77 protein-coding genes (1 of these 77 cut by a window edge) are annotated in these 85,870 nt (G+C 71.4%); 29 read left to right on the top strand and 48 right to left on the bottom strand.

What is annotated here, in order from left to right:
• From ACIHCX_RS14215 to glgB, 3 genes are all read left to right on the top strand, one after another.
• Positions 1–255, top strand: a 255-nt coding sequence (locus ACIHCX_RS14215; protein WP_400029207.1) for an alpha-glucosidase C-terminal domain-containing protein, incomplete at its 5' end; no start/stop codon positions are given.
• A 93-nt stretch (positions 256–348) separates the two neighbouring features.
• Positions 349–1,743 (top strand): maltokinase, encoded by a 1,395-nt coding sequence (locus tag ACIHCX_RS14210; protein WP_400029206.1) that lies wholly within the window; start codon positions 349–351, stop codon positions 1,741–1,743.
• A 45-nt stretch (positions 1,744–1,788) separates the two neighbouring features.
• Positions 1,789–4,503, top strand: a complete 2,715-nt coding sequence (gene glgB, locus ACIHCX_RS14205; protein WP_400029205.1) for a 1,4-alpha-glucan branching enzyme — start codon at positions 1,789–1,791, stop codon at positions 4,501–4,503.
• 73 nt (positions 4,504–4,576) lie between these two features.
• Here the strand turns inward: glgB and ACIHCX_RS14200 are convergent, their stop codons facing one another.
• From ACIHCX_RS14200 to ACIHCX_RS14180, 5 genes are all read right to left on the bottom strand, one after another.
• Positions 4,577–6,889, bottom strand: a complete 2,313-nt coding sequence (locus tag ACIHCX_RS14200; protein WP_400029242.1) for a HelD family protein — start codon at positions 6,887–6,889, stop codon at positions 4,577–4,579.
• Between the two features lie 169 nt (positions 6,890–7,058).
• Complete coding sequence (locus tag ACIHCX_RS14195) at positions 7,059–7,373, bottom strand: thioredoxin family protein (RefSeq protein ID WP_400029204.1); 315 nt, start codon at positions 7,371–7,373, stop codon at positions 7,059–7,061.
• Positions 7,374–7,387: 14 nt separating this feature from the next.
• Positions 7,388–7,816: a MerR family transcriptional regulator gene (locus ACIHCX_RS14190; protein ID WP_400029203.1), complete on the bottom strand. Its 429-nt coding sequence runs from the start codon at positions 7,814–7,816 to the stop codon at positions 7,388–7,390.
• A gap of 60 nt (positions 7,817–7,876) precedes the next feature.
• Positions 7,877–8,641, bottom strand: coding sequence for a DUF2127 domain-containing protein (locus ACIHCX_RS14185; protein ID WP_400029202.1), 765 nt, complete (start codon positions 8,639–8,641; stop codon positions 7,877–7,879).
• Between the two features lie 153 nt (positions 8,642–8,794).
• Complete coding sequence (locus tag ACIHCX_RS14180) at positions 8,795–9,163, bottom strand: hypothetical protein (protein WP_400029201.1); 369 nt, start codon at positions 9,161–9,163, stop codon at positions 8,795–8,797.
• Positions 9,164–9,264: 101 nt separating this feature from the next.
• Between ACIHCX_RS14180 and sigJ the strand changes: the two genes are divergently transcribed.
• Complete coding sequence (gene sigJ, locus ACIHCX_RS14175) at positions 9,265–10,164, top strand: RNA polymerase sigma factor SigJ (RefSeq protein WP_400029200.1); 900 nt, start codon at positions 9,265–9,267, stop codon at positions 10,162–10,164.
• A gap of 79 nt (positions 10,165–10,243) precedes the next feature.
• Here sigJ and ACIHCX_RS14170 read toward each other — a convergent pair whose 3' ends face one another.
• Complete coding sequence (locus tag ACIHCX_RS14170; protein WP_400029199.1) at positions 10,244–11,917, bottom strand: DHA2 family efflux MFS transporter permease subunit; 1,674 nt, start codon at positions 11,915–11,917, stop codon at positions 10,244–10,246.
• Positions 11,918–12,024: 107 nt separating this feature from the next.
• Here ACIHCX_RS14170 and ACIHCX_RS14165 point away from each other — a divergent pair, with 107 nt between their 5' ends.
• Positions 12,025–12,642 (top strand): TetR/AcrR family transcriptional regulator, encoded by a 618-nt coding sequence (locus ACIHCX_RS14165; protein ID WP_400029198.1) that lies wholly within the window; start codon positions 12,025–12,027, stop codon positions 12,640–12,642.
• 89 nt (positions 12,643–12,731) lie between these two features.
• On the opposite strand, the gene ACIHCX_RS14160 is transcribed toward ACIHCX_RS14165, so the two are convergent.
• Positions 12,732–14,129 carry a cation:dicarboxylate symporter family transporter gene (locus ACIHCX_RS14160; RefSeq protein WP_400029197.1) on the bottom strand — a complete coding sequence of 466 codons (1,398 nt, stop codon included), beginning with the start codon at positions 14,127–14,129 and terminating at the stop codon, positions 12,732–12,734.
• A 141-nt stretch (positions 14,130–14,270) separates the two neighbouring features.
• On the opposite strand from ACIHCX_RS14160, the gene ACIHCX_RS14155 reads away from it, so the two are divergent.
• Positions 14,271–15,941, top strand: coding sequence for an ATP-binding protein (locus ACIHCX_RS14155; protein WP_400029196.1), 1,671 nt, complete (start codon positions 14,271–14,273; stop codon positions 15,939–15,941).
• Entirely contained in the window at positions 15,938–16,648 is a 711-nt protein-coding gene (locus tag ACIHCX_RS14150) for a response regulator (RefSeq protein WP_400029195.1), read from the top strand. Before ACIHCX_RS14155 ends, ACIHCX_RS14150 begins: the two co-directional genes overlap by 4 nt.
• Before the next feature lie 85 nt (positions 16,649–16,733).
• Here the strand turns inward: ACIHCX_RS14150 and ACIHCX_RS14145 are convergent, their stop codons facing one another.
• The gene (locus tag ACIHCX_RS14145) at positions 16,734–17,759 is read right to left on the bottom strand and encodes an ATP-dependent 6-phosphofructokinase (protein ID WP_400029194.1); all 1,026 of its coding nucleotides are present in this window, start codon (positions 17,757–17,759) and stop codon (positions 16,734–16,736) included.
• A 199-nt stretch (positions 17,760–17,958) separates the two neighbouring features.
• Between ACIHCX_RS14145 and pta the strand changes: the two genes are divergently transcribed.
• From pta to pyk, 3 genes are all read left to right on the top strand, one after another.
• Positions 17,959–20,034 carry a phosphate acetyltransferase gene (pta, locus tag ACIHCX_RS14140; protein ID WP_400029193.1) on the top strand — a complete coding sequence of 692 codons (2,076 nt, stop codon included), beginning with the start codon at positions 17,959–17,961 and terminating at the stop codon, positions 20,032–20,034.
• An 85-nt stretch (positions 20,035–20,119) separates the two neighbouring features.
• A complete protein-coding gene (locus tag ACIHCX_RS14135; RefSeq protein WP_400029192.1) occupies positions 20,120–21,328 on the top strand; it encodes an acetate kinase in 1,209 nt (402 codons plus the stop codon).
• Between the two features lie 108 nt (positions 21,329–21,436).
• A complete protein-coding gene (gene pyk, locus ACIHCX_RS14130; protein ID WP_400029191.1) occupies positions 21,437–22,867 on the top strand; it encodes a pyruvate kinase in 1,431 nt (476 codons plus the stop codon).
• 117 nt (positions 22,868–22,984) lie between these two features.
• Here the strand turns inward: pyk and ACIHCX_RS14125 are convergent, their stop codons facing one another.
• The 4 genes from ACIHCX_RS14125 to ACIHCX_RS14110 form a co-directional block, all read right to left on the bottom strand.
• On the bottom strand, positions 22,985–24,412 hold the full coding sequence (locus ACIHCX_RS14125) for a hypothetical protein (protein WP_400029190.1): 1,428 nt from the start codon (positions 24,410–24,412) through the stop codon (positions 22,985–22,987).
• Entirely contained in the window at positions 24,402–24,995 is a 594-nt protein-coding gene (locus ACIHCX_RS14120) for a DUF6114 domain-containing protein (RefSeq protein WP_400029189.1), read from the bottom strand. Before ACIHCX_RS14120 ends, ACIHCX_RS14125 begins: the two co-directional genes overlap by 11 nt.
• 131 nt (positions 24,996–25,126) lie before the next feature.
• Positions 25,127–25,768 carry a DUF6230 family protein gene (locus ACIHCX_RS14115; protein ID WP_400029188.1) on the bottom strand — a complete coding sequence of 214 codons (642 nt, stop codon included), beginning with the start codon at positions 25,766–25,768 and terminating at the stop codon, positions 25,127–25,129.
• Positions 25,769–26,414: 646 nt separating this feature from the next.
• Entirely contained in the window at positions 26,415–27,386 is a 972-nt protein-coding gene (locus ACIHCX_RS14110) for a tetratricopeptide repeat protein (protein ID WP_400029187.1), read from the bottom strand.
• A 238-nt stretch (positions 27,387–27,624) separates the two neighbouring features.
• Between ACIHCX_RS14110 and ACIHCX_RS14105 the strand changes: the two genes are divergently transcribed.
• Complete coding sequence (locus ACIHCX_RS14105; protein ID WP_400029186.1) at positions 27,625–28,242, top strand: TetR/AcrR family transcriptional regulator; 618 nt, start codon at positions 27,625–27,627, stop codon at positions 28,240–28,242.
• 52 nt (positions 28,243–28,294) lie between these two features.
• Here ACIHCX_RS14105 and ACIHCX_RS14100 read toward each other — a convergent pair whose 3' ends face one another.
• The 4 genes from ACIHCX_RS14100 to ACIHCX_RS14085 all read right to left on the bottom strand — a co-directional run bounded on the left by ACIHCX_RS14100 (position 28,295) and on the right by ACIHCX_RS14085 (position 32,349).
• Positions 28,295–29,995 (bottom strand): methylmalonyl-CoA mutase, encoded by a 1,701-nt coding sequence (locus ACIHCX_RS14100; RefSeq protein WP_400029185.1) that lies wholly within the window; start codon positions 29,993–29,995, stop codon positions 28,295–28,297.
• Between the two features lie 79 nt (positions 29,996–30,074).
• Complete coding sequence (locus ACIHCX_RS14095) at positions 30,075–30,419, bottom strand: DUF3817 domain-containing protein (RefSeq protein WP_400029184.1); 345 nt, start codon at positions 30,417–30,419, stop codon at positions 30,075–30,077.
• 77 nt (positions 30,420–30,496) lie between these two features.
• Entirely contained in the window at positions 30,497–31,030 is a 534-nt protein-coding gene (locus ACIHCX_RS14090; RefSeq protein WP_400029183.1) for a MarR family winged helix-turn-helix transcriptional regulator, read from the bottom strand.
• 44 nt (positions 31,031–31,074) lie between these two features.
• The gene (locus ACIHCX_RS14085; protein WP_400029182.1) at positions 31,075–32,349 is read right to left on the bottom strand and encodes an MFS transporter; all 1,275 of its coding nucleotides are present in this window, start codon (positions 32,347–32,349) and stop codon (positions 31,075–31,077) included.
• 131 nt (positions 32,350–32,480) lie between these two features.
• Here ACIHCX_RS14085 and ACIHCX_RS14080 point away from each other — a divergent pair, with 131 nt between their 5' ends.
• The gene (locus ACIHCX_RS14080) at positions 32,481–33,461 is read left to right on the top strand and encodes a DUF5937 family protein (protein WP_400029181.1); all 981 of its coding nucleotides are present in this window, start codon (positions 32,481–32,483) and stop codon (positions 33,459–33,461) included.
• A 58-nt stretch (positions 33,462–33,519) separates the two neighbouring features.
• Here ACIHCX_RS14080 and ACIHCX_RS14075 read toward each other — a convergent pair whose 3' ends face one another.
• Together ACIHCX_RS14075 and ACIHCX_RS14070 are read right to left on the bottom strand one after the other, a co-directional pair.
• Positions 33,520–33,849, bottom strand: coding sequence for an MTH1187 family thiamine-binding protein (locus tag ACIHCX_RS14075; protein WP_400029180.1), 330 nt, complete (start codon positions 33,847–33,849; stop codon positions 33,520–33,522).
• Complete coding sequence (locus ACIHCX_RS14070; protein WP_384171129.1) at positions 33,846–34,190, bottom strand: DUF3817 domain-containing protein; 345 nt, start codon at positions 34,188–34,190, stop codon at positions 33,846–33,848. Before ACIHCX_RS14070 ends, ACIHCX_RS14075 begins: the two co-directional genes overlap by 4 nt.
• A gap of 217 nt (positions 34,191–34,407) precedes the next feature.
• On the opposite strand from ACIHCX_RS14070, the gene ACIHCX_RS14065 reads away from it, so the two are divergent.
• The 4 genes from ACIHCX_RS14065 (at position 34,408) to ACIHCX_RS14050 (ending at position 37,061) form a co-directional block, all read left to right on the top strand.
• Positions 34,408–35,040 (top strand): AIM24 family protein, encoded by a 633-nt coding sequence (locus ACIHCX_RS14065; RefSeq protein ID WP_400029241.1) that lies wholly within the window; start codon positions 34,408–34,410, stop codon positions 35,038–35,040.
• Position 35,041: 1 nt separating this feature from the next.
• Positions 35,042–35,692, top strand: coding sequence for an AIM24 family protein (locus ACIHCX_RS14060; protein ID WP_400029179.1), 651 nt, complete (start codon positions 35,042–35,044; stop codon positions 35,690–35,692).
• Positions 35,689–36,492, top strand: a complete 804-nt coding sequence (locus ACIHCX_RS14055) for an AIM24 family protein (RefSeq protein WP_400029178.1) — start codon at positions 35,689–35,691, stop codon at positions 36,490–36,492. Before ACIHCX_RS14060 ends, ACIHCX_RS14055 begins: the two co-directional genes overlap by 4 nt.
• 92 nt (positions 36,493–36,584) lie before the next feature.
• Positions 36,585–37,061: a MarR family winged helix-turn-helix transcriptional regulator gene (locus ACIHCX_RS14050; protein WP_400029177.1), complete on the top strand. Its 477-nt coding sequence runs from the start codon at positions 36,585–36,587 to the stop codon at positions 37,059–37,061.
• Between the two features lie 67 nt (positions 37,062–37,128).
• Here ACIHCX_RS14050 and ACIHCX_RS14045 read toward each other — a convergent pair whose 3' ends face one another.
• The 3 genes from ACIHCX_RS14045 to ACIHCX_RS14035 form a co-directional block, all read right to left on the bottom strand.
• Positions 37,129–38,343 (bottom strand): MFS transporter, encoded by a 1,215-nt coding sequence (locus ACIHCX_RS14045; RefSeq protein ID WP_400029176.1) that lies wholly within the window; start codon positions 38,341–38,343, stop codon positions 37,129–37,131.
• A 178-nt stretch (positions 38,344–38,521) separates the two neighbouring features.
• The gene (gene meaB / locus ACIHCX_RS14040) at positions 38,522–39,478 is read right to left on the bottom strand and encodes a methylmalonyl Co-A mutase-associated GTPase MeaB (protein ID WP_400029240.1); all 957 of its coding nucleotides are present in this window, start codon (positions 39,476–39,478) and stop codon (positions 38,522–38,524) included.
• 137 nt (positions 39,479–39,615) lie between these two features.
• The gene (locus tag ACIHCX_RS14035) at positions 39,616–40,824 is read right to left on the bottom strand and encodes an acetyl-CoA C-acetyltransferase (RefSeq protein WP_400029175.1); all 1,209 of its coding nucleotides are present in this window, start codon (positions 40,822–40,824) and stop codon (positions 39,616–39,618) included.
• Positions 40,825–40,973: 149 nt separating this feature from the next.
• Between ACIHCX_RS14035 and mce the strand changes: the two genes are divergently transcribed.
• The 7 genes from mce to ACIHCX_RS14000 all read left to right on the top strand — a co-directional run bounded on the left by mce (position 40,974) and on the right by ACIHCX_RS14000 (position 50,703).
• On the top strand, positions 40,974–41,414 hold the full coding sequence (gene mce, locus ACIHCX_RS14030) for a methylmalonyl-CoA epimerase (protein ID WP_400029174.1): 441 nt from the start codon (positions 40,974–40,976) through the stop codon (positions 41,412–41,414).
• 233 nt (positions 41,415–41,647) lie between these two features.
• Positions 41,648–45,493, top strand: a complete 3,846-nt coding sequence (gene scy, locus ACIHCX_RS14025; RefSeq protein WP_400029173.1) for a polarized growth protein Scy — start codon at positions 41,648–41,650, stop codon at positions 45,491–45,493.
• A gap of 180 nt (positions 45,494–45,673) precedes the next feature.
• Positions 45,674–46,612: a cellulose-binding protein gene (locus ACIHCX_RS14020; RefSeq protein ID WP_400029172.1), complete on the top strand. Its 939-nt coding sequence runs from the start codon at positions 45,674–45,676 to the stop codon at positions 46,610–46,612.
• Between the two features lie 103 nt (positions 46,613–46,715).
• Positions 46,716–47,684 (top strand): ABC transporter ATP-binding protein, encoded by a 969-nt coding sequence (locus ACIHCX_RS14015; protein WP_400029171.1) that lies wholly within the window; start codon positions 46,716–46,718, stop codon positions 47,682–47,684.
• Between the two features lie 3 nt (positions 47,685–47,687).
• On the top strand, positions 47,688–48,458 hold the full coding sequence (locus ACIHCX_RS14010) for an ABC transporter permease (protein ID WP_400029170.1): 771 nt from the start codon (positions 47,688–47,690) through the stop codon (positions 48,456–48,458).
• Positions 48,459–48,571: 113 nt separating this feature from the next.
• The gene (locus tag ACIHCX_RS14005; protein ID WP_400029169.1) at positions 48,572–49,831 is read left to right on the top strand and encodes an ATP-binding cassette domain-containing protein; all 1,260 of its coding nucleotides are present in this window, start codon (positions 48,572–48,574) and stop codon (positions 49,829–49,831) included.
• A complete protein-coding gene (locus tag ACIHCX_RS14000) occupies positions 49,828–50,703 on the top strand; it encodes an ABC transporter permease (protein WP_400029168.1) in 876 nt (291 codons plus the stop codon). The genes ACIHCX_RS14005 and ACIHCX_RS14000 overlap by 4 nt, the downstream gene beginning before the upstream one ends.
• Before the next feature lie 23 nt (positions 50,704–50,726).
• Here ACIHCX_RS14000 and ACIHCX_RS13995 read toward each other — a convergent pair whose 3' ends face one another.
• Entirely contained in the window at positions 50,727–51,065 is a 339-nt protein-coding gene (locus tag ACIHCX_RS13995) for an ATP/GTP-binding protein (protein ID WP_400029167.1), read from the bottom strand.
• A gap of 221 nt (positions 51,066–51,286) precedes the next feature.
• Between ACIHCX_RS13995 and ACIHCX_RS13990 the strand changes: the two genes are divergently transcribed.
• Positions 51,287–52,315 carry an LLM class flavin-dependent oxidoreductase gene (locus tag ACIHCX_RS13990; RefSeq protein ID WP_400029166.1) on the top strand — a complete coding sequence of 343 codons (1,029 nt, stop codon included), beginning with the start codon at positions 51,287–51,289 and terminating at the stop codon, positions 52,313–52,315.
• An 85-nt stretch (positions 52,316–52,400) separates the two neighbouring features.
• Here ACIHCX_RS13990 and ACIHCX_RS13985 read toward each other — a convergent pair whose 3' ends face one another.
• Positions 52,401–52,793 (bottom strand): SCO5389 family protein, encoded by a 393-nt coding sequence (locus tag ACIHCX_RS13985; protein ID WP_400029165.1) that lies wholly within the window; start codon positions 52,791–52,793, stop codon positions 52,401–52,403.
• A 301-nt stretch (positions 52,794–53,094) separates the two neighbouring features.
• Between ACIHCX_RS13985 and nucS the strand changes: the two genes are divergently transcribed.
• Entirely contained in the window at positions 53,095–53,766 is a 672-nt protein-coding gene (gene nucS, locus ACIHCX_RS13980) for an endonuclease NucS (RefSeq protein ID WP_362355280.1), read from the top strand.
• 87 nt (positions 53,767–53,853) lie between these two features.
• On the opposite strand, the gene ACIHCX_RS13975 is transcribed toward nucS, so the two are convergent.
• The 3 genes from ACIHCX_RS13975 to ACIHCX_RS13965 all read right to left on the bottom strand — a co-directional run bounded on the left by ACIHCX_RS13975 (position 53,854) and on the right by ACIHCX_RS13965 (position 58,143).
• Positions 53,854–56,535, bottom strand: a complete 2,682-nt coding sequence (locus ACIHCX_RS13975) for an ATP-binding protein (protein WP_400029164.1) — start codon at positions 56,533–56,535, stop codon at positions 53,854–53,856.
• 290 nt (positions 56,536–56,825) lie between these two features.
• Positions 56,826–57,149: an STAS domain-containing protein gene (locus ACIHCX_RS13970; protein ID WP_400029163.1), complete on the bottom strand. Its 324-nt coding sequence runs from the start codon at positions 57,147–57,149 to the stop codon at positions 56,826–56,828.
• 145 nt (positions 57,150–57,294) lie between these two features.
• On the bottom strand, positions 57,295–58,143 hold the full coding sequence (locus ACIHCX_RS13965; protein ID WP_400029162.1) for a 3-hydroxyacyl-CoA dehydrogenase family protein: 849 nt from the start codon (positions 58,141–58,143) through the stop codon (positions 57,295–57,297).
• A gap of 266 nt (positions 58,144–58,409) precedes the next feature.
• Between ACIHCX_RS13965 and ACIHCX_RS13960 the strand changes: the two genes are divergently transcribed.
• Entirely contained in the window at positions 58,410–58,982 is a 573-nt protein-coding gene (locus tag ACIHCX_RS13960; RefSeq protein ID WP_400029161.1) for a cob(I)yrinic acid a,c-diamide adenosyltransferase, read from the top strand.
• Positions 58,983–59,016: 34 nt separating this feature from the next.
• Here ACIHCX_RS13960 and ACIHCX_RS13955 read toward each other — a convergent pair whose 3' ends face one another.
• Complete coding sequence (locus ACIHCX_RS13955; RefSeq protein ID WP_400029160.1) at positions 59,017–59,559, bottom strand: hypothetical protein; 543 nt, start codon at positions 59,557–59,559, stop codon at positions 59,017–59,019.
• A gap of 152 nt (positions 59,560–59,711) precedes the next feature.
• Here ACIHCX_RS13955 and ACIHCX_RS13950 point away from each other — a divergent pair, with 152 nt between their 5' ends.
• The 3 genes from ACIHCX_RS13950 to ACIHCX_RS13940 all read left to right on the top strand — a co-directional run bounded on the left by ACIHCX_RS13950 (position 59,712) and on the right by ACIHCX_RS13940 (position 63,558).
• Entirely contained in the window at positions 59,712–60,920 is a 1,209-nt protein-coding gene (locus ACIHCX_RS13950) for a sensor histidine kinase (protein WP_400029159.1), read from the top strand.
• On the top strand, positions 60,917–61,558 hold the full coding sequence (locus tag ACIHCX_RS13945) for a response regulator (protein WP_400029158.1): 642 nt from the start codon (positions 60,917–60,919) through the stop codon (positions 61,556–61,558). Before ACIHCX_RS13950 ends, ACIHCX_RS13945 begins: the two co-directional genes overlap by 4 nt.
• 167 nt (positions 61,559–61,725) lie before the next feature.
• Complete coding sequence (locus ACIHCX_RS13940; protein ID WP_400029157.1) at positions 61,726–63,558, top strand: glycosyl hydrolase family 18 protein; 1,833 nt, start codon at positions 61,726–61,728, stop codon at positions 63,556–63,558.
• Positions 63,559–63,626: 68 nt separating this feature from the next.
• On the opposite strand, the gene ACIHCX_RS13935 is transcribed toward ACIHCX_RS13940, so the two are convergent.
• From ACIHCX_RS13935 to thrC, 21 genes are all read right to left on the bottom strand, one after another.
• The gene (locus ACIHCX_RS13935; RefSeq protein ID WP_388483073.1) at positions 63,627–64,073 is read right to left on the bottom strand and encodes a DUF2550 domain-containing protein; all 447 of its coding nucleotides are present in this window, start codon (positions 64,071–64,073) and stop codon (positions 63,627–63,629) included.
• Between the two features lie 129 nt (positions 64,074–64,202).
• The gene (locus ACIHCX_RS13930) at positions 64,203–64,577 is read right to left on the bottom strand and encodes a F0F1 ATP synthase subunit epsilon (RefSeq protein WP_400029156.1); all 375 of its coding nucleotides are present in this window, start codon (positions 64,575–64,577) and stop codon (positions 64,203–64,205) included.
• Positions 64,578–64,688: 111 nt separating this feature from the next.
• Positions 64,689–66,125 (bottom strand): F0F1 ATP synthase subunit beta, encoded by a 1,437-nt coding sequence (gene atpD, locus ACIHCX_RS13925; RefSeq protein WP_400029155.1) that lies wholly within the window; start codon positions 66,123–66,125, stop codon positions 64,689–64,691.
• Positions 66,125–67,042, bottom strand: coding sequence for a F0F1 ATP synthase subunit gamma (locus ACIHCX_RS13920; protein ID WP_400029154.1), 918 nt, complete (start codon positions 67,040–67,042; stop codon positions 66,125–66,127). Before ACIHCX_RS13920 ends, atpD begins: the two co-directional genes overlap by 1 nt.
• Before the next feature lie 21 nt (positions 67,043–67,063).
• A complete protein-coding gene (gene atpA / locus ACIHCX_RS13915) occupies positions 67,064–68,656 on the bottom strand; it encodes a F0F1 ATP synthase subunit alpha (protein ID WP_400029153.1) in 1,593 nt (530 codons plus the stop codon).
• A 141-nt stretch (positions 68,657–68,797) separates the two neighbouring features.
• A complete protein-coding gene (locus ACIHCX_RS13910) occupies positions 68,798–69,613 on the bottom strand; it encodes a F0F1 ATP synthase subunit delta (protein WP_400029239.1) in 816 nt (271 codons plus the stop codon).
• 2 nt (positions 69,614–69,615) lie between these two features.
• Positions 69,616–70,167 carry a F0F1 ATP synthase subunit B gene (locus tag ACIHCX_RS13905; protein ID WP_400029152.1) on the bottom strand — a complete coding sequence of 184 codons (552 nt, stop codon included), beginning with the start codon at positions 70,165–70,167 and terminating at the stop codon, positions 69,616–69,618.
• Positions 70,168–70,209: 42 nt separating this feature from the next.
• Positions 70,210–70,440: an ATP synthase F0 subunit C gene (atpE, locus tag ACIHCX_RS13900; RefSeq protein WP_030915976.1), complete on the bottom strand. Its 231-nt coding sequence runs from the start codon at positions 70,438–70,440 to the stop codon at positions 70,210–70,212.
• A 74-nt stretch (positions 70,441–70,514) separates the two neighbouring features.
• Positions 70,515–71,336 carry a F0F1 ATP synthase subunit A gene (gene atpB / locus ACIHCX_RS13895; protein ID WP_400029151.1) on the bottom strand — a complete coding sequence of 274 codons (822 nt, stop codon included), beginning with the start codon at positions 71,334–71,336 and terminating at the stop codon, positions 70,515–70,517.
• 225 nt (positions 71,337–71,561) lie between these two features.
• Positions 71,562–72,008, bottom strand: a complete 447-nt coding sequence (locus tag ACIHCX_RS13890) for a hypothetical protein (RefSeq protein WP_400029150.1) — start codon at positions 72,006–72,008, stop codon at positions 71,562–71,564.
• 304 nt (positions 72,009–72,312) lie between these two features.
• Entirely contained in the window at positions 72,313–73,725 is a 1,413-nt protein-coding gene (locus tag ACIHCX_RS13885; protein ID WP_400029149.1) for an MraY family glycosyltransferase, read from the bottom strand.
• 139 nt (positions 73,726–73,864) lie between these two features.
• The gene (glyA, locus tag ACIHCX_RS13880) at positions 73,865–75,103 is read right to left on the bottom strand and encodes a serine hydroxymethyltransferase (RefSeq protein WP_400029148.1); all 1,239 of its coding nucleotides are present in this window, start codon (positions 75,101–75,103) and stop codon (positions 73,865–73,867) included.
• A gap of 579 nt (positions 75,104–75,682) precedes the next feature.
• On the bottom strand, positions 75,683–76,315 hold the full coding sequence (locus ACIHCX_RS13875) for a protein-tyrosine-phosphatase (RefSeq protein ID WP_400029147.1): 633 nt from the start codon (positions 76,313–76,315) through the stop codon (positions 75,683–75,685).
• On the bottom strand, positions 76,312–76,959 hold the full coding sequence (locus ACIHCX_RS13870) for an L-threonylcarbamoyladenylate synthase (RefSeq protein WP_400029146.1): 648 nt from the start codon (positions 76,957–76,959) through the stop codon (positions 76,312–76,314). The genes ACIHCX_RS13875 and ACIHCX_RS13870 overlap by 4 nt, the downstream gene beginning before the upstream one ends.
• A 52-nt stretch (positions 76,960–77,011) precedes the next feature.
• Positions 77,012–77,851 carry a peptide chain release factor N(5)-glutamine methyltransferase gene (prmC, locus tag ACIHCX_RS13865; protein ID WP_400029238.1) on the bottom strand — a complete coding sequence of 280 codons (840 nt, stop codon included), beginning with the start codon at positions 77,849–77,851 and terminating at the stop codon, positions 77,012–77,014.
• A gap of 95 nt (positions 77,852–77,946) precedes the next feature.
• The gene (gene prfA, locus ACIHCX_RS13860) at positions 77,947–79,014 is read right to left on the bottom strand and encodes a peptide chain release factor 1 (protein WP_400029145.1); all 1,068 of its coding nucleotides are present in this window, start codon (positions 79,012–79,014) and stop codon (positions 77,947–77,949) included.
• Between the two features lie 117 nt (positions 79,015–79,131).
• The gene (rpmE, locus tag ACIHCX_RS13855; protein WP_018571447.1) at positions 79,132–79,356 is read right to left on the bottom strand and encodes a 50S ribosomal protein L31; all 225 of its coding nucleotides are present in this window, start codon (positions 79,354–79,356) and stop codon (positions 79,132–79,134) included.
• A 249-nt stretch (positions 79,357–79,605) separates the two neighbouring features.
• Positions 79,606–80,745 carry an LCP family protein gene (locus ACIHCX_RS13850; protein WP_400029144.1) on the bottom strand — a complete coding sequence of 380 codons (1,140 nt, stop codon included), beginning with the start codon at positions 80,743–80,745 and terminating at the stop codon, positions 79,606–79,608.
• A 424-nt stretch (positions 80,746–81,169) separates the two neighbouring features.
• Positions 81,170–83,194 carry a transcription termination factor Rho gene (gene rho / locus ACIHCX_RS13845; protein ID WP_400029143.1) on the bottom strand — a complete coding sequence of 675 codons (2,025 nt, stop codon included), beginning with the start codon at positions 83,192–83,194 and terminating at the stop codon, positions 81,170–81,172.
• A 416-nt stretch (positions 83,195–83,610) separates the two neighbouring features.
• Positions 83,611–84,540 (bottom strand): homoserine kinase, encoded by a 930-nt coding sequence (thrB, locus tag ACIHCX_RS13840; RefSeq protein WP_400029142.1) that lies wholly within the window; start codon positions 84,538–84,540, stop codon positions 83,611–83,613.
• Positions 84,541–85,130: 590 nt separating this feature from the next.
• A protein-coding gene (gene thrC / locus ACIHCX_RS13835; protein ID WP_400029141.1) for a threonine synthase crosses the window boundary here: on the bottom strand, positions 85,131–85,870 show its 3' portion. Its footprint extends 319 nt past the window's final position; only the last 740 of its 1,059 coding nucleotides appear in the window; its start codon lies beyond the right edge, outside the window; the stop codon is at positions 85,131–85,133.

The following is an 85,870-nucleotide window of genomic DNA, read 5'->3' as shown; positions in this document are numbered from 1 at the left end:
ACCGAACTGCCCTCCTCCAACCCCGCGGTCATCGCCTTCCTGCGCGAGCACAAGGACGACCTGGTGCTGTGCGTCCACAACTTCTCCCGCTTCGCCCAGCCCACGGAGCTGGACCTGAGCGCGTTCCACGGACGGCATCCGGTCGAGCTGTTCGGCGGGGTGCGCTTTCCGGCCGTCGGGGAGCTGCCGTACCTGCTGACCCTGGCGGGGCACGGCTTCTACTGGTTTCGGCTGCGCGGGGACGCGGCCGTCTGATGCCCGGGTGGGGCGGGCGTTTCCTCCGCCCCACGCGTGGGCACGCGTCAGTCACACCGACCAGCGATTGGACGCGACGCCATGTCGGAAGCCATGTCGCAAGCCGTCACACGCTCTGTCACCACCGGGGGCCCCGGTCTCCTCGCTTCACTGGACCCGCTGCTGCGGGAGTGGCTGCCGCGGCAGCGCTGGTTCTCGGGAAAGGGCCGTCCGGTGACGGGCTTCTCGCTGGTCGCCGCCACCGAGCTGCTGCCCGGCGACCGGAAGCTGGGCCTGTACCACCTGCTCGTGCGCGCCCACCAGCCGCTCACTCCCGTGCACGACACGGTCCCGCACCCCGGCGACTGCTACCAGCTGCTCATAGGCGTGCGCGAGGCGCTTCCCCCGCGGCTGGCGCCCGCGCTGATCGGCCATGTGCACGAGGGCCCGCTCACCGGACGCACGGTGTACGACGCCCTGTACGACCCCCGGCCCGCCGAGGTCGTCCTGGAGGCACTGCGCAGCCGGGCCCGCATCGGCGGGCTGCGTTTCGAACGGCGGGACGAGATACGCCCCGACCTGGTGCCGCGCGTGGTCACCGCCGAGCAGTCCAACTCGTCGGTGGTCTACGGCGACACGTTCATCCTGAAACTGCTGCGCCGGGTGGTGCCCGGCGTCAACCCCGACCTGGAACTGCCGCTGGCCCTGGCCAAGGAGGGCTGCTCACGGGTGCCGCCGCCGACGGCGTGGATGACGGCGGAGCTGGACGGCGAGTCGTATGTGCTCGGGGTGCTCCAGCCCTTCGTGCAGGGCGCCTCGGACGGCTGGGAGCTGGCCCTGCGCGAGCTGGCCAAGGGCGAGGACTTCAGCGCCGAGGCGCGGGCGCTGGGCCGCGCCACCGCCGAGGTGCACACCGCGCTGGCCCGCGCGCTGCCCACGGTCACCCTCGGCCATGTGCAGCTCGAGTCCCTGGTGAACGGCATGACCGAGCGGCTGGAGTCGGCCGCCCAGGCGGTGCCCGCCCTCGGTCCGTACGTCCCCGGTCTGCGCTCCGCGTTCGAGGCGCTGGCCGATCTGGCGTCCGAGGGCCACACCTGGACCGCCCAGCGCATCCACGGCGACCTCCACCTCGGGCAGTGCCTGCGCTCCCCCTCCGGGCAGTGGTGGCTGATCGACTTCGAGGGTGAGCCGGCGAAGCCGCTGGCCGAGCGGCGGATGGCCCAGCCCGTGGTGCGGGACGTCGCCGGAATGCTGCGCTCCTTCGACTACGCCGCGCACTCGGCGGGCGGCCCGCCGGCACCGGAGTGGGCCGCGGCCTGCCGCGCCGCGTACTGCACCGGCTACGCCGAGGCCGGCGGCGGCGACCCGCGCACCGACCCCGTCCTGCTGCGCGCCTACGAGACGGACAAGGCGATCTACGAGGTCCTCTACGAAGCCAGGCACCGCCCCGACTGGCTCCCGGTACCGATGTCCGCGATACACCGCCTGGCCGCTCCGCACACGGCCTGACCCCATCCCTGTCTCCCATCGACCTGCGCCGAGGAGGCTCCGCCCGTGACCCCCCGCACCCCGTCCAGCGGTTCGGATCCGAAGAAGACGGCGAAAGCCGCGCAGAGCGCGCGGAAGGCCACGGAAACCCCGGCAGCGCCGGAGGGGACCCCCGCGAAGAGGACGGCTGCCAAGAAGACGACCGCGAAGAAGGCAGCCGCGAAGAAGGCCACGGCCAAAAAGGCGGCGGCGAAGAAGACGACGGCCAAGAAGCCGGCGGCGCCGAAGTCGGCGGCCAAGAAGACGACCGCCAAGGAGCCGGCGGCGCCGAAGTCGGCGGCCAAGAAGACGACCGCCAAGGAGACGAGGCCCAAGAAGACGGCCGCGCAGGCCGGGGCCACCGGGGCCGCCGCCAAGAAGAGCGCCAGGAAGACCGCCAGGAAGGCACCGGCGGCGAAAAAGGCACCGGCCACGACGGCGGTCCGACCGGCCGTGGGCGGACCCGCGGCGGCGAAGCCCGCGGCGGCGCCAGAACCCGCGGCGGCAAGGCCCGCGACGCCAGAACCCGTGGTCGCCTGGCACCCGGAGGGTGGCGACACCGTCGCCGTCGGGAACGGGGACCGGGAGCGGTTGCTCGCCGGGGCGCATCACGATCCGCACTCCGTGCTCGGGGCGCACCCGGTACCCGGCGGGATCGCCTTCCGGGCGTTCCGGCCGTACGCGCTGGGCGTGACCGTGGTCGCCGGTGAGCGGCGGACCGGGCTGCGCGACGACGGGCAGGGGTTCTTCTCGGGGCTGCTGCCGCTGCCGGAGGTGCCCGCGTACCGGCTGGAGGTGGAGTACGCGGGGGCGGTGCAGCACACCGAGGACGCCTACAGCTTCCTGCCCACGCTCGGCGAGTTCGATCTGCACCTGATCGGCGAGGGCCGGCACGAGCAGTTGTGGCAGGCGCTCGGGGCCCGTCCGACGACCCACCGGGGCGTGACCGGCACCCGGTTCGCGGTGTGGGCGCCCAACGCCCGGGGGGTGCGCGTCGCCGGTGGCTTCAACTTCTGGGACGGCACCGGGCATCCGATGCGCTCGCTCGGCGCCACGGGCGTGTGGGAGCTGTTCGTGCCCGGGATCGGCGAGGGCGAGCTGTACAAGTTCGAGATCACCCGGCCGGACGGCTCCAGGACCCTGCGCGCCGACCCGCTGGCCCGCCGTACCGAGGTGCCCCCGGCCACGTCGTCCATCGTCCACGCCTCGCACCACGAGTGGGGCGACGCGGAGTGGATGGCCCACCGGGCGGACACCCCCGCGCACGAGGCGCCGTTCTCGGTGTACGAGGTCCACCTGCCGTCCTGGCGGCCTGGCCTGACCTACCGTGAGCTGGCCGAGCAGCTCCCGACGTACGTCAAAGACCTGGGCTTCACCCATGTGGAGCTGATGCCGGTCGCCGAGCATCCGTTCGGCGGCTCCTGGGGCTACCAGGTGACCGGCTTCTACGCGCCCACCGCGCGCCTGGGCACCCCGGACGACTTCAGGTTCCTGGTCGACGCGCTGCATCAGGCGGGCATCGGGGTCCTGATGGACTGGGTGCCGGCGCATTTCCCGCGCGACGAGTGGGCCCTGGCCGAGTTCGACGGCCGCCCCCTGTACGAGCACGCGGACCCGCTGCGGGCCGCGCATCCGGACTGGGGAACCCTGGAGTTCGACTTCGGCCGCCGCGAGGTGCGCAACTTCCTCGTCGCCAACGCGCTTTTCTGGTGCGAGGAGTTCCACATCGACGGCCTGCGGGTGGACGCGGTCGCCTCCATGCTCTACCTGGACTACTCGCGCGAGCCGGGCCAGTGGACACCCAACGAGCACGGCGGCCGGGAGAACCTGGACGCGGTGGCGTTCCTCCAGGAGATGAACGCGACCGTGTACCGCAGGGTGCCGGGCGTGGTCACCGTCGCGGAGGAGTCCACGGCCTGGGACGGAGTGACCCGCGCGACCCACCACCGGGGCCCGAGCGGCTTCGGCGGGCTGGGTTTCGGGCTGAAGTGGAACATGGGCTGGATGCACGACTCGCTCCAGTACATGAGCCACGACCCCGTCCACCGCAGGTACCACCACCACGAGCTGACCTTCTCGATGGCGTACGCCTACAGCGAGAACTACGTGCTGCCGATCTCGCACGACGAGGTGGTGCACGGCAAGCGCTCGCTGGTGTCGAAGATGCCCGGCGACTGGTGGCAGCAACGGGCGAACCTGCGCGCCTACCTGGGCTTCATGTGGTCCCACCCGGGCAAGCAACTCCTCTTCATGGGCCAGGAGTTCGCCCAGGGTGCCGAGTGGTCCGAGGAACGCGGCCCGGACTGGTGGCTGCTCGACCCGCACTACGGTGCCGCGGCCGACCACCGGGGAGTGCTGGACCTGGTCCGCGACCTCAACACCGTCTACCGGGCCACGCCCGCCCTGTGGGCGCGCGACGTCCACCCCGACGGCTTCCAGTGGATCACCGGGGACGCGGGGGACGACAACCTCCTCGCCTTCCTGCGCTACGACGCCGACGGCACCCCGCTGCTGGCGGTGTCCCACTTCGCCCCGGTCGTCCGCCCCGACTACCGCATCGGCGTCCCCGACGACGTGCCCGCCTGGCGGGAGGTCCTCAACACCGACGCGGCCCGTTACGGCGGCAGCGACGTCGTCCACCCCGACCCGGTCAAGCCGGAGCCCCAGGGCCGGCACGGCCGCCCGGCGAGCATCCGCCTGACGCTGCCACCTCTGGCGACGGTGTGGCTGCGCCCGGCGTGAGGACTTCCTCTCCGAGGCGGGGGTCCGGGGGCGGCGGCCCCCGGACATGCGGCAGCCCCCGGGTCAGCCATCGCTACTCCCCGAACGCCTCCACCAGAGCCGGAGGCAGCACCTCCGTGTACAGCACGCCCAGCTGCTGGGTGGCGCGGGTCAGCGCCACGTACAGGTCGCTCGTGCCGTAGCGGCCCGGCTCGACCACCAGGACGGAGTCGAACTCCAGGCCCTTGGCCTGGCGCGGGTCGAGGAGGACGACCGTGTGCGTCAGGTCGGGTTCCGCGCCCGCGGTGATCCCGTCCAGCCGGGCGGCCAGCCGTTGGTGCAGGTCGCGCGGGGCGATCACGGCGAGCCGGCCCATGGGGGCACCTCCCTGCTCATGGGGGTCCCCCCTGTTCGAGCGGAGTCGAGAACTTGGGGGAGAAGCCGAGAGTTCGGGGGACGGGGTGAGTTCGGCGACGGCCTTCTCCACCGCTCCGGGCAGGTCGTCGGTGGCGCGGGCCCAGGGCCGTACGCCGGTGGAGCGGACCGAGCTCGGGGGCTCGAAGCCGGGGTTCTCCGCCCGGACCACGGCCGCCGCCACGTCCATGATCTCGGCCGGGGTGCGGTAGTTGACGCCGAGACGGGTGTGCTCCCAGCGGTCCTCGACGTACGGCCGGAGAATGTCAGCCCAGGAGCCGACGCCGGCCGCCTCCGCCGTCTGCGCGGGGTCGCCGACCAGGGTCATGGAGCGGGTCGGGCTGCGCCGCATCAGCAGCCGCCACGCCATCGGTGACAGCTCCTGCGCCTCGTCGACGATGATGTGCCCGAACGCCCAGGTGCGGTCGGCCGCCGCACGCTCGGCGGCGCTGCGGTGGTCGTCCTCCTCGTGGCGTTCGGCGAACCGCTCGGCGTCGATGATGTCGTGCGCGGACAGCACCTCCGAGGCGTCCGGGTCGCCGTCCTCCTTGTCCTCGAACTCGTACGTCCGGGACGCGTACGACACGTCCAGCACGCCCTGGGCATAGGCGATCTGTGTCTCGCGCTCGTGCTCGGCGCGGGCGCGGGCCACCCTGTCGTCCTCGCCGAGCAGTTCGGCGGCCTCGTCGAGCAGGGGAACGTCGGCCACGGACCATGCCCGGGTCACCGGGCGGCGGACGGCGGCCGCGTCCTCGTCGCTCACGTACCCCTCCGGATCCGCCAGGAAGTCCGCGACCAGCCGCTGCGGGGTCAGCCGGGGCCACAGCTCGTCGATGGCCGACCAGACCTCGGGGTTCTCGGCGAGTTCGTCGCGGATCTGGCTGATGTCGCTGGGGTCGAGGAGGTTGGAGCCGTCGTAGGGGTCGGTGCCGATGCGCTCGGCGACCAGGTCGGTGAGCGTGTTCAGGATGTGGCCCTCGAAGTGCTCGCGGGCCACGTTGTGCGGCAGCCGCGCGGCGCGGGTGCGCTCACGGGCGACGTTCACCAGGCCGTCGTCGAGCATCAGGACCTCGCGGTCGTGCTCGATGGCGATCACCGGGTCGGGCAGTGCCTGCCGGTCCCGTACGACGGCGGCGAGCACGTCGGCCATGTCGGCGCGGCCCTTCACCGCGGCGGCCTCGGGGGTGTCCGTCGCGGTGGCCCGCACGCCGGGGAACAGCTCGCCGACGGTCGCCAGGAGCACCCCGGTCTCGCCGAGCGAGGGCAGCACCTCGCCGATGTAGCCGAGGAAGGCGGGGTTCGGGCCGACGATCAGTACGGCCCGCCGGGCCAGCAGCTCCCGGTGCTCGTACAGCAGGTACGCGGCCCGGTGCAGGGCGACCGCGGTCTTGCCGGTGCCCGGGCCGCCCTCGACCACGAGCACGCCGCGGTGCGGCGCGCGGATGATGCGGTCCTGGTCGGCCTGGATGGTCCGCACGATGTCGCCCATCCGGCCGGTGCGCGCGGAGTCGAGCGCGGCGAGCAGCACCGCGTCGCCGGTCGGGTCCTCGTGGCCGGTCCGGCTGGTGTCGCCGAGGTCGAGGATCTCGTCGTGCAGCGCGGTGACCCGGCGGCCGCCGGTGGAGATGTGCCGGCGGCGGCGCAGGCCCATCGGGGTGTGCCCGGTGGCCAGGTAGAAGGGGCGGGCGACGTCGGCGCGCCAGTCGATCAGGATCGGCGTGCGCTCGGCGTCGTCGGCGCGCAGGCCGATGCGGCCGATGTGGTGGGTGTCGCCGTCGGTGAGGTCGATCCGGCCGAAGCAGAGCGAGCCGTCCACGGCGTCCAGCGCGGCCAGCAGCCCCGACCGCTCGGCGACGAGGATGTCCCGCTCCAGCCGGGCCTGCATGGGCGTGTTCCCCTGGGCGAGCGCGTCCGTGACGGATACCTCGGTGTCACCGCGCAGCGCGTCCACGCGTGCGTACAGTCCGTCGATGAATTCCTGCTCCTGCCGCAATTCACCGTCTGGAAATTCGGTGTTTGACAATTCGGCTCCCGCCCGGATATACTGTGCTCACTGGACTTCTTCGTGACCCGTTGAATACCGAGTCGCGAATCACCGAATATACGCAAAGGAATCCCCCGGGCGCAATTGCCCGGGGGATTTCTTATTCTCCGGTCCGCTGTCACATCACGTCCGACAGCTCCTCCAGCAGCCGGCGCCCGGGGCGTGCGCCCACCATGGACTTCACGGGTTCGCCGGCGCGGAAGACCATGAAGGTCGGCATCGACAGCACCTTGTAGGCGTTCGTGGTGTCCGGGTTGGTGTCCACGTCGAGCTGGACCACCTTCAGCCGGTCGCCCTGCTCGGCGGCCAGCGCACTGAGTACGGGGCCCATCTGCCGGCACGGCGGACACCAGTCGGCGGTGAACTCCACCAGCACCGGCAGGTCCGCGCCGAGTACCTCCGCCGCGAAGTCCGCGTCCGTCACCTCTGCCACTCCCGCTGCCCTGATCACCGCTGTTGCCCTCCCAGCTCGCACCTCGGCTCCGGACCGCCCGGAACCCCCGCGTCGGCGGCCAGCGCCTCCCGCGCCCGCTCGGCTCTCGCGAGCTGGGCGCCGACCTGCTCGCGCACGGCCCGCAGCTCGCCGATCAGCGCGTCGAGCTGGTCCAGCTTGCGCCGGTAGACCGCGAGGGACGCCGGGCACGAGTCGCCCTCCGGGTGCCCGGCCCGCAGACACTCCACGAACGGCCGGGTCTCCTCCAGCTCGAACCCGAAGTCCCGCAGCGTCCTGATCTGCCTCAGCAGCCGCAGATCACGCTCGTCGTAGGAGCGGTGGCCCTGCGCGTCCCGTCGCGCGGGCAGCAGCCCCCGCGACTCGTAGTACCGCAGCGCCCGCGTCGTGGTCCCGGCCCGCTCGGCCAGCTCGCCGATTCGCATGCCCACGAACGTAAACCCTGACGCCGACGTCAAGGCAACGGCGGCGTGCCGGCCGTCCGCTCAGGCCGGCACTCCGGCCGAGTCCTCCACCTCGAGCAGGGAGGCGCCGCGCCGCTCCTCGTCGAAGGCCCTGCGGCCGCCGCGCAGGCCGAACAGGCGCTTGGCGAAGGCGATGTAGAGGACGGCGACGATGTTGAGGGCCAGTGTGGTGATCTTGACCGCGCTCACGTGCTCGGTGAGTTCGTAGATCTCCAGGGGAAGGAAGGCGGCGGTGGCGACCACCGTCAGGTACTCCGCCCACCGCTTGGCGTACCACAGGCCGACCGCCTCGATCAGTTCCACCAGTGCGTAGGCGACCAGGACGCAGGCCACCAGAAGCAGGGTGGAATGCCGGTAGCCGAAGGTCTTCTGGATGGTGCCGACGACGGGTGAGTGGTCGAGATCGTAGTGGAAGTGCCGGAAGACGGGGCGGAAGACGTCCAGGTACTCGTCGAACAGGCGGCGTACCGCGTCCTGGCTGTTGCTGAATTTCCACACCGCCACCGCGACCAGCACGATGAAGACCCCGCGCAGGGCCCGCTCGAACGCGAGGAACCGCAGGATGAACAGGTCCCGCAGCACCTTGCCGCGCGGCACCAGCGGGGCGTCGCCGGCCGGTCCCGAGCCGTGCGGCTCGCCGAGCGCGAAGTCGCCGCAGCGCAGGCAGCGCCACACGTCCCCCAGCGCGGTCCGCGCGTGCAGCCGGATCCGCAGCCTCGGGTCGTCCGGTGCGTAGGTCACATGCCCCTTGCGCGCGCACGCGCGCCGGTCCCAGTCGATCGCCATCCCGTGATTGCCTCCATACCTTCCTTGTGCACCTTTCCCTGTGCACGCGGCCGTGCCGCGCCGGTCTTCCCGGCGCGGCACGGCACGGCACGGTAGTACATCGCGGTAAGAGACGACGGCGCGGCCAGGGCGTCGTGGCCGGGGACGAGCTGCTCAGCGCCGGGTCAGCGCCAGCACGCTCAGAGCGAACATCAGGACACCCAGGGGGAGATGGACCGACGGGACGTGCGCGATGCCGAGCACGACCTGGACCGAGGCCAGTACGAGGAATCCCGACGCGTGCCAGATGGGCCGGGGCGAGCCGCCGCCCGGCTTCCACGCCAGCACCGCCGCGAGCACGTACAGCATCGCCGCCCCGTACATCACACGGGCTCCGACGCTGTGCATCGTCTCTCCGTAGGACGAGGTCAGCAGCAGTCCGGCGGAGACCGCCTGGAAGAAGATGGTCAGGGTCTGCACCGCGATCGCGATCCGCAGGAACGAGAGGCCGCGCCCTGTGTTCGCCGTCACCTGAGTGGCCATGCCACAGTCCCCTTTTCCGCCCTCGGGCAGTAGGTCTGTAAGGTCTCACCAGCTCGACGACGCGGGCCCGCGAAAGGTAAGGCGAGGGGGCGGCCTGAAGCATGGGGACTGTCGGGAACAGCACGGACGGGATAGCCGGCGAGCGGCGTCAACTGATCAATGTCGCCTACCGGTTGCTCGGTTCGGCGTCCGAGGCCGAGGACGCCGTGCAGGACGCCTACGCACACTGGTACGGGCTGCCGCGAAGCCGGCGGGAGGAGATCCTCTCGCCCGGCGCCTGGCTGACGACGGTGACCGGCCGCATCTGCCTGGACCTGCTCGGCTCGGCGCGGGCCCGCCGCGAACGCTATGTCGGCGCGTGGCTGCCCGAGCCGCTGCCCGACCGCGCCGAGTGGGACCACGCGGGCGGTTCCGACCCCGCCGACCAGATCGTCCTGGACGAGTCGGTGGTCATGGCCTTCCTCGTCGTCCTGGAGTCGATGACGCCCGCCGAGCGGGTGGCGTTCGTCCTGCACGACGTCTTCCGGTACCCGTTCGCCGAGATCGCCGACGTTCTCGGCCGGACCCCCGCGGCCTGCAAGCAGCTGGCGGCCTCCGCCCGACGGCGGGCGGGCGTCGCGCGCGCTCCGGTCACCGCGACCGACCGGGCCGACGTGGTGAGGGACGTCAAAGAGGCATGGGAGACCAAGGACATCGCCGCCCTCGTCGGTCTCCTCGACCCGGCCGCCGTGATGACCGCCGACGGCGGCGGCGCGGTCGGCACCGTCCTGCGCCCGGTCGAGGGCGGCGAGCGCATCGCCCAGTACATGGTCGCCATCGCCGACAGGGCCCCGGGGCTCGAGCTCCTGGAGCGGTCGGTCAACGGTGTGCCGGGCCTGGTGGCCCGGCATGCCGGCGTCGTCATGACCGTCGCCTCGTTCGACGTCGGCGACGGGTGTGTCACCCGGATCTGGGTGGTCCGCAACCCGGAGAAGCTGCGGCCGTGGACACGGAGGGGATAGCGCCGCGGCCGTACGCGGCACGGCTTCGTCCACGTGCGCCGGGCCCTCGCTGTGGGCAAGGGACGACCGCCGGGCGGCCTCAGCTCACACCGCTGCCCACCAGCTCCTTCGCCTCCTCGGTGCGCTGATCGTCGCGGTCGGCACCGCGCGGCAGCAGCAGGGCGACGGCGAGGGTGCCCACGCCCAGGATCACCGCGCCGACCAGGCTGGTGTGGGCCACCGCGTCGGAGAAGGACGAGCCGACCGCCTCCTTCATCCGCTGGGCGCCCTCGGCGAGCCGGCCGGCCTGCTCCCTGAGCTGCGCGGCCTGCTGCGGGTCGGTCGCGTGGGCGGCCTGCGCGGCGAGATCGCGGGCCTTCTCCCCGATGCCCTGGGCGACGGCGTACCCGGCGCCGACCGAGTCCTGGGCGATGGACAGCGCGCCCGCCGGGAGCCCGCCGTCGGCGGTCGCGTCGGAGAGGTGCCGGGCGTACGAGGTCGACAGCAGGGAGCCGAGGATCGCGATGCCGAGGGAGCCGCCCAGCTCCAGGGAGGTGTCGTTCACGGCGCCGCCGACGCCCAGCTCGGACTCGGGGAAGGCGCCCATGATGGCGTCGGTGCAGGGTGAGAGGGCGAGCCCGATGGCCAGACCCAGGATCACCAGGGGTGCCACGAGGTCGCCGTAGCCGGACGAGCCGTCCACCCGCGTCAGCAGCGCCAGGGCCGCGGTGCCGCCGACCATGCCCGCGGTCACCGTCCACTTCATGCCGACGCGCGGGGTGAGGTAGCCGGTCAGCGCCGAGCCGGCGAAGACGGCGCCGGCCAGCGGCAGCATGCGCAGGCCGGTGGCCAGGGCGTCGTACCCGAGGACGAACTGGAGGTGCTGGGTGAGGTAGTAGAAGGCGCCGAAGACGGCCAGGAAGAACAGGGCGACGGCCAGGTTGGAGCCGGCGAAGCGGCGCTGCGTGAAGCGCCGTACGTCGAGGACCGGGCGCGGGTGGCGCAGCTCCCACAGGACGAAGGCCACCAGGCCCGCGCCCGCGACCGCGGCGGCCGTGACCGCCTTGGCGTCCCAGCCGAAGTGAGGGCCCTCGATGATCATGTAGACCAGCGAGCCGATCCACACCACCGACAGCAGTCCGCCGACGTAGTCGATCCGGCCGTGGTGCGCCGCCCTGGAGGGCGGTACGAGGACGAGGGCGCCGACCAGGGCGACGGCCGCGACCGGCACGTTGATCAGGAAGGTCGAGGACCAGCCGTGGTCCTGGAGCAGCGCGCCGGCGACGAGAGGACCGGCGGCGATGGCGAGGCCGGCGGTGGCGGTCCACAGGGTGATCGCCTTGGCCCGCTCGGCGCGCGGGAAGGTCGCGGCCAGCAGGGAGAGAGTGGCCGGCATGATCAGCGCGGCGCCCACGCCCATCACGGCGCGGGCCGCGATGACGGTCGCCGCGCTGTCGGCGAGGTGGCCGAAGACGGCGCCGCCGCCGAACACGACGAGCCCGAGGACGAGCGCCCCGCGCCGGCTGTACTTGTCGCCGATCGCGCCGAGCAGCAGCATCAGCGCCGCGTAGGGGACGGTGTAGCCGTCGATGACCCATTGGAGGTCGGCGCTGGTCAGACCGAGGTCCCGGGTCATGTCGGGCGCGGCGACCGTGAGCGCGGTGTTGGCCATCACGATGATCAGCAGGCTGAGGCAGAGCACGAGGAGCGCCCACCAGCGCCGGGTGTAGGGGCGGTCCGTCCTCTCGGCCGGTTCGTTCATGACGAGTCGCATGGGCAGGGGTCGCCTTCCTCGGTCTACTTGCACAACGGAGTGCAATTGCACAGCGCTGTGCAATGTACGACCCTTGCACAGTGCTGTGCAAGTCGAAGGAGGGCAGAATGTCAGCCATGACCACGGGTAACACCAGTCGCGCCGACGTGAACCGGCGCCACATCCTCGATGTCGCCCTCGCGGAGCTGTTGCGCGATCCCGACGCGTCCATGGACCAGATCGCTCGGGCGGCCGGCGTCGTACGGCGCACGGTGTACGGCCACTTCCCCAGCCGGGAGGCGCTGATCAGCACGCTCGTCGACGAGGCGGTGCTCGCGCTCGCCGCGGCGCACGCGGCGGGCCGCGAGGGCGTCGAGGACCCGGCCGAGGCCGTGGCGCGCTCGGTGCTGGCGCTCTGGCCGATCGCCGACCGCTACCGGCTGCTGGTCGCGCTCGCCCAGCGCACGGTCACCATGCAGGGCATCCGCGAGCGGCTGGCCCCGGTCCGCGACAGCTGCGCCGAGGTGCTCCAGCGCGGTCTCGACCAGGGCGTCTTCAGCTCCGCGCTGCCCGCGCCGGCGCTCGCCTACGTCCATGAGCAGATCGTGTTCGCGCTGATGGAGGCGGTGAACGACGACCTGCTGGCCGCACACGAAGCGGGCCGCTCCGCCGCGGTCACTGTACTGACGGCGGCCGGGGTGCCCGCCTCCCTCGCCGCCGCCCTGGTGGCCGGGCTCAGCGACTGACCGCCTCGAACACGAAGAGACCCCGCACCCCCGGAAGGGGCGCGGGGTCTCGGTGTCCCTCGCGGGGTCTGCGATGTCCCTGCGGAGCGCTACGCCTTGGCCAGCTCGCGCTGCTCGGGAATCCCGGCGCCGTCCTCGGCGTCGTCCAGCAGCGTCTTCTCGTCGAAGGGCAGCTCGCCGGCGAGGACGCGCCGGACGCGGTCCTTGTCGACCTCGCCGGTCCAGGTGCCGATGAGCAGGGTGGCGACCGCGTTGCCCGCGAAGTTGGTCAGGGCGCGGGCCTCGCTCATGAAGCGGTCGATGCCGACGATCAGGCCGACCCCGTCGACCAGGGCGGGCTTGTGGGTCTGCAGGGCGCCGGCGAGGGTGGCCAGTCCGGCGCCGGTGACGCCGGCGGCGCCCTTGGAGGCGATCATCATGAACAGCAGCAGGGTGATCTGCTGGCCGATGGACAGCGGCTGGTCCAGGGCGTCGGCGACGAACAGGGACGCCATGGTCAGGTAGATCATCGTGCCGTCGAGGTTGAAGGAGTAGCCGGTCGGCACGGTGATGCCGACGACCGGACGGCTCACGCCCAGGTGCTCCATCTTGGCGATGAGCCGGGGCAGCGCGGACTCCGACGACGACGTCGACAGGATCAGCAGGAACTCACGGCCCAGGTACTTCAGCAGCTGGAAGATGTTGACGCCGGCCACCAGCCGGGTCAGCGCGCCCAGCACCACGACCACGAACAGCACACAGGTGACGTAGAAGCCGAGCATGATCGCGCCAAGCGCCTTGAGGGCGTCGATGCCCGTCTCGCCGACGACGGCGGCCATGGCGCCGAAGGCACCGATCGGGGCGGCCCACATGATCATGGCGAGCACACGGAAGACCAGCCGCTGGATGTGCTCCACTCCGCGCAGGACCGGCTCGCCCTTGCGGCCCATGGCCTGGAGCCCGAACCCGACGAGCAGGGCGACCAGCAGGGTCTGCAGCACCTGGCCCTCGGTGAACGCCGACACGAGCGTGGTCGGGATGATGCCGAGCACGAAGTCGACCGGGCCCTCGCTCGCGGCCTGCGCCTGTGCCTGGCCGGCGCCCCTGGCCGCCTCCGTCAGGTGCATCCCGCTGCCCGGGTGGACGATGTTGCCGATCACGAGCCCGATGGCCAGGGCGACGAACGACATCGCGAGGAAGTAGCCGAGCGCGAGCCCGCCGACCTTGCCGACCTTCGCGGCCTTGCGCACCGAACCGACGCCGAGCACGATCGTGCAGAAGATGATCGGCGAGATCATCATCTTGATCAGGTTCACGAAACCGGTGCCGAGCGGCTTGAGCTCCTTGGCGAAGTCCGGCGCGGCGAACCCGATGGCGACGCCCAGGACCACCGCGGCGATCACCGCGATGTACAGGTAGTGGGTACGGTCCCGCTTGGGTGCGGGTGCGGGTGCGGCAGGTGCCGTATCGGCTGCGCTGCTCAAGGCGGCCCTCCTTGACGACGTCATCGGCATCACCGGCGTGCGGCTCACGTCCGGGCATGGGGGAATGCGCCGACTATCTCCCGTCCTGTGAGCGCGGTCACGCTTCCGTTCATTAAGTTCACGCCACGCAGTTCAGGCCAGGACGAAAGAGGCAGACTGGCAGGCATGCACATACCCGTCCTTCCCCGACCCCGCAGCCTGGCCGGCCAGCTGTTCGCCATGCAGGCCGTGCTGCTCGCGCTCGTCGTGGCCGGATATGCGCTCTTCAGCTACATCAGCGACCGGGGCCAGGCCGAGGAGGCGGCCCGCCGCCAGGCCACGGCGGTCGCCCGCTCCATCGCCGACGCCCCCTCGGTCCTGGCGGCCGTCCACACCTCCGACCCCTCGTCGGAGCTCCAGCCGTACGCGCTGAGGGTCCAGCAGGACACCGGGGTCGACTTCGTCACGATCATGACTCCGGACGGCATCCGCTGGACCCACCCGGACCCGGACCAGATCGGGCTGCCCTTCCTGGGCAACATCTCCCGCGCCCAGCACGGCGGGTCCTTCACCGAGACCTACACCGGCACCCTCGGCCCGTCCGTCCGCGCGGTCACGCCCGTCGAGGAGCACGGCCGCGTGGTCGGTCTCGTCAGCGCCGGCATCAAGGTGGAGGCGATCAGCGAGCGGGTCCGGGAACAGGTCATCGCCCTGTTCTCGGTCGCCGCCGGGATCCTCACGCTCGGCGCGGTCGCCACGTACGTCATCAACGCGCGTCTGCGCCGCCACACCCACGGCATGAACGCAGCCGAGCTCAGCCGGATGCACGACTACCACCAGGCCGCCCTGCACGCGGTGCGCGAGGGCCTGCTGATGCTGGACGCGCAGCACCGGGTGGCGCTCATCAACGACGGCGGGCGGATCCTGCTGGGCGTGGGACGCGAGGAGGACGTGGTGGGCCGGTCGGTGGCGGACCTCGGTCTGCCGGCCCCGCTGACGGGCGCGCTGCTGGCGTCCGAACCGCGGGTGGACGAGGTGCACCTGACCGACTCGCGCGTGCTGGTGGTCAACACCTCACCGGTGTCGGGCGGACAGCACCGGGGCACGGTGGTGACCCTGCGGGACGTCACCGAACTCCAGTCGCTGATGGGGGAGCTGGACTCGGAGCGCGGCTTCAGCCAGGCGCTGCGCTCCCAGGCGCACGAGGCGGCCAACCGGCTGCACACGGTGGTGTCGCTGATCGAGCTGGGGCGGGCCCAGGAGGCCGTGGAGTTCGCGACGGCGGAGCTGGAGCTGGCGCAGGCGCTGACCGACCAGGTGGTCACGGCGGTGAGCGAGCCGGTGCTGGCCGCGCTGCTGCTCGGCAAGACGGCCCAGGCCAACGAGCGCGGCGTGGAGCTGGTGGTGTCCTCGGACAGCGGCCTGGACGACGGACTGCTGCCGCGGAGCCTGCCGCCGCGGGACCTGGTGACGATCCTCGGCAACCTCGTCGACAACGCGGTGGACGCGGCGCAGGGCGGCGCGCGGGCCAGGGTGACCGTCACGGCGTGCGCGCGGGACGGCGAGCTGGTGCTGCGGGTCGCGGACACCGGCCCCGGCGTGCGTCCTGACCACACGGACCTGGTGTTCCAGCACGGCTTCTCCACCAAGCCGACGGGTCCCGGCGGGCGCGGGCTGGGCCTGGCGCTGGTACGGCAGGCGGTGCGGCGGCACGAGGGGACGCTGGCGGTGACGGAGGCCGAAGGAGGCGGCGCGGTGTTCGAGGCGCGGCTGCCCCTGGCGCACGGGACGGACCAGCACGTGGCCGGCGCGGCCGTGTCCGGGGCCCGGGGCGGCCTGCCCGGAGGCGCGGCATGACGGACGGCAGAAGCGGGACGCAGCCCATCCGTGTCCTGGTGGTGGAGGACGACCCGGTCACGGCGGACGCGCACGTGATGTACGTGGACCGGGTGCCGGGCTTCGTCGCGGTCGGCAAGGCGCACACGGGCGCCGAGGCCCGGCGGGCCCTGGAGCGCACCCCGCTGGACCTGCTGCTGCTCGACCTCCACCTTCCGGACGTGCACGGCCTGAAGCTGGCCCGGTCCCTGCGGGCGGGCGGCCATCACGCGGACGTGATCGCGGTGACCTCGGCACGGGACCTGGCGGTGGTGCGCGAAGGGGTCTCGCTGGGGGTGGTCCAGTACGTCCTGAAGCCGTTCACCTTCGCCACGCTCCGGGACCGGCTCGTGCGGTACGCCGAGTTCCGTGCGGCGGTCGGGGAGGTGGGCGGTCAGGACGAGGTGGACCGCGCGCTGGCGACCCTGCGCGCCCCGAGCCCGGCCGCCCTCCCCAAGGGCCTGAGCGCGCCCACGCTCCAGCGGGTGACGGACGCGCTGCGGGCGAAGGAGGAGGGGCTCACCGCGGCGCGGGTCGCCGGGGCGGTCGGCATCTCCCGGATCACCGCCCGGCGCTATCTGGAGCACCTGGTGGACGCGGGCCGCGCGGTACGCAGCCCGCTGTACGGGCAGGTGGGCAGGCCGGAACTGGTGTACCGGTGGGTGCGGGAGAGTGGCGGGGACCGGTAGGAGGAGGCCCCGGACTTCCGCCCGGCACACCGAGAGCACGCACCGGACGCCGCTCCTTGACGGGCAAACGTTGCCCGCCGCGGCACTAGAACACCGACTCCGTCTCGTCCATGCGGTCCTTGGGGACGGTCTTCAGCTCGGTCACCGCCTGGGCCAGCGGGACCATCACAATGTCGGTGCCGCGCAGCGCGGTCATGCGGCCGAACTCACCGCGGTGGGCGGCCTCCACCGCGTGCCAGCCGAAGCGGGTGGCGAGGACGCGGTCGTAGGCGGTCGGGACGCCGCCGCGCTGGACGTGGCCGAGGATGACCGGCTTGGCCTCCTTGCCGAGCCGGCTCTCCAGCTCGTACGCCAGGGCCGTGCCGATGCCCTGGAAGCGCTCGTGGCCGAACTTGTCGATCTCGCCCTTGCCGTAGTCCATGCTGCCCTCGGCCGGGTGGGCGCCCTCGGCGACGCAGATCACCGCGAACTTCTTGCCGCGGGCGAACCGCTCCTCGACCATCTTCACCAGGTCGGCCGGGTCGAAGGGCCGCTCGGGCAGGCAGATGCCGTGGGCGCCGGCCGCCATGCCGGACTCCAGCGCGATCCAGCCCGCGTGCCGGCCCATGACCTCGACGACCATCACGCGCTGGTGCGACTCGGCCGTGGTCTTCAGCCGGTCCATGGCCTCGGTGGCCACACCGACGGCCGTGTCGAAGCCGAAGGTGCGGTCGGTGGAGGAGATGTCGTTGTCGATCGTCTTCGGCACGCCCACCACCGGCAGCCCGGCGTCCGACAGCATGCGCGCCGCGGTCAGCGTGCCCTCGCCGCCGATCGGGATCAGCGCGTCGATGCCGAACCGGTGGATCATGTCCGAGGCGTTCTCGCAGGCCTCGCGGAGCCGGTCCCGCTCCAGGCGGGAGGAGCCGAGGATGGTGCCGCCGAGGGCGAGGATGCCGCCCACCGCGTTGAGGTCCAGCGTGCGGTAACGGCCGTCGAGCAGGCCCGCGTAGCCGTCCTCGAAGCCGATGACCTCGTCCCCGTACGCCGTGACCGCCCGGTGTACGACCGACCGGATCACCGCGTTCAGGCCCGGGCAGTCGCCGCCCGCCGTGAGAACTCCGATACGCATGCTGCTGTGTCTCCTGCTCGCTGTTGACACCGGTGATCCCGTCCGATTGTTTCATGTCCGGGCGGCGACCATGGCCTGACGGGCGCCATAGCTACCGTCAGGGGTATTGTCAAGAGGATTCCGCTCACCCCGGTGGGCGTTTTTTGCAGGACGCCATCCCCGGCCGACGAGTGATCCCCCGAGGAAACGGAGAGCCCGCGTGACCCGCAGCGTGTACGTGACCGGCATCGACCGCGGTGACGGCCGACAGGTCGTCGAGCTGGGAGTCATGGAGCTGCTGACCCGGCAGGTGGACCGGGTGGGCGTCTTCCGCCCTCTCGTCCACGACGGCCCCGACCGTCTTTTCGAACTGCTGCGCGCCCGCTACCGCCTCTCCCAGGACCCGGCGACCGTCTACGGCATGAACTACCGGGAGGCGTCCGCCCTCCAGGCCGAACAGGGCACGGACGAACTGGTGTCGGCCCTCGTCGACCGGTTCCATCTGGTCACCCGCGACTACGACGTGGTCCTCGTCCTCGGCACCGACTTCGCCGACACCCAGCTCCCGGACGAGCTGTCCCTCAATGCCCGGCTCGCCAACGAGTTCGGGGCCTCCGTCCTGCCGGTCGTGGGCGGCCGCAGGCAGCACGCCGAGTCGGTGCTCGCCGAGACCCGCAACGCCTACCGCGCCTACGACGGCCTGGGCTGCGACGTGCTGGCCATGGTCACCAACCGGGTGGCCCGCGAGGACCGCGACGAGATCGCCGAGCGGCTGACCGGCCGGCTGCCGGTGCCCTGCTGGGTGGTGCCGGACGAGCCGGCCCTGTCCGCGCCGACGGTCGCGCAGATCACCCAGGCCCTGGACGGCAGGGTCCTGCTGGGCGACGACTCCGGCCTGGCCCGCGACGCCCTCGACTTCGTCTTCGGCGGCGCCATGCTGCCCAACCTCCTCAAGGCGCTGACCCCCGGCTGCCTGGTGGTCACCCCCGGCGACCGCGCCGACCTGGTCATCGGCTCGCTCGCCGCACACAGCGCCGGCACCCCGCCGATAGCCGGTGTGCTGCTCACCCTGAACGAGGCGCCGCGGCAGGAGATCCTCACCCTGGCCGGCCGGCTCGCCCCGGGCACCCCGGTGGTCTCGGTGTCCGGCAACAGCTTCCCCACCGCCGAGCGGCTGTTCTCCCTGGAGGGCAAGCTGAACGCGGCCACGCCGCGCAAGGCGGAGACCGCGCTCGGCCTGTTCGAGCGGTACATCGACACCGCCGACCTCAGCAAGCGCGTCTCCGCGCCCAGCAGCGACCGGGTCACCCCGATGATGTTCGAGCACCAACTGCTCGAACAGGCCCGCAGCGACAGGCGCCGGGTCGTGCTGCCGGAGGGCACCGAGGAGCGCGTGCTGCACGCGGCGGAGGTGCTGCTGCGCCGGGGCGTGTGCGACCTGACCCTGCTCGGCCCGGTGGAAGGGATCCGCAAGAAGGCCGCCGACCTCGGCATCGACCTCGCGGACGCGCAGCTGATCGACCCGGCCACCTCCGACCTGCGGGACGCCTTCGCCGAGCGGTACGCGCTGCTGCGCGCCCACAAGGGCGTCACGGTCGAGCTGGCCTACGACGTCGTCTCGGACGTGAACTACTTCGGCACGCTGATGGTGCAGGAGGGTCTGGCCGACGGCATGGTGTCGGGGTCGGTGCACTCCACGGCCGCGACCATCCGGCCCGCGTTCGAGATCATCAAGACCCGCAGCGACGCCTCGATCGTCTCGTCGGTGTTCTTCATGTGCCTGGCCGACAAGGTGCTCGTCTACGGCGACTGCGCGGTCAACCCCGTCCCGGACGCCGAGCAACTGGCCGACATCGCCATCCAGTCGGCGGCCACCGCCGCCCGGTTCGGGGTGGAGCCGCGGATCGCCATGCTGTCGTACTCCACCGGCACCTCCGGCTCGGGCGCCGACGTGGACAAGGTGCGCGAGGCGACCGACCTGGTGCGGCTGCGCCGCCCGGACCTGATGATCGAGGGACCGATCCAGTACGACGCGGCCGTGGAGCCGTCGGTGGCCGCCACCAAGCTGCCCGGCTCAGAGGTGGCGGGGCAGGCCACCGTGCTGATCTTCCCGGACCTGAACACCGGCAACAACACCTACAAGGCCGTGCAGCGTTCGGCCGGCGCGATCGCGGTCGGCCCGGTCCTCCAGGGCCTGCGCAAGCCGATCAACGACCTGTCCCGGGGCGCCCTCGTGCAGGACATCGTCACCACCGTGGCCATCACGGCGATCCAGGCCCAGTCGTCCGGCACCTGACCTCCCGTCGAACGCGTGCGGCCGGGGCCGCCCACGGCCCCGGCCGCAGACCTCCCCAGCTCCCGACCAGAAAGCGTCAGCGCTCGTGACCGCGACCCGCGTCCTCGTCCTCAACTCCGGCTCCTCGTCGCTGAAGTACCAGCTGCTCGACATGCGTGACGCGACCCGGCTCGCCGTCGGTCTGGTGGAGCGCATCGGCGAGCGGACCTCCCGGCTCCAGCACACCTGCCTGACCGCGGAGGGCACCCGCGAGCACAACGGCCCCCTCGCCGACCACGACGCCGCGCTGAAGGCGGTCGCGGAGGAACTGGCCAAGGACGGGCTCGGCCTGGACTCCCCCGAACTGGCCGCGATCGGGCACCGGGTGGTGCACGGCGGCATGTTCTTCACCGAGCCGACCGTCGTCGACTCCGCCGTGCTCACCGAGATCGAGCGGCTGATCCCGGTGGCGCCGCTGCACAACCCGGCCAACCTCACCGGCATCCGCACGGCCATGGCGCTGCGCCCCGACCTGCCGCAGGTCGCCGTCTTCGACACGGCGTTCCACACGACCATGCCGGAGTCCGCGGCGCGCTACGCGATCGACGCTCGGACCGCCGACCGGTACCGGGTGCGGCGCTACGGCTTCCACGGCACCTCGCACGCCTACGTCTCCCGGGCGACCGCCGAGTTGCTGGGCAGGGCCCCCGAGGACGTCAACGTCATCGTGCTGCACCTGGGCAACGGCGCGTCGGCCTCGGCGGTCCGGGGCGGCCGGTGCGTGGACACCTCCATGGGGTTCACCCCGCTGGAGGGACTGGTGATGGGAACGCGTTCCGGTGACCTCGACCCGGCCGTCATCTTCCATTTGCAGAGAGTCGGCGGAATGTCCATGGACGAGGTCGACACTCTCCTCAACAAGAAGAGCGGTTTGTTCGGCCTGTGCGGCGAGAACGACATGCGGGAGATTCGGCACCGGATGGAGGAGGGCGACGACGGGGCACGGCTCGCGTTCGAGATCTACATCCATCGGCTGAAGAAGTACGTGGGCGCCTATTACGCGGTACTCGGCACCGTGGACGCTCTCGCCTTCACGGCCGGGGTCGGCGAGAACGCGGCCTTTGTGCGCGAGGCCGCCCTCGACGGCCTGGAAGGGCTGGGCCTGGCGGTGGACCGCGAGCGGAACGCCGTACGCGGCGACGGGGCGCGGCTGATCTCGCCCGAGGGCGCCCGGATCGCCGTGGCCGTGGTTCCCACGGACGAGGAAATGGAGATCGCCGCCCAGACTTACGCGCTGGTCGGAAAGGACGGCTGAGCACGTCCACGGAATTTCGACCGGCACTCGAGTGAGCGCGAAGGCGCCCATTTGTATCTTCCACCTGACGGAATATTCCGGAGCGAAACAAACCGATAGGATCGCCCCATGCGCCGTTCGAAAATCGTCTGTACTCTCGGCCCAGCGGTCGACTCCCACGAGATGCTCGTCGCCATGATCGAGGCGGGCATGAACGTGGCCCGTTTCAACTTCAGCCACGGAACGCACGCCGAGCACCAGGCACGGTACGACCGTGTCCGCGCCGCGGCCAAGGAGACCGGCCGGGCCATCGCCGTCCTCGCGGACCTCCAGGGTCCGAAGATCCGGCTGGAGACCTTCGCCGAGGGTCCGGTGGAGCTCGAGCGGGGTGACGAGTTCACCATCACCACCGAGGACGTCCCGGGCGACAAGCACATCTGCGGTACGACGTACAAGGGGCTGCCGGCCGACGTCTCGCGCGGCGACCAGGTCCTCATCAACGACGGCAACGTCGAGCTGAAGGTCCTGGACGTCGAGGGCCCGCGGGTGAAGACGATCGTCATCGAGGGCGGCGTCATCTCCGACCACAAGGGCATCAACCTGCCCGGCGCCGCGGTGAACGTGCCCGCGCTGTCCGAGAAGGACGTCGAGGACCTGCGCTTCGCACTGCGCATGGGCTGCGACATGGTCGCCCTGTCCTTCGTCCGCGACGCCAAGGACGTCTCCGACGTCCACCGGGTCATGGACGAGGAGGGCCGCCGCGTCCCCGTCATCGCCAAGGTGGAGAAGCCGCAGGCGGTGGAGAACATGCAGGACGTCGTGATGGCGTTCGACGGCGTGATGGTGGCCCGCGGCGACCTGGCCGTCGAGTATCCGCTCGAAAAGGTCCCCATGGTGCAGAAGCGCCTGATCGAGCTGTGCCGGCGCAACGCCAAGCCGGTGATCGTGGCGACCCAGATGATGGAGTCGATGATCACCAACTCCCGTCCGACCCGCGCCGAGGCCTCCGACGTGGCCAACGCGATCCTGGACGGCGCCGACGCGGTCATGCTGTCGGCCGAGTCCAGCGTGGGCGCCTACCCGGTCGAGACCGTCAAGACGATGTCGAAGATCGTCAGGGCGGCGGAGGAGGAGCTGCTCTCCAAGGGCCTGCAGCCGCTGGTCCCCGGCAAGAAGCCGCGCACACAGGGCGGTTCGGTGGCCCGCGCCGCCTGCGAGATCGCCGACTTCCTGGGCGGCAAGGGCCTGGTGGCCTTCACCCAGTCCGGCGACACGGCCCGCCGGCTGTCCCGCTACCGCGCCTGCCAGCCGATCCTGGCGTTCACCACCGACGAGTCCACCCGCAACCAGCTCGCGCTCAGCTGGGGGGTGGAGTCGCACGTGGTGCCGTTCGTCAACAGCACCGACGAGATGGTCGACCTGGTCGACCAGGAGCTGGTCAAGCTCAACCGCTTCGCCCCCGGCGACACGGTCATCATCACCGCCGGCTCGCCTCCCGGCGTCCCCGGCACCACCAACATGGTCCGCGTCCACCACCTGGGCGGCGGCTCCCGCGACTGAGCGCGCGCACGGCCGACCGGCGCGGATCGCCACGGACCGGCACATGACTGAGGGCGCCCCCTGCGTACAGGGGGCGCCCTCAGCGGTGTCGCGGCTCCCGGACGGGCCCGCGGCCGGTCAGTCGGTGGTGTACACGTGCATTCCGGGGACGTGCAGGTTGCCGCCGAACTGGGCCGCCTGGACCACCTTGACGTGGGTGAAGTAGATCCACGGGATGTTCAGCGGCGGTGGGCACGTCGGGTCGAAGGTGATGGGGATCAGCCCGAACAGGTTGCCGGAGATGCTCTCGGTGTACATCACCGTGTCGCCACCGCGAATCGTGGACATCGAGCCCTGGGCGGCCTGCACGTGGTAGGTCTTGCCGGCCTGCTTGTCCTTCACCGTCTGGTGCAGGTCGCCGATGTTGGTGCCCTGCGAAATGACGTACTTCAGCACCTTCTTGACCTTGCCGCTGGCCGTGCGCACCTCCACGACGCCCTGGTAGTCGGCGCCCTTCAGCTCCAGCGAGCTGGCGTCCAGGTACCAGGGGTCGTCGGCCAGGAGCACCGTGTTGTCCACGCCGCCCACGGTGTCGGTGGCGACGGGGCAGTCCTCCGGGTCCGTCGTGGAACTCGCCGACGGGCTCGGGGAGGCCGTCGCCGCGTCGGCCGCCTCGCCGACCGTGTCCTTGGCTCCCTCGACGGCCTTCCCGGCCTCCCCGACCGTTCTGGACACCGCGCCGGCCGTGTCCTTCACGGTGCCCTCGACCGTGTCCTTGACGGTGCCGGTGACCTTCCGGGCGGTGTCCTCGGCCGGGGCGGAGGCGCCGTCGCCGGTGCCGCCGGTCCCGCCCGCCGCGGGCGAGGAGGAGGCGGACGGCGCGACCCCCGGGTCCGCGGAGGCCCCGGAGCCCTGCTTGCCGCCGGCGAGGAGGCCTCCGAGCGCGTCCCCGACGCCTCCGAGCGCGTCGCCGACGGTCCCCAGCACGCCGCCGCTCCCGGCCACCGACGGGGCCGCTGGGGCCGCCGGGGCGGCTCCCCCGGTCCCCGAACCGCCGGGCTGGCTCTGGGAGGCGGTGGGGGCCGGCTCGGGCGCGGCCTTGTCGCCGGAGGCCGTGCCGGGCGAGGAGGAGGCGTGCGAGGAGGACGCGTCCTGCTGACCGTTGCGGTCCGCCTGGCTGTCCTGCCCCGTGGCGGACGGGGCCGGGGACGCCGGCTTCGCGGTGGCGCCGCCGTCCTCCGCGGCGTCGCCGGCGCTCGCGGAGGCGGACGGCGCCGGCGAGGCCTTGTCCTGGGAGCCGTCCAGCGCCGCGACACAGTCCTTGTACTCGTCGGCGGTCAGGCTCTTGGCGGACGGCGTCGGCGCGTTGTTGTCGGCGACGGCGTGCGTCGATGTGAGGCCCATCCCCATGAGGACCGCGGTCGGCATCGCCGCCATGGCTATCGCCCTGCCGGCCGGCATGTGGAACCTGGTGAACAGCGGCTTCTTGGGTGCCGCGTGGCGCGGCCCGGTTCTCACACGGAACTCCTCCACTCCCGTCCCGTGAGTCACCTCGTCAGCCGGCACTTCGCCTCCCGTTCGCCCCGTTGGCCGGGCTCGTTCCTGACAGGTCGTTCTCCCCCAGCGCCTCGAGGTTCTGGGAGGGGTCACCCTCACTCACCGGGTCCACCATCGGGTCCACCAGCGGGCCGGGCTCGGCCTCGGGAGCACCGCCCGGTACCGGGCGGGCCCGCTCGACGTCCTCCGGAGCGGGCGGTACGCCCTCCGCCCAGGCCACGGCCATCGCGCCGCCGATGAGCGCGAGCAGGAAGCCCATGACGAAGCCGCCGAAGTTGGACACCGGGATGGACACCAGCGCCAGCAGGATCGCCGCGACACCCGCGAACACCCGGATGTGCTTCTGGAACCAGAGGCTGACGCCCAGGACGACGAGGAGCACGCCGATGATCAGGGACCCGGCTCCCGCGGTGGTGGCCATCGCCAGCGTCAGATGACCGAGCTGAAGGTGGGCGTACGGGAAGTACATGATCGGAAAGCCGCCGAGCAGGACGAACAGACCGGCCCAGAACGGACGTGTGCCCCGCCAGGCGCGGAACTGCAGCCTCCGGCGGGTGAACTGGCCGGCTTCGGCAGGAGTCTCGGCGCTCATGGAAAACAGCTCCCTGGTGCGGCGTTGCTGTGATGAGGGTGGTGCTTGGTCGGTGTGGGGGGTGTGTGAAGAGCGGGTGGAAGGTGGAACGGGCGGGGGCGCCATCGGCTCCCCCGCCCGTCACCGAGTGCCTAGTAGCACTCCTTGGTACCCGTCGCCAGTGACATGCTGAGTCCGCTGAGCTTGAAGGTTCCGGCGGTGGTCGCCCACGCCGTCTGCTTCACGCCGGTCAGCGTGGCCGTTTCGGCCTGCTGGGCGAACCCGAAGGGGCTGGTCTGCTTGTTCTTGAGCTCGCCCGCCTTGACGCCCGGACCCTTGTCGATGCTTCCGGCGGCGACACCGATGTCCATGTTGGTGAACGTGGCGTCGGCCGTGAGGTCGGCGACGTCGATGTAGAGGTTCTCGGCCTCCACCGGCGACTTGCCGCCGCCCGCCTTCAGGATCAGGCTCACGTTGCCGAACGGCGTCGGGGTGACGACCGACTGGCACAGGTTGTTGATCGTGGCCGTCCGGAACGCCGAGACCGCGACCGGGTGGTTCTCGTCCTTGCTGCCGTCGAGGCTCTTCCCCGAGTCGATCGCGCCGTACTGGGAGAACCCCTTGCCTTCGAGCCGGTCCGCCGTCACCTTGAACGACTGGCCCGACACGCTGAACGACGCGGCGAGGGCACCCTGAGCCAGGGCCACGCCTATCGCCGCCGTCGCGGCCACGCTGGGCACCATGACCACAGCGAACCGCTTCCATCTGGTCCCGCCACGCACTTGGGACTCCATTTTTCCTCCTTCTCGGACGTACATCTCCTGGCCCGGCTCACCACCGGCCGGCGGTTCGGCCGGGCAGGGATGGGAGAAGTGCTACGTCCTCGGGAAGGAGAGCGCCCGTACTCGGTGACGCCAACCGCGCCCGAATCACCGGCGATCACCCCCGAGCGACAACCACTGGTCGCGCCTGACACACATCACGCACAACCTTGCTGGACAGGCTTCGCCAGCCGGCGAAGACCCCCCTGTCCCAAGGGCCGGCGTCACTACCGCCGCCCCTGCTCGGTGGGGACCCAGGCACCCCATGACCCGGCCGGCTGCCGGGGTACGGGGATGGACCGAGCGTCGCCGATCGTGGTGCATTCTCGCCGCCCGCACAAGGGGGTTCGTTACTCGCTGGTAACGGCCGGGCCACCGGGACACGACGCACCGGTCTCGAACGGCGACACTGGGTGGCAACAAAGGGCAGAACAAAACGCCCCATCTCCGGCTGGAACCGGGCGGAAGCACACCCCTGATTTACTGCCAGTAACAGCGGCCGCGCTTACCAAGTTTTGGTAAAGCGCGGCCGCACTGACGGCCCCTCGGCCAATCCTTCACTCGGGCATCACAGGCCGTGAGGTTCAACGACTGGCCACCGCAGGAGCATTGGCCCGGATCAGAACAGCGCCCGCGCCAACGCCCGGCGCGCCCCCGTCACTCGTGGGTCCTCGGCCCCGACGACCTCGAAGAGCTCCAGCAGCCGCAGCCGCACCGTGTCCCGGTCCTCACCGGCGGTGCGCCGCACGGTGTCGATGAGCCGGCCGAACGCGTCCTCCACGTGACCGCCCACCAGGTCCAGGTCGGCGGCGATGATCTGCGCCTGCACGTCGGCGGGCCTCTCGGCCGCCTCCTTGCGCACCCGCTGCGGGTCCAGACCCTGCACCCGCTGGAGCAACTCGGCCTGCGCCAGGCCGAGTTTGGCCTCCGGGTTGCCCGGGTCGTCGGCCAGCACGTTCTTGTACGCCTGGACCGCGCCACCCAGGTCGCCGGCGTCGAGGGCCTGCGAGGCCGCGTTCAGCAGTGCGTCGTACGGGCCGACCGGGACCTGTGGGGCCGCCTCGGCGCCCGCCTCGGCGTCCGGGTCGACGGTCAGGCCGGTCAGCCCGAACCGCTGCTCGGCGACCTGCACCAGCTGGTCCAGCGTCTCCCGGATCTGCGCCTCTGCCGCCGCGCCCTGGAACAGGGGCAGGGCCTGGCCCGCGACCACCGCGAAGACCGCGGGGATCCCCTGGACGCCGAACTGCTGCATCAGCAACTGGTTGGCGTCGACGTCGATCTTGGCGAGCAGGAAGCGCCCGTTGTACTCGACGGCCAACCGCTCCAGGACCGGGCTCAGCTGCTTGCAGGGCTGACACCACTCGGCCCAGAAGTCGATGACGACCGGTACCTCGGCCGACCGCTGAAGGACGTCGCGCTCGAAAGCGGCCTCGTCGACGTCGATGACGAGATCGGCCGGGGAGACCGCCCCCGCGCCGCCCTCCCTGGCCGCTTGGGCGCGCGCCTGCTCCGCCTTCGCCTTGGCCTCCTGGGCCGCCTTCACCGCGGCAAGGTCGACGACTCCGCTCATGGACATGTTCCGTGGCTGCATGCGCCTATCCTCCCCCGTTCTGCCCGCCTGAGTGAAAACCGCCGGGAAAGCCGTACCGCCGCGGGCGCCCGGTCCCCACCTGGCGCCCTGTGGTCGTCGCTCGGACGCGGGCTCGCGCCCGCGTTTCGCTACGGCACGTAGCGTAATGGCGCCGGGTGCCCTCGTGGAAGCTCATCGCGGTGATCTCTCTCACGACCGGACAGGAATCACTCGTTTTCGGTCCGGTTATGGTCAGGGAATGCAGAGCCGCACCCCGATCGCCCGCGCCGGCCGGCCGCGCAGCGCCGCCGCGGACGCGGCGATCCTGGCCGCCACCCGGGCGGCGCTGGTGGAGCTGGGCTGGTCCGGACTCACCCTGGGGGACGTGGCCACCCGGGCCGGGGTCGCGAAGACGACGCTGTACCGCCGCTGGGCCGGCAAGAACGAACTCGTGGTCGATGCCGTCGCCGAACTCTTCGACGAGCTCCGTCTCCCCGACCGCGGCAGCCTCGCCGCCGACATCGAGGGCGTGGTGCTCCAGTTCGCGGCGATCCTGGCCCGGCCCGAGACCAAGAGCGGCCTGATGGCCGTGGTCGCCGAGTCGACCCGCGACGAGGCCCTGCGCGAACGCATCCGCACCTCGATCGTGGACCGCCAGAAACACCTGGTCCTGGAGGGCCGCGCCCGCGCCCAGACGCGCGGCGAACTCCCCCCGGAACCGGACCCGGAGGAGGCCGCCCGCACGGTCGGCCTGATCTTCGACGTCGTCGCGGGCGCGGTGGTGCACCGCACCCTGGTCAGCGACGAACCGGCGGACGAACGATGGGTGCACGACCTCACCCGGCTCCTTCTGACCGGGCTGGCGGCGAACGGCTGAGGGGGAGCCGGGACGGATCAACCCGCCCCGGCTCCTGGTCCTGCCTTGGCCCTCAGAACCCCGCGGGCTCCGTGTAGACCCCCCACTCGTCCCGCAGCACCCCGCAGATCTCACCCAGCGTCGCCTCGGCGCGCACCGCGTCGAGCATCGGCTCGATCATGTTGGCGCCGGAGCGCGCGGCCGCCAGCATCGCGTCCAGCGCGGAGCGCACGGCGCTGTCGTCCCGCGCGGCCTTCCGCTCGCCGAGCACCCGCACCTGCTCCCGCTCCACCTCGTGGCTGACCCGCAGGATCTCCAGATCGCCGGTGACCGAGCCGGTGTGGACGTTGACGCCGACGACCCTCTTGTCGCCCTTCTCCAGCGCCCGCTGGTACCGGAACGCCGACTCCGCGATCTCGCCGGTGAACCACCCGTCCTCGATCCCCCGCAGGATTCCGGACGTGATCGGCCCGATCGGGTGCTGCCCGTCGGGGTGCGCGCGCAGTCCGCGCTCCTTGATCTGCTCGAAGATCTTCTCGGCGTCCGCCTCGATCCGGTCCGTCAGCTGCTCGATGTACCACGAACCGCCCAGCGGATCGGCCACGTTGGCGACCCCGGTCTCCTCCATCAGCACCTGCTGGGTGCGCAGCGCGATCTCCGCGGCCTGCTCGCTCGGCAGCGCGAGCGTCTCGTCGAGCGCGTTGGTGTGCAGCGAGTTGGTGCCGCCGAGCACCGCCGCGAGCGCCTCGACGGCCGTACGCACGACGTTGTTGTACGGCTGCTGGGCGGTCAGCGAGACCCCGGCGGTCTGCGTGTGGAAGCGCAGCCACTGCGCCTTGTCGGTCTTCGCCCCGTAGACGTCCCGCATCCACCGGGCCCAGATGCGGCGCGCCGCGCGGAACTTGGCGATCTCCTCGAAGAAGTCGAGGTGCGCGTCGAAGAAGAAGGACAGGCCGGGCGCGAAGACGTCGACGTCGAGACCGCGGCTCAGCCCCAGTTCGACGTATCCGAAGCCGTCCGCCAGCGTGTACGCCAGCTCCTGCGCGGCCGTCGCCCCCGCCTCGCGGATGTGGTAGCCGGAGACGGACAGCGGCTTGTACGCGGGGATCCTGGAGGCGCAGTGCTCCATCAGGTCGCCGATGAGGCGCAGATGCGGCTCGGGCTGGAAGAGCCACTCCTTCTGCGCGATGTACTCCTTGAAGATGTCCGTCTGGAGCGTGCCGTTGAGGACGGCGGCGTCCACGCCCTGCCGCTCCGCGGCGACCAGGTACATGCAGAAGGCGGGGACGGCCGGCCCGCTGATCGTCATCGACGTGGTGACGTCACCGAGCGGGATGTCCTTGAACAGCACCTCCATGTCGGCCGCCGAGTCGATGGCCACGCCGCAGTGGCCGACCTCGCCCAGGGAACGCGGGTCGTCGGAGTCGCGGCCCATGAGCGTCGGCATGTCGAAGGCGACCGAGAGCCCGCCTCCGCCGTTGCCGAGGATCATCTTGTAGCGCTCGTTGGTCTGCTCGGCGTTGCCGAACCCGGCGAACTGCCGGATCGTCCAGGTGCGTCCCCGGTAGCCGGTCGGATACAGGCCGCGGGTGAAGGGGTACTCCCCCGGCCAGCCGATCCGCTCGAATCCCTCGTACGTGTCTCCCTGCCGGGGGCCGTACACCGGCTCCACGGGATCGCCGGAGAGCGTGGTGAAGTCCGCCTCGCGCTTGCGTGCGGCGTCGTACCGGGCCTGCCAGCGACGGCGGCCCTCCTCGATGGCGTCAGCGTCCATACCCTCGAATTTACTAGGACGTCCAAGTAAATGTCGACGGCTGACCGCCGTACGGGTTCCGTACGGCGGTGGCGCGTGCCTACGCCTTGGCCACCGCGGGGGCCTCGTCCTGCGCGGCGAGCCGGGACTCCAGCTCGCGGCTGACCCGGCGCTCGACGAAGAAGGCGGCGGTCGGGACGGTCCCCGCGAGGAGCACCCACAGCTGCTTGGCGACCGGCCACTTGGCCTTGGAGCCCAGGTCGAAGGCGAACACCAGGTACACGACGTACAGCCAGCCGTGCGCGATGCCGACGACGCTCGTGAAGCTCGCCGCGCCGTTGATGCCCAGCACGTACTTGGCGATCACGCCAAGAGTCAGCAGGACCAGCAGCACACCGGTGACGTAGGCCATGACCCGGTAGCGGGTCAGCACGCTTCGTTTCATGGGGACGAGCGTAACCACCCGTTCCGGGAGATCTTGCCCCGGGTGGCCGTGCCGCGGCCGGCCCCTGCCGCGGCCCGTCAGTCCTCGTGGAACGCGGCCCCTCGGTCCTCGTGGAAGTCGTGCGCGGCGACCCGCAGCGGCCGCAGCATCGCGAAGATCTCGCCGCACTCCTCGGCGTCGTAGGCCCCGAGTCCGAACTCCATCGCCATCAGGTCGCGGGTGGCCGACTCGACCACCTCGCGGCCCTTGTCGGTGATGACGGCGAGCGTGCCGCGCCCGTCGTTGGGGTTGGGGCGCCTGGCCACGAGACCGGACCTGACCAGCCGGTCCACGGTGTTCGTCACGGAGGTGGGATGCACCATCAGACGCTCGCCGATCTTGGACATCGGCAGCTCGCCCGCCTTGGAGAAGGTGAGCAGCACCAGGGCCTCGTAGCGCGCGAAGGTCAGCCCGTACGGCTTGACCACCGCGTCGACCTCGGCCAGCAGGATCTGGTGGGCGCGCATGATCGAGGTGATCGCGGCCATCGACGGCACGCTTCCCCAGCGCTGCTTCCAGAGCTCGTCGGCGCGGGCGATGGGGTCGAAAGGGAGACTGAGGGGCTTCGGCACGTCACCAGACCCTACCCGTCGGTCATATCCGGCTCAGCCCCGTCTCAGCTTTCGGTCCGGCGGGCGGCCACCGCCAGCCCCACGCAGCACACCGTCCCCAGGATTCCGGCCCCCGCGACCGTCGCGGCCACCCCGGCGAACTCCGCCGCGACCCCGGCCAGCGCCATGCCCACGCCCTGGATCGTCATGAGTCCGGCGGTCAGCAGGGTCATCGCCCGGCCGCGCAGTTCCTCGGGCACCGCCCGCACGAACCACTGGTCCAGGCCGAGGGTGTACGCCGACCCGGTGCCCGACAGCAGCAGCAGGAGGAGGGAGACGGTGAGGTCCGGGTGCAGGGCGTAGCCGAGGTACGGCAGCAGCATGAGGCAGACCAGCGGAAGGGCGATCCGCTCGCGGGCGGCGGGCCGCAGCCGGGAACCCGCGTACAGCTCGCCCGCGATCGCGCCGACGGGCAGCGCGCACATCAGCAGGCCGAGGCCGGTGGAGCCGGCGCCGAGCGCGGCGGCGTACGGCGCCGCCAGCGCCTCGGGCACGACCGCGAACATCGGCGGCAGCCAGAACAGCAGGAGCAGCACCCTGGTCCGGCGGTCGGCGAGGATCTGCCGGGCGCCCCGGAGCGAGTCGCCGACCAGGGCACCCGGCCGCCCGGTGCGCGGCGGGCGGCGCCGGGTGCCGAAGCGGAGCAGCACCGCCGAGGTCAGGAAGGTGCCGACGGTGATGAGCAGGGCGTGCCGGGGGCTGACCACGGTGAGCAGCAGGCCGCCGAGGCCGTAGCCGACGAGCAGCGCGCTCTGCGAGACGATCCGCAGCAGGGAGCGGCCGAGGACGAACAGGTCGCCGTCCCCGAGGATGTCGGTGAGGGTGGCCATGCGCGTCCCCTGGAACACCGGGGACACGACGGCGAGCACGCAGCGCAGGACGAGCAGGACGCCGATGTGGGCCACCGGCGCCACCATGAGGGCCACGCAGGCCGCGCAGGCCAGGTCGCAGACGACGAGCACCCGGCGGGCCGGGAAGCGGTCGGCGATCCCGGCGAGGAGGGTGCCGCCGACGACGTACGGCAGGAAGCCCAGCGCGAAGGTGAGGGCGCTCATCAGGGGCGAGCCGGTGAGGTCGTAGACCAGGACCGACAGGGCGATCTCACTGACGACCACACCGAGCAGGGAGAGGGCGTGGGCGGCGAAGACCGCCCGGAACTCGGGCACGGCGAAGACCCGGGCGTAGCCGGTCGCCGGTTCCGGTGCGGGGGCGCTCGCGGGCGGGGGCTCCGGCTGGTCCGGGGTCTGCGGGGCGGGGGTGGGCTCGGGGGCTTGCTGCATGGGCCGCAGCGTGCCGGTGGGAGGGGCGGGCGGCGTAGAGTTTCGGCCTCCGCCGAATCTTCGCCGTCTTCGCTGTTCTTCGCCGTCTTCGCTGTTCTTCGCTGGTCTTCGCTGTTCTTCCTGGGGGTGCCGTGCCGTTCCGTCTGCACTTCGGGGACGACGACCTCATGCGGTGCCGGTTCGCGGTGTCGCCGCTGTGGGAGACGCAGGAGGCGGTGCGGACGCTGCGGCGGCCGGACCGGCACGGGTACCACCCGCACTGGCTGCGTCGCATCCGGGAGGCCGCGCGGGAGCTGGACCTCGCCCCGCTGTGGCTGCTCATGCCCCGGCGCGGGCACAGCCCCGACTTCCTCGGGCCGCCGCCGATCGGGCCGGCGGCCGTCTTCGAGGACGAGATCGCCCAGCTGCGGGCGGCGGACCCCGGGACGGCGCGGGAGGAGCTGGCGCGGGCGCTCGCCGATACGCCGGGTGCGCTGGAGTCGGCCCGGGGGCGGGCGATGCTCGCCGATCCGGGGCGCGCGGTGCGGGAGCTGGCCGACCTGCTGGAGGCCGCGTGGCATGCGCTGGTCGAACCGGAGTGGCCCCGGCTGCGGGCGCTCCTCGAGGCCGACGTGGCCTTCCACTCGCGGCGGCTGGCCGAGGTGGGGCTGGGGGCGCTGCTGCCCGAGCTGGACCGGCGGATGTCCTGGGACGGCCGGACGCTGACGGTCGACTGGCCGGGCGAGCACGGGCGCGACCTCGACGGGCGGGGCCTGGTGCTGATGCCGAGCGTGTTCTCCTGGCCGGACGTGATCAGCGGCTACGACCCGCCCTGGCAGCCCACGCTGGTGTATCCGGCGCGGGGACTGGCGGGCCTGTGGGCCCGGCCGGGCGCGGAGGGCGGCGAGGCCCTGGTGCGGCTGCTGGGGCGGGGGCGGGCCGCGGTCCTGGCCGCGCTGACCGATCCGGCGACGACGACGACCCTGGCCCACCGGCTGGGCCTGGCTCCGTCGTCGGTGTCGGCGCATCTGACGGTGCTGCGGGACGCGGGCCTGCTCACGTCCCGCCGGTACGGGCACCAGGTGCTGTACGAGCGCACACCGCTGGGGATGGCGCTGGTCTCGGGCGGGTGAGGCGCGCGAGACGGGCGGCGCGGGTGGGACGGGAGTCCCACGACGCGCCGCCGGGTGCCTACCCCGCCTGCTCTGCCTGCTCTGCCTGCCGACCCTGTTGGGCGAGGTACCTCTCGACCCGCTCCACCTTGGCGGTGAGGCCGTCCGTCACGCCGGGACGGATGTCCGCCTTCAGGACCAGGGACACGCGCGGGGCGCGTGCCTCCACCGCGGCGACGGCCCGCCGGACGACGTCCATGACCTCGTCCCACTCGCCCTCGACGGAGGTGAACATCGCGTCGGTGCGGTGGGGCAGTCCGGACTCGCGGACGACCCGGACGGCGTCGGCGACGTACTCCCCCACGTCCTCGCCGACCCCGAGCGGGGTCACGGAAAAGGCGACGATCACGCGCTCACGACTCCCTCGCGGCGGGCGCGGGAGGCGATCACCGCGTCCTCGGCCTCGCGCTTGAGCCTGCGCTCGGCGAAGAAGCCGCCGGTGGGCAGGACCGAGAGGACGAAGTAGAGGGCGGCGGTCCCCAGCGACCACTTGGCGCGGTTCCAGGCGTCGGCCCAGAAGATCACGTACAGGATGAACAGGACGCCGTGGATCGCGCCCATCACGGGCACCGCGTTGAAGTCCGTGGTCCGCTTCAGGACCGAGCAGACCAGCAGCAGGAGGAAGGAGACCGCCTCGGGGGCGGAGACCAGGCGGAGGCGGCGGAGGGCGGTGGCGGTCTTGATGTCCACGGGTCACCTTCGGTGGGAGACGGACCGGCGGGCCGCGGGAGGGGCGCCGGCCGGCTTGTGAATGCGAGCACAAACGTTCGTCCATTGTGGCAAACCCACCGCGCGCGTCCGGTCAGGGGGTGCCCGCGGCCGACCCGTAAGGGTGTGAATCAGGGTCGTTGTCCCCCCGTGGACCCTGTCGGCCGCCCCCGTCCGCCGCTACCTTCGCTGCGTGGCGATGTTCCGACTTCAAGACAGCAGGGTGCTCGCCGTCGACATGACCGGGGATGCCGTGAAGGCCAAGAACGGCTCGATGGTCGCGTACGACGGGCAGATGGCCTTCAAGAGGCTGACCGGTGGCGGCGAGGGACTGCGCGGCGTGGTGACCCGCCGCCTCACCGGCGAGCAGATGACCGTGATGGAGGTGCGGGGGCAGGGAACGTGCTGGTTCGCGGACCGGGCGGCCGAGATCAATCTGGTCCGGCTCCAGGGGGACAAGCTGTACGTCGAGTCGAGCAACCTGCTCGCGACGGACGCCGGGCTGCGCACCGGGACGACGTTCACCGGGCTGCGCGGCGCCTCCCAGGGCAACGGGCTGTTCACGACCACGGTCGAGGGGCACGGGCAGGCGGCGATCATGTCGGACGGGCCGGCGGTGGTGCTCAGGGTCAGCCCGCAGTACCCGCTGATCGTCGACCCCGGCGCCTACGTCGCGCACCAGGGGAACGTCCGGCAGTCCTTCCAGTCCGGGGTGACCTTCCGCACGTTCCTCGGGGAGGGCGGCGGGGAGGCCTTCCAGATCCGGTTCGAGGGGGACGGGTTGGTGTACGTCCAGCCGAGCGAGCGGAACACGATCGCGGGGGACCTGTGAGATGACCTTCCGGGAGATCAACTCGAAGATGGTCGAGGCGGCGGTCGTGCCCGGCCGGCGTCTGTTCAGTCAGCGCGGCGCGATGCTCGCCTACCGGGGTGACGTGGAGTTCACGCCCAACATCCAGGGCGGCCAGGGCGGTCTGATGTCGATGATCGGGCGCCGGGTGGCGGGTGAGGCGACACCGCTGATGACCGTGGAGGGCAGCGGCACGGTGTACTTCGGGCACGGCGGCCACCATGTGCACCTGATCGAGATGACGGGTGACACGTTGTACGTGGAGGCGGACCGTCTGCTCGCCTTCGAGGGCACGCTCCAGCAGGGGACCATGTTCATGGGCTCGCAGGGCGGGGTCATGGGCATGGTGCGGGGCCAGGTGTCGGGTCAGGGCCTGTTCACCACGACCCTCCAGGGCCACGGCTCGGTGGCGGTCATGGCGCACGGCGGCGTCTTCGAGGTGCCGATCACCCCGCAGCGCCCCGTCCACGTCGACCCGCAGGCCTACGTCGCCCACCACGGCGACGTCCGCAACAAGCTCTCCACCGCGCTGGGCTGGCGCGAGATGGTGGGCCGCGGCTCCGGCGAGGGCTTCCAGCTGGAGCTGAGCGGCAACGGCACGGTGTACGTCCAGGCGTCGGAGGAGAAGCTGTGAGCGCGTACGGAACGCCCGGCGCCGGGCCGGTGGTCCACGACCCGAGCACCCTGCCGGCCGACGACAACGTGAACCCGTACACCTTCTGCGTGGAGCTCAAGGGGAGCCAGTGGTTCCTCCAGAAGGGGAAGATGATCGCCTACTACGGGGCGATCGAGTTCAACGGCATCGGGCACGGCGCGCTGGACCTGCTGACCCGTACGTCGTTCCATTCGCCTCTGCACGCGAGCGACTGGGTGGTGGCCCAGGGCTCGGGCCGGATGCTGCTCGCCGACCGGGCCTTCGATGTCAACTCCTTCGACCTGGACGACGGCAATCTGACCATTCGCTCCGGCAATCTGCTCGCATTCCAGCCAACTCTGGCGTTGAAGCAGTCGATCGTGCCCGGCTTCCTCACCCTCATCGGAACCGGGAAGTTCGTGGCCGCCTCCAACGGCCCCGTGGTGTTCATGGAGCCCCCGATCCGGGTCGACCCGCAGGCGCTGGTCGGCTGGGCCGACTGCCCGTCCCCGTGCCATCACTACGACCACGGGTACCTGACCGGCGTACTGGGCGGGCTGCGTTCGATGACGGGCCTCGGACCGGTCTCCGGGGAGGAGCACCAGTTCGAGTTCGTGGGCGCCGGGACGGTCCTGCTCCAGTCGAGCGAGAGCCTCATGGCGGAGCAGGCGGCGGGGGTGCTTCCGGACGAGCCCGGGGTACCCGGAGGGGGAAGGGTGTCCGGAACCCGCGGACAGCACGCCGGTCAGACGCGTCTTCCCGGACAGCTGGGAGATCTCCAGCGTCGCTTCGGCGTGTGAACGGTAGTCTGCGGAGTGTGACATCGAACGCATGCGCGGCGTCACACCACTCTCGCTAGTTCGTCTTTCAACTTCTTAGGTAGACTTCATTCATGGAGACCGAGACGGCCACGCCCTGGCTGACCGATGCGGAGCAGTGCGCCTGGCGCACCCACCTGGAGGTCAACAGGCTGTTGACGTACCAGCTCGAAAAGGACCTTCAGCCGTTCGGCCTGACGATGAACGACTACGAGATCCTGGTGAATCTCTCCGAGTCGGAGGACGTGCGGATGCGCATGAGCGACCTCGCGTCCGCCACCCTCCAGTCCAAGAGCCGCCTCTCGCACCAGATCACCCGCATGGAGAACGCGAACCTGGTGCGCCGTGAGAACTGCGAGTCCGACCGCCGGGGCCTGTACGCGGTCCTCACCGAGCACGGCCTGGAGACCATGCGGAAGGTCGCGCCGCACCACGTGGCGTCCGTGCGCAGGCACTTCATCGACCTGCTCGACCACGAGGCGCTGGGGGAGCTGGACAAGTCCCTGAAGCCGATCGCCGAGCATCTGCGGGCGCAGCGCGGTCGCCCCTGAGCCCGGCCGAGGCGTCCGGGACCCCGGGGTGACCCGAGGCCCCGGAGCCGCGACGGGCGGAACGCGCCTACCGGCGCCGCCACGGTGCCGCGACCAGCGCCGCCGCCACGGACACCCCTCCCGCCAGCAGGAAGCACACCCCGAGCGGCAGGGCACCGATCAGCAGTCCCGTCACCAGCGCTCCACCCGAACCACCGGCGTTCACCGCCGCGTTCACCCACGCTCCGGCCCGCGTCCGGGAATCCTCCGCCGCCGTCTCGTCGGCCAGCAGATACGCCGTGGTCAGCGCCGGAGCGATGAACGCACCCGCGCAGGCCATGGCCGCCGTCAGGGTCCACACACCGGGCGCGAGGCCCGCCACGGCGATCACGGGGCCAAGGCCCACCGCGAACCAGGTCAGGCGCACCCGGGCGGGTCTGCGCCAGTCGATCGCCCCGTTGACGAGGCCGCCCACCGCGCTCCCCGCCGAGAGGGCGCCCAGGACCCACGGCACCAGGGCCGTGTCGTACGACTTCTCGGCGGCGAACGCCATCACCAGCAGGTCCACTCCGCTGAGCGCCAGGCCGACGCCCAGGGCCACGGCGACCGGCGGCAGGAGGCCGCGGATCCCGGCGAGGCGGCCGCGGGACCGCTCCCGCCGCGGCGCGGGACGGGGGCCGGCCAGGACCGGGGAGGTGACGAAGGCCCAGGTGCCGGCGACGATCAGCAGCGCGCTGAGCAGGAGGCCGGACGCCGGGGGCGCGAAGCCCACGAGCACGCCGACGAGGGCCGGGCCGGAGACGAACAGCAACTCCTCGGCGACGCCGTCCAGGCTGTAGGCACGCAGCAGGAGGCCCCGGTCGGCGACGAGTTCGGACCACAGGGCGCGCATGGTGGGGCCCAGGGGCGGCGCACAGGCGCCCGCGAGGGCGGCGGTCGCGGCGACGGCCGCGGCCGGTGCGCCGGGCTCCCAGGTCAGGACCGCCAGGGCGCACAGCAGAGCGCCGTAGAGCGTGGCCATGGGGAGCAGGGCGCGACGTGGTCCGTACCGGTCGACGAGGGACGCTCGCAGGGGCAGCAGGAAGACCGACATGGCGCCGAACAGGGACATCACGACACCGGACACGGCGTACGACCCGGTGGCCCGGGTGACGGCCAGCATCACCGAGAGCGACACCATCCCGTAGGACAGGCGTGCGGTCAGGGCGGCGGTGAAGGTGCGGCGCGCGTGCGGGACGCGCAGGACGGCGGCGTACGAGGGGCGCGCGGGCAGGGCTGGGCGCGACGAAGTGGGCGCGGACATGAGTGGTTCCCCCAACGGAAGGCATGAAGACGGCACACCGAGGCGCCGCGTCCGCCGACAGTCGGTCGTCGGCCGGGACGCGGCGCCGGTGCGCGGTCTATGCCAAGAGGAGGAACATGTGGATCAAGTTAGCGGTACCCGCCGGGATTGACCACGGTGTTTCCGGACGAGGCGGGGATCAGCCCTCGGTCAGTCCCGCCACCAGTTCGTCCGCCGCCTGGTAGGGGTCCAGCTCACCGGCGACGATCCGCTCCGCGAGGGCGCTCAGACGGCGGTCGCCGTGCAGGTCGCCGATGCGTTCGCGCAGGGCCGTGACCGCGATGGTCTCCACCTCGTGGGCAGCGCGGGCCCGGCGGCGCTCCGCCAGCACGCCCCGCTCCTCCATCCAGGCCCGGTGCTTCTCCAGCGCCTCGACCACCTCGTCCACGCCCTCGGCGCGCGCGGCGACCGTCTTGACGATGGGCGGGCGCCAGTCGCCGGGGCCGCGGGCCTCGCCGAGGCCCAGCATGTGGTTCAGCTCGCGGGCGGTGGCGTCCGCCCCGTCCCGGTCGGCCTTGTTGACCACGTAGACGTCGCCGATCTCCAGGATGCCGGCCTTGGCCGCCTGGATCCCGTCGCCCATGCCCGGGGCCAGCAGGACGACGGACGTGTCGGCCTGGGAGGCGATCTCCACCTCCGACTGGCCGACGCCGACCGTCTCGACCAGGATCACGTCGCAGCCCGCCGCGTCCAGGACGCGGATCGCCTGCGGGGCGGCCCACGCGAGCCCGCCCAGATGGCCGCGGGTGGCCATGGAGCGGATGTAGACGCCCGGGTCGGAGGCGTGCTCCGACATCCGCACCCGGTCACCGAGCAGCGCGCCGCCGGAGAAGGGCGAGGACGGGTCGACGGCCAGGACGCCGACCCGCTTGCCCTGCTTGCGGTACGCGGTCACCAGCGCGGACGTGGACGTCGACTTGCCCACGCCCGGGGAGCCGGTCAGACCGACGACGTACGCGTTGCCGGTCAGCGGCGCGAGCGTGCGCATGACCTCCCGCAACTGCGGGGACGCCCCCTCCACCAAGGAGATCAGCCGGGCCACGGCTCGCGGCCGGCCTTCCCTGGCCTGGGCCACCAGAGAGGAGACGTCCTGCATCACAGCTCCGTTCACGTGATCCTCGTACGCGGTCCGCGTACGAGGGTTCGTACGAAAGGGTTCGCACGAAACGGTTCGCACGAAGGGGGTCGCGCGAAGGGTTCGGTCGAAAGGGGGTCGGTCGTGCCGTACCCGGCTCAGGCCTTCGGCACCCGGACGATCAGCGCGTCGCCCTGGCCGCCGCCACCGCACAGCGCGGCCGCGCCGACACCGCCGCCGCGCCGCTTCAGCTCCAGCGTCAGGTGCAGCACGAGACGGGCGCCGGACATCCCGATCGGGTGACCCAGGGCGATGGCGCCGCCGTTCACGTTCACCTTTTCCGTGGACACGCCGAGGTCCTTCATTGACTGCACGGCCACGGCGGCGAACGCCTCGTTGATCTCCACGAGGTCCAGGTCGGAGACCTCCAGGCCCTCCTTCTTCAGGGCGTGCAGGATGGCGTTGGAGGGCTGGGACTGAAGGGAGTTGTCCGGACCCGCGACATTGCCGTGGGCGCCGATCTCGGCGATCCACTCCAGGCCCAGCTCCTCGGCCTTGGCCCTGCTCATCACGACCACGGCCGCGGCGCCGTCGGAGATCTGCGAGGAGGAGCCGGCGGTGATCGTGCCGTCCTTGGCGAAGGCCGGACGCAGCTTGGCCAGGCCTTCGGCCGTGGTGTCGCCGCGGATGCCCTCGTCCTTGCTGAACAGGACCGGGTCGCCCTTGCGCTGCGGGATCTCCACCGGGGTGATCTCGGCCTCGAAGACGCCGTTCTTCTGCGCCGCGGCGGCCCGCTGGTGGGACAGGGCGGCGATCTCGTCCTGCGCCGCGCGCCCGATGCCCAGGCGGGTGTTGTGCGTCTCCGTGGAGGCGCCCATGGCGATGCCCTCGAAGGAGTCGGTCAGGCCGTCGTGAGCCATGGAGTCCAGCATCTCCACCGCGCCGTACTTGTAGCCCTCGCGGGACTTCGGCAGGAGGTGGGGGGCGTTGGTCATGGACTCCTGGCCGCCGGCCACGACCACGTCGAACTCACCCGCACGGATCAACTGGTCGGCGAGCGCGATGGCGTCCAGACCGGACAGGCACACCTTGTTGACGGTGAGCGCCGGGACGCTCATCGGGATACCGGCCTTGACCGCGGCCTGGCGGGCCGGGATCTGCCCCGCCCCGGCCTGGAGCACCTGGCCCATGATCACGTACTGCACCTGGTCGCCGCCGATTCCCGCACGGTCGAGGGCGGCTTTGATCGCGAAGCCGCCGAGGTCGGCTCCGGAGAAGGACTTCAGCGAGCCCAGCAGCCGCCCCATGGGCGTGCGCGCGCCCGCGACGATCACCGAGCCGGTCGTACCGGACGTTCCAGAAGACATGAGCTGCGATCCCCTTACCGGCCTGCTCAGCCAAGAAGTGAACGAGGGTTTACTTCGAATGTACTGAGGGCTGCTCCGCCCCGTCATCGGGCCGTCGGTGTGATCGCGCGCACGTTGCGTAACCACCCCGTTGGCGTTGCACTGATTCCATGCTGACGCGAATCGACCACATCGGGATCGCCTGCCACGACCTCGACGCCACCGTCGAGTTCTACCGGACCACGTACGGCTTCGAGGTGTTCCACACCGAGGTCAACGAGGAGCAGGGGGTACGCGAGGCCATGCTCAAGATCAACGAAACCTCCGACGGCGGAGCCTCCTACCTGCAACTGCTCGAACCGATCCGCGAGGACTCCACCGTCGCGAAGTGGCTCGCCAAGAACGGCGAGGGCGTGCACCACATCGCCTTCGGCACGGCGGACGTCGACGCGGAGGCCGCGGCCGTCCGCGACAAGGGCGTGCGCGTTCTGTACGACGAGCCGCGGCACGGCTCGATGGGGTCCCGGATCACCTTCCTGCACCCCAAGGATTGCCACGGAGTCCTGACAGAACTGGTCACTTCGGCGGCCGTTGAGTCGGTTGAGCACTGACTCCCGTACATAAGGGCCGGTAGGGTTGGGGGCGGTCGTCCCCGAACGGGGACGACCCGGTCCTGCCGTCAAGAGCGACAGGACCGCCGGGGTCCGTGTTTCGGGGGACGAGCGGCGGGGCAGCAGCCCGTGCTCCGCTGTTGATCTGACACCATTTCCCGGGGGCCCCGTTCGGCGGATGGACGGTGCTCGTTTGGACAGGCTTGCGACCAGGGGACGGATGGGACCGCGCAGTGCGGGGCTACGAACGCCAGGAGCGAGAGCCGGCGGCTGACGTCGACCACCTCTCTCGGTTCGAGGCCGAGATGGATCGGCTGAAGACCGAGCGGGAAAAGGCGATCCAGCACGCCGAGGACCTCGGCTACCAGGTCGAGGTGCTGCGCGCCAAGCTGCACGAGGCGCGCCGCACCATCATGACCCGGCCCGCCTACGACGGCGCCGACCTCGGCTACCAGGCCGAGCAGTTGCTGCGCAACGCGCAAGTGCAGGCCGACCAGATCCGCGCCGACGCCGAGCGCGAGTTGAGCCAGGCACGGGCGCAGACGCAGCGCATCCTCCAGGAGCACGCCGAGCAGGCCGCGCGCCTCCAGGCGGAGCTGCACGCCGAGGCGGTCAACCGGCGCCAGCAGCTCGACCAGGAGCTCGCCGAGCGACGGCAGACCGTCGAGTCGCACGTCAACGAGAACGTGGCGTGGGCGGAGCAGCTGCGCGCCCGCACCGAGCAGCAGGCCCGGCGTCTGCTGGACGAGTCGCGTGCCGAGGCCGAGCAGGCCATGTCCGCCGCCCGTGCGGAGGCCGAGCGGCTGGCCGCCGAGGCCCGGCAGCGGCTGCAGAGCGACGCCGAGGCGGCCCGCGCGGAGGCCGAGCAGCTCCTGCGCCGCGCCCGCACCGACGCCGAGCGGCTGCTGAACGCCGCCTCCACCCAGGCCCAGGAGGCCACCGACCACGCCGAGCAGCTGCGCTCCGCCACCGCCAGTGAGTCGGACGCCGCACGCCGCCGGTCCACCGAGCTGGGCCGGGCCGCCGAGCAGCGCATGACGGAGGCCGAGGACGCGCTGCGCAAGGCGCAGACCGAGGCCGAGAAGCTGGTCACCGAGGCCGAGGAGGCCGCGGCCAAGACGCTCGCGGGCGCCGAGTCGGCCAACGAGCAGCGCACGCGCACCGCCAAGGAGCAGGTCGCCCGGCTGGTCCAGGAGGCCACCAAGGAGGCCGAGGCCACCAGGTCCGAGGCCGAGCAGCTGGTCGCGGACGCCCGCGCCGAGGCGGAGAAGATCGTCGCGGAGGCCGCCGAGAAGGCCCGGACGATCACCGCCGAGGAGAGCGCGACCCAGCTGTCCAAGGCGGCGAAGACCGCCGAGGACGTGCTGAACAAGGCGTCGGACGAAGCCCAGCAGACCACGAAGTCGGCGGCCGAGGAGGCCGAGCGGATCCGCACGGAGGCCGAGGCCGAGGCGGACCGGCTGCGCGCCGAGGCGCACGACCTCGCCGAGCAGCTCAAGGGCGCCGCCAAGGACGACACCGAGGAGTACCGCGCCAAGACGGTCGAGCTCCAGGAGGAGGCCCGCCGGCTGCGCGGCGAGGCCGAGCAGCTGCGCGCCGACGCGGTCGCCGAGGGCGAGAGGATCCGCGCCGAGGCCCGCCGCGAGGCCGTGCTCCAGATCGAGGAGGCGGCCAAGTCCGCCGAGGAGCTGCTGGCCAAGGCGAAGGCCGACGCCGACGAGTTGCGCGGCACCGCGCAGACCGACAGCGAGAAGGTCCGCACCGAGGCCATCGAGCGGGCCACCACGCTGCGCCGGCAGGCCGAGGAGACCCTGGAGCGCACCCGCCAGGAGGCCGAGCGGCACCGTGCCGAGGCCGCCGAGCAGGCGGAGTCGGTCACGGCGGACGCCGAGAAGGCCGCGCGCGAGCTGCGCGAGGAGACCGAGCAGGCGATCGCCGCCCGGAAGGCGGAGGCCACCGAGGAGCTCACCCGGCTGCACACCGAGGCCGAGGAGCGGCTGGCGGACGCCGAGAAGGCGCTGGGCGAGGCCCGCGAGGAGGCCACGCGCATCCGCCGCGAGGCGGCGGAGGAGGCCGAGCGACTGCGCGCCGAGGCCGCCGAGCGCATCCGGACGCTGCAGCAGCAGGCGGAGACGGAGGCCGAGCGGCTGCGCACGGAGGCCGCCGCCGACGCGTCCGCCTCCCGCGCCGAGGGCGAGGCCGTCGCCGTACGGCTGCGCTCGGAGGCCGCGGTGGAGGCCGAGCGGCTCAAGGCGGAGGCGCAGGACACCGCGGACCGGGTCCGCGCGGAGGCGCAGGCCGCCGCGGAGCGGCTGGGCACCGAGGCGTCCGAGACGCTGGCCGCCGCCCAGGAGGAGGCCGCCCGGCGCCGCCGCGAGGCCGAGGAACTGCTCGGTGACGCGCGCGGCGAGGCCGAACAGGAGCGCGAGCGGGCCCGCGAGCAGAGCGAGGAGCTGCTGGCCTCCGCGCGCAAGCGGGTGGAGGAGGCGCAGGCCGAGGCCACCCGTCTGGTGGAGGAGGCCGACCGGCGCGCCACCGAGATGGTGTCGGCCGCCGAGCAGCACGCGCAGCAGGTGCGGGAGTCCGTCGCCGGGCTGCACGAGCAGGCGCAGGAGGAGATCGCCGGGCTGCGTTCGGCCGCCGAGCACGCGGCGGAGCGGACCCGCCGGGAGGCCGAGGAGGAGGCGGACCGGGTCCGCACCGACGCCTACGCCGAGCGGGAGCGGGCGAGCGAGGACGCGGGCCGGCTGCGCGGCGAGGCGCGGGAGGAGGCCGAGGCCGCCAAGGTGCTCGCCGAGCGGACCGTGTCCGAGGCGATCACGGAGGCGGAGCGGATCCGCGCGGACGTCTCCGAGCACGCCCAGCGGGTGCGCACCGAGGCCTCCGACACCGTCGCGCAGGCCGAGCAGAACGCCTCGCGCACCCGCGCGGAGGCCCGCGAGGACGCCAACCGCATCCGGTCGGAGGCGGCCACCCAGGCGGACACGCTCATCTCCGAGGCGCGCTCGGAGGCGGAGCGGCTCCAGACGGAGACGGTCGAGGAGGCCGACCGGGTCCGCGCCGAGTCCGTCGCCACGGCGGAGCAGCTGATCTCGGACGCCACCGGGGACGCGGAGCGGCTGCGGGCCGATGCCGCCGAGACGGTCGGCGCCGCGCAGGCGCACGCCGAGCGGGTCCGTGGCGAGTCCGAGCGGGTCGAGTCGACGGCGCGGGCGGAGGCCGAGCGGCTGGTGGGCGAGGCCCGCCAGGAGGCCGAGCGGACCCTGGACGAGGCCCGCCGGGACGCCAACAAGCGGCGCTCGGAGGCCGCCGAGCAGGTCGACACGCTCATCACCGAGACCACCGCCGAGGCCGACAAGCTGCTCACCGAGGCGCAGACGAGCGCGGTCAAGACGAAGGCGGACGCCGAGTCCCAGGCCGACTCGATGGTGGGCGCGGCCCGCAAGGAGGCCGAGCGGATCCTGTCCGAGGCGAAGGTCGAGGGCAACAGCACGGTGGAGAAGGCCCGTACGGACGCGGACGAGTTGCTCGTCGGCGCCCGCCGGGACGCCACCCAGATCCGGGAGCGCGCGGAGGAGCTGCGCGAGCGGCTCACGACGGAGATCGAGGAGCTGCACGAGCGGGCCCGCCGCGAGGCGGCCGAGACGATGAAGTCGGCGGGCGACCGCTGCGACGCCCTCGTCAAGGCGGCCGAGGAGCAGCTGACCAAGGCGCAGACCAAGGCGAAGGAGATCGTCTCGGAGGCCAACTCCGAGGCGGGCAAGGTCCGGATCGCCGCGGTGAAGAAGGCCGAGGGGCTGCTGAAGGAGGCCGAGCAGAAGAAGGCGAAGCTCGTCAAGGAGGCCGAGGAGCTCAAGGCCGAGGCGGTCAGCGAGGCCCGGCGCACGGTCGAGGAGGGCAAGCGCGAGCTGGAGATCCTGGTGCGCCGGCGCGAGGACATCAACGCCGAGATCTCCCGGGTCCAGGACGTGCTGGAGGCACTGGAGTCGTTCGAGGCGCCGTCCGGGAAGGACGGCGCGGTGAAGGCCGGCGCGACGGTGGGGGCACCCCGGTCGGGTGGCAAGTCGTCAGACGGCTAGCCTGTAGGCGGATTCCGGTCTTCTGCGTGCTTTGACCTGTTCTTTGGCAAGCCCTGGAACGGTCAGCCACTCAAAAGAGGTGTCATTCTCCAGATCAAACACGTATCCGCTCGATGACACACCGCTTCCGCCCCTAGGATTCCACCTATCACCTCACCGGTCTCATTCGACAGGAACCCCATGAGCGACACTTCCCCCTACGGCTTCGAGCATGTGCGGCGTGGGTACGACCGCGCTCAGGTGGATGAATACATCGCCAGGCTCGCCTCCGACCGTGACAGTGCTCACACCCGTATCACCGCCCTGGAGAAGCGCATCGAGGAGCTCCACCTCGAGACGCAGAACGCCCAGGCCCAGGTCGGCGACGCCGAGCCGTCGTACGCGGGCCTCGGCGCGCGGGTCGAGAAGATCCTCCGCCTCGCCGAGGAGGAGGCCAAGGACCTGCGTGACGAGGCCCGGCGCGCGTCCGAACAGCATCGCGAACTGGCCGAGTCGGCGGCCCAGCAGGTGCGCAACGACGCCGAGTCCTTCGCCGTGGACCGCAAGGCCAAGGCCGAGGACGAGGGCGTCCGGATCGTCGAGAAGGCCAAGGGCGAGGCCTCCCAGCTGCGCGCCGAGGCGCAGAAGGACGCGCAGTCCAAGCGGGAGGAGGCGGACGCCCTCTTCGAGGAGACCCGCGCCAAGGCCGCACAGGCCGCCGCGGACTTCGAGACGAACCTCGCCAAGCGGCGCGAGCAGTCCGAGCGGGACCTGGCCTCCCGTCAGGCCAAGGCCGAGAAGCGGCTGGCGGAGATCGAGCACCGCGCCGAGCAGCTGCGTCTGGAGGCGGAGAAGCTGCGCACCGACGCCGACCGCCGCGCCCGCCAGACGGTGGAGACCGCCCAGCGCCAGGCCGAGGACATCGTGGCCGACGCCAACGCCAAGGCGGACCGCATCCGTTCGGAGTCCGAGCGCGAGCTCGCGGCGCTCACCAACCGCCGCGACTCCATCAACGCTCAGCTGACGAACGTGCGCGAGATGCTGGCGACCCTCACCGGTGCCGCGGTGGCCGCCGCGGGCGCGCCGGCGACCGAGGACGAGCCGATCTCCCGCGGCGTTCCGGCGCAGCAGTCCCGCTGATCCGAGTTCACCGGGCCTGACAGCGGCCGAAGTACATCGCTGACCGCGAAGCTCTCCGCCCCAGGGGTGGCGGAGAGCTTCGCGGCGTTCTAGCGTGTCCCACATGATCGAACTGGAGGGGTTGACCAAGCGGTACGGAGAGAAGCTGGCGGTCGACGGCCTCACCTTCACCGTCCGGCCGGGCACCGTCACCGGGTTCCTCGGGCCCAACGGCGCCGGGAAGTCCACGACGATGCGGATGATCCTCGGCCTCGACCGTCCGACCTCCGGGTACGTCCGCATCGACGGGCGGCACTACCACGAGCTCAAGGACCCGCTGACGTACATCGGCGCGCTCCTTGACGCCAAGGCCATGCACGGCGGGCGCAGCGCCTACAACCATCTGCTCTGCCTCGCCCAGAGCAACGGCATCCCCACCCACCGGGTGAACGAGGTCCTGGACACCGTCGGACTGACCCCGGTGGCGCGGAAGAAGGCGAAGGGCTTCTCGCTCGGCATGAGCCAGCGGCTCGGCATCGCCGGCGCGCTGCTCGGCGACCCGCGGATCCTGATGTTCGACGAGCCGGTCAACGGCCTCGACCCCGAGGGCATCCACTGGATCCGCGGTCTGATGAAGTCCCTCGCCGCCCAGGGCCGTACGGTGTTCGTCTCCTCGCACCTGATGAGCGAGATGGCGCTGACCGCGGACCACCTCGTCGTCATCGGCCAGGGCCGGCTGCTCGCCGATACCTCCATGGCCGACTTCATCGAGCGGAACTCCCGTTCCCACGTCCGGGTCCGCACCCCGCAGCGCGAACGCCTGCTCGACGTGCTGCACGAGGCCGGGATCACGGCCGTACCGGGCGAGGGCGGACTGCTTCAGGTCGAGGGCGGCAAGGCGGAGCGCATCGGGGAGCTGGCCGCACAGCACCAGGTCGTGCTGCACGAGCTGAGCAGCCAGCAGTCGTCGCTGGAGGAGGCGTTCATGCGGCTGACGGCCGGTGCGGTGGAGTACCACGCGCACGCCGGAGGGGCCGTGCCGGAAGGGGCGCCCACCCCGCCGCGGGGCGCCGACAGTGAGAAGGAGGGCTGAGCGATGGCGGCGACTCAGGTCATCAGGTCCGAGTGGACCAAGATCCGGTCGGTGGCGTCCACGGTGTGGACGCTGTCCCTGACGGCGGTCGTCACGATCGCCCTCGGCATGCTGCTCTCGGCCCTGTCGAAGCACGAGTTCGGGAACATGCACCCGCAGGACCGGGCCTCCTTCGACCCCACCTACGTCAGCTTCGCCGGCATGGGCCTCGGCCAGCTCGCGATGATCGTGTTCGCGGTGCTGGTGGTGTCCAACGAGTACAGCACCGGCATGATCCGCACCTCGCTGGCCGCCGTCCCGCAGCGCGGTGCCTTCCTGGCGAGCAAGGTGGCGGTGGCGGCCGGGCTGGCCCTCGTGGTGGGCATGGTCACCAGCTTCGCCTCGTTCTTCCTCGGGCAGGCGATGCTCGGATCGCTCGGCACCTCCCTCGGCGAGCCGGGTGTGCTGCGCGCGGTCGTCGGCGGCGGCCTCTACATGACCCTCATCGCCATGTTCTCCATGGGCGTCACCGTGATGCTGCGCTCGCCGATGCTGTCCCTTGGCATCCTGATGCCGTTCTTCTTCCTGATCTCCAACATCCTCGGCAACGTCTCGGCGACGAAGAAGGTCGGCCGGTTCCTGCCCGACCAGGCCGGCAGCCGCATCATGCAGGTGGTTCCCCGGGTCGCCGACGACACCCCCTACGGCCCCTGGGGCGGCCTCGGGATCATGCTGCTGTGGGTGATCGCGGCGCTCGCCGGAGGGTACGTACTACTGCGGAACCGGGACGCCTGAGCGCGAAGGCTTTTACTTTCCTTTGGGCGGAACCGTCAGCGCCCGGATATCCTCCTAACCCTTACGGGGGGCGTCTGCCCCGCTGACCTGGAACCGTTCGATGGGTGCGGAGCATGATCGAGGCAGTCGGCCTGACCAAGCGCTATGGCGACAAGACCGCCGTGCACAACCTCTCTTTCCAGGTGCGGCCCGGTGCCGTCACCGGCTTCCTCGGTCCGAACGGCTCGGGCAAGTCGACGACGATGCGGATGATCCTGGGACTCGACAACCCCACCTCGGGGATGGTGACGATCGGCGGCCATCCGTACCGCACGCTGCCGAACGCGCCCCGCCAGGTCGGTGCCCTGCTGGACGCGAAGGCGGTGCACGGCGGCCGGTCCGCGCGCAACCATCTGTTGTCCCTGGCCCAGCTGTCCGGCATCCCGGCCCGCCGCGTCGACGAGGTGCTCGGGGTCGTCGGCCTCCAGGGGGTGGCGAAGAAGCGTTCCAAGGGCTTCTCCCTCGGCATGGGCCAGCGGCTGGGCATCGCCGCCGCGCTGCTGGGCGACCCGCAGGTGCTGCTGTTCGACGAGCCGGTGAACGGTCTCGACCCCGAGGGCATCCTCTGGGTGCGCAATCTGATGAAGTCGCTCGCGGCGGAGGGGCGGACCGTGTTCGTCTCCAGTCACCTGATGAGCGAGATGGCGCTGACCGCCGACCACCTGATCGTCATCGGGCGCGGGCAGCTGCTCGCCGACATGAGCGTGACGGACTTCATCTCCGCGAACTCCGCGGACTTCGCGCGGGTCCGCACGCCCGACACCGAGCCGCAGCAGCGGGAGAAGCTGACGTCCGCGCTGACCGAGGCGGGCGGGCACGTGCTGCCGGAGCAGGACGGCGCGCTGCGCGTGACCGGGCTGCCGCTGGCCCGCATCAGCGACCTCGCGCACGAGGCGGACGTACGCCTGTGGGAGCTGTCGCCGCACCAGGCCTCGCTGGAGGAGGCGTACATGCGGATGACCCAGGGGGTCGTCGACTACCGCTCCACGCACGACCAGAAGGCCGGGCTGATGCAGCCCCTGCCGCCCGGCGCCCAGCCGCCCGTGCCGGTTCCCGGTCAGGGCCAGCCGGGCTGGTACGCACCGCCACCGCCCCAGCCCGGCGGACAGCCGTACGCGGGCCCGCAGGGCGCCCCCGGCGGGCAGCCGAACCCGTACGCCGCTCCGGGCGCGGGCGCCCCGAACCCGTACGCGCAGAGCGCGCCGCAGGCCCCGCAGGTGCCCGCCCAGCCCGCCGCCGCGCCGCACCCGGGGGCCGCGCCCGCGCAGCCGTCCGCACCGGCGCCCGCGCCCTCCCCCGCCGCCGACTCCACCAAGCCCGAGGACGCCCGATGAGCACGCCGCAGACCCCTGTGCCGCAGGCCGCGCCGCCCGCCTGGGAGGCGGCGGCCGGTTCCCCCCGGCCCGGCTACACCTCGCCGATCCCGGTGGTCCGAACGCACCTCGGGCACGCCCTCGCCTCCGAGTGGACGAAGATCAAGTCGGTCCGCTCCACGATGTGGACGCTCGGGGTGTTCATCCTGCTCGTGGTGGGGATCGGGCTGCTGACCGGCCTGATCATCGCCAACTCCACAGGGGAGATACACGGCGACGAGAACATGCTGGCGCTGGGCTTCTTCGGACTGCTGCTCGGCAGCATCTGCATCATCACGCTCGGCGTGCTGACCACGGCCTCGGAGTACGGCACCGGCATGATCCGGACCACGATGACGGCGTGCCCGAGCCGTGGGCGGGTGCTCACCGCGAAAGCGGTGGTGTTCTTCCTGGTCGCGTTCGTGGTGACCCTGGTCTCCACCGGCGTGGTCGGCCTCGTCCAGACGGCCATGCTCGACGGCTCCGGCGCCCGGCAGCCCACCGGAGCGGAGTGGTTCAAGGCCACCGTGGGCGTCAGCCTCTACATGGCCCTGCTCGGGCTGTTCTCGCTCGTCGTGGGCTCGCTGCTGCGGCACTCCGCGGGCGCCATCACGATCATGATCGGTGTCGTGCTCGCCCCGCTGGTGATCGCGCTGTTCATGTTCACGCGCTCGCTGGAGAAGGTGCGCCAGTTCCTGTTCGAGTACTCGATCCCGAACCAGCTGAGCGTCTTCTACTCCAACTCCCTCACCGACTCGGGCCCGACCGGCTGGGACCCGCTGTGGATCCTGCTGGTCGCGACGGCCGCCGCGTTCGCCGGCGCCTGGATCCTGCTGCGGAGCCGGGACGTCTGAGTCGCCGGTGTGCCGCCAAGACCCTAGAACCGCGGCGCGTTTCGGGACCGCTGCACCCGCGTGGTGCGGCGGTCCTTGGCGTTCCAGCACTCCTTGTGCCAGTGCCGGCGGTCGTCCACCCCCGCGTGCTGGGGCCAGGCGACCACGTGCGGGACGCCGGAGCGGATCAGCTGGTCGCAGCCGGGGCAGCGGTACGTCTTGCCCCCGGCGGCCGCGCCCGCGACATGGCGCACGCTGAAGTCCTCGCCCTGCCAGCTCTCGGTGGACTGCCAGCCTCCGTAGCGGCCCGGGGTGTCGTCCTCGGTCCGGCCGGACGAGGCGGCGCCTCTCGCATCCTTGGGTCGGTTGCGGCGGGGGGACACGGGACACCTCACGAAGCGGTACGGGAACAGGGGCTCTTCCAGCCTACGCGCCGCCGACACGGGCGGGTGGGGAGAACCGGACACCACAAGTCCCCTGCCCGGACCAGCCATTCCGCAGACAATCCGCAAATCTCTTCGCCAGGCCGTGTCCTCGGCACGTGTCCCCCGGTTATGCCCGGTGGGGGAGCTCCGCGTCGGAGCCGAGGAAGCAGGAAAGAGCAATGCGCGTAGGAAGTTTCGTGCTGGCGGCCCAGTTCCCCGGGCAGGGCCAAGGCGAGGCGCTGCACCGGGCGGTCCGCTCCGCGGAGGTCGCCGAGGAGGCCGGTCTTGACGCGGTCTGGCTGGGCGAGCACCACTTCGTCCCGTACGGGACGTGCCCGTCGGCGATCACCCTGGCCGCGCTGCTGCTGGGCCGCACCCGCCGACTGCGGGTGGGTACGGCGGTCAGCGTGCTGCCCACGGCCCACCCGGTCGCGCTCGGCGAACAGGCGGCACTGCTGCATGTGACGAGCGGCGGGCGGTTCTCGCTCGGTGTCGGGCGCGGCGGCCCGTGGGTGGACCTGGAAGTGTTCGGCAAGGGGCTGGAGGCGTACGAGAAGGGGTTCCCGGAGTCGCTGGACCTGCTGGTGCGCTGGCTGCGCGAGCCGTCGGTGTCGGCCTCGGGAGAGCGGTTCACCTTCCGCGAGGTCCCCGTCGTGCCGCGTCCCTCGGAGGCACTGACCCAGGTCCCGGGTCCCGAGGTCGTCGTCGCCTGCACCTCCGTGGCGAGTGTGCGGCTGGCCGCCGAGCGCGGGCTGCCGATGCTGCTGGGGATGCACATCGGGGACGAGGAGAAGGCCGGGATGGTCGCCCTGTGGCAGCGGTGCGCGCGGGCGGCGGGCCGGCCGGAAGAGGAGATCCGGGGCGCCGGCCATGTCTCGGCGGGCGTCTGCCAGATCGCGGACCGGCGCACGGACGCGGCCGAGACCCTGCTGAAGGCGATGCCGGGCTGGCTGAAACAGGGTCTGGACGCCCATGTCACCGTGGACGGCCGGATGCGCGCGATGCGCGATCCGCTGGAGTACACCGAACTGCTCTGCGGGTTGCACCCGGTGGGCACCCCGCGGCTGTGCGCCGACCGGCTCGCGGCGACCTCCGAGCGGACCGGTGTCTCCCGTTTCGCCCTGCTCACGGAGGGCTCGGGCGATCTGGCGGCGACGGAGGAGAACCTGCGACGGCTCGGCGCCGAGGTACTGCCCCACCTCCGTTGACCCAGGGCGCGTCATGGGAAGCTTGCCGCCCCCTGTACTCCAAGCACCTCCCGCGGAAGGAGCGGCAAGCAGGCGACTCACGGCGTCAGCAGTCCCGAAGTTCCGGGGACTGGTTGAGGAGCTGGCCGCGCACCGAGGTGAAACGGGCCAGCGTCTCGTCGACCGAGGCGTCCAGCGGGAACACCGCGACCCGATGGCAGTTCTGGAAGGCGAGCCGCACACCGAAGTGCCGCTGAAGCGCTCCGCGTATGGCGTCACTCGCCAGCGCACGCAGCAGCTGACCGCGTGCCTGCTCGTCCGGCGGGGGCGTCTGGTTGTCGGCGAACTGGCCGCCGTCCACCTTCAGCTGGGCCACCAGGGAGCTGATCATCTCCCACGCGTAGGGCAGGGAGGTCCGGACGCAGTCGACGAATTCAGCTTCGTCGACCTCGCCTCGCTCGGCCGCTTCGAGTAGGGCCGGTGAGACGTCGAGCGACATGGGTTCTCCTCTCGCACCCCCGAACGACAGGGGTTGCCGGACAGGTCATGGGGGCGCGCGACTCCCAATACGGTGAGTACACGGGTCGCGACCTCCCGTTCACTACGGTAGGCACAAGAGCGGACGCCCACTAGGCAAATGCATATACAGACCGGGCTAGTTGGGCACACAATCGGCCACAAGTGAACACGGGTGATCCAGGGAAAAATGGGGCGTCCGGCGGGGAGTCCCGGTGGACGCCCGGCGGGAGGTCCCCGGGCGAATCGCGCGCACCGCCCTCCGTCCAGTAGCGTTGCCGACCATGCGTCTCGTCATTGCCCGGTGCTCCGTCGACTACGCCGGCCGGCTCACCGCCCATCTGCCGTCAGCGCCCCGTCTGATCCTGGTCAAGGCCGACGGCAGCGTCTCGATCCACGCGGACGACCGCGCCTACAAGCCGCTGAACTGGATGTCTCCGCCGTGCACCCTGAAGGAGGGCACCGGTGACGAGGAGGGCGTCTGGACCGTCGTCAACAAGGCGGGCGAGAAGCTCATCATCACGATGGAGGAGGTCCTGCACGACTCCTCGCACGAACTCGGCGTGGATCCCGGGCTGATCAAGGACGGCGTGGAAGCCCACCTCCAGGAGCTGCTCGCCGACCGCATCGAGACGCTCGGCGAGGGGTACACGCTGATCCGCCGCGAGTACATGACGGCCATCGGCCCGGTCGACATCCTGTGCCGGGACGCCGAGGGACGCACGGTCGCGGTCGAGATCAAGAGGCGCGGTGAGATCGACGGCGTGGAACAGCTCACCCGCTATCTCGAGCTGCTGAACCGCGACCCCCACCTCGCCCCGGTCCGCGGCGTCTTCGCGGCCCAGGAGATCAAGCCGCAGGCCCGGGTCCTCGCCACCGACCGCGGCATCGGCTGCCAGGTGCTGGACTACGACGCCCTGCGCGGCATCGAGGACGACAAGCTGCGGCTGTTCTGAGGACGGCCGCGGGGCACTCGTACGACGCCGGGGGGCCGGGTCCGTCTCCACGGACCCGGCCCCCGGTTCTTCGTGCGTCAGGGCGTGTCAGGCGACCGTCGCCGGGTCGGACGGCGCCGGAGCCGTGCCGCTCTCGGAGGCGTCGGCCGACGGGGCGGCCGAGAGGCCGGACGCCGGCGCCGAGGTGCCGCCGCTCGGCTCCCCGGACGAGCCGGAGTCGGTGCCGCCGGTGGGGCCGGTGGAGGTCCCGCCCGAGGGGTCACCACCGGGGTCTCCCGTGCTCCCACCCGTGGGGTCGCCGGAGCCGCCGGAGGAGGAGCCGCCGCCGCTCGTGGGTTCGCCTCCGGTGCCCCCGCCGGACGGGCCTCCGCCGCTTCCGCCCTGCGTGCCGCCGCCCGTGGAGTTCCCGGAGCCCCCGGAACTCCCGGAGTTCCCGCCGGTCGACCCACCGGTCTTTCCGCCGGTGCCGCCGCCCGAGGAGTCGGCGGACCCCGACGGCTTCGGGGGCTTGGACGAGGAGTCCGAGGACGTGCCGTCGCCCGACGGCACGTGGCTCTCCGACGGCTCGGCGCCGCCCGGCACCGGGTCATCGGACGCGCCGGGGGTGCCGTCGTGGCCCGGATCCTTCGGCGTGCCGGTCACCGTGTCGGTGCCGCCTGCCCCGCCACCGTCCTGCTGCGGTGTGTCGGCGCTCAGGCCGCCGTCGTCTACGCCCTGGCCTGCGGACGGGTTGACGTTGTCGGAGGGGGTGTCGGCGCCGTTCTGGGAGGTGGCGCCGAGCGTCACCACGGTGCCGAGGACGGCCGCGAGCAGCGCGCCGGCGCCGGCCGCCACGAGGTTGCGCCGGGCCAGGCCCTTGAGGCCGACGCGGTGCCTGGCCGGGGTGGACGGCGGACCCGGGACCGGCTTCTGGTGGGTGACCAGTGTGGAGGTGTCCCCGTCGAACGACGGGAACGCCGCGACGGGTACGGCCACCCCGCCCGGCGGGGCCGCCGACTCCTCGGTGCGTGCCTCCGGCACCTCCTCGCCCGCCGTCGCGGCGAGGCCCGGTGCCGTACCGGAGAGGTCGGCGACCAGGGCGAGGGCGCGGCGCCCGGCGACCGTGCCGCGCTTGTCGGCGAGCGCGCCGCGCAGCCCGATGGAGGCCTCCAGCTCGGCACGGGCCCGGTCCAGCCGGCCGTCGCAGAGCGCGTCGATGCCCAACTCGTGGTGGAAGTAAGCCTGTTCGGCGACCTCTCCGGCGAGCCGGGAGGCCTCGGTGCCGTACCGCAGCGCCCGTGCCCAGGCGTTCCAGTCGAGGCCCGCGGCGAACGCGGGGGCCGCGGCGCGGGCGAGCCGTACGGCCGTGCTCTCCTCGCCCCCGGCCGACGGCGTGGTGAGCGGCACCAGCACGGCCAGCGCGGCGAGCACGGCGTCCGCCTCGGCGCACACCCGCTCCGGGGTGACCGAGGGGTGGCCGGTCCACCAGGCGTAGTGGCGGGCCGCGGTGAGCGCCTGTTCCTCGGCGTCCTCGCCGTATCCGGCGGCCTCCAGCTGGGTCAGCACACCGGCGGCGAGCCGGTGGCGGGAGCCGGCCGGGGAGATCAGGCCGCAGCTCGCGAGCTCGCCGAGCGCGGCGTCGGCGTGGGTGTCGCCGACCAGCGCGGGCAGGTGCGACTGGTGGGGCACCTCGCCGCCGAGCGCGACGGCGAACCGCAGTGCGGCGCGCGCGGAGGTGCTCAGCCGGGAGGCGAGCAGGGGCGCGGGCGCGGCGGCCTCGCCGAGCGAGGGCAGGGGCACGTCGTCGCCGTCGTCCCCGTCCAGGACGGATTCCACGGGCGGCGCGTCCTGGAAGACGCCGAACTCCTCGACGGCGCTGGTGCCGGCCCGCAGGTGGTCGTGCTGGCTCAGCAGGGCGCCGGCCTGCACGAAGCGCAGCGGCAGGCCCTCGGACTCGAACCAGAGGTCCCCGGCCCAGTTGGCCTCCTCCTCGGTGAGCACACGGCCGACGGCGCGCTCGATGAGTTCGACTCCGCCGGCCCGGTCCAGGCCGCTGAGGAGGACCTCCTCGATCTCCGACTCGGCGGACGGCGCGGGCACGTCCGGGGCCGCGCCGATCAGGAAGGCGCATTCGGGGGTGGCGTCGATCAGCTCGTCGAGCGTGCCGCCGCCGAACTCGATGTCGTCCACCACGACGACCGCGCCGACCTCCCGGACGTGCTCGAGGAGTTCGTCCCGGTCGGGTCGGTACCGCGGCGCGCTGTACACGGCCCGGAAGAGGTCGTACAGCAGGTCGCTCGCGGTGCGGCGGTAACCGCTGAGGCGGACGACGCCGTCGGGGGCGAGGTCCGCGCAGTCGTCGGCGACGAGGTCGAGGAGGCTGGTGCGGCCGGAGCCGCCCGGTCCCGTCAGGCGTACGGAGCGGCCGCGGGCGAGCAGCCGCACCAGCTGCTCGCGCACGTCCTGGCGCTCCAGCAGCGGCTGCGCGTCCGGGGCGGGACCGGGCAGGACGGGCGGCCTGGCCCCGCGGTCGTGCTCGGCGCGTTCGGCCGGTGTGTACTTGCGCGGCCGGTCGGGGTGCTCCCCGGGCGGGCAGACCTCGATCTCGCTGCCGTCCACGGGGTTGACGGTGAGCAGGAAGTCGCCCGAGACGAGCTGCACCGTGCGGGCCGGTGCGGGCGCGTGCTGGACGAAGTCGGATGCGAGGGAATCCCTGGGTGGGCGCCGGCTCGGCACGTGGCCGTCGCCGCCGTGGCCCATGTCCTCGGGTTCCCGGGTGTTCGGGTCCATAAGGTTCCAAGCCCCCCAAAAGCGTCGTGTGCCGACCGCGGCCGGCCCCTCCCGGCCTTGCCGCACACCGCGCTGTCGCTTCTGGTCCGGGCCCGCTCGAGGGTTGCTGAGCTGCGGGCGACCGAACCCTAAACCTTCGGCCAGTATCCACGACAGGCCGGGGTACCGCCCGGCCCGAGACGTCACGGTCTCATGAGGATTGCGCGCCACGTACGGTTCGCCGACGTGCGCCCGGGTCTCCCCCGTCGCCCGGTTTCACCCCTGTTCGGGCCGGGCCCATGCGGACCGGTCTAGACGCGGGGCAGGGAGTCGACGCCGATGCCGCCCTCGATGGCGAGGATGCGGTGCAGCCGGGTGGCCACCAGCAGGCGCTGCATCTGCGGCGGCACGTCGCGCAGCACCAGCCGCCTGCCGCAGCGGCCGGCCCGGCGGTGGACACCCATGATCACGCCGAGGCCCGTGGCGTCCCAGGAGTCGAGCTCGGACAGGTTGAGCACCAGGTCGCCGACGCCGTCGTCGACCGCCGAGTGCAGGACCGTACGGGCGTCCGCCGCGCTGCGGACGTCGAGGCGGCCCCCGACGACCAGCTCGGCGTGGTCGCCCCTGATGTGCATATGCGCTCCCCGTGAATGCTGTGGCGTACTCCGTGGCGGTGGCTGTGCAACCTCTGACTGCTTCCGCGGCGGTCTGGTTGCTGCTTGTAAGCGAACCGATACCGAATTCACCCAGGAGGGTGACCCCAGTGGCCCCTGTGCGGTCTCAGTGCTTGTAGAAGCCCTGCCCGCTCTTGCGCCCGATGTCACCGGCGTCAACCATCCGGCGCATCAGCTCCGGCGGCGCGAACTTCTCGTCCTGGGTCTCGGTGTAGATGTTGTCGGCGGCGTGCAGCAGGATGTCGACGCCGGTCAGGTCTGCGGTCGCGAGCGGGCCCATGGCGTGACCGAAGCCGAGCTTGCAGGCGAGGTCGATGTCCTCGGCGGTGGCCACGCCCGACTCGTAGAGCTTCGTCGCCTCGACGACGAGCGCCGAGATGAGCCGGGTGGTCACGAAGCCGGCCACGTCCCGGTTGACCACGATGCAGGTCTTGCCCACGGACTCGGCGAACTCCCGTGCCCGGGCGAGGGTTTCGTCGCTGGTCTTGTAGCCGCGGACCAGCTCGACGAGCTGCATCATCGGCACCGGCGAGAAGAAGTGCACGCCGACGACCCGCTCCGGGCGCTCCGTGACGGCCGCGATCTTGGTGATCGGAAGGGCGGAGGTGTTGGAGGCGAGCACGGTGTCCTCGCGGACGAGCTTGTCCAGGGTGCGGAAGATCTCGTGCTTGACCTCGATCTTCTCGAAGACGGCCTCGACCACGACGTCCGCGTCGGCGGCCGCGTCCAGGTCGGTGGTCGTGGTGATGCGGGCGAGGGCGGCGTCGGCGTCCTTCGCCTCCAGCCTGCCCTTCGCGACGAACTTGTCGTACGAGGCCTTGATGCCGTCCGTGCCACGCCTGAGTGCCTCGTCGGTGACGTCCCGCAGGACGACGTCCCAGCCCGCCTGCGCGGAGACCTGGGCGATGCCCGACCCCATGAGGCCGGCCCCGATGACGGCGAGCTTCCGTGCCACTGACGACTCCCCTTCGAAACGACTGCGCGACGCCTGCGTGAGCGCCGGCGTTCACCCGCTGCTTACGCATGGCTCCTGTGCGGACACTAGCGCTCACCCGGGTCCTTGAGACCCTTAAGTAATGCGTGTCACTGTCTCAGGGCGTGAGACGCCGGTCACGTCCGGGGCAGCTAAGCCGGCCACGAAATCCTCCCCGCTCGGGCCGGGTTGGCGCCACCGCACCAACGCCGCGTCGCGGCCGTCGCGGGAACGTCTAGATTGGCCTCATGGTCAACCTGACGCGTATCTACACCCGCACCGGCGACAAGGGCACCACCGCCCTCGGCGACATGAGCAGGGTCGCCAAGACCGACCTGCGGATCTCGGCCTATGCCGACGCCAACGAGGCGAACGCGGCGATCGGCACGGCGGTCGCGCTGGGCGGTCTCGGCGAGGACGTCGTCAAGGTCCTCACCCGGGTGCAGAACGACCTGTTCGACGTGGGTGCGGACCTGTGCACGCCGATGGTGGAGAACCCGGAGTTCCCACCGCTGCGGGTCGAGCAGTTCTACGTCGACCGGCTGGAGGCGGACTGCGACCTCTTCAACGCCGAGCTCGACAAGCTCCGCTCCTTCATCCTCCCCGGCGGGACGCCGGGCGCTGCCCTGCTCCACCAGGCGTGCACGGTGGTCCGCCGGGCGGAGCGCTCGACCTGGGCCGCCCTGGAGGTGCACGGCGAGACGATGAACCCGCTCACCGCGACCTACCTCAACCGGCTGTCGGACCTGTTGTTCATCCTGGCCCGCACGGCCAACAAGGCCTCCGGGGACGTGCTGTGGGTACCGGGCGGCGAACGCTGAGCGGCCACCTGCCGCACGGGTGCCCCGCGCCCGCTCACCGTCCGGCCGGCGCCTTCTTGGGAAAGAGCAGATAGGTCAGGGCGACCAGGCCGTGGATCCCGGCGATGCGCAGCGTCGTCCACTGCCAGGACCTGAGCGGGTCCGCGGCGGACGGGGTGTCCACGTACCGGACGGCCGCCTGGAGCAGGGCGAGGGCGACGGTCGAGGCGAGCAGGGTCCGCAGCCACAGGCGGCCCTCGTGGCGGGCGCGCGCCAGGCCGTGGCGGGGCGGCTTCGGCGGGCGCGGGGCGCCGGCCAGGCGGTGGGCGGCGTGGCCGTCGAGCCAGCGGATCGTGGAGTGCCCGTAGCCGACGGTGAAGCCGAGGTACAGGGCGGCCAGGCCGTGCTCCCAGCCGGGCTTCGCGCCGTTCCTCAGGTCGAAGGCCGTGACCGCGAACAGGACCAGTTCCAGCAGCGGCTCGCACAGCAGCAGGGCCAGGCCGGTACGGCGCCACCGCAGGAGGTAGCGGGCGGTCAGGCCCAGCGCCAGCAGTACCCAGAAGCCGACCTCGCAGGCGACGATCAGTCCGACGATCACGGTTGCTCCTCTCGCTTCCCTCCTCCAGGGTTCCGGGGGATCGCCTCCGGTACGTCGTCGGCGGTGACGAACCGCGTGTGCATCCTTCGATGTACGCGCGGACCCTCCCGGAGCATCAGGCGGCGGGCCGTTCCCCCGTGTTGGATGGACCCATGGCCCGAGGACCGCACCCCCACCGCCACGACGCGTACATCGCCGTGGGCGGGCTGCTCGGCGGGCTGGTGCTGATCGGCGCCGGGCTGTACACCCGCACCCGCCACGACCCGGTCTCCGTCCTGGACCAGGACTGGGCGGTCGCCCTCCCGCTGCTGGTGATGGCGGGGTGCGAGCTGCTGCGCCGCACCCGGCCGGGGCCGGCCCTGCTCGTCGGCACCGCGGCGGTGGTCGCGGACCTCCCGACGCGGGGCAGCCTGGCCACCCTGGTGATGTTCACCGATCTCGTCTACGCGGCGGTGCTGTACGGCCGGCCCGCCTTTGCCCGCCGCATCCCCTGGATCACCGGTCTGCTCACGGTGGTCGCCGCGGTCGTACCGCTCGTCGCCTGGCGCACCCCGCAGGCACTGCTGCTGGGCGTGGGCGTCGCGCTGGTCAGCCTGGTGCCGGCGGCGACCGGCTGGGTGGTGCGCAACCACCGTGACACGGCCGTCGCCGAGCGGCTGCGGGCCGAACAGACCGCGCTGCTCGCGGACATGGACCGCGCACAGGCGGTCCTGGCCGAACGCTCCCGGGTGGCGAGGGAGTTGCACGACATGATCGCCAACCACATGTCCGCCGTCGCCATCCACTCCACGGCCGCGCTGTCCCTGGACGATCCGGAGACCTCGCGGCAGGCGCTCGCCGTGATCCGGGAGAACAGCGTCGAGGGGCTGGCCCAGATGCGGCGGCTGATCGGCGTCCTGCGCGACAGCGGCGACGAGCGCCCCCCTACCGCCGCGCCGACCCTGGACGGTCTCGAGGCGTTGGCCGAGGCCGCCCGCGGCAACGGGCTCGAGGTCACGCTCGACGCCCGCCACGGCAAGGTACCGACGCCGGTGGAGCTGGCGGCGTACCGGATCGTGCAGGAGTCGCTGACGAACGCGCTCAAGCACGCGGCGCCGGGCCCCGTCACCGTCACGCTGGCCAGGGGGGCACCTCCGGGGCCGCCAAGGCACTCGGATGGCGACGGCGCGCTGGAGGTGCGGGTGACCAGCCCCTACGGCCACCGGGGCGGGCCGCGCGCTCCGGGCTCCGGTGCCGGCCTGATCGGGATGCGGGAGCGGGCCGCGCTGCTCGGTGGCACGTTCGCGGCCGGTCCCGAGGACGCCGTCTGGACCGTCCGTGCCACCCTCCCCCTGGGCGACGGCGAAGGAGAGCCCGCATGATCCGTGTCCTCGTCGCCGAGGACCAGTCCGCGGTCCGCGCCGGGCTGGTGCTGATCCTGCGCAGTGCGCCCGGCATCGAGGTGGCTGGCGAGGCGGCGGACGGCGAGCAGGCGGTGGCGCTGGCCCGCGAGTTGCGTCCCGACGTGGTGCTGATGGATGTCCGGATGCCGCGCCTGGACGGGGTGTCGGCGACCCGGCAGGTGGTGGCGGAGCAGTTGGCGGACGTCCTCGTGCTGACCACCTTCGACTTCGACGAGTACGTCTTCGGGGCGCTGCGCGCGGGAGCGGCCGGGTTCCTGCTCAAGAACGCCGAGGCGCGGGAACTGGTGGAGGCGGTGCGCACGGTGGCACGCGGGGAGGGGATCGTCGCGCCCGCCGTCACCCGGCGTCTGATCGCCGAGTTCGCCGCCGGTCCGGCACGGGAGGCGAAGGCGGCGCCGGCCGCGCTGGGCACCCTCACCCCGCGGGAGCGCGAGGTGCTGTCGTGTCTGGGCGAGGGGCTGTCCAACGCCGGGATCGCGCGCCGCCTGGACCTCGCGGAGGGCACCGTGAAGACCCACGTCAGCCGCCTGCTGAGCAAGCTGGGGCTGCGCAGCCGAGTGCAAGCGGCCGTCCTCGCACAGGAGTTGGGGATCTGAGGACCCACAGGGACTAGTGGTCCAGACCTATTGACCCGTGGTCCAGACCTTTCTATTCTCGCGGCACCGGTGGGCGTGATGGCTCAGCCACGCTCCCGACCACAACCCCCACCGCCGAAGGGGTGGCCGCAGCGCCCCGCAGGCGACATCAAAAGAGGAGGCGCGGTATGCGCTTCAGACACAGAGCCGCGGCCGGGTTCGCGACCCTGCTGCTCCCGCTGGCCGGCCTGGTCGGCCTCGCGGGCTCCGCCCAGGCCGCGACAACGGCCACCGCCACCTACGCCAAGACCCAGGACTGGGGCACCGGCTTCGAGGGCAAGTGGACGGTGACCAACTCCGGCTCCGCCGCCATCAGTTCGTGGACCATCGAGTGGGACTTCCCCTCCGGGACCTCCGTCACCTCCGCCTGGGACGCGGACGTGACCAGCTCCGGCACCCACTGGACCGCCAAGAACAAGTCCTACAACGGCACCCTCGCCCCGGGCGCCTCCGTCTCCTTCGGCTTCAACGGCGCCGGCGCCGGCTCCCCGAGCAACTGCAAGCTCAACGGCGGCAGTTGTGACGGCGGCAGCACCGTACCCGGCGACAACCCGCCCTCCGCCCCGGGCACCCCGACCGCCTCGAACATCACCGACACCTCGGTGAAGCTCACCTGGGGCGCGGCCACCGACGACAAGGGCGTCAAGAACTACGACGTGCTGCGTGACGGCAGGACGGTCGCGACCGTGACGACGACCTCGTACACGGACACCGGACTGACCGCCGGCACCGACTACTCCTACAGCGTCCAGGCCCGCGACACCGCCGGCCAGACCGGCCCGGTCAGCGGCTCGGTCGCCGTGCGCACCACCGGCGGCGACAACGGCGGCGGCACTCCCCCGCCCGGGAGCAAGGTGCGGCTCGGGTACTTCACCGAGTGGGGCATCTACGGCCGCAACTACAACGTCAAGGACATCGTGACCTCCGGCTCCGCGTCGAAGATCACGCACATCAACTACGCCTTCGGCAACGTCACCGGCGGCAAGTGCGCGATCGGCGACTCCTACGCCGACTACGACAAGGCGTTCACCGCCGACCAGTCGGTCAGCGGCGTCGCCGACACCTGGGACCAGCCGCTGCGCGGCAACTTCAACCAGCTGCGCCAGCTCAAGGCCAAGTACCCGAACATCAAGGTGCTGTGGTCCTTCGGCGGCTGGACCTGGTCCGGCGGCTTCGCGGACGCGGCCAAGAACCCGACCGCCTTCGCCCAGTCCTGCTACGACCTGGTGAAGGACTCCCGCTGGGCGGACGTGTTCGACGGCATCGACATCGACTGGGAGTACCCGAACGCCTGCGGTCTGACCTGTGACACCAGCGGTTCCGCGGCCATCAAGAACGTGGCGGCCGCGCTGCGCGCCAAGTTCGGCAACGGCGCCCTGGTCACGGCGGCCGTCTCCGCCGACGGCACCTCCGGGGGCAAGGTCGACGCCGCCGACTACGGCGGCGCCGCGCAGTACCTCGACTGGTACAACGTGATGACGTACGACTTCTTCGGCGCCTGGGACGCGCAGGGCCCCACCGCCCCGCACTCCCCGCTCACCTCGTACAACGGCATCCCGCAGGCCGGCTTCACCACGGCCGACGCGATGGCCAAGTACAAGTCCAAGGGCGTCCCGGCGAGCAAGCTGCTCATCGGCATCGGCCTGTACGGCCGCGGCTGGACCGGCGTCACCCAGGACGCCCCGGGCGGCACGGCCACGGGCCCGGCGAACGGCACGTACGAGCAGGGCATCGAGGACTACAAGGTGCTCAAGACGTCCTGCCCGGCCACCGGCACCATCGCCGGCACCGCCTACGCCAAGTGCGGCAACAACTGGTGGTCCTACGACACCCCGGCCACCATCGGCACGAAGATGTCCTGGGCCAAGCAGCAGGGCCTCGGCGGTGCCTTCTTCTGGGAGTTCAGCGGTGACACCGGCAACGGCGAACTGGTGAACGCCATCAACAGCGGTCTGTCGTAGGGGCCCACCGGCCCCCGAGACCGGAAGTGCTCCCCCGGATCCACGTCCGGGGGAACTCTTCCGTCGTATTACGCCACATTCACCCTCTGCCCGGGCGGCGCCGCCTCCAGCCAGGCGAGGAAACCGGTCAGCGCGTCCTCGCTCATCGCGAGTTCCAGCCGGGTGCCGCGGTGCAGGCAGGTGAGGACGACCGCGTCGGAGAGCAGGGCGAGTTCCTCCTCGCCCTCGGGCAGCCGGCGGCCGGCCACCTCGATGGACGCCCGTTCCAGGGTACGGCGGGGCCGCAGGGCGTAGGAGAAGACACGGAACCACTCGACGCGGTCGCCGTTGTAGCGGGCCACGCCGTAGCTCCAGCCCTTGCCGCTGGTGTCGGTCTTCTCCGGTACGTCCCAGCGCAGGCTGCAGTCGAAGGTGCCGCCGGAGCGCTGGATGAGCCTGCGGCGCAGGCCGAAGACGAACAGTCCCACCACCACGAGCAAGACCACCAGCCCGCACACAGTCAGAGCGAGGACCATCGACACCGACCTCCTCGTCTCCTAGGTAATGGAACGGAAAAAACACCCACATTCACCTCAGCCGCGGCCGGTTCCGGATTGCTCCGGTACCGGCCGCGGCTGAGTGACGTCATCACACGGCTGTCTGGTTCAGCTCGCGGTCGCCGCGCGCAGTCGGACCTCCGCGCGACGCTCGGCATGAGCGTCGCCCTCCGCCTTCGCGCGTTCGAGCTCCCGCTCGGTGCGCTGGACGTCGATCTCGTCGGAGAGTTCGGCGATCTCCGCCAGCAGCGACAGCTTGTCGTCCGCGAACGAGATGAAACCGCCATGCACCGCGGCGACGACCGTCGCACCTTCACTCGTACGGATGGTCACCGGGCCCGACTCCAGCACACCGAGCAGCGGCTGGTGACCGGGCATGACGCCGATGTCGCCGGACGTGGTGCGCGCGACGACCAGGGTGGCCTCGCCGGACCAGACCTGGCGGTCGGCAGCGACCAGCTCGACGTGCAGCTCAGCAGCCAAGAGTGGCTCCTCGGGTCACCACCCGGCGGGACTGCCGGGTGTTGGGGTCAATTCTAAGGGGCGTGGGAGAGGGGGCGGGACGTACCCCGCCCCCTCAGGTGAGCTGGATGCTCAGGAGACGCCCAGCTCCTTCGCGTTCTTCTTCAGGTCCTCGATACCACCGCACATGAAGAACGCCTGCTCGGGGAAGTGGTCGTACTCGCCGTCGCAGATCGCGTTGAACGCCGCGATCGACTCGTCCAGCGGCACGTCCGAGCCGTCCACACCGGTGAACTGCTTGGCGACGTGGGTGTTCTGGGACAGGAAGCGCTCCACGCGACGGGCACGCTGGACGACGAGCTTGTCCTCTTCGCCGAGCTCGTCGATACCGAGGATCGCGATGATGTCCTGCAGGTCCTTGTACTTCTGCAGGATGTTCTTCACGCGCATGGCCGCGTTGTAGTGGTCCGCCGCGATGTAGCGCGGGTCCAGGATCCGGGACGTGGAGTCCAGCGGGTCCACGGCCGGGTAGATGCCCTTCTCCGAGATCGGACGGGACAGAACCGTCGTCGCGTCGAGGTGGGCGAAGGTGGTGGCCGGGGCCGGGTCGGTCAGGTCGTCCGCGGGGACGTAGATCGCCTGCATCGAGGTGATCGAGTGACCGCGGGTCGAGGTGATGCGCTCCTGGAGGAGACCCATCTCGTCGGCCAGGTTCGGCTGGTAACCCACCGCGGACGGCATACGGCCGAGCAGCGTGGAGACCTCGGAACCGGCCTGCGTGAAGCGGAAGATGTTGTCGATGAAGAACAGCACGTCCTGCTTCTGGACGTCACGGAAGTACTCGGCCATGGTGAGGCCGGCCAGCGCGACGCGCAGACGGGTGCCCGGGGGCTCGTCCATCTGACCGAAGACCAGGGCGGTCTTGTCGATGACGCCCGACTCGCTCATCTCGTCGATGAGGTCGTTGCCCTCACGGGTGCGCTCGCCGACACCGGCGAACACGGAGACACCGTCGTGGTTGTTGGCGACGCGGTAGATCATCTCCTGGATGAGCACCGTCTTGCCGACGCCGGCGCCGCCGAACAGACCGATCTTGCCGCCCTTGACGTACGGGGTCAGCAGGTCGATGACCTTGACGCCGGTCTCGAACATCTCGGTCTTCGACTCGAGCTCGTCGAAGTTCGGCGCCTTGCGGTGGATCGCCCAGCGCTCACCGTCGTACTTCGCGTCGACGTTCAGCACCTCACCGAGGGTGTTGAACACCTTGCCCTTGGTGAAGTCGCCGACCGGGACGGAGATCGGCGAGCCGGTGTCCGTCACCGGGGACTGGCGGACCAGGCCGTCGGTGGGCTGCATGGAGATCGTACGGACGATGCCGTCACCCAGGTGCTGGGCGACCTCGAGGGTCAGCGTCTTCTGCTCCCCCTCGTTGGCCGGGTCGGCGACCTGGACGTGAAGGGCGTTATTGATCTCCGGCATCGCGTCGACGGGGAACTCCACGTCGACGACCGGGCCGATGACCCGCGCGACGCGGCCCGCCGCCGTGGCCGTCTCAACAGTGGTGGTCATTACTTGTCACTCCCCGCGGTCGCGTCGGCCAGGGCGCTCGCGCCACCGACGATCTCGCTGATTTCCTGGGTGATTTCGGCCTGGCGGGCCGCGTTGGCAAGACGTGCGAGCGTGTTGATCAGCTCACCCGCGTTGTCGGTGGCCGACTTCATCGCACGCCGGGTGGCGGCGTGCTTCGAAGCGGCCGACTGGAGCAGCGCGTTGTAGATACGGCTCTCCACATAGCGCGGCAGCAGCGCGTCGAGGACGTCCTCCGCCGAAGGCTCGAAGTCGTACAGCGGAAGGATCTCGTCCTTCGGCGCCGCCTGCTCCGAGACCTCGTCGAGGCGCAGCGGCAGCAGCCGGGCGTCGGTCGCCGTCTGCGTCATCATCGAGACGAACTCCGTGTAGACGATGTGGAGTTCGTCCACGCCGCCGTCCTCGGTGTCCTGCTGGATGGCCTCGATCAGCGGGGCCGCCACCGTCTTGGCGTCCGCGTACGAGGGCTCGTCGGTGAAGCCGCTCCACGACTGAGCGATCGTGCGCTCACGGAAGTTGTAGTGGGCCACACCACGCCGGCCGACGATGTAGGCGTCGACCTGCTTGCCCTCACGCTCGAGGCGCGCGGTCAGCTTCTCCGCCGCCTTGATGGCGTTGGAGTTGAAGGCGCCGGCCAGGCCGCGGTCGCTCGTCAGGAGCAGTACCGCGGCGCGGGTCGGGTTCTCCGCCTCCGTGGTCAGCGGGTGCTTGGTGTTGGACCCGGTTCCGACCGCCGTGACCGCGCGGGTCAGTTCCTGCGCGTACGGCGTGGAGGCCGACACCTTGCGCATCGCCTTGACGACGCGCGAGGCGGCGATCATCTCCATCGCCTTGGTGATCTTCTTGGTCGCGGTGACGGATCGGATGCGACGCTTGTAGACCCGGAGCTGGGCTCCCATGAGTCAGGTCCCTTCCTTACGTCACTTGGCGGCAGCGGCCGGGGTGTCCTCGCCGAGCAGCTTGCCGTCGCCCGTCTCGAACTGCTTCTTGAACTCGGCGATCGCCTCGGCGATGGCCTGGAGCGTGTCGTCGGACATCTTGCCGCCCTCCTTGATGGAGGTCATGAGGCCCTGCTCCTTGCGGTGCAGGTACTCCAGGAGCTCCTTCTCGAAGCGGCGGATGTCGGAGACGGGCACCTCGTCCATCTTGCCGGTGGTGCCGGCCCAGACGGAGACGACCTGGTCCTCGGTGGCCATCGGCTGGTACTGGTCCTGCTTCAGCAGCTCGACCATGCGCTGACCGCGCTCCAGCTGGGACTTCGAGGCGGCGTCCAGGTCGGAACCGAAGGCGGCGAACGCCTCCAGCTCACGGAACTGGGCCAGGTCCACGCGCAGTCGGCCGGAGACCTGCTTCATCGCCTTGTGCTGCGCGGAACCACCGACTCGGGAGACGGAGATACCGACGTTCAGCGCGGGGCGCTGACCGGCGTTGAACAGGTCCGACTCCAGGAAGCACTGGCCGTCGGTGATGGAGATGACGTTGGTCGGGATGAACGCCGAGACGTCGTTGGCCTTGGTCTCGACGATCGGCAGACCGGTCATCGAGCCCTTGCCCATGTCGTCGGACAGCTTCGCGCAGCGCTCCAGCAGCCGGGAGTGCAGGTAGAAGACGTCGCCCGGGTAGGCCTCACGGCCCGGCGGACGGCGCAGCAGCAGCGACACGGCGCGGTAGGCGTCGGCCTGCTTCGACAGGTCGTCGAAGATGATCAGGACGTGCTTGCCCTGGTACATCCAGTGCTGGCCGATCGCGGACCCGGTGTACGGCGCCAGGTACTTGAAGCCGGCCGGGTCGGACGCCGGGGCGGCCACGATGGTCGTGTACTCCAGCGCGCCGTTCTCCTCCAGCGAGCGCCGGACCGACGCGATGGTGGAGCCCTTCTGACCGATGGCGACGTAGATGCAGCGGACCTGCTTGTTCGGGTCGCCGGTGCGCCAGTTGTCGCGCTGGTTGATGATCGTGTCGACGGCCAGGGCGGTCTTGCCGGTCTGGCGGTCGCCGATGATCAGCTGACGCTGACCGCGGCCGATCGGGGTCATGGCGTCGACGGCCTTGTAGCCCGTCTCCATCGGCTCGTGCACCGACTTGCGCTGCATGACCGTGGGGGCCTGCAGTTCGAGGGCGCGGCGGCCCTCGGTCTCGATCTCGCCGAGGCCGTCGATCGGGTTGCCGAGCGGGTCCACCACGCGGCCGAGGTAGCCCTCGCCCACGGCGACGGACAGGACCTCACCGGTGCGCTGCACCGGCTGGCCCTCCTCGATGCCGCTGAACTCACCGAGGACGATGGCACCGATCTCGCGCTCCTCGAGGTTGAGGGCGAGGCCGAGGGTGCCGTCCTCGAACTTCAGCAGTTCGTTGGCCATGGCCGAGGGAAGGCCCTCGACCTTCGCGATGCCGTCGCCGGCAAGGGTGACCGTACCGACCTCCTCGCGCGAGGCCGCGTCCGGCTTGTACGACTGGACGAAGTTCTCCAGCGCGTCCCGGATCTCCTCCGGCCGGATCGTGAGCTCCGCCATCTGGGTTCCCTGCTCTCCTTGTTGGGCCCGAAGTTTCACTTGGGGGGTGTTCCACGAGTTCGGGACTCCCCCCAGTAAGAGGTGAATCCTCTGCACGGCCCAACCAGGGCCGTCGTGTACGTCTTGCGTGTTGAGTTACTGCTAGCTCGCCATGCGGCGGGAGGCGTCCTCGAGCCGGTCCGCGAGGGAGCCGTTGATGACCTCGTCGCCGACCTGCACCCGCATCCCGCCGAGGACGTCGGGGTCCACGTCGAGGTTGAGGTGCATCTGACGGCCGTAGAGCTTGGCGAGGGCCGCGCCGAGGCGCTGCTTCTGCGGGTCGCTCAGCGGGACCGCCGAGGTGACGACGGCGACCATGCGGTTGCGACGGTCGGCGGCGAGCTTGGTCAGGGACTCCAGTCCCGCTTCCAGGCTACGTCCCCGCGGCGCGGTCACAAGGCGCGTCACCAGACGCTCGGTGGTCGCGGCCGTGCGGCCGCCGAGCAGCCGGCGCAGCAGCTCCTTCTTGGCCGAGGCGGTCGCGGCGCGGTCGGTCAGGGCCGCACGCAGCCCGGTGCTGGAGGAGACGATCCGACCGAAGCGGAACAGTTCGTCCTCGACGCTGTCGAGCGTGCCGTTCCGCTGGGCTGCGGTGAGGTCGGCGGTGTCCGCCAGTTCCTCGAGCGTGTCGACCAGGTCGCGGGGCTGCGACCAGCGGGAACGCACCAGGCCCGACACCAGGTCGACGGCGGTGCCGCCGATCTGCTCACCGAGCAGGCGCTGCACCAGCGTGGCCTTGGCCTCGCCGGACTGCGCCGGGTCGGTCAGGACCCGACGCAGGCCGACCTCGCGGTGGAGCAGCGCGGTGACGGCCGCCAGCTCGTCGGCGAGCTGCGCGGCGTCCACGGAGGTGGAGTCCGTCAGCGCGTCCAGACGCGTACGTGCGGCGGTCAGTGCCTCACGGCTGGCTCCGTGCATGGTCATCGAGTCGCCTCGGCCTTCGAAGCGGCTTCGTCGAGACCGTCGAGGAAGCGGTCGATGACACGGCTCTGCCGGGCGTGGTCCTCGAGGGACTCGCCGACGAGCTTGCCGGCCAGCTCGGTGGCCAGCGAGCCGACGTCCTGCCGCAGGGCGGACGCGGCGGCCTTGCGGTCGGCCTCGATCTGGGCGTGGCCTGCGGCGATGATCTCCTCGCGCTGACGCTGGCCCTCGGCCCGCATCTCGGCGATGAGCACGGCGCCCTGCTCCTGTGCCTCCTGGCGCAGGCGCGCGGCCTCGTGGCGGGCCTCGGCGAGCTGAGCCTTGTACTGCTCAAGGACGCTCTGGGCCTCGGTCTGCGCGGCCTCGGCCTTCTCAATACCGCCCTCGATCGCCTCGCGGCGCTCCTCCAGAACCTTGTTGATGTTCGGGAGGAGCTTCCAGGCAAGGAAACCGAAGACGATGACGAAGGCGATCAGGCCGATGACAAGCTCGGGGATCGGCGGGACGAGCGGGTTCTCCGTCTCGGCCGCGACCGTGAGCAGCGGGCTCATGTTTCTGCCTTTCGTCTAGTCGGCTGGAAGTGGATCAGCTGATCACTGGCCGTAGACGAACGGCATGACCAGACCGATCAGCGCCAGCGCCTCACAGAAGGCGAAGCCGAGGATCTGGTTGGCGCGGATCAGGCCGGCGGCCTCGGGCTGGCGGGCCAGGGCCTGGGTGCCGTTACCGAAGATGATGCCGACGCCGACGCCGGGGCCGATGGCAGCGAGGCCGTAACCGATGGAGCCGAGCGAGCCGGAAACAGCGGCAAGGGTCTGGGACATGCCAGTTCTTCCTTTTCTTTACGGACCGGTGGGGGTTGGCCACCGGACGATCAGGGGGTTGCTCCGCGGGGTGCTCAGTGGTGCTCTGCGAGCGCGCCCTGGATGTACGTGCACGTGAGGAGGACGAAGACGTACGCCTGCAGTGCCTGGATGAAGAGCTCGAAGGCCGTCATCACGATCGTCATGATGAAGCTGACGCCCGCGTAGGCGATGCCGATGCCGTTGAGCAGGTACCAGCTGGCGATGGTGAAGAGCAGCAGCAGCGTGTGGCCCGCGAACATGTTCGCGAACAGTCGCACCGCGTGGGTGAAGGGCCGCACCAGCAGGTTCGAGAAGAACTCGATCGTCATGGCCAGCGGGAGCACCGGGCCGAGCGACTTGTCGTAGCCCGTGACGTTCTTGAAGAAGCCCACGAAGCCGTGCCGCTTGAAGGTCAGCGAGACCCACAGGACGTAGACGATCACGGCGAGCACCAGCGGGTACGCGATGATCGAGGTCACCGGGAACTGGGCGACCGGGACGATCGACCAGAGGTTCATCATCCAGATGAAGAAGAACAAGGAGACGACGAGCGGGACGTACTTCTCGCCTTCCTTCTTGCCGATCGTCTCGTAGACGACACCGCGCCGGATGAAGTCGTAGCCCGCCTCGGCAACCATCTGGAGCTTGCCCGGCACGACCTTCGGCCTGCGGAAGGCGGTCCAGAAGAACCCGATGACGATGATGGAGCCGAGCAGCGCCAGCAGCATCGGCTTGTTGAAGTACAGGTTGCTGTCCGCGTTGCCCCAGAGGGGCTCGAACAGGAACGAGTGCAGGCCCGGAGCGGGGAAGCCACAGCCGGCGAAGATGTGGCAGTCGGTCTCGAAGGCGAGCACCTGCGTCGGGTCAGCACTCACCGCGGGCTCCTTCAGCATGGCGCATAGGTACGGCAACCTCGTTGTGTCGGCGCGGCGTGCGGCCGCGGTTCGGCACGGGACTGGTGTTACGGATGTGGGGGCGGCAGTGGGGCATCTCGCCTCGCGATCGAACAGGCGTCAGCTCGGATGCCCGCGCCCGCGATGCCGCAGTTGGCACCGGACGATAGCAGGATCTCTCATGCGTCTTTATCCCGGCCCTACCGCTCACGACGAGCGCTCCGTCTTTTCGGACTTCTCGCCGGCCGTGGACGGAGCCGAGTCGGGCTCGACATAGAGGATCTTGGACTTCATGTGGGCCCGCGTCTGCGCCGCGATCCATGCCAGCGTGCCGGCGACCAGCGTGAAGGCGAAGGCCCGGGGGTTGAACAGCGTCGTGTGCTTGAACACGGCCATGAAGACGAACAGCAGGAGAATCTGCGTCGCGTAGAGCATCAGGCCCATGGCCTGAAAAAGGTGCGGAAGCGACTTGGCGGTGCGCTGCAGGACGTAGAGGCCGATACCCATGAAGAGAATCACGATCACGGCGGCGACGACCGCACCGATCGCACCCTTGCCACCGGCGACCACACCGCTGATGACGGCGGCGACCGCACCGACGGCGGCTGTGGGCACAGCGGCCTCGGCCAGGATCCGGGCGTCATTGGACGGCATCGCGGCAACTCCGCATTCACAGGGGGCAGGGCGTCGTCATGGGACGAGCGTAGTCCCGGTGCCGAGGGGGAAAACCTCGGCCCCACCAGGACCTTCGCACTGTGGCCCTTCGGCTCTCCGGGATACTCGTGAACGGTATCACAAACTATTTGATGAGGTCTTTACCTCGCGAGTGTGCTGACCCTCACACGTGAGAGTACAGCCGCACTTCTGTGCAAAATCCAGACCCATTCGCCCGGTATTGGGGGAATTTGACGCCCCACGGGTTGGCAACGCCTTAGTCAGATTCTTACCTTGACGCCCGTCAGCGCGACGTTCCGGCTTTCCGCCCGTCCAGGACGCGCGCACGGGCTCCCACGGCGGTCGCTCCGTTGACACCGGTGGCCCCGGCACGGACCCCCACGCCCGCCGCCACGGGCGTCTCCCCCGGCGCCGGGCTCTCCCCGGCCGCGGACGCCTCCGCGTGCTCCCCGGGCTCCCCCTGGGGCTCTTCCTGGGGTGCGGACGGCGTCGCCGTGGGCGTGGCGGCGTCCGGGGCCGCGCCCGCGCGACGGCGCCGGTAGCGCGGCGGCACGAACCGCTCGGCCCAGCGCGGGGCGCGCGGGGTGAAGCGGGGCAGCAGGAGCAGCACCAGGCCGATGAAGCTGAGGGCCACGATGCTCAGCACGATCCACATGGACGCCGACTTGACCGAGTAGGAGAGCGCGCCGAAGCCGATCAGGGCCGACCAGAAGTACATGATCAGCACGGCCCGGCTGTGCGAGTGGCCGATCTCCAGCAGGCGGTGGTGCAGATGGCCGCGGTCGGCGGCGAACGGCGACTGACCGTGCCAGGTGCGCCGCACGATGGCCAGCACCAGGTCGGCGGCCGGGATGGCGATGATCGTCAACGGCATCAGCAGCGGGATGTAGACCGGCACCATCTGGTGCACGGAGTTGCGCTCGGAGCCGGTGAACAGGTTCATCAGGTCCGGGTCGACCTGCCCGGTCACCGAGATCGCGCCGGCCGCCAGGACCAGCCCGATGAGCATGGACCCCGAGTCGCCCATGAAGATCCGCGCCGGATGCATGTTGTGCGGCAGGAAGCCCAGGCACATGCCCATGAGGACGGCCGCGAAGAGGGTCGCGGGGGCGGCGGCCTCGATGCCGTACGAGTACCAGATCCGGTAGGCGTACATGAAGAACGCGGCGGCCGCGATGCACACCATGCCGGAGGCCAGGCCGTCGAGGCCGTCGACGAAGTTGACCGCGTTGATGGTGATGACGACCAGCGCGACCGTGAGCAGGGTGCTCTGCCACTGGGTGAGCGCGACCGTGCCGACGCCGGGCACGGGCAGCCACAGGATCGTCAGTCCCTGCATCACCATGACACCGGCGGCGATCATCTGGCCGCCCAGCTTGATCAGGGCGTCGATCTCGAACTTGTCGTCCAGGACGCCGATCAGCCAGATCAGGGCGGCGCCGGAGAGCAGCGCGCGCGGCTCGTTCGACTTCTCGAAGACCTCGTTGAGGTTGGTGAGGTGGTCGGCGACCAGCAGGCCCGCGCACAGGCCGAAGAACATGGCGATCCCGCCGAGCCGGGGAGTGGGCTCCCGGTGCACGTCACGTGCCCGGATCTCCGGCATCGCCCCCGCCACGATCGCGAACTTGCGTACCGGCCCTGTCAGCAGATACGTCACCGCGGCCGTGATGCAGAGCGTCAGCAGGTATTCACGCACAGGCTTCCCCACAGGTCTCGCTGGCCTTCTCAGCCCCACACCCTAGCGACGCAGGCATATGTATGGGGACTTCCGGGTAGCGACGATGGTTGCACGTGTGGCTGTGTACGGGTTTGTACGCCCGTTCCGCCACCTCGTCTCAGCCGGGATACGGCGGAAACCGGCCAGTGAGTTCGCGCACGTCCTCACGCGCGCTCGCCCCGTCGACCTCGCCGCGCAGCACCTTGCCGAACAGGACGGCTATCCGCTCCATCTCCTGCTGGCCCATGCCCTGGGTGGTCACCGCGGCGGTGCCCAGGCGCAGGCCGCGGCCGTCGGCGTGCGGCAGCGCGCAGCAGTCGAGGACGATACCGGCGGCGGCCAGTCGCCCGCGCGCGGCGCGTCCCTCGACGCCGAGCGGCGCCGGGTCGGCGGTGATCAGGTGGGTGTCCGTGCCGCCGGTGGTGACGGCCAGGCCCTCCGCGGCCAGCCGGGCGGCGAGGACGCGCGCGTTGGCGACGACCTGGTGGGCGTAGGCGGCGAAGGCCGGGGTCGCGGCCTCGCCGAACGCCACGGCCTTGGCGGCGATGGTGTGCATCTGGGCGCCACCCTGGGTGAAGGGGAAGACCGCGCGGTCGACGCGCTCGGCCAGCTCGCCGCCGCACAGGAGCATCCCGCCGCGCGGCCCGCGCAGCACCTTGTGGGTGGTGGCGCACACCACGTCGGCGTACGGCACGGGGTTGGGCGCCGCCTTGCCCGCGACGAGCCCGATGGGATGGGCCGCGTCGGCGATCAGGTAGGCGCCGACCTCGTCGGCGACCGTGCGGAAGAAGGCGTAGTCGATGTGGCGCGGGTAGGCGATGGAGCCGCACACGATCGCCTTGGGCCGGTGGGTGTGGGCGAGCGCGCGGACCTGCTGGTGGTCGATGAGCCCGGTCTCGGCGTCGACGCCGTAGCCGACGAAGTCGAACCAGCGGCCGGAGAAGTTCGCGGGTGAGCCGTGCGTGAGGTGCCCGCCGTAGGGCAGGCCGAGGGCGAGCACGGTGTCGCCGGGCCGCAGCAGCGCCGCGTAGGCGGCGAGCACCGCGGAGGAGCCCGAGTGGGCCTGCACGTTGGCGTGTTCGGCGCCGAACAGGGCCTTCGCCCGGGCCACGGCGAGGCGTTCGGCGACGTCGACGATCTCGCAGCCGCCGTGGTGCCGGGCGCCCGGGTAGCCCTCGGCGTACTTGTTCGCCAGCACCGAGCCGAGCGTGGCGAGCACCGCGGGCGAGGTGAAGTTCTCCGCCGCGATCAGCTGGAGCGTCGTCGACTGCCGGTCGAGCTCCCCGAGCAGGACGTCGGCCAGTTCGGGGTCCTGCCGCCGCAGGAGATCGGCCTCGAGAACGGGGATGACCGACATGTCGCGCTCCGGACGGTCGACGTTGACGTACGTCCAATGTAGGCCGCCCCACCCCACCCCGCGCGGCTCCTTACGCCGTCACGACTACCCCTGCGGCCGGACGAGGTGTGGCAGGTTCGGTGGGTCCGCTTCGGTCGGTGGGCAGGTGGCGCGGCTCGCGGCAATGGTGGCGCCGGTTCGCGGGCGTCTGGCGGCCCGGGAGCTCGTGGACGGCTCCGGGTGCGCCCGCGGGCCTGCCGATCCGATACACACCGGCTCAGGGCCCCTGAAGGGCCGACCGGGGCGCACCGGCCCGTGGGCGTCCTCCGCTCGGCATCACTCTCGGAGCTCCGCCACGACGCCGCATCGGGGGCACGGCCGCCGGATCCGGGACACCTCCGGGCCGGGGCACAGCCCCGGGGCCGGGTGCCCCCCAGGCCGGGGCACGACCTTCGGGCCGGAGGCACAGCCTCCGGATCCGGGGCACGGCCTCCAGGCCGCGGGGGAACAGCCTCCGCGTGCGGGGCACCTCCAGGCCGGCGGAGCCGGCGGCCGGCCGCGGGGCCCGCGTCGAGACCCGTCGGCCGCGAGGCCGGTGCGTCAGGCTCGGGTCGGGACGCCTGTCAGGGCCGTGACCACCGGGTCCAGGGCCTGGTGTATCTCGTCGCCGACGGAGCGGAAGAACGTCAGGGGGGCACCGTAGGGGTCGTAGACCTCGTCGGCCTCGGCGGTCGGGGCCAGGAGCCACCCGCGTAGAGCGGCGGCGGCACGGACCAGGGCGCGGGCGCGTTCGACCACGCCGTCCTCCAGCGGCGGCAGCGTGGCCGGGTCTATCGCCCTCACCAGGCGGGTGAACTCCTTGAGCGTGAAGGTGCGCAGACCTGCCGAGTGGCCCATGGAGATGACCTGGGCACGGTGGTCGAGGGTCGCGGTGAGCACCAGGTCGGCGCGGATCACGTGCTCGTCCAGCAGTTCCCGGCCGGTGAAGCCGGAGGCGTCCGCGCCGAAGTCGGCCAGCACCGCCTCCGCGTTGGCCTCCATCGGCGCGCCCTCGTGACCCCAGGTGCCCGCGCTCTCCACGATCAGCCCGCCGCCTCGCGGATCCCCGAGCCGGTCCGCCACGAAGTGCCGGGTCAGCCGCTCGGTGATGGGCGAACGGCACACGTTGCCGGTGCTGACGTGCAGGATGCGGAAGGTGTCGCCTATGCCACGCCCCGCGTCAGGGGCCGTCAATTCGCCACCTCGAGGTCGGGTACCACCTTGCGCAGTTCCTCCGGCGACAGGGCGCCCTCGCGCAGCAGCACGGGCACCTTGCGGGTGACGTCGACGATGGAGGACGGGACGTTGCCGGGGGTCGGGCCGCCGTCTAGGTAGACGGAGACGGAGTCGCCGAGCATCTCCTGCGCGGCACCGCAGGTCTCCGGCGCGGGATGGCCGGTCAGGTTCCCCGACGACACGGCCATCGGGCCGACCTCCGTGAGCAGTTCGATGGCGACCGGGTGCAGCGGCATCCGCACGGCGACCGTGCCCCGGGTGTCCCCGAGGTCCCACTGGAGGGACGGCTGGTGCCGGGCGACCAGCGTCAGCGCGCCCGGCCAGAAGGCGTCCACGAGTTCCCAGGCCATCTCGGAGAAGTCCGTGACCAGGCCGTGCAGCGTGTTCGGGGAGCCGATGAGGACGGGGGTGGGCATGGAGCGGCCCCGGCCCTTGGCGGCGAGCAGGTCGGCCACGGCCTCCGCGGAGAACGCGTCGGCGCCGATGCCGTACACGGTGTCGGTGGGCAGCACCACGAGTTCGCCCCGGCGGACGGCGGACGCCGCCTCGCGCAGACCCGTCACGCGATCGGTGGCGTCGTTGGTGTCGTATCGCCGTGCCATTGTCAGCGGACCTCCTCGTACACGTACTGCTGGTTAGAAGTGCTGATGGGGGTCACGGCAGCGCCTTGCGGGCGGTGGCGAACCGCGGCCGGTTGTTCAGGTCGGGGTGGTCGGCGGCGTCGGCCCAGCCCCGCTCCTCGGTGAAGATCCACGGCACCTGTCCGCCCTGGGTGTCGGCGTGCTCGATGACGACGACTCCCCCGGGCCGCAGCAGCCGGTGCGCGGTGCGCTCGATCCCGCGGATCAGGTCGAGGCCGTCCTCCCCGGAGAACAACGCCAGCTCCGGGTCGTAGTCGCGGGCCTCGGGTGCGACGTACTCCCATTCGGTGAGCGGGATGTACGGCGGGTTGGAGATGACGAGGTCGACCTGGCCGTCCAGGTCCGGGAACGCCGTCCGGGCGTCGCCCTGGCGCAGGTCGACCCTGGACCCCTCGGTGTTCTTGCGGGTCCACTTCAGGGCGTCCTCGCTCAGCTCCACGGCGTGCACACGCGAACGCGGCACCTCCTGGGCGAGGGCGAGGGCGATGGCCCCCGAGCCGGTGCACAGGTCGACGATGCACGGCTCGACGACGTCCATGGCGCGTACGGCGTCTATGGCCCAGCCGACCACGGACTCGGTCTCCGGCCGGGGCACGAACACCCCTGGCCCGACCTGGAGTTCCAGGTACCGGAAGTAGGCGCGTCCGGTGATGTGCTGGAGCGGCTCGCGCTGCTCGCGCCGGGCGATGACCTCCCAGTAGCGGGCGTCGAAGTCGGCGTCCTTCACGGTGTGCAGCTGGCCCCGCTTGACGCCGTGCACGAACGCCGCGAGTTCCTCCGCGTCGGTGCGCGGCGAGTCGACGCCCGCGTCGGCCAGCCGCTGGGTGGCCTGCGCCACCTCCGCGAGCAGCACGCTGCGGGGACTCGGGGGCCGCCCCCCGGATTCTTGCTGCACGCTGGTCCTCCGTTGGTGCTCGTACGTGCGCACGTCCCGCGTGCGCACGAGTCTTACGCGGCCGCGAGCTTGGCGGCCGAGTCCGCGTCGACGCAGGCCTGGATCACCGCGTCCAGTTCGCCGTCCAGTACCTGGTCCAGGTTGTACGCCTTGAACCCGACGCGGTGGTCCGAGATGCGGTTCTCCGGGAAGTTGTAGGTGCGGATCTTCTCGGAGCGGTCGACGGTGCGGACCTGGCTGCGGCGGGCGTCGGCGGCTTCCCGCTCCGCCTCCTCCTGCGCCATGGCGAGCAGCCTGGAGCGCAGGATACGCAGCGCCTGCTCCTTGTTCTGCAGCTGGCTCTTCTCGTTCTGGCAGGAGGCGACGACTCCGGTGGGCAGGTGCGTGATGCGCACCGCGGAGTCGGTGGTGTTGACGGACTGGCCGCCGGGCCCGGAGGACCGGTAGACGTCGATGCGAAGATCGTTGGGGTTGACCTCCACGTCCACCTCCTCGGCCTCGGGGGTGACCAGCACACCGGCCGCGGAGGTGTGGATACGGCCCTGGGACTCGGTGGCCGGCACCCGCTGCACGCGGTGCACCCCGCCCTCGTACTTCAGCCGGGCCCACACGCCCTGGCCGGGCTCGGTCTGCCCGCGGGTCTTCACCGCGACCTGGACGTCCTTGTAGCCGCCCAGCTCGGACTCGGTGGCGTCGATGATCTCGGTCTTCCAGCCGACCCGCTCGGCGTACCGCAGGTACATGCGCAGCAGGTCACCGGCGAACAGGGCCGACTCGTCGCCGCCCGCGCCCGCCTTGATCTCCAGGATGACGTCCTTGTCGTCGCTGGGGTCGCGCGGGACGAGCAGGAGGCGCAGCTTCTCGGTCAACTCCTCGCGCTGCTGCTCCAGCTCCTTGACCTCGGCCGCGAAGTCGGGGTCGTCCGCGGCGAGTTCGCGCGCGGTGTCGATGTCGTCGCCGGTCTGCTTCCAGGAGCGGTACGCGACGATGATCGGGGTGAGCTCGGCGTAGCGCTTGTTGAGCTTGCGCGCGTTGGCCTGGTCGGCGTGGACCGACGGGTCGGCGAGCTGCTTCTCCAGGTCGGCGTGCTCGGCGACGAGTTCCTCGACGGCCTCGAACATCTTTCGGCTCCTGTACTGCCGGTACTGCTGGGGTGGGGGAAGGCGGGCGACCAAAAACGCCGGTCCCGGCGCACCCCGCGGCGGGGGCACGGCCGTGGACCGGCGAAAAGGGGCTCGCTACTTCTTGGAGCCGGCGGCAGCCTTGCCGAAGCGGGCCTCGAAGCGGGCCACACGGCCACCGGTGTCGAGGATCTTCTGCTTGCCCGTGTAGAACGGGTGGCACTCGGAGCAGACCTCGGCACGGATGGTGCCGGAGTCGATGGTGCTACGAGTGGTGAACGACGCGCCGCAGGTGCAGCTGACCTGCGTCTCGACGTACTCGGGGTGGATGTCGCGCTTCAAGGTGTCTCCTATGTTCCTGGAGGGCGCCGGGTCGCAGCCGCGGGATGCGGAGCGTGAACCGGAGCCGACGTACCAGTCTGCCAGGACTGGGGCCATCCACCCAAACCGGGGGGTGGGGTCGGGTATTCCCCGCGGGTCCCGCGGGGCTGTGGCGGGTTTTCCGCGTGCCCGGGGTACCGCTTGGGTGCCGTTTGTCCGCTGCGGGCGGGTGCCGGTCCGCCGTGGCTTGTCAAGCCGTTCCCCGCGCCCCTACGGGGCGCTCACCACGCCCTTGGCCTTGCCGGTGGCGGTGCCCTCGGTGGCCGCCTTGGGGATGGGCTTGTCGTCCCTCAGAGCGTTCCAGACCTGCTGGGCCTTGTCCTTCTGCACCAGGACGCGGTTGGGGTTCGAGGGGTCGTACTGCACCGGCATCGTGACCATGGTCATGTGGGAGGAGCTGATGCCCTTCAGACCGTCGGCGAAGGCGATCAGGGAGTTCACCGAGCCGAGGTCGGAGTCGGCGGTGACGGCCTTGGTCGCGGTGTCGGCGAGGTCGTAGAGCTTCTTGGGGTTGGTGAGGACGCCGATGTGCTTGACCTGGTCGGCCAGCGCCTTGACGAAGGCCTGCTGGAGCTGGATGCGGCCGAGGTCGGAGCCGTCGCCCACACCGTGCCGGGTGCGGACCAGACCGAGGGCCTGCTGTCCGTCGAGGGTGTGTGTGCCGGCCTTGAGGGCGAGGTGGCTCTGCGGGTCGTCGATGTTCCTCGTCGTGGTGACCTGGACTCCGCCCAGATCGTCGATGAGCTTCTGGAAACCGGTGAAGTCGACCTCCAGGTAGTGGTCCATGCGCAGGCCGGTCATCGACTCGACGGTCTTCACGGCGCAGGCGGCGCCGCCGGCGGAGAACGACTCGTTGAACATCGCGTCGTGCGCCGCCGCGTGCCTGCCGCCCTTGGCGTCGGTGCACTCGGGGCGGTCGACGAGGGTGTCGCGCGGTATCGAGACCACGCCGGCCTTCTTGTGGCCCTTGTAAATGTGCACGATCATCGCCGTGTCGGAGCGGGCGGTGCCGTCGTCGGCGCCGCCGCCGAGCTTCTTGTTGCCGCCGGCGCGGGTGTCGGAGCCGAGGACGAGGATGTTCTCGGAGCCGTTGTCGGCCTTGGTGGGCCGGTCGCCGCCGAGGGCCTGGTTGATGTCGACCGTCCTGAGGTTGCCGTTGAGCTTGAAGTAGAGGACGCCCGCTCCCGCGCCGCCGAGCACGACGATCCCCGCGGCGGTCCAGGCCAGGACCGTCAGGGCCCTGCGCCGCCCGGTGGGGGGCTTGCGCCGGCGGCCCTTGCCGCGGCGGCGGGGCCCGGTGTCGCCGGGCTCCCCTGGTATGCCCGGTCCTCGCGTGCTGTCGGCAGGCATGCGCTCCTCGGCTCTCGCGTCTGCGGTCGGTTACCCCCTGCGGTCGGGGTCGGGCCCCGGTCGGTTCTCGGTCGATGAGACCCGTACCGCACTATCGTCGCTCCTCCGGTCAGACGGGGGAACTCGGGAAAGGGTTGCACAACGCTATGTGTCCACCCCATACGGACATAGCCACCATGCGCCGCTGTGTACCAGTTGGTAACCCTGCTCACCTGCGGTGACGCCGGGCCGGGCGGCGCCGTGGGGGTCGAGGGGAGGCGCGGAGCCTGTGGCGAAGGTCTCGCGGGGACCTCAACGGCCTCGCAGGGTCCGCAACCGCGCCGCAGGGCCCGCAACGGCAAAAGGCCGCCCCCCTGAGACAGGGGGCGGCCTTCGTGCGCCTCTTACCGGCTTGCCCGGCGTGCCGGCTTACCCGGCGAAACGACTAGTCGCCGTTGCCGGGAGTCGGCGTGGTCTTCTGGATCTGCATCAGGAACTCGACGTTCGACTTGGTCTGCTTCATCTTGTCGAGGAGCAGCTCGATCGCCTGCTGCTGGTCGAGCGCGTGCAGCACCCGGCGCAGCTTCCAGACGACGCCGAGCTCCTCGGCGCCGAGCAGGATCTCCTCCTTGCGGGTGCCGGACGCGTCGACGTCCACCGCGGGGAAGATGCGCTTGTCGGCGAGCTTCCGGTCGAGCTTGAGCTCCATGTTGCCGGTGCCCTTGAACTCCTCGAAGATCACCTCGTCCATGCGGGACCCGGTGTCCACCAGGGCGGTGGCGAGGATGGTGAGCGAGCCGCCGTCCTCGATGTTGCGGGCCGCACCGAAGAACCGCTTCGGCGGGTACAGGGCGGTGGAGTCGACACCACCGGACAGGATTCGGCCGGAGGCCGGGGCCGCCAGGTTGTACGCACGGCCCAGACGGGTGATCGAGTCCAGCAGCACGACCACGTCGTGGCCCAGCTCCACCAGGCGCTTGGCGCGCTCGATGGCGAGCTCGGCGACCGTGGTGTGGTCCTCGGCCGGGCGGTCGAAGGTCGAGGAGATGACCTCGCCCTTGACCGACCGCTGCATGTCGGTGACCTCTTCCGGACGCTCGTCGACGAGGACGACCATCAGGTGGCACTCGGGGTTGTTGTGCGTGATCGCGTTGGCGACCGCCTGCATGATCATGGTCTTGCCGGTCTTCGGCGGGGCCACGATCAGACCGCGCTGGCCCTTGCCGATGGGCGAGACCAGGTCGATGATGCGGGTGGTCAGGACGCCCGGGTCGGTCTCCAGACGGAGCCGGTCCTGCGGGTACAGCGGCGTCAGCTTGTTGAACTCCGGCCGCCCACGGCCGTGTTCGGGCGCCATGCCGTTGACGGAGTCCAGCCGGACCAGCGCGTTGAACTTCTCGCGGCGCTCGCCGTCCTTCGGCTGGCGGACCGCACCGGTGACGTGGTCGCCCTTGCGCAGGCCGTTCTTGCGGACCTGGGCGAGGGAGACGTACACGTCGTTGGGACCCGGCAGGTAGCCCGACGTGCGGATGAAGGCGTAGTTGTCGAGGATGTCCAGGATGCCCGCGACGGGGATCAGGACGTCGTCCTCGGCGATCTGCGGCTCGGAGACGTCGTCGCGGCCACGGCGGCCACGGCGGTCGCGGTAGCGGCCGCGACGGCCCCGGCGGCCGCCCTCGAAGTCGTCCCCGTCCTCGTCGGGCCGCTGCTGGCGGTCCTGCCGGCCGCCGCCCTGCTGCTGGCGCTGCTGCTGACCGCCCTGGCCCTGCTGCTCGTCGCCCTTGCCGCGGCGGTCGCGGTCCCGGCCGCGCTCACGGCGGTCGCGTCGGCGGCCCTCGCCGCCGTCACCGGCGTCGCCGTGCGACTGCTGCTGGGCCGCGGTCTCGGCCTTCGGCTCGCCCTTCGCCTCGGCGGCGACGGTGTCGGTGCTGCCCGCCGGGGCGCCCGCCTCGGCAGTGGCACGGCGCCGGCGGCGCTCGACCGGAGCGTCCTCTCCCCCACGCTCGGCCCCGCCGGCCGGCTGGCCGGGGATCTCGATCTGCTGCTGCGCCACGCCCTTGGCGGGGGTCCCGGACTGCTCCACCTCGTTCGAGGTCTTGGCTGCGGGGGCCTCGGCCGCCTTCTTCGCGGGCGCGGCCTCCTCGCCCGAACGGGCCCGGGAGGTGCTGCGGCGCTTCGGCTTGGTCTCGGTGGCGTCCCCTGCGGCAGGAGCGGCCTTCGCGGCGGGGGCACCCCCGGCCGCCTGCGCCTCCTTGATGACCTCGATCAGCTGGCTCTTGCGCATCCGCGCGGTACCCCTGATGCCGAGGCCGGATGCGACCTGTTGCAGCTCGGCCAGCACCATGCCCTCGAGGCCGGTACCGCGGCGCCGCCGGGAGCCGGCACCGGTGGCAGGCGCGGAGGCGTCCGTGGCGGGCGCGGCAGCGGTCTCCTCGACACGTGCGCCCATCAGATCGGTGGTGTCGCTCACGAAGGGTCCTTCCCTGGAGCGGACGTCGGCCTGTCTGGCTCGGCGACCGGTTGTGCTGTCCGGCTTCGGTCCTTGCTGGTGAACCGTGCCGGGGCGGTGGTCCGCCCAAAACGGCGGAAGAGATATCTGGTGATTGGCGCTTCCTCGACCATCAGCGGCACCGAGTGTCGCTGAGTCACGTGGCCTGGTCGCGCCGATTCCGGAGCGTGCCCGGCGGACCGCTCAGTGTGCGCATACGAGGTACTGCCCAGGTACGACGTACACCACACAGTGCGGCTTGGGGGGCTCCCGGAGAAATGTCTGTCCCGGACGGGGACACGAAGCACCTCGCCATGGTGGGGTCGGGTGCAGACTTGAGGTTAACACTACCGGATCCAACAAACATTCCCCCTCTCGAAACCGGCAACAGCCGGCTTTCAGATCTCCACGCCCGCCGCGAGCGGCAGTACGCAGGCTCCCTTCAGGTCGAGACTCAGCCGGTTGGCGGCCCAGTCGGCGCCCGCCAGTTGCTCCACCTTGTCTGCTGTTCCCGCGTCCGCGAGCGCCATGACGGTGGGTCCGGCGCCGGAGATGACCGCGGGAATGCCGTCCGCCCGCAGCCGCTCCACCAGCGCCGCGCTCTCCGGCATGGCAGGGGCGCGGTACTCCTGGTGGAGGCGGTCCTCGGTGGCCGGCAGCAGCAGCTCGGGGCGCCGGGTGAGGGCCTCGACGAGCAGGGCGGCGCGGCCCGCGTTGACGGCGGCGTCGACATGCGGCACGGTGCGCGGCAGCAGGCCGCGCGCGGTTTCGGTGAGTACCGGCTTTCCCGGCACGAAAACCACCGGAACGATGGAATCGGAGGGCTCCATCCTGATGGCCCGGGCGGCTCCGGCCTCCATCCAGGACAGGGTGAACCCGCCCAGCAGACAGGCCGCCACGTTGTCCGGGTGGCCCTCGATCTCGGTGGCCAGCTCGAGCAGCGCGGTGTCGTCGAGCCTGGCCTCGGCGCCTATGGTCACGGCGCGGGCCGCGACTATTCCGGCGCAGATGGCGGCGGAGGAGGAGCCGAGGCCGCGGCCGTGCGGAATCCGGTTGGCGCAGACGATCTCCAGGCCGCGCGGCTGTCCGCCGAGGACGTCGAAGGCGGTGCGCAGCGAGCGGACGAGCAGGTGCTTCTCGTCCCGCGGCAGCGTCTCGCCGCCCTCGCCGGCGATGTCGATGTGCAGCCCGGAGTCGGCCACCCGGACCACGACGTCGTCGTAGAGCCCCAGCGACAGGCCGAGGGCGTCGAAGCCCGGGCCGAGGTTGGCGCTGGTGGCGGGGACGCGCACCCGGACGGCGGCGGCGCGGAACGCGGGACCGGCCATCGCTCGTTGACTCTCCTTGAGCTGCGTGATGGTCGAATGACGATCGACAGGAACGGGGAGGACCCTCAGGCCGCGAAAGACGGCGGACCACCGCCACCTGCATGGGCGTGTGCGGCGGTCGGGTTGCTTACAGCCTATCGAAGGAAAGTTCAGTGGCGACATAGGGCGCACGGGAGGCGCACGATGCGTGTCGCAAGCCCCCTGTGCCACCCTCCTCCGACGTCCCTTGGCCAAGACGCCTCCACACGCTGTGCGGTTGCGTACCCGGCGCGGGGTACGCGCGTTGCGCCGACCGGGCGAAACGGGGCGGGCGGGGCGTCGACGGCGAGGACCGCTGACGGGGACGTCGGCGGCGAGCGCCGCCGACCGGGCCGCGCTCAGGCACTCGGTGCCGTACGCATCCGGCATCCGGAGGCCACGACGGTCAGGCGGGCGATGACACACGGGCGACGGACGGCTGAACCGGCGACGCCCGACCGCCACCGGTTCGACCGCCACAGGTTCGACCGGCGGCGGCCCGTGTGGGGCCGGCCGCCGTCAGTCGTCGCGATCGCCGTCGACGGTACGGGTCGACGGCACGGGAGGTGCCGTCAGGCCAGGCCCAGGCGTTCGGCCGCCGTGGCCGCGTCGACGGGGACCGTGACCGGCTGGGGGGCGCCGGCGACGGCCCAGTCGGGGTCCTTGAGGCCGTTGCCGGTGACCGTGCAGACGATCCGCTGGCCGGGGTCGACCCTGCCCTGCTCGGCGGCCTTCAGCAGGCCGGCCACCGACGCGGCGGACGCCGGTTCGACGAAGACGCCCTCCTGCGCGGCCAACAGCCGGTAGGCGCGCAGGATTTCACGGTCCGTGACCTCGTCGATGGCACCGCCGGACTCGTCGCGCGCGGCCAGCGCGTACGTCCAGGAGGCCGGGTTGCCGATCCGGATCGCGGTGGCGATGGTCGACGGGTCCTTGACGACCTCGCCGCGCACGATCGGCGCGCTGCCGGAGGCCTGGAAGCCCCACATGCGGGGCGTCCTGGTGGCGAGGCCGTCCGCGGCGTACTCGCGGTAGCCCTTCCAGTAGGCGGTGATGTTGCCCGCGTTGCCGACCGGCAGGACATGGATGTCGGGCGCGTCGCCGAGCATGTCGACGATCTCGAAGGAGGCCGTCTTCTGACCCTCGATACGCACCGGGTTGACCGAATTGACCAGCGCCACGGGGTAGTTGTCGCTGAGCGCGCGGGCGAGCGTGAGGCAGTCGTCGAAGTTGCCGTCGACCTGGAGGATCTTGGCGCCGTGCACCAGCGCCTGGCCCATCTTGCCGAGCGCGATCTTGCCCTGCGGCACCA

The sequence above is a fragment of the Streptomyces sp. NPDC052043 genome (assembly GCF_044548235.1).
GTDB lineage: Bacteria > Actinomycetota > Actinomycetes > Streptomycetales > Streptomycetaceae > Streptomyces.
The sequence above is the reverse complement of the archived record's forward strand: the minus strand, read 5'-3'. Positions and strand labels throughout refer to the sequence as shown.

Coding starts and splice junctions, on each gene's coding strand:
- ACIHCX_RS14015 (WP_400029171.1), top strand. CDS start 46,716: ATGATCGAACTGGAGGGGTTGACCAAGCGGTACGGAGAGAAGCTGGCG.
- sigJ (WP_400029200.1), top strand. CDS start 9,265: ATGGGGACTGTCGGGAACAGCACGGACGGGATAGCCGGCGAGCGGCGT.
- pyk (WP_400029191.1), top strand. CDS start 21,437: ATGCGCCGTTCGAAAATCGTCTGTACTCTCGGCCCAGCGGTCGACTCC.
- ACIHCX_RS14115 (WP_400029188.1), bottom strand. CDS start 25,768: ATGGAGTCCCAAGTGCGTGGCGGGACCAGATGGAAGCGGTTCGCTGTG.
- ACIHCX_RS14085 (WP_400029182.1), bottom strand. CDS start 32,349: ATGCAGCAAGCCCCCGAGCCCACCCCCGCCCCGCAGACCCCGGACCAG.
- ACIHCX_RS14095 (WP_400029184.1), bottom strand. CDS start 30,419: ATGAAACGAAGCGTGCTGACCCGCTACCGGGTCATGGCCTACGTCACC.
- ACIHCX_RS13945 (WP_400029158.1), top strand. CDS start 60,917: ATGATCCGTGTCCTCGTCGCCGAGGACCAGTCCGCGGTCCGCGCCGGG.
- ACIHCX_RS13990 (WP_400029166.1), top strand. CDS start 51,287: ATGCGCGTAGGAAGTTTCGTGCTGGCGGCCCAGTTCCCCGGGCAGGGC.
- ACIHCX_RS13850 (WP_400029144.1), bottom strand. CDS start 80,745: ATGCCTGCCGACAGCACGCGAGGACCGGGCATACCAGGGGAGCCCGGC.
- ACIHCX_RS14160 (WP_400029197.1), bottom strand. CDS start 14,129: ATGACGTCGTCAAGGAGGGCCGCCTTGAGCAGCGCAGCCGATACGGCA.
- glyA (WP_400029148.1), bottom strand. CDS start 75,103: ATGTCGGTCATCCCCGTTCTCGAGGCCGATCTCCTGCGGCGGCAGGAC.
- ACIHCX_RS13905 (WP_400029152.1), bottom strand. CDS start 70,167: ATGAGCCCGCTGCTCACGGTCGCGGCCGAGACGGAGAACCCGCTCGTC.
- ACIHCX_RS13890 (WP_400029150.1), bottom strand. CDS start 72,008: ATGCCGTCCAATGACGCCCGGATCCTGGCCGAGGCCGCTGTGCCCACA.
- ACIHCX_RS14035 (WP_400029175.1), bottom strand. CDS start 40,824: ATGTCTTCTGGAACGTCCGGTACGACCGGCTCGGTGATCGTCGCGGGC.
- ACIHCX_RS13870 (WP_400029146.1), bottom strand. CDS start 76,959: ATGGCACGGCGATACGACACCAACGACGCCACCGATCGCGTGACGGGT.
- prfA (WP_400029145.1), bottom strand. CDS start 79,014: ATGTTCGAGGCCGTCGAGGAACTCGTCGCCGAGCACGCCGACCTGGAG.
- ACIHCX_RS14020 (WP_400029172.1), top strand. CDS start 45,674: ATGAGCGACACTTCCCCCTACGGCTTCGAGCATGTGCGGCGTGGGTAC.
- ACIHCX_RS14185 (WP_400029202.1), bottom strand. CDS start 8,641: ATGGCGATCGACTGGGACCGGCGCGCGTGCGCGCGCAAGGGGCATGTG.
- ACIHCX_RS14210 (WP_400029206.1), top strand. CDS start 349: ATGTCGCAAGCCGTCACACGCTCTGTCACCACCGGGGGCCCCGGTCTC.
- ACIHCX_RS13985 (WP_400029165.1), bottom strand. CDS start 52,793: ATGTCGCTCGACGTCTCACCGGCCCTACTCGAAGCGGCCGAGCGAGGC.
- meaB (WP_400029240.1), bottom strand. CDS start 39,478: ATGCAGGACGTCTCCTCTCTGGTGGCCCAGGCCAGGGAAGGCCGGCCG.
- atpE (WP_030915976.1), bottom strand. CDS start 70,440: ATGTCCCAGACCCTTGCCGCTGTTTCCGGCTCGCTCGGCTCCATCGGT.
- ACIHCX_RS14105 (WP_400029186.1), top strand. CDS start 27,625: ATGCAGAGCCGCACCCCGATCGCCCGCGCCGGCCGGCCGCGCAGCGCC.
- mce (WP_400029174.1), top strand. CDS start 40,974: ATGCTGACGCGAATCGACCACATCGGGATCGCCTGCCACGACCTCGAC.
- ACIHCX_RS14045 (WP_400029176.1), bottom strand. CDS start 38,343: ATGTCCGCGCCCACTTCGTCGCGCCCAGCCCTGCCCGCGCGCCCCTCG.
- ACIHCX_RS14190 (WP_400029203.1), bottom strand. CDS start 7,816: ATGCGAATCGGCGAGCTGGCCGAGCGGGCCGGGACCACGACGCGGGCG.
- ACIHCX_RS13935 (WP_388483073.1), bottom strand. CDS start 64,073: ATGGTCCTCGCTCTGACTGTGTGCGGGCTGGTGGTCTTGCTCGTGGTG.
- atpA (WP_400029153.1), bottom strand. CDS start 68,656: ATGGCGGAGCTCACGATCCGGCCGGAGGAGATCCGGGACGCGCTGGAG.
- ACIHCX_RS14145 (WP_400029194.1), bottom strand. CDS start 17,759: ATGCGTATCGGAGTTCTCACGGCGGGCGGCGACTGCCCGGGCCTGAAC.
- ACIHCX_RS14050 (WP_400029177.1), top strand. CDS start 36,585: ATGGAGACCGAGACGGCCACGCCCTGGCTGACCGATGCGGAGCAGTGC.
- ACIHCX_RS13940 (WP_400029157.1), top strand. CDS start 61,726: ATGCGCTTCAGACACAGAGCCGCGGCCGGGTTCGCGACCCTGCTGCTC.
- nucS (WP_362355280.1), top strand. CDS start 53,095: ATGCGTCTCGTCATTGCCCGGTGCTCCGTCGACTACGCCGGCCGGCTC.
- ACIHCX_RS14010 (WP_400029170.1), top strand. CDS start 47,688: ATGGCGGCGACTCAGGTCATCAGGTCCGAGTGGACCAAGATCCGGTCG.
- ACIHCX_RS13910 (WP_400029239.1), bottom strand. CDS start 69,613: ATGCACGGAGCCAGCCGTGAGGCACTGACCGCCGCACGTACGCGTCTG.
- ACIHCX_RS13920 (WP_400029154.1), bottom strand. CDS start 67,042: ATGGGAGCCCAGCTCCGGGTCTACAAGCGTCGCATCCGATCCGTCACC.
- thrB (WP_400029142.1), bottom strand. CDS start 84,540: ATGGCCGGTCCCGCGTTCCGCGCCGCCGCCGTCCGGGTGCGCGTCCCC.
- ACIHCX_RS14060 (WP_400029179.1), top strand. CDS start 35,042: ATGACCTTCCGGGAGATCAACTCGAAGATGGTCGAGGCGGCGGTCGTG.
- ACIHCX_RS14120 (WP_400029189.1), bottom strand. CDS start 24,995: ATGAGCGCCGAGACTCCTGCCGAAGCCGGCCAGTTCACCCGCCGGAGG.
- ACIHCX_RS14005 (WP_400029169.1), top strand. CDS start 48,572: ATGATCGAGGCAGTCGGCCTGACCAAGCGCTATGGCGACAAGACCGCC.
- ACIHCX_RS14150 (WP_400029195.1), top strand. CDS start 15,938: ATGACGGACGGCAGAAGCGGGACGCAGCCCATCCGTGTCCTGGTGGTG.
- ACIHCX_RS14170 (WP_400029199.1), bottom strand. CDS start 11,917: ATGCGACTCGTCATGAACGAACCGGCCGAGAGGACGGACCGCCCCTAC.
- ACIHCX_RS13960 (WP_400029161.1), top strand. CDS start 58,410: ATGGTCAACCTGACGCGTATCTACACCCGCACCGGCGACAAGGGCACC.
- ACIHCX_RS14000 (WP_400029168.1), top strand. CDS start 49,828: ATGAGCACGCCGCAGACCCCTGTGCCGCAGGCCGCGCCGCCCGCCTGG.
- ACIHCX_RS14100 (WP_400029185.1), bottom strand. CDS start 29,995: ATGGACGCTGACGCCATCGAGGAGGGCCGCCGTCGCTGGCAGGCCCGG.
- ACIHCX_RS14110 (WP_400029187.1), bottom strand. CDS start 27,386: ATGCAGCCACGGAACATGTCCATGAGCGGAGTCGTCGACCTTGCCGCG.
- ACIHCX_RS14165 (WP_400029198.1), top strand. CDS start 12,025: ATGTCAGCCATGACCACGGGTAACACCAGTCGCGCCGACGTGAACCGG.
- ACIHCX_RS13950 (WP_400029159.1), top strand. CDS start 59,712: ATGGCCCGAGGACCGCACCCCCACCGCCACGACGCGTACATCGCCGTG.
- atpD (WP_400029155.1), bottom strand. CDS start 66,125: ATGACCACCACTGTTGAGACGGCCACGGCGGCGGGCCGCGTCGCGCGG.
- ACIHCX_RS13970 (WP_400029163.1), bottom strand. CDS start 57,149: ATGCACATCAGGGGCGACCACGCCGAGCTGGTCGTCGGGGGCCGCCTC.
- ACIHCX_RS14065 (WP_400029241.1), top strand. CDS start 34,408: ATGTTCCGACTTCAAGACAGCAGGGTGCTCGCCGTCGACATGACCGGG.
- ACIHCX_RS14180 (WP_400029201.1), bottom strand. CDS start 9,163: ATGGCCACTCAGGTGACGGCGAACACAGGGCGCGGCCTCTCGTTCCTG.
- ACIHCX_RS14155 (WP_400029196.1), top strand. CDS start 14,271: ATGCACATACCCGTCCTTCCCCGACCCCGCAGCCTGGCCGGCCAGCTG.
- ACIHCX_RS13975 (WP_400029164.1), bottom strand. CDS start 56,535: ATGGACCCGAACACCCGGGAACCCGAGGACATGGGCCACGGCGGCGAC.